The organism is Ensifer sp. LC163 (assembly GCF_001695855.1).
Taxonomy (GTDB): domain Bacteria; phylum Pseudomonadota; class Alphaproteobacteria; order Rhizobiales; family Rhizobiaceae; genus Ensifer.
Genome location: NZ_MBSS01000034.1, coordinates 55,829 through 168,414 on the forward strand (window position 1 = coordinate 55,829; position 112,586 = coordinate 168,414).

107 protein-coding genes, 3 tRNA genes, 1 other RNA gene and 2 pseudogenes (2 of these 113 running past the window's edge) are annotated in these 112,586 nt (G+C 62.9%); 56 read left to right on the top strand and 57 right to left on the bottom strand.

Annotated features, from left to right (window positions below):
• A protein-coding gene (locus BC360_RS22850) for a DUF2182 domain-containing protein (RefSeq protein WP_139110163.1) crosses the window boundary here: on the top strand, positions 1-125 show its final stretch. 754 nt of this gene lie to the left of the window's left edge; 125 of the gene's 879 nt are visible here — the last part of the coding sequence; its start codon lies beyond the left edge, outside the window; the stop codon is at positions 123-125.
• A 21-nt stretch (positions 126-146) separates the two neighbouring features.
• Here BC360_RS22850 and dnaJ read toward each other — a convergent pair whose 3' ends face one another.
• From dnaJ to BC360_RS22880, 5 genes are all read right to left on the bottom strand, one after another.
• Positions 147-1,283, bottom strand: a complete 1,137-nt coding sequence (gene dnaJ, locus BC360_RS22855) for a molecular chaperone DnaJ (protein ID WP_065784834.1) — start codon at positions 1,281-1,283, stop codon at positions 147-149.
• 346 nt (positions 1,284-1,629) lie between these two features.
• Positions 1,630-3,552 carry a molecular chaperone DnaK gene (dnaK, locus tag BC360_RS22860; protein WP_065784835.1) on the bottom strand — a complete coding sequence of 641 codons (1,923 nt, stop codon included), beginning with the start codon at positions 3,550-3,552 and terminating at the stop codon, positions 1,630-1,632.
• Positions 3,553-3,815: 263 nt separating this feature from the next.
• Entirely contained in the window at positions 3,816-6,056 is a 2,241-nt protein-coding gene (locus BC360_RS22865; RefSeq protein WP_065797023.1) for a transglycosylase domain-containing protein, read from the bottom strand.
• A gap of 883 nt (positions 6,057-6,939) precedes the next feature.
• A complete protein-coding gene (locus BC360_RS22875; protein WP_065797025.1) occupies positions 6,940-7,149 on the bottom strand; it encodes a hypothetical protein in 210 nt (69 codons plus the stop codon).
• Positions 7,150-7,266: 117 nt separating this feature from the next.
• The gene (locus BC360_RS22880; RefSeq protein ID WP_139110164.1) at positions 7,267-7,617 is read right to left on the bottom strand and encodes a hypothetical protein; all 351 of its coding nucleotides are present in this window, start codon (positions 7,615-7,617) and stop codon (positions 7,267-7,269) included.
• Between the two features lie 442 nt (positions 7,618-8,059).
• Between BC360_RS22880 and BC360_RS22885 the strand changes: the two genes are divergently transcribed.
• Both BC360_RS22885 and BC360_RS22890 read left to right on the top strand, forming a co-directional pair.
• Positions 8,060-8,947: a DMT family transporter gene (locus tag BC360_RS22885; protein WP_065797027.1), complete on the top strand. Its 888-nt coding sequence runs from the start codon at positions 8,060-8,062 to the stop codon at positions 8,945-8,947.
• A gap of 93 nt (positions 8,948-9,040) precedes the next feature.
• A complete protein-coding gene (locus tag BC360_RS22890) occupies positions 9,041-9,529 on the top strand; it encodes a hypothetical protein (protein ID WP_065797028.1) in 489 nt (162 codons plus the stop codon).
• A gap of 6 nt (positions 9,530-9,535) precedes the next feature.
• Here the strand turns inward: BC360_RS22890 and BC360_RS22895 are convergent, their stop codons facing one another.
• Positions 9,536-10,483, bottom strand: coding sequence for a lysylphosphatidylglycerol synthase transmembrane domain-containing protein (locus BC360_RS22895; protein WP_065784841.1), 948 nt, complete (start codon positions 10,481-10,483; stop codon positions 9,536-9,538).
• Positions 10,484-10,782: 299 nt separating this feature from the next.
• Between BC360_RS22895 and BC360_RS32215 the strand changes: the two genes are divergently transcribed.
• A complete protein-coding gene (locus BC360_RS32215) occupies positions 10,783-10,953 on the top strand; it encodes a hypothetical protein (RefSeq protein WP_161491388.1) in 171 nt (56 codons plus the stop codon).
• A 39-nt stretch (positions 10,954-10,992) separates the two neighbouring features.
• Here BC360_RS32215 and BC360_RS22900 read toward each other — a convergent pair whose 3' ends face one another.
• Together BC360_RS22900 and BC360_RS22905 are read right to left on the bottom strand one after the other, a co-directional pair.
• Complete coding sequence (locus BC360_RS22900) at positions 10,993-12,384, bottom strand: M20/M25/M40 family metallo-hydrolase (RefSeq protein ID WP_139110165.1); 1,392 nt, start codon at positions 12,382-12,384, stop codon at positions 10,993-10,995.
• A gap of 310 nt (positions 12,385-12,694) precedes the next feature.
• Positions 12,695-13,138, bottom strand: a complete 444-nt coding sequence (locus BC360_RS22905; protein ID WP_025425440.1) for a MarR family winged helix-turn-helix transcriptional regulator — start codon at positions 13,136-13,138, stop codon at positions 12,695-12,697.
• Between the two features lie 656 nt (positions 13,139-13,794).
• On the opposite strand from BC360_RS22905, the gene polA reads away from it, so the two are divergent.
• A complete protein-coding gene (gene polA / locus BC360_RS22910) occupies positions 13,795-16,776 on the top strand; it encodes a DNA polymerase I (protein WP_065797029.1) in 2,982 nt (993 codons plus the stop codon).
• A 218-nt stretch (positions 16,777-16,994) separates the two neighbouring features.
• Positions 16,995-17,849, top strand: a complete 855-nt coding sequence (purU, locus tag BC360_RS22915; protein ID WP_065784843.1) for a formyltetrahydrofolate deformylase — start codon at positions 16,995-16,997, stop codon at positions 17,847-17,849.
• Here purU and BC360_RS22920 read toward each other — a convergent pair.
• The 9 genes from BC360_RS22920 to BC360_RS22960 all read right to left on the bottom strand — a co-directional run bounded on the left by BC360_RS22920 (position 17,842) and on the right by BC360_RS22960 (position 29,628).
• A complete protein-coding gene (locus BC360_RS22920; RefSeq protein ID WP_065784844.1) occupies positions 17,842-18,486 on the bottom strand; it encodes a TetR family transcriptional regulator in 645 nt (214 codons plus the stop codon). The genes purU and BC360_RS22920 overlap by 8 nt on opposite strands.
• 53 nt (positions 18,487-18,539) lie before the next feature.
• Positions 18,540-21,680: an efflux RND transporter permease subunit gene (locus BC360_RS22925; RefSeq protein ID WP_065797030.1), complete on the bottom strand. Its 3,141-nt coding sequence runs from the start codon at positions 21,678-21,680 to the stop codon at positions 18,540-18,542.
• A gap of 10 nt (positions 21,681-21,690) precedes the next feature.
• A complete protein-coding gene (locus tag BC360_RS22930) occupies positions 21,691-22,908 on the bottom strand; it encodes an efflux RND transporter periplasmic adaptor subunit (RefSeq protein ID WP_065784846.1) in 1,218 nt (405 codons plus the stop codon).
• Positions 22,909-23,166: 258 nt separating this feature from the next.
• Positions 23,167-24,168 (bottom strand): ABC transporter ATP-binding protein, encoded by a 1,002-nt coding sequence (locus BC360_RS22935; protein ID WP_065797031.1) that lies wholly within the window; start codon positions 24,166-24,168, stop codon positions 23,167-23,169.
• A gap of 13 nt (positions 24,169-24,181) precedes the next feature.
• A complete protein-coding gene (locus BC360_RS22940; RefSeq protein WP_065797032.1) occupies positions 24,182-25,246 on the bottom strand; it encodes a Gfo/Idh/MocA family protein in 1,065 nt (354 codons plus the stop codon).
• Entirely contained in the window at positions 25,243-26,079 is an 837-nt protein-coding gene (locus BC360_RS22945; RefSeq protein ID WP_065797033.1) for a carbohydrate ABC transporter permease, read from the bottom strand. The genes BC360_RS22940 and BC360_RS22945 overlap by 4 nt, the downstream gene beginning before the upstream one ends.
• 11 nt (positions 26,080-26,090) lie before the next feature.
• Complete coding sequence (locus tag BC360_RS22950) at positions 26,091-27,041, bottom strand: carbohydrate ABC transporter permease (protein WP_065784850.1); 951 nt, start codon at positions 27,039-27,041, stop codon at positions 26,091-26,093.
• Positions 27,042-27,415: 374 nt separating this feature from the next.
• Positions 27,416-28,675, bottom strand: a complete 1,260-nt coding sequence (locus tag BC360_RS22955) for an ABC transporter substrate-binding protein (protein ID WP_065784851.1) — start codon at positions 28,673-28,675, stop codon at positions 27,416-27,418.
• Between the two features lie 56 nt (positions 28,676-28,731).
• Positions 28,732-29,628, bottom strand: coding sequence for an N-acetylmuramic acid 6-phosphate etherase (locus tag BC360_RS22960; RefSeq protein WP_065784852.1), 897 nt, complete (start codon positions 29,626-29,628; stop codon positions 28,732-28,734).
• A 197-nt stretch (positions 29,629-29,825) separates the two neighbouring features.
• Here BC360_RS22960 and BC360_RS22965 point away from each other — a divergent pair, with 197 nt between their 5' ends.
• Genes BC360_RS22965 through nagA form a run of 4 tightly spaced genes read left to right on the top strand, consistent with a single transcriptional unit; the run spans position 29,826 to position 33,679 of the window.
• Positions 29,826-30,710, top strand: coding sequence for an N-acetylglucosamine kinase (locus BC360_RS22965; protein ID WP_065797034.1), 885 nt, complete (start codon positions 29,826-29,828; stop codon positions 30,708-30,710).
• Positions 30,707-31,471 carry a GntR family transcriptional regulator gene (locus tag BC360_RS22970; RefSeq protein ID WP_065784854.1) on the top strand — a complete coding sequence of 255 codons (765 nt, stop codon included), beginning with the start codon at positions 30,707-30,709 and terminating at the stop codon, positions 31,469-31,471. Before BC360_RS22965 ends, BC360_RS22970 begins: the two co-directional genes overlap by 4 nt.
• A 28-nt stretch (positions 31,472-31,499) precedes the next feature.
• Positions 31,500-32,522 (top strand): SIS domain-containing protein, encoded by a 1,023-nt coding sequence (locus BC360_RS22975; protein ID WP_065784855.1) that lies wholly within the window; start codon positions 31,500-31,502, stop codon positions 32,520-32,522.
• On the top strand, positions 32,519-33,679 hold the full coding sequence (gene nagA, locus BC360_RS22980) for an N-acetylglucosamine-6-phosphate deacetylase (RefSeq protein ID WP_065797035.1): 1,161 nt from the start codon (positions 32,519-32,521) through the stop codon (positions 33,677-33,679). The genes BC360_RS22975 and nagA overlap by 4 nt, the downstream gene beginning before the upstream one ends.
• A gap of 101 nt (positions 33,680-33,780) precedes the next feature.
• Here nagA and BC360_RS22985 read toward each other — a convergent pair whose 3' ends face one another.
• The 3 genes from BC360_RS22985 to BC360_RS22995 are packed head-to-tail and all read right to left on the bottom strand — an operon-like array spanning position 33,781 to position 36,772.
• Positions 33,781-34,506, bottom strand: coding sequence for a copper homeostasis protein CutC (locus tag BC360_RS22985; protein ID WP_065797036.1), 726 nt, complete (start codon positions 34,504-34,506; stop codon positions 33,781-33,783).
• The gene (locus BC360_RS22990; protein ID WP_065797037.1) at positions 34,503-35,414 is read right to left on the bottom strand and encodes an ROK family protein; all 912 of its coding nucleotides are present in this window, start codon (positions 35,412-35,414) and stop codon (positions 34,503-34,505) included. The genes BC360_RS22985 and BC360_RS22990 overlap by 4 nt, the downstream gene beginning before the upstream one ends.
• Positions 35,411-36,772 (bottom strand): amidase, encoded by a 1,362-nt coding sequence (locus BC360_RS22995; RefSeq protein WP_065784859.1) that lies wholly within the window; start codon positions 36,770-36,772, stop codon positions 35,411-35,413. The genes BC360_RS22990 and BC360_RS22995 overlap by 4 nt, the downstream gene beginning before the upstream one ends.
• A gap of 228 nt (positions 36,773-37,000) precedes the next feature.
• Here BC360_RS22995 and BC360_RS23000 point away from each other — a divergent pair, with 228 nt between their 5' ends.
• A complete protein-coding gene (locus BC360_RS23000) occupies positions 37,001-37,741 on the top strand; it encodes a sulfate transporter family protein (protein ID WP_065784860.1) in 741 nt (246 codons plus the stop codon).
• Positions 37,742-37,887: 146 nt separating this feature from the next.
• Entirely contained in the window at positions 37,888-38,097 is a 210-nt protein-coding gene (locus tag BC360_RS23005; protein ID WP_065797038.1) for a SlyX family protein, read from the top strand.
• 95 nt (positions 38,098-38,192) lie between these two features.
• Here the strand turns inward: BC360_RS23005 and BC360_RS23010 are convergent, their stop codons facing one another.
• The 4 genes from BC360_RS23010 to BC360_RS31825 all read right to left on the bottom strand — a co-directional run bounded on the left by BC360_RS23010 (position 38,193) and on the right by BC360_RS31825 (position 40,695).
• The gene (locus BC360_RS23010) at positions 38,193-39,185 is read right to left on the bottom strand and encodes a BMP family lipoprotein (protein ID WP_065784862.1); all 993 of its coding nucleotides are present in this window, start codon (positions 39,183-39,185) and stop codon (positions 38,193-38,195) included.
• Positions 39,186-39,442: 257 nt separating this feature from the next.
• Positions 39,443-40,096: a peptide-methionine (S)-S-oxide reductase MsrA gene (gene msrA, locus BC360_RS23015; RefSeq protein WP_065797039.1), complete on the bottom strand. Its 654-nt coding sequence runs from the start codon at positions 40,094-40,096 to the stop codon at positions 39,443-39,445.
• Between the two features lie 45 nt (positions 40,097-40,141).
• On the bottom strand, positions 40,142-40,459 hold the full coding sequence (locus tag BC360_RS23020) for a hypothetical protein (RefSeq protein WP_065797040.1): 318 nt from the start codon (positions 40,457-40,459) through the stop codon (positions 40,142-40,144).
• Between the two features lie 14 nt (positions 40,460-40,473).
• Positions 40,474-40,695 (bottom strand): hypothetical protein, encoded by a 222-nt coding sequence (locus BC360_RS31825; protein ID WP_139110166.1) that lies wholly within the window; start codon positions 40,693-40,695, stop codon positions 40,474-40,476.
• A 132-nt stretch (positions 40,696-40,827) separates the two neighbouring features.
• Between BC360_RS31825 and BC360_RS23025 the strand changes: the two genes are divergently transcribed.
• The 4 genes from BC360_RS23025 (at position 40,828) to BC360_RS23040 (ending at position 42,736) form a co-directional block, all read left to right on the top strand.
• Positions 40,828-40,917: transfer RNA gene (locus BC360_RS23025), tRNA-Ser, on the top strand.
• 362 nt (positions 40,918-41,279) lie between these two features.
• Positions 41,280-41,618 carry an ArsR/SmtB family transcription factor gene (locus tag BC360_RS23030; protein ID WP_065797041.1) on the top strand — a complete coding sequence of 113 codons (339 nt, stop codon included), beginning with the start codon at positions 41,280-41,282 and terminating at the stop codon, positions 41,616-41,618.
• A gap of 1 nt (position 41,619) precedes the next feature.
• Positions 41,620-42,099 (top strand): SRPBCC family protein, encoded by a 480-nt coding sequence (locus BC360_RS23035; RefSeq protein ID WP_065797042.1) that lies wholly within the window; start codon positions 41,620-41,622, stop codon positions 42,097-42,099.
• 13 nt (positions 42,100-42,112) lie between these two features.
• The gene (locus BC360_RS23040; protein ID WP_065797043.1) at positions 42,113-42,736 is read left to right on the top strand and encodes a dihydrofolate reductase family protein; all 624 of its coding nucleotides are present in this window, start codon (positions 42,113-42,115) and stop codon (positions 42,734-42,736) included.
• Between the two features lie 76 nt (positions 42,737-42,812).
• On the opposite strand, the gene BC360_RS23045 is transcribed toward BC360_RS23040, so the two are convergent.
• The 4 genes from BC360_RS23045 to BC360_RS23060 all read right to left on the bottom strand — a co-directional run bounded on the left by BC360_RS23045 (position 42,813) and on the right by BC360_RS23060 (position 46,475).
• A complete protein-coding gene (locus BC360_RS23045; RefSeq protein WP_065797044.1) occupies positions 42,813-43,742 on the bottom strand; it encodes a hypothetical protein in 930 nt (309 codons plus the stop codon).
• A gap of 34 nt (positions 43,743-43,776) precedes the next feature.
• A complete protein-coding gene (locus BC360_RS23050) occupies positions 43,777-44,580 on the bottom strand; it encodes a MerR family transcriptional regulator (RefSeq protein WP_065797045.1) in 804 nt (267 codons plus the stop codon).
• Positions 44,581-44,733: 153 nt separating this feature from the next.
• Positions 44,734-45,936 carry a CmlA/FloR family chloramphenicol efflux MFS transporter gene (gene cml, locus BC360_RS23055; RefSeq protein WP_083222694.1) on the bottom strand — a complete coding sequence of 401 codons (1,203 nt, stop codon included), beginning with the start codon at positions 45,934-45,936 and terminating at the stop codon, positions 44,734-44,736.
• A 266-nt stretch (positions 45,937-46,202) separates the two neighbouring features.
• On the bottom strand, positions 46,203-46,475 hold the full coding sequence (locus tag BC360_RS23060; RefSeq protein WP_065784870.1) for a BON domain-containing protein: 273 nt from the start codon (positions 46,473-46,475) through the stop codon (positions 46,203-46,205).
• A gap of 162 nt (positions 46,476-46,637) precedes the next feature.
• Between BC360_RS23060 and BC360_RS23065 the strand changes: the two genes are divergently transcribed.
• Positions 46,638-47,582 carry an AEC family transporter gene (locus BC360_RS23065; protein WP_065797046.1) on the top strand — a complete coding sequence of 315 codons (945 nt, stop codon included), beginning with the start codon at positions 46,638-46,640 and terminating at the stop codon, positions 47,580-47,582.
• Between the two features lie 98 nt (positions 47,583-47,680).
• On the opposite strand, the gene BC360_RS23070 is transcribed toward BC360_RS23065, so the two are convergent.
• Positions 47,681-48,361: a c-type cytochrome gene (locus BC360_RS23070; protein ID WP_065784872.1), complete on the bottom strand. Its 681-nt coding sequence runs from the start codon at positions 48,359-48,361 to the stop codon at positions 47,681-47,683.
• Between the two features lie 156 nt (positions 48,362-48,517).
• Between BC360_RS23070 and BC360_RS23075 the strand changes: the two genes are divergently transcribed.
• From BC360_RS23075 to BC360_RS23085, 3 genes are all read left to right on the top strand, one after another.
• Entirely contained in the window at positions 48,518-49,273 is a 756-nt protein-coding gene (locus BC360_RS23075; RefSeq protein WP_065784873.1) for a 3-deoxy-manno-octulosonate cytidylyltransferase, read from the top strand.
• A gap of 13 nt (positions 49,274-49,286) precedes the next feature.
• Entirely contained in the window at positions 49,287-50,141 is an 855-nt protein-coding gene (locus BC360_RS23080; RefSeq protein WP_083222695.1) for a prephenate dehydratase, read from the top strand.
• A gap of 244 nt (positions 50,142-50,385) precedes the next feature.
• The gene (locus BC360_RS23085) at positions 50,386-50,523 is read left to right on the top strand and encodes a DUF1127 domain-containing protein (protein WP_065784874.1); all 138 of its coding nucleotides are present in this window, start codon (positions 50,386-50,388) and stop codon (positions 50,521-50,523) included.
• Positions 50,524-50,656: 133 nt separating this feature from the next.
• Here BC360_RS23085 and BC360_RS23090 read toward each other — a convergent pair.
• The 3 genes and pseudogenes from BC360_RS23090 to BC360_RS23100 form a co-directional block, all read right to left on the bottom strand.
• A pseudogene (locus BC360_RS23090) lies at positions 50,657-50,860 on the bottom strand (helix-turn-helix transcriptional regulator); the annotation flags it as partial.
• A gap of 34 nt (positions 50,861-50,894) precedes the next feature.
• On the bottom strand, positions 50,895-51,875 hold the full coding sequence (gene nudC, locus BC360_RS23095) for an NAD(+) diphosphatase (protein ID WP_065784876.1): 981 nt from the start codon (positions 51,873-51,875) through the stop codon (positions 50,895-50,897).
• Between the two features lie 2 nt (positions 51,876-51,877).
• A complete protein-coding gene (locus tag BC360_RS23100; RefSeq protein WP_083222696.1) occupies positions 51,878-52,282 on the bottom strand; it encodes an HIT domain-containing protein in 405 nt (134 codons plus the stop codon).
• Positions 52,283-52,389: 107 nt separating this feature from the next.
• Here BC360_RS23100 and ffs point away from each other — a divergent pair.
• The 3 genes from ffs to BC360_RS23115 all read left to right on the top strand — a co-directional run bounded on the left by ffs (position 52,390) and on the right by BC360_RS23115 (position 54,872).
• An RNA gene (gene ffs, locus BC360_RS23105) (signal recognition particle sRNA small type) lies at positions 52,390-52,487 on the top strand.
• Between the two features lie 141 nt (positions 52,488-52,628).
• Positions 52,629-54,500 carry a DNA polymerase III subunit gamma/tau gene (locus tag BC360_RS23110; RefSeq protein ID WP_065797047.1) on the top strand — a complete coding sequence of 624 codons (1,872 nt, stop codon included), beginning with the start codon at positions 52,629-52,631 and terminating at the stop codon, positions 54,498-54,500.
• Between the two features lie 48 nt (positions 54,501-54,548).
• Positions 54,549-54,872, top strand: a complete 324-nt coding sequence (locus BC360_RS23115) for a YbaB/EbfC family nucleoid-associated protein (protein ID WP_029742357.1) — start codon at positions 54,549-54,551, stop codon at positions 54,870-54,872.
• A 20-nt stretch (positions 54,873-54,892) separates the two neighbouring features.
• On the opposite strand, the gene BC360_RS23120 is transcribed toward BC360_RS23115, so the two are convergent.
• Positions 54,893-56,713 (bottom strand): patatin-like phospholipase family protein, encoded by a 1,821-nt coding sequence (locus BC360_RS23120; RefSeq protein ID WP_065797048.1) that lies wholly within the window; start codon positions 56,711-56,713, stop codon positions 54,893-54,895.
• Positions 56,714-56,945: 232 nt separating this feature from the next.
• Between BC360_RS23120 and BC360_RS23125 the strand changes: the two genes are divergently transcribed.
• The 3 genes from BC360_RS23125 to BC360_RS23135 all read left to right on the top strand — a co-directional run bounded on the left by BC360_RS23125 (position 56,946) and on the right by BC360_RS23135 (position 59,558).
• The gene (locus tag BC360_RS23125) at positions 56,946-57,557 is read left to right on the top strand and encodes a LysE family translocator (protein ID WP_065797049.1); all 612 of its coding nucleotides are present in this window, start codon (positions 56,946-56,948) and stop codon (positions 57,555-57,557) included.
• Between the two features lie 107 nt (positions 57,558-57,664).
• Positions 57,665-58,270, top strand: coding sequence for a recombination mediator RecR (recR, locus tag BC360_RS23130; RefSeq protein ID WP_065784880.1), 606 nt, complete (start codon positions 57,665-57,667; stop codon positions 58,268-58,270).
• 49 nt (positions 58,271-58,319) lie between these two features.
• On the top strand, positions 58,320-59,558 hold the full coding sequence (locus tag BC360_RS23135) for a lytic murein transglycosylase (protein WP_065797050.1): 1,239 nt from the start codon (positions 58,320-58,322) through the stop codon (positions 59,556-59,558).
• A gap of 95 nt (positions 59,559-59,653) precedes the next feature.
• On the opposite strand, the gene BC360_RS23140 is transcribed toward BC360_RS23135, so the two are convergent.
• On the bottom strand, positions 59,654-61,288 hold the full coding sequence (locus BC360_RS23140) for an MFS transporter (protein WP_065784882.1): 1,635 nt from the start codon (positions 61,286-61,288) through the stop codon (positions 59,654-59,656).
• A gap of 275 nt (positions 61,289-61,563) precedes the next feature.
• On the opposite strand from BC360_RS23140, the gene rimP reads away from it, so the two are divergent.
• From rimP to BC360_RS23200, 12 genes are all read left to right on the top strand, one after another.
• Complete coding sequence (rimP, locus tag BC360_RS23145; RefSeq protein WP_065784883.1) at positions 61,564-62,184, top strand: ribosome maturation factor RimP; 621 nt, start codon at positions 61,564-61,566, stop codon at positions 62,182-62,184.
• Positions 62,185-62,231: 47 nt separating this feature from the next.
• Positions 62,232-63,848 carry a transcription termination factor NusA gene (nusA, locus tag BC360_RS23150; RefSeq protein WP_065784884.1) on the top strand — a complete coding sequence of 539 codons (1,617 nt, stop codon included), beginning with the start codon at positions 62,232-62,234 and terminating at the stop codon, positions 63,846-63,848.
• The gene (locus BC360_RS23155) at positions 63,848-64,546 is read left to right on the top strand and encodes an RNA-binding protein (protein ID WP_065784885.1); all 699 of its coding nucleotides are present in this window, start codon (positions 63,848-63,850) and stop codon (positions 64,544-64,546) included. Before nusA ends, BC360_RS23155 begins: the two co-directional genes overlap by 1 nt.
• 105 nt (positions 64,547-64,651) lie before the next feature.
• Positions 64,652-67,351 carry a translation initiation factor IF-2 gene (gene infB, locus BC360_RS23160; RefSeq protein ID WP_065784886.1) on the top strand — a complete coding sequence of 900 codons (2,700 nt, stop codon included), beginning with the start codon at positions 64,652-64,654 and terminating at the stop codon, positions 67,349-67,351.
• 73 nt (positions 67,352-67,424) lie between these two features.
• Positions 67,425-67,832, top strand: coding sequence for a 30S ribosome-binding factor RbfA (gene rbfA, locus BC360_RS23165; protein ID WP_065784887.1), 408 nt, complete (start codon positions 67,425-67,427; stop codon positions 67,830-67,832).
• Between the two features lie 8 nt (positions 67,833-67,840).
• On the top strand, positions 67,841-68,776 hold the full coding sequence (gene truB / locus BC360_RS23170; protein ID WP_065797051.1) for a tRNA pseudouridine(55) synthase TruB: 936 nt from the start codon (positions 67,841-67,843) through the stop codon (positions 68,774-68,776).
• A 211-nt stretch (positions 68,777-68,987) separates the two neighbouring features.
• Positions 68,988-70,703: a sensor histidine kinase gene (locus BC360_RS23175; protein ID WP_065797052.1), complete on the top strand. Its 1,716-nt coding sequence runs from the start codon at positions 68,988-68,990 to the stop codon at positions 70,701-70,703.
• A 35-nt stretch (positions 70,704-70,738) separates the two neighbouring features.
• Positions 70,739-71,080 (top strand): SH3 domain-containing protein, encoded by a 342-nt coding sequence (locus BC360_RS23180; RefSeq protein ID WP_065784889.1) that lies wholly within the window; start codon positions 70,739-70,741, stop codon positions 71,078-71,080.
• A gap of 170 nt (positions 71,081-71,250) precedes the next feature.
• Positions 71,251-71,520: a 30S ribosomal protein S15 gene (rpsO, locus tag BC360_RS23185; protein ID WP_025425494.1), complete on the top strand. Its 270-nt coding sequence runs from the start codon at positions 71,251-71,253 to the stop codon at positions 71,518-71,520.
• A gap of 358 nt (positions 71,521-71,878) precedes the next feature.
• The gene (pnp, locus tag BC360_RS23190) at positions 71,879-74,020 is read left to right on the top strand and encodes a polyribonucleotide nucleotidyltransferase (RefSeq protein ID WP_065797053.1); all 2,142 of its coding nucleotides are present in this window, start codon (positions 71,879-71,881) and stop codon (positions 74,018-74,020) included.
• A gap of 83 nt (positions 74,021-74,103) precedes the next feature.
• Complete coding sequence (locus tag BC360_RS23195; RefSeq protein ID WP_065784891.1) at positions 74,104-75,120, top strand: class I SAM-dependent methyltransferase; 1,017 nt, start codon at positions 74,104-74,106, stop codon at positions 75,118-75,120.
• 197 nt (positions 75,121-75,317) lie between these two features.
• Positions 75,318-75,533, top strand: coding sequence for a hypothetical protein (locus BC360_RS23200; RefSeq protein ID WP_083222699.1), 216 nt, complete (start codon positions 75,318-75,320; stop codon positions 75,531-75,533).
• 70 nt (positions 75,534-75,603) lie between these two features.
• On the opposite strand, the gene fabI is transcribed toward BC360_RS23200, so the two are convergent.
• The 3 genes from fabI to fabA are packed head-to-tail and all read right to left on the bottom strand — an operon-like array spanning position 75,604 to position 78,201.
• Positions 75,604-76,410 carry an enoyl-ACP reductase FabI gene (gene fabI / locus BC360_RS23205; RefSeq protein ID WP_065784893.1) on the bottom strand — a complete coding sequence of 269 codons (807 nt, stop codon included), beginning with the start codon at positions 76,408-76,410 and terminating at the stop codon, positions 75,604-75,606.
• Between the two features lie 4 nt (positions 76,411-76,414).
• The gene (fabB, locus tag BC360_RS23210; RefSeq protein WP_065797055.1) at positions 76,415-77,638 is read right to left on the bottom strand and encodes a beta-ketoacyl-ACP synthase I; all 1,224 of its coding nucleotides are present in this window, start codon (positions 77,636-77,638) and stop codon (positions 76,415-76,417) included.
• A 47-nt stretch (positions 77,639-77,685) separates the two neighbouring features.
• On the bottom strand, positions 77,686-78,201 hold the full coding sequence (gene fabA / locus BC360_RS23215; protein ID WP_025425501.1) for a 3-hydroxyacyl-[acyl-carrier-protein] dehydratase FabA: 516 nt from the start codon (positions 78,199-78,201) through the stop codon (positions 77,686-77,688).
• A gap of 321 nt (positions 78,202-78,522) precedes the next feature.
• Here fabA and irrA point away from each other — a divergent pair, with 321 nt between their 5' ends.
• The gene (gene irrA / locus BC360_RS23220) at positions 78,523-78,948 is read left to right on the top strand and encodes an iron response transcriptional regulator IrrA (RefSeq protein WP_065784909.1); all 426 of its coding nucleotides are present in this window, start codon (positions 78,523-78,525) and stop codon (positions 78,946-78,948) included.
• Between the two features lie 10 nt (positions 78,949-78,958).
• On the opposite strand, the gene BC360_RS23225 is transcribed toward irrA, so the two are convergent.
• The 5 genes from BC360_RS23225 to BC360_RS23245 all read right to left on the bottom strand — a co-directional run bounded on the left by BC360_RS23225 (position 78,959) and on the right by BC360_RS23245 (position 82,553).
• Complete coding sequence (locus BC360_RS23225) at positions 78,959-79,594, bottom strand: trimeric intracellular cation channel family protein (RefSeq protein WP_065797056.1); 636 nt, start codon at positions 79,592-79,594, stop codon at positions 78,959-78,961.
• 70 nt (positions 79,595-79,664) lie between these two features.
• On the bottom strand, positions 79,665-80,465 hold the full coding sequence (locus BC360_RS23230) for a YdcF family protein (protein WP_065784896.1): 801 nt from the start codon (positions 80,463-80,465) through the stop codon (positions 79,665-79,667).
• A gap of 76 nt (positions 80,466-80,541) precedes the next feature.
• The gene (locus BC360_RS23235) at positions 80,542-81,717 is read right to left on the bottom strand and encodes a TMEM43 family protein (protein ID WP_065797184.1); all 1,176 of its coding nucleotides are present in this window, start codon (positions 81,715-81,717) and stop codon (positions 80,542-80,544) included.
• Between the two features lie 168 nt (positions 81,718-81,885).
• Positions 81,886-81,961 (bottom strand) — tRNA-Ala (locus tag BC360_RS23240).
• Between the two features lie 199 nt (positions 81,962-82,160).
• On the bottom strand, positions 82,161-82,553 hold the full coding sequence (locus BC360_RS23245) for a TIGR02300 family protein (protein WP_065784625.1): 393 nt from the start codon (positions 82,551-82,553) through the stop codon (positions 82,161-82,163).
• Between the two features lie 284 nt (positions 82,554-82,837).
• Between BC360_RS23245 and aroA the strand changes: the two genes are divergently transcribed.
• The 3 genes from aroA (at position 82,838) to rpsA (ending at position 86,805) form a co-directional block, all read left to right on the top strand.
• The gene (aroA, locus tag BC360_RS23250) at positions 82,838-84,184 is read left to right on the top strand and encodes a 3-phosphoshikimate 1-carboxyvinyltransferase (RefSeq protein ID WP_065797057.1); all 1,347 of its coding nucleotides are present in this window, start codon (positions 82,838-82,840) and stop codon (positions 84,182-84,184) included.
• Between the two features lie 113 nt (positions 84,185-84,297).
• Positions 84,298-84,933, top strand: a complete 636-nt coding sequence (cmk, locus tag BC360_RS23255; RefSeq protein WP_065797058.1) for a (d)CMP kinase — start codon at positions 84,298-84,300, stop codon at positions 84,931-84,933.
• Positions 84,934-85,098: 165 nt separating this feature from the next.
• On the top strand, positions 85,099-86,805 hold the full coding sequence (gene rpsA, locus BC360_RS23260; protein ID WP_025425511.1) for a 30S ribosomal protein S1: 1,707 nt from the start codon (positions 85,099-85,101) through the stop codon (positions 86,803-86,805).
• A 242-nt stretch (positions 86,806-87,047) separates the two neighbouring features.
• Here rpsA and BC360_RS32220 read toward each other — a convergent pair whose 3' ends face one another.
• Entirely contained in the window at positions 87,048-88,646 is a 1,599-nt protein-coding gene (locus BC360_RS32220; protein ID WP_065797059.1) for a hypothetical protein, read from the bottom strand.
• Between the two features lie 412 nt (positions 88,647-89,058).
• Between BC360_RS32220 and BC360_RS23270 the strand changes: the two genes are divergently transcribed.
• The gene (locus BC360_RS23270) at positions 89,059-89,391 is read left to right on the top strand and encodes a DUF6665 family protein (RefSeq protein ID WP_065784611.1); all 333 of its coding nucleotides are present in this window, start codon (positions 89,059-89,061) and stop codon (positions 89,389-89,391) included.
• Here BC360_RS23270 and BC360_RS23275 read toward each other — a convergent pair whose 3' ends face one another.
• Entirely contained in the window at positions 89,392-90,165 is a 774-nt protein-coding gene (locus BC360_RS23275; RefSeq protein WP_065784610.1) for a hypothetical protein, read from the bottom strand.
• A gap of 326 nt (positions 90,166-90,491) precedes the next feature.
• Positions 90,492-91,013, bottom strand: coding sequence for a BA14K family protein (locus tag BC360_RS23280; protein WP_065784609.1), 522 nt, complete (start codon positions 91,011-91,013; stop codon positions 90,492-90,494).
• A 218-nt stretch (positions 91,014-91,231) separates the two neighbouring features.
• Between BC360_RS23280 and BC360_RS23285 the strand changes: the two genes are divergently transcribed.
• The 3 genes and pseudogenes from BC360_RS23285 to BC360_RS32840 all read left to right on the top strand — a co-directional run.
• Complete coding sequence (locus BC360_RS23285) at positions 91,232-92,659, top strand: phosphomannomutase (protein ID WP_065784608.1); 1,428 nt, start codon at positions 91,232-91,234, stop codon at positions 92,657-92,659.
• A gap of 78 nt (positions 92,660-92,737) precedes the next feature.
• Positions 92,738-92,824: transfer RNA gene (locus BC360_RS23290), tRNA-Leu, on the top strand.
• Positions 92,825-93,044: 220 nt separating this feature from the next.
• A pseudogene (locus tag BC360_RS32840) lies at positions 93,045-93,194 on the top strand (adenylate/guanylate cyclase domain-containing protein); the annotation flags it as partial.
• A gap of 13 nt (positions 93,195-93,207) precedes the next feature.
• Here BC360_RS32840 and BC360_RS23295 read toward each other — a convergent pair.
• From BC360_RS23295 to BC360_RS23305, 3 genes are all read right to left on the bottom strand, one after another.
• Positions 93,208-95,184 carry an adenylate/guanylate cyclase domain-containing protein gene (locus BC360_RS23295; RefSeq protein WP_065797060.1) on the bottom strand — a complete coding sequence of 659 codons (1,977 nt, stop codon included), beginning with the start codon at positions 95,182-95,184 and terminating at the stop codon, positions 93,208-93,210.
• A 145-nt stretch (positions 95,185-95,329) separates the two neighbouring features.
• Entirely contained in the window at positions 95,330-96,361 is a 1,032-nt protein-coding gene (locus BC360_RS23300; RefSeq protein ID WP_065797061.1) for a hydroxyacid dehydrogenase, read from the bottom strand.
• A gap of 200 nt (positions 96,362-96,561) precedes the next feature.
• The gene (locus tag BC360_RS23305; protein ID WP_244512873.1) at positions 96,562-96,966 is read right to left on the bottom strand and encodes a hypothetical protein; all 405 of its coding nucleotides are present in this window, start codon (positions 96,964-96,966) and stop codon (positions 96,562-96,564) included.
• Between the two features lie 13 nt (positions 96,967-96,979).
• Here BC360_RS23305 and BC360_RS23310 point away from each other — a divergent pair, with 13 nt between their 5' ends.
• On the top strand, positions 96,980-97,606 hold the full coding sequence (locus BC360_RS23310; protein WP_065797063.1) for a ribonuclease D: 627 nt from the start codon (positions 96,980-96,982) through the stop codon (positions 97,604-97,606).
• Positions 97,607-97,776: 170 nt separating this feature from the next.
• On the opposite strand, the gene BC360_RS23315 is transcribed toward BC360_RS23310, so the two are convergent.
• Both BC360_RS23315 and BC360_RS23320 read right to left on the bottom strand, forming a co-directional pair.
• Entirely contained in the window at positions 97,777-98,121 is a 345-nt protein-coding gene (locus BC360_RS23315) for a YqaA family protein (protein ID WP_065784623.1), read from the bottom strand.
• 83 nt (positions 98,122-98,204) lie between these two features.
• A complete protein-coding gene (locus BC360_RS23320) occupies positions 98,205-98,486 on the bottom strand; it encodes a SelT/SelW/SelH family protein (protein WP_025425523.1) in 282 nt (93 codons plus the stop codon).
• A 300-nt stretch (positions 98,487-98,786) separates the two neighbouring features.
• Here BC360_RS23320 and BC360_RS23325 point away from each other — a divergent pair, with 300 nt between their 5' ends.
• Complete coding sequence (locus BC360_RS23325; protein WP_065784603.1) at positions 98,787-99,242, top strand: DoxX family protein; 456 nt, start codon at positions 98,787-98,789, stop codon at positions 99,240-99,242.
• A 258-nt stretch (positions 99,243-99,500) separates the two neighbouring features.
• Here the strand turns inward: BC360_RS23325 and rnk are convergent, their stop codons facing one another.
• Positions 99,501-99,908, bottom strand: coding sequence for a nucleoside diphosphate kinase regulator (rnk, locus tag BC360_RS23330; RefSeq protein ID WP_065784602.1), 408 nt, complete (start codon positions 99,906-99,908; stop codon positions 99,501-99,503).
• A 392-nt stretch (positions 99,909-100,300) separates the two neighbouring features.
• On the opposite strand from rnk, the gene BC360_RS23335 reads away from it, so the two are divergent.
• The 4 genes from BC360_RS23335 to BC360_RS23350 are packed head-to-tail and all read left to right on the top strand — an operon-like array spanning position 100,301 to position 102,629.
• Positions 100,301-101,056: a type 1 glutamine amidotransferase gene (locus BC360_RS23335; RefSeq protein WP_065797064.1), complete on the top strand. Its 756-nt coding sequence runs from the start codon at positions 100,301-100,303 to the stop codon at positions 101,054-101,056.
• On the top strand, positions 101,056-101,535 hold the full coding sequence (locus tag BC360_RS23340) for a GFA family protein (RefSeq protein WP_065797065.1): 480 nt from the start codon (positions 101,056-101,058) through the stop codon (positions 101,533-101,535). Before BC360_RS23335 ends, BC360_RS23340 begins: the two co-directional genes overlap by 1 nt.
• Positions 101,532-102,098, top strand: a complete 567-nt coding sequence (locus BC360_RS23345) for a sugar O-acetyltransferase (RefSeq protein ID WP_065797066.1) — start codon at positions 101,532-101,534, stop codon at positions 102,096-102,098. The genes BC360_RS23340 and BC360_RS23345 overlap by 4 nt, the downstream gene beginning before the upstream one ends.
• A gap of 39 nt (positions 102,099-102,137) precedes the next feature.
• A complete protein-coding gene (locus BC360_RS23350; protein WP_065797185.1) occupies positions 102,138-102,629 on the top strand; it encodes a GNAT family N-acetyltransferase in 492 nt (163 codons plus the stop codon).
• Between the two features lie 151 nt (positions 102,630-102,780).
• Here the strand turns inward: BC360_RS23350 and lepA are convergent, their stop codons facing one another.
• The gene (lepA, locus tag BC360_RS23355; RefSeq protein WP_413813765.1) at positions 102,781-104,607 is read right to left on the bottom strand and encodes a translation elongation factor 4; all 1,827 of its coding nucleotides are present in this window, start codon (positions 104,605-104,607) and stop codon (positions 102,781-102,783) included.
• 81 nt (positions 104,608-104,688) lie between these two features.
• Entirely contained in the window at positions 104,689-105,930 is a 1,242-nt protein-coding gene (locus BC360_RS23360) for an MFS transporter (protein WP_065784597.1), read from the bottom strand.
• 209 nt (positions 105,931-106,139) lie between these two features.
• Here BC360_RS23360 and BC360_RS23365 point away from each other — a divergent pair, with 209 nt between their 5' ends.
• The 3 genes from BC360_RS23365 to BC360_RS23375 all read left to right on the top strand — a co-directional run bounded on the left by BC360_RS23365 (position 106,140) and on the right by BC360_RS23375 (position 107,836).
• A complete protein-coding gene (locus tag BC360_RS23365; protein WP_083222702.1) occupies positions 106,140-106,718 on the top strand; it encodes a helix-turn-helix domain-containing protein in 579 nt (192 codons plus the stop codon).
• A gap of 2 nt (positions 106,719-106,720) precedes the next feature.
• Entirely contained in the window at positions 106,721-107,254 is a 534-nt protein-coding gene (locus BC360_RS23370; protein WP_065784621.1) for a GNAT family N-acetyltransferase, read from the top strand.
• 228 nt (positions 107,255-107,482) lie between these two features.
• Positions 107,483-107,836: an antibiotic biosynthesis monooxygenase family protein gene (locus BC360_RS23375; protein ID WP_065784595.1), complete on the top strand. Its 354-nt coding sequence runs from the start codon at positions 107,483-107,485 to the stop codon at positions 107,834-107,836.
• A gap of 92 nt (positions 107,837-107,928) precedes the next feature.
• On the opposite strand, the gene BC360_RS23380 is transcribed toward BC360_RS23375, so the two are convergent.
• On the bottom strand, positions 107,929-108,567 hold the full coding sequence (locus BC360_RS23380) for an exopolysaccharide biosynthesis protein (protein ID WP_065797068.1): 639 nt from the start codon (positions 108,565-108,567) through the stop codon (positions 107,929-107,931).
• A gap of 206 nt (positions 108,568-108,773) precedes the next feature.
• Between BC360_RS23380 and BC360_RS23385 the strand changes: the two genes are divergently transcribed.
• Positions 108,774-109,439: an OmpA family protein gene (locus tag BC360_RS23385; RefSeq protein ID WP_065784593.1), complete on the top strand. Its 666-nt coding sequence runs from the start codon at positions 108,774-108,776 to the stop codon at positions 109,437-109,439.
• 82 nt (positions 109,440-109,521) lie between these two features.
• Here the strand turns inward: BC360_RS23385 and BC360_RS23390 are convergent, their stop codons facing one another.
• The 3 genes from BC360_RS23390 to sigJ all read right to left on the bottom strand — a co-directional run.
• The gene (locus BC360_RS23390; protein WP_065797069.1) at positions 109,522-110,337 is read right to left on the bottom strand and encodes a class I SAM-dependent methyltransferase; all 816 of its coding nucleotides are present in this window, start codon (positions 110,335-110,337) and stop codon (positions 109,522-109,524) included.
• A 255-nt stretch (positions 110,338-110,592) separates the two neighbouring features.
• On the bottom strand, positions 110,593-112,035 hold the full coding sequence (locus BC360_RS23395) for an MFS transporter (RefSeq protein WP_083222703.1): 1,443 nt from the start codon (positions 112,033-112,035) through the stop codon (positions 110,593-110,595).
• A gap of 194 nt (positions 112,036-112,229) precedes the next feature.
• On the bottom strand, positions 112,230-112,586 hold the 3' portion of the coding sequence (sigJ, locus tag BC360_RS23405) for an RNA polymerase sigma factor SigJ (RefSeq protein ID WP_065797071.1). Its footprint extends 546 nt past the window's final position; the window shows 357 of its 903 coding nt (coding positions 547-903); its start codon lies off the right edge, out of view; the stop codon is at positions 112,230-112,232.

Here is a 112,586-nt window from a genome sequence, read left to right on the forward strand (position 1 = left end):
GGATCGCGGCGATCGCCATTTTCGTGCTTGCGGAAAAGGTCGTGCCCGGCGGCCGCATACTGTCCCGCATCGCGGGCGCGCTGATCGTCATGGCCGGGCTGTGGCAGCTTGCGGCCATGACGTGATCTTGGGGTGACCGCTCGGCGTCAGTCGCTCAGCGTGTCGAAGAAATCCTTCATTCGGGCGAAGAAGCCGGCGGATTCCGGGTTGTTGTCCTTCGACGAGATCTGCTCGAATTCCTGCAGCAGCTCGCGCTGGCGCTTGGTCAGCTTCTGCGGCGTCTCGATCTGCATCTGGATGTAGAGATCGCCGGTCTGGCTGGAACGCAGCACCGGCATGCCCTTGCCCTTCAGGCGGAACTGCTTGCCGGCCTGGGTGCCTTCCGGCACGGTCACGCGCGACTTGGTGCCGTCGAGCGTGGTGACGTCGAACTTGCCGCCCAGCGCCGCCGTCGTCATCGAGATCGGCACGCTGCAATAGAGATCGGCGCCGTCGCGCTGGTAGAACTCGTGCGGCTTGACCGAGAGGAAGATGTAGAGATCGCCCGCCGGTCCGCCGCGCAGGCCCGCTTCCCCTTCGCCGGAGAGGCGAATGCGGGTGCCGTCTTCGATGCCGGCCGGAATGTTGACGGAGAGCGTGCGCTCCTCAGTGACGCGGCCATGGCCGTGGCACTTGGTGCAGGGATCGGTGATCGTCTGGCCACGGCCGCCGCAGGTCGGGCAGGTGCGCTCGATCGAGAAGAAACCCTGGGCGGCGCGTACGCGGCCGGAGCCCTGACAGGTTCCGCAGGTCTTCGGGCTGGTCCCGGGCTTGGCGCCGGACCCGGTGCAGACATCGCAGGTGATCGAGGTCGGCACCCGGATCTGTGCGGTCTTGCCGGAATAGGCCTCTTCCAGCGAGATTTCCATGTTGTAGCGCAGATCGGCGCCGCGCTCGCGGCCACCCGACGAACGCCGCTGGCGCCCGCCACCCATCATCTCGCCAAAGATGTCTTCGAAGATGTCCGAGAAACCGCCGGCGCCGCCGGCGCCACCGCCGAAGCCGTTGCCCATGCCGCCTTGCTCGAAGGCCGCGTGGCCGTAGCGATCATAGGCCGCTCGCTTCTGCGGGTCCTTGAGCGTCTCGTAGGCTTGGTTGATTTCCTTGAAGGTCTTTTCCGAGGCGGCGTCGCCGGGGTTCTTGTCCGGATGATACTGCATCGCCAGTTTGCGGAAGGCGCTCTTCAGCTCCTTCTCATCCGCGTTCTTGGCAACGCCAAGCGTTTCGTAAAGATCACGTTTCATTCTTCAAAGATTGTCCTGTTGACAAGGCGTGCCAGCGCGGGGGCCCGGCGGCGGCCTGGTTACCTTGCCACTGGATTTAGTAAACCTTGAAGCGCGATACCATAGCCCATCGGGCCGCGGACGCGGTTTTTTGTCGGAAAAATGACGTTTGTGCCGGTCTTGCACCGTCTTGGCTCCATTTGGCAGCGCCCATGTCGGCGACATTGCCCTGTGGTGGCAGTCTCAGCAACGTGGATCGTCGGGGGCTGGTGCCCATCACAAGCCGCCTGGCGCGAGCTTGCGAGGGATGGGAGCAACAAAAAAGCCCGGGTCACCCCGGGCTTTTCCGTCTCTAGGAGAGAGCGACTTAGGCCGACCGCTTACGGTCGTCTTCGTCGTTGACTTCTTCATAGTCCGCATCGACGACATCGCCGTCGCGGGCGGCGTCAGCGGCGGCGTCCGCATGGGCGGCGTCCGTCTGCTGGGCCTCATAGATCGCCTGACCAAGCTTCATGGAGACTTCCATCAGCGTGTTGGTCTTGGCCTTGATGTCTTCGGCGTCCGGCTCGGAGGCCTCGACAGCGGTCTTCAGCGCGGCAATGGCCTCGGAGATCGCGTTGCGGTCGGTTTCCGAAACCTTGTCGCCATAGTCCTTCAGCGACTTTTCCGAAGAATGGATCAGGCTTTCGGCCTGGTTCTTCGCTTCCACGCCTTCGCGGCGCTTCTTGTCGGCTTCGGCATTGGCCTCGGCGTCCTTGACCATCTTCTCGATGTCGGCGTCGGACAGGCCACCGGATGCCTGGATGCGGATCTGGTGTTCCTTGCCCGTACCCTTGTCCTTGGCCGAGACCTGCACGATGCCGTTGGCGTCGATGTCGAAGGTCACTTCGATCTGCGGCATGCCGCGCGGTGCCGGCGGAATGCCGACGAGATCGAACTGGCCGAGCAGCTTGTTGTCGGCTGCCATTTCGCGCTCGCCCTGGGAGACGCGGATCGTCACGGCCGACTGGTTGTCGTCGGCGGTCGAGAAGGTCTGCGACTTCTTGGTCGGGATCGTCGTGTTGCGTTCGATCAGGCGGGTGAAGACGCCGCCGAGCGTTTCGATGCCGAGCGACAGCGGGGTCACGTCGAGCAGCAGGACGTCCTTGACGTCGCCCTGCAGGACGCCGGCCTGGATCGCAGCACCCATGGCCACGACTTCATCCGGGTTCACGCCCTTGTGCGGCTCCTTGCCGAACAGCTGCTTCACGGTTTCCTGGACCTTCGGCATGCGGCTCATGCCGCCGACGAGAACGACTTCGTCGATTTCGGCAGCCGAGACGCCGGCATCCTTGAGCGCGGCCTTGCACGGAGCAACGGTGCGCTGGATCAGGTCGTCGACAAGCGCTTCGAACTTGGCGCGGGTCAGCTTCATCGTCAGGTGCTTCGGACCGGAAGCGTCCGCCGTGATGAACGGCAGGTTGATTTCGGTCTGCTGCGACGAAGACAGCTCGATCTTGGCCTTTTCGGCAGCCTCCTTGAGGCGCTGAAGAGCGAGCTTGTCGTTCTTCAGGTCGATGCCCTGTTCCTTCTTGAACTCGCCGGCGAGGTATTCGACGAGACGCATGTCGAAGTCTTCACCACCGAGGAAGGTGTCGCCGTTGGTCGACTTCACTTCGAAGACGCCGTCGCCGATTTCGAGAACCGAGATATCGAAGGTGCCGCCGCCAAGGTCGTAGACGGCGATCGTCTTGCCGTCCTTCTTGTCGAGGCCGTAGGCGAGCGCGGCAGCGGTCGGCTCGTTGATGATGCGCAGCACTTCAAGGCCAGCGATCTTGCCGGCATCCTTGGTTGCCTGGCGCTGGGCGTCGTTGAAGTAGGCCGGAACGGTGATGACGGCCTTCTCGACCTTTTCACCGAGGTAGGATTCGGCGGTTTCCTTCATCTTCTGAAGAATCATGGCGGAGATCTGCGACGGCGAATAGTCCGTGCCGTGCGCTTCGACCCAGGCGTCGCCATTGTCGGCCTTGGTAATCTTGTAAGGCACCATGGCCTTGTCTTTTTGCGTGGTCGGATCCTGGAAGGTGCGGCCGATCAGGCGCTTGATCGCAAAAAGCGTGTTTTCCGGATTGGTGACCGCCTGGCGCTTGGCCGGCTGGCCAACGAGACGTTCGCCGTCTTCGCTGAATGCCACCATCGAGGGGGTCGTGCGCGCGCCCTCGGCATTTTCGATCACCTTCGCGTCTTTTCCGTCCATGACGGCAACGCAGGAGTTGGTCGTTCCCAGGTCAATACCAATAACTTTAGCCATGTCGTTCTCTCCTTGCAGCGGACTGTCGGAACCCGGTCAGGCATTCGTGAGACAGCCCCTAACGGGATGGTCTTTGGATTTCTTCGCAGCGGTGGCTGCGCCGATGCGGCGTATATAAGGACCGGCGTTTCGGACTGCAAGGCATTCTGCGGGGCGATTGGGGGCAAAAGCAAGCCTGCGTTTTTGGAACGCGGCGCGCAACAGGCGCCCGGCCCGCCGCGGCGGCGGCGCCAAAGCCGCAGGACGGCGCCGTTTGCGCCGCCTCAGCCGCCCGTCAGGATATCGAAAAGCGTCGTGCGCTTGGTGGCGCCGGTGGTCTCGCCGACATCGGCCGGCGGCACCATGCCGCCGTTACCTTCAGGCAAGGGCCGGGTCTGCTGTACAGCGATCGAGCCGTCGACGCCATCAGGCGGTTCCGGAAACGCGTTCGGATCGCCGGAAAGCATGTCTCCCGTCGCGGCAGGCGGCGCGCCGCCGTCGTCGAAGACCGGCTGCACTCCTGTGGTGCCGAACAGCGGCGAGGGCGAAAGCCCTTCATGCGCGGCCACCATAAAGTCGTGCCAGGCCCTGGCGGGCAGGCCGCCGCCGGTGACTTTTTTCATCGACTTACCGTCGTCATTGCCGAACCAGACGCCGGTGGTGAGGTTCGAGGTGTAGCCGACGAAGAGCGCATCGCGGAAGGATTGCGTCGTTCCGGTCTTGCCGGCCGCTTCCCAGCCCTTCAGATGCGCTTTCTTGCCGGTGCCGTTGGTCAGTACCCGCACCATCATCTGGTTCATTTCGCTGACGATCGCCGGGTCGAGCACCCGCGGCGGGTTGTCGTAGGTGTTTTCGTAGAGCACCGTGCCGTCGGCCTTCGAAATCCGGCGGATGACATGCGGCGTCGCCTTGAAGCCGCCGTTCATGAACGGCGCATAGGCCGAGGTCAGCTCGACGAGGCTCACTTCCGAGGTGCCGAGCGCGATCGAGGCATTGGCCTGCATCTCGGAATCGATGCCGAGGCGATGCGCCACCTTCACCACGTTCTGCGGGCCGACCTCCATCACCAGCTGCGCGGCGATGGTGTTCAGCGAATTGGCCAGCGCGTCGGCGAGTGTGACTTCGCCACGGTATTTCTGGTCGTAATTCTCGGGCGTCCAGTTGCCGATCCTGACCGGGCCGTCGTTGCGGATCGACATCGGCGTGCGGCCGATCTCGAGCGCTGCGGCATAGACGAAGGGCTTGAAGGCCGAGCCCGGTTGACGCTTCGCCTTGGAGGCGCGGTCGAACTGGCTCTCGGCGTAGTCCTTGCCCCCGACCAGCGCGCGGATCGCGCCGGTGCCGTCGATCGACACCAGGGCTGCCTGCGAGGCATCGAGCTTGGCGCCGTCGGCAGCAAGCGTGGCGCTGATCGCCTCCTCCGCCTTCTTTTCCAGATTGAGGTCGATGGTGGTGTCGACGATCAGGTCTTCTTTGACGTCGCCGATCATGCCGGGAAGCTGGTCCATCACCATGTCGGCAACATAGTGTTCGGCACCCGACCAGTAGCTCTTGGCCTTGGTCGGCGTCTGCGACATTGCCGTCTTGATTTCGCTGTCGGTGACGAAGCCTTCCTCGCGCATGGCGCCGAGAACGACCTGGGCGCGCGCTTCCGCAGCCTTCGGATCACGGGCGGGCGACAGGCGGGAGGGCGCCTTCAACAGGCCGGCCAGCAGCGCCGCTTCGCCGAGGTTCACGTCGCGCGCCGATTTGTTGAAGTAGCGTCTCGATGCCGCCTCGACGCCGTAGGCGTTCGAGCCGAAGAACACCCGGTTGAGATACATCGCCAGGATCTGGTCCTTGGAGTATTTCTGCTCCAGCCAGAAGGCGAGCAGCACTTCCTGAACCTTTCGCTCCAAGGTCCGCTCCGGCGACAGGAACAGGTTCTTGGCAAGCTGCTGGGTCAGCGTCGAGCCGCCCTGAACCATCCGGCCGGTGGTGACGTTCGTCAGCATGGCGCGGGCGAGGCCCAGCGGATCGACGCCGAAATGCGAATAGAACCGGCGGTCCTCGATGGCGATCACCGCCTGCGGGATGTAGGGCGACATGTTTTCCAGCGACAGCGCTTCGCCGCCGGTCGTGCCGCGGTTGGCGATGATGTCGCCGTTGACGGAAAGGATCTTGACGTTGGGTGGACGCTCGGGGATCGACCAGCTTTCAGCGCTCGGCATGCGCGCGCCATAGTAGAGCACGAGACCGCCGACGCCCATCGCCCCCCAGATGCCGAGCACGATGCACCAGTAAAACAACGTGCGCACGAGGCCGATGAAACCGCCACCATTGCCGGAGCCGCGTCGTGTTCCGCCGCGCTTGCTGCGCTGCGTCTTCTTCTTGGGCGCAGGAGCGGATTTGCCTCGGGCGGCCGGTTTGCGGCTGCCGCCGGTCACGCGATCGCTGGCCTCGATGCGAAAATCGTCATCGTCGTTGTCGGCACTGCCGGCGAACGAGGGTTCGATCCGTTGTCCTGACTTGCCGCTTGCTGCCATGCCGTTTGGATTTACCCCTCATGCCGCATCGCGGGCGCCCAGTCGTCCGCCCCAGCGGCGAACGCAATCTCAAAGGCGGGGGAGAGTTGATCGATCGACCCGCCACGGCGATGCGGTGAACTTTAAATGCGGCAATTTAAGGGGGGGTTAAAAACCGGTTTGTAAAATATGCATGGTCTTCAACAACTTGCCCTAATCTCAATCCTGTTTGTGGTGGCTTATCGGCTAACGGAGCAAGTAGTGTTGGGCGTCAAAAGCGCCACATAAAGTGGCCGAATAACGCTCGATATCGGCAAGGGCGGCTGCTCTGTCGACCTGGATCTGTCGCTGTCAAGGAAATTAAACGGTCAGAAATTTCCTAGGATCTGGCATTTGCGATGTAGTATCTGAGAGGTCGTCTTCAATAAGGAGCGACCACATGACACTTCTTCAATTCAGTTACATGATGATTGCTATTTCGTATTTCGTGGCTGCTGTTGCGCTGAATTCGCCGCACTGAAAATCCCGAAAGAATAACTTTTCGCAGCCATATTGACGGTTGAGATTGCAACCACCAAATGAAATTCAACACGAAACAGCCGCGTGATGAGAGCCACCGTCCAGCTGTTGAATTGGAAAATAGCTCTCAGCATTGGTCTGGTGTGCATGGGCGGTTACCAAAGGCCACGCACAGAGATAGGGAGACGCCTCATGCAGGCTATCTTCGTTCTCGAAGCCAGCCAGTCGACCAAGACGGTCAGATTGGGCCTTGATCTTAGGATCAGTGTGGCTTTGATCGGACTGCTGCTTAGTCGGCTGTTCTAGTGGAAAAGCCCTCTTGCGAAAGCAGGAGGGTTTTTCTTTTTTTGTCCGATTTCCATTCGTGTGAAAGCGGCCAGTCGGTTTATTCGGCGGTCTTTTCATGCTGAATTACGCGATCGGTCTTTTTCAGCAGCACCATTTCTTCGGATGCCGGCTGGCTTTCCGTCGTTATGCTGGCGGTCGTTGTCGCGGTGTCGATCGCTGCGTCAGTCTTGGCGTGATAGGCGCATTCGGCAAATGCCGCGGAGGCGGACAGGCCGGCGGCGGCCAGAGCCACTAGAAGCGTCTTCATGATCGTCTCCTTCTCGCTCACCGGCGAAATCCTAACCCGCAACGCGATCCGCCCGAAATCACGATTTTGTTTCGGCGCGCTGCGTCGGGCGCGGGAGGTAGATCGTAGGCTGTTGTTCTACTCGATCGAACTCCGCAGCGGTGTTTCGCCGACGAGCTTCGCCTGCTTGCTGAGATCCGGATCGGTGTACTCGTAGAGCCACTGGCTGTAGGGCAGTTGCAGCAGGACGGTTTTTGCCAGCTTGTTGGTCGCGGTCGCATTGCAATCGCGCGCCGGATGCGCCTGTCGAGTGCACATCGCCTGCGGACTATCGACCAGGCGATAGCCGTGGCCTTGAAAGACCAGCGCTGTCATCGCAGTCAACTTGTAAGAACCGGGCGGCAGAACAACCAGGCGCAAGCTGGCAAGCCAGGTCGTCAGAATCAGGAGAACGATGACCGCGGTCGGGATCTGGAGCAATAATTTCATGAAAGGACCTGCAATTCCTAAGTGCAATGACATCTAAGGAACCACAGAACGGCTGCATGTCGAGGAAGATGTGCGTTCGCCGCTGGATTATCGTTGGTTGTGGTTTACAACCTTTAATATTAGTCTGCCTTAATGAACGCAACCGACAAGGGTCGGTTGGTGCAATTTTCGGACAGATTGTGCGACGCAGCAAATCTCCCCTTGAAAATATTGCGGCGCATGATTATCATATGACTTATCGAAGCGCTGCACCTCCTCCCGCGGCGCCCGATGCGGATCGGTGGCACTCCTCCTCCCAGTCACCGGTCAAGTTTGAGAGCCCCGTGCACCTCCTCCCGCGCGGGGCTCTTTTCACGTCCGGACCCTTGCGCCCCGAACAAAACCATCTGAACGGCGGCGATTCTGCTGGTCCTATAGCTCCTGCGGGTGTATCGGCGCGGTCATGGGCTCCAAGGCAAACGGTTATATCTACGCGCTCCTCGCCATCGTCATCTTTGCGATCCAGGACGGCATCTCCAAACATCTCGGCAGTATCTATCCGCCGGTCTTCGTGGCGATGATCCGCTATTGGGCCTTTGCCCTGTTTGCCGTGGCGCTGGCCGCTCGCGCGTCGGGCGGGCTCAAGGTCACGGCGACCACCAGGAGGCCGCTGCTGCAGGTGCTGCGCGGGCTGCTGCTGCCGCTGCAGATCGTCATGGTGATCACGTCTTTCACGCTGGTGGGACTGGCGCATTCCCAGGCGATCCTTGCCGCGACGCCGCTGTTTGTGGCCCTCCTGTCGATGCCGCTTCTCGGCGAGCGCGTCGGCTGGCGCCGATGGCTGGCGATTTCGGTCGGGCTTGCCGGCGTTCTCCTGATCCTGAAACCGGCCGAAGGCCTGTTCGAGATGGCATTCCTGTTGCCCTTGGCAGCAGCGCTCGTCTTTGCCCTCTATGTCATCGTCACCCGGCTGGTCAGCCGCGACGATCCGGCGATGACGAGCTTCTTCTATACCGGTGTCGTCGGTGCCCTGGCGATCAGCCTTGTCGGGCCGTACTTCTGGACGACGCTGTCGCCTCCGGATTGGGGCTGGATGCTGCTCTTATGCATCACCGGAACCTCGAGCCACTATTTTCTCATCCGCGCCTATGACGTTCTGGACGCGGTCGCCGTCCAGCCCCTGACCTACCTGCAACTGGTCTTCGCCTCGGCCATGGGCGTCAGCATTTTCGGCGAGACGCTGACCACCAACATGATTGCCGGCTCGGTGCTCGTGGTCGCGGCCGGCATCTTCACGGTCTGGCGTGAACGGGTCGTTGCCCGCCGCAAGGCCGGCCTGCCGCCTGCCTGATCGGCGATATCGATATTTTGGGGAATCCTGCTATGGCTTCGCCTTGATGTTGTGCTCGGTTGGCCGCCGCAAAAGCCGATGAGGAGGAATGCCATGAAGTTTCCGTCCGCCGCCGCGCTGGTGCTTTCCACGCTCGCCGTGAATTCCGAAACTCTGGCGCAGGACAATGTCGGCCATATCGACGACCGCTCGGATGGTGCCGCCCTCGTTCGCTCGCTCTATAACGCCATCAACCGCAAGGAATATGCGCGCGCCTACGGCTATTTCGGCGAGACGAAACCGGTCGGCGGCTACAAGGTTTTCACGCGCGGTTATGACCGCACCGTTTCGGTCGAAGTCAGGCTCGGCAAGGTCAAGACCGAGGCGGGCGCCGGCAGCATCTATTCGGCGGGACCGGTGGCGGTGAAGTCGATCGAGAAACGTTCGCGCGTGCGGTTCTTCGCCGGCTGTTATGTGACCCGCATCATCAACCCGTCGCTGCAGGTGCCGCCGTTCACGCCCTATCAGATCGAAGCCGCGCGCCTCAGGGAGGTGAAGGGACCACTGGAGACGGCGCTGCCAACTGTCTGCAACGCACCGTGACGACCTTTACTGAATAGGCCCGCGCCGCTCGGCGAGGAACCGCGATCGCTCGAACACCAGGATCACGGCGAGCGCCATGACGAACGGAATGACGAGGTAGAGGATCCGGAAGATCGCCATCGCTGCCAGCACATCGGCCGGATCCATTTCCGGCAGTGCGGCGATGAAGACGAGCTCCAGCACGCCAAGCCCGCCTGGCGCGTGCGAAAGCAGCGCTGCCGAAAACGATGCCAGAAAGATCCCGAGAATGACGACGAAGCCCGGATTGCCGGCTTCCGGTAGTGCGAAATAGATGATCCCGGCTGCCCCGATCAGCTCGACCGGCGCAATGACCAGCTGCCGCAGCACGATCGACGGCTTGGGATAGTGCAGATGGAACCAGCGTGTGCGGATCGACGGGAAACCGACGAGGCTGCCGATGACATAGAGTGCGATCGCCAGCAGGATCAGCACGCCCGTCGTCAACGACATCTCGACCGGCAGGAATTCGGCGAACCGCTCGATGATCTCCGGTTTCACCAGAAGCACGATCGCCGAGAGCATCAGGGTGCCGAGCGTGAAGGTGAACGAGCAGAAGGCGACGAGCACACCGACTTCGCCGGCAGTCAGTCCTTTCGATCGGTAGGCCCGGTAGCGCACGACAGCCCCCGAAAAGACCGAGGCGCCGAGATTGTGCGAGAGCGCATAGGTGGTGAACGAGCAAACGGTGATGAACCAGAGCGAGATGCGGTGGCCGAGGTGATCCAGCGCCAGCCGGTCGTAGCCGGCAAGCGCTGCATAGGCGACCAGCGTCGCGCCGATCGCCAGAAGCCAGCTTTTCAGCGAAATCGCCGTGAAGCTGGCAAGGAATTCGTCCAGCGAGAGACCGCTCAGCTCGTGATAGAGCGCATGCACCGAAAAGATGATCGCGGCTAGCCCGACGATGGGCCAGAAATACGCGCGCAACCTGCTCATGCCGGCGTCGCGATCGCTGCCGCAAACCTGGCCGAAGGCTCCGTCGACGGCGTCGCCTTTATCTCGGGACGCATCTGTTCATGAACCTGGCCGCCATCGCGGCTCCCGCTCGTCACAGTTTCGCGTCCGCAACGCGACGTCTCGGTCCTCAGACTTGCCAATGATCCAATTTCCCATTCTGATTTGTTTTGCAAAAGGGAAGCATCTGAGGCCGGGCAGGTCAAGGATCGATGCCCCGGCAGAGGCCGGTGTCTGGTCAGGAAATCGGGAAGACGACACGGTAAAACGGAGGCGGGCAGATGCAGAACGACGAGGAAAAGCCGATCGAGCCGGTCTCTCGCAATGGAACCGTGACCGTCGTCGGCGTGGTGCTGTCGTTTTCGCTGGGCTTTCTCACCCAGTGGGCAGCCAATCCGGTGCCGTGGAATATGGGCGATCTTCCCGCCGCCATCCTGTTGGCGATCGCGTGATCGCCGTGGCGGGCTGACCCGCCACGGCCTCGTTCGTTATCAGGCGGCAAGCGCGTTCAGGATGCGGATCCAGGAACGAATGCCCTTGTGATAGGACTGCAGCTCGTATTTTTCGTTGGGCGAATGGATGCGGTCGTCCGAAAGGCCGAAGCCGACGAGCAGCGATTCCATGCCGAGCATCTTCTGGAAGTCGCCGACGATCGGGATCGAGCCGCCCATGCCGATGACCACCGCCGGCTTCGGCCACTCGTCGGAAAGGGCGAGCTTTGCCGTGTTGAGCAGGTTCGAATCGTAAGGCAGCTGGATGGCCGGCGAACCGCCATGGGCGTGGAATTCGACCGTGCAATCCGCCGGCACCTTCGAGCGCACATAGGCGCGGAAGGCTTCGCGGATCTTTTCCGGGTTCTGGTTGCCGACCAGGCGGAAGGAGACCTTAGCGGAGGCCTGCGCGGCGATCACCGTCTTGAAGCCTTCGCCGGTGTAGCCGCCGGTGATGCCGTTGATCTCGGCGGTGGGGCGGGCCCAGGTCAATTCGAGCACCGAGCGGTTCTTTTCGCCCGACGGGATCGAAAGACCGATTTCGCCGAGGAATTTTTCCGCGGTCTGGCCGAGGGTTTCCCATCCGGCCTTGATCTGGGCCGGCGTTTCCTCGACGCCTTCGTAGAAGCCTTCAAGCGTCACGCGGCTGTTTTCGTCATGAAGCCCGGCGAGGATGCCGGTGAGGATACGGATCGGGTTGGCGGCAGCGCCGCCGAAATAGCCCGAATGCAGGTCGCGGTCGGCGGCCTTGATGATGACTTCCTCGCCGACAAGACCGCGCAGTCCCGCCGAGATCGCAGGCGTGTCCCGGTCCCACATGCTGGTGTCGCAGACAAGCGCATAGTCGGCTTTAAGTTCCGCCGCATTGGCTTCGAGGAACGGTTTCAGCGACGGCGAGCCGGACTCTTCCTCACCTTCGAACAGGATGGTGACACGGCAGGGCAGCGAGCCGTGGACTTCCTTGTAGGCGCGGGCCGCCTCGACGAAGGTCAGGAGCTGGCCCTTGTCGTCGGCGGTGCCGCGGCCGGTGATGACCTTGCGGCCGGGCTCCAGTTCCTTGACGCCCGGCTCGAACGGATCGGTATCCCACAGGTTCAAGGGATCGACCGGCTGGACGTCGTAATGTCCATAGAACAGCACATGCGGGGCATCGGCGGTGGCGCCGGCATGATGGGCGACCACCATCGGATGTCCGGGGGTGTCGCGGATCGAGGCGGTGAAACCGAGACCGTTCAGTTCCGCGACCAGCCATTCGGCGGCCTTGCGGCAATCGGCCCTGAAGGCCGGATCGGTCGAGATCGACTTGATGCGCACGAGGTCGAAAAGCCTGTCCAGGCTCTTCGGCAGGTTTGCGTCTGCGCGCTCGAGAATAGGGGTGATATCTGCCATCATGCATATCCTTGCTTCAAGTTTTGCCGGAACCTACTGCATGACGTCGCAAATCGGAATCGATTTCAGCAGCGAAATTACGCAGGTCGTTCAACGGGCGGCAGTGGCTTTGGCGTGTCCGAACGAACCCGCTACTGCATAATTCCTTAAATCGGAATCGATTTAAGGAGAAAATTATGCAGCAAGTTTAGGGTGTTACAGCGTCCTTAGCGCGTCATATTTGACGCGCGGCGCTGTAAGGTTGCTTTAGAGCCTCAGGCGGATGGGTTTAAGCCAAATCTTTTGATGGAACGATCAGAGGGTGTTGCCCGCCTCATGCGGCGCCGCCATCGCGCGCGGCATGGGCAAGCGCCATGCGCATATATTCGAGCATGAGTTCGCGTTCGAATTGCCTAAGGCCCGATAGCAGCGACTGGTCGGCGGCAAGCGCCGCCTCCTTGGCCGCCGCCTCGATTTCCCTCGCCCTCTCGGTCAGGAAGATCTGTTGCGAACGCTTGTCCTGCGGATGTTTGCGCCGGACGATCAGCCCATCGCGTTCCATCCGCGCCAGCGTGTTGGCCATGGTCGCCTGTTCGATGTCGAGCCTGTCGAGAAGCTGCTTCTGGGTCAGGCCTTCCTCGGCCCATAATTCCAACAGGACGGGAAATTGACCGGGCGCGAAGCCGAGCTTCTGACCGCGCTCCTGAAGGGCACGCGAGAAACTTTTGGCCAGCAGGCTGGCCAAGTAGGTCGCAGATTCCATACGATTGAAGGCCATGCCCCAATGGGTACGCTCGAAGCGGCGCGAAGACAAGTTACAAAGCACGCGATGGACTTGAAAGCCTTGTCTCACAAGGATTTGACCCGACCAACGAGAAACCGCCGCGGCGCGGAGGCGGCGCCGTGGCGGTTCTCTGAAAACGGGACAAAGGCCCGGAGAGGGGGATAAGGCCTTTGTCCTCATCTGGTGCGGGCGGGGGACAGGCCAATCACCAGAAGACGGCATCACTCGGTGCCGTTGACTAAGATTTGAGGAGTCAAATGTGGCTTTTCAAGGATTGGGCCAAGGAATCGCACATTACAAATGCGTAACGTTTCCGTGAAGCTTATGGACGCATCCGAAGGCTTTGGCGCCGCATGCCGAGACCGAACAAGACGTGCGATCGCGAGCATCATCATAGCCTTGAACACCACGCACCGCATCGTTCCGCTGAGCCGATTTGTCGCCGCTTGAGATAGGCGCCGACCGCCCAACTCGCAGGCAGCGAGATCGGGCCCGGTCCGATCTTGAGGGTAGCCGAAGCACCGTGTGGTTCGTGCAAGGGCTGGCCGTCGTCGAGCGTGGCCGGATCCCGCGCAACAATGGGGTGAGAATGTCGTGCGTGCGGAAAACCGCAATGGACGTTTGGCTCACCCCGCGCTATCCATTTGCCCATGAAAAACGGTGATCACCTCTTCCTCGTCGACGGCTCTGGATTCATCTTCCGGGCGTTCCACGCCATCCCGCCGCTCAACCGCAAATCCGATGGCCTTCCGGTCAACGCGGTGTCCGGATTCTGCAACATGCTGTGGAAGTTGCTCACCGATGCGCGCGACACCTCCGTCGGCGTCACGCCGACGCATTTCGCCGTCATCTTCGACTATTCCTCGAAGACGTTCCGCAACGAACTCTACGACCTCTACAAGGCCAATCGGACGGCTCCACCGGAGGAGCTCATCCCGCAGTTCGGGCTGATCCGCCACGCCACGCGCGCCTTCAACCTGCCCTGCATCGAGAAGGAAGGGTTTGAGGCCGACGACCTGATCGCGACCTATGCGCGCCTTGCCGAAAAGGCGGGTGCCGGCGTCACCATCATCTCCTCCGACAAGGACCTGATGCAGCTCGTGACGCCGAACGTCTCGATGTACGACAGCATGAAGGACAAGCAGATCTCGATCCCGGAAGTGATCGAGAAATGGGGCGTGCCGCCGGAAAAGATGATCGATCTCCAGGCGATGACCGGCGATTCCACCGACAACGTGCCCGGCATCCCCGGCATCGGCCCGAAGACCGCGGCGCAATTGCTCGAGGAATACGGCGATCTCGATACGCTGCTGGCCCGCGCGGGCGAGATCAAGCAGGCCAAGCGCCGCGAAAACATCATTGCCAATGCCGACCTCGCCCGCCTGTCGCGCCAGCTGGTGACGCTGCGCACCGACACGCCGCTCGACGTCCCTCTCGAAGACTTTCAGCTCGAACCGCAGGATGGACCGCGTCTCGTCGCCTTCCTGAAGGCGATGGAGTTTACGACGCTTACCCGTCGTGTGGCCGCTGCCACCGACACGGACGCCGATGCGGTCGAGCCGGCTACCGTGCCGGTCGAGTGGGGCGCGGATGCGCGCGGTCCGGATCTCGACAAGGCAGCGGTTGCCCCGGCGCCGTCCAGTGCCGGAGAGGCGGCACCTGCGGTCAGGGTCCAGCCAATCTCCACGGGCGAGGCCGCCGACGCGACGCCGGAGGCACTCGCACAGTCACGCGCAGCCCTTTTCGCTAGCTCCGCCATCGACCATTCGCGCTATGTGGCGATCCGCGATCTGCCGACGCTCGACGCTTGGATTGCCGACGCGAAGGACGCGGGCCTCGTTGCCTTCGACACCGAAACGACGTCGCTCGACGCCATGCAGGCAGAGCTCGTCGGCTTCTCGCTCGCGCTTGCGGACTATGCCAAGGACCCCTCGGGAACGGTGATCCGTGCCGCCTATGTGCCGTTGATCCACAAAACAGGGGTTGGCGATCTTCTCGGCGGCGGCCATGCCGAAAACCAGATCCCGGTGCGCGAGGCGTTGAGCCGGCTGAAGGTGCTGCTCGAAGATCCGTCGGTGCTGAAGGTCGCCCAGAACCTGAAATACGACTATCTCGTCATGAGGCGGCACGGCATCACCGTGCAGGGCTTCGACGACACCATGTTGATGTCCTACGTCGTCGACGCCGGCAACGGCACGCACGGGATGGATGCGCTGTCGGAGCGTTGGCTCGGCCATAAGCCGATCGCCTACAAGGATATGACCGGCAGCGGCAAGTCGTCGGTGACCTTCGATTATGTCGATATCGACCGCGCCACCGCCTACGCCGCCGAGGATGCCGACGTTACGCTGCGGCTCTGGCACGTGCTGAAGCCGCGGCTCGCAGCCAAGGGGTTGGTGCGCGTCTATGAACGGCTGGAGCGCCCGCTCGTGCCGGTGCTGGCTCGCATGGAGGAGCGTGGCATCACCATCGATCGCCAGATCCTGTCGCGGCTTTCCGGCGAACTGGCGCAGGGTGCCGCTGCGCTGGAAGATGAAATCTACAAGTTAGCCGGCGAAACGTTTACCGTCGGTTCGCCCAAGCAGCTTGGCGATATCCTCTTCGGCAAGATGGGGCTGCCCGGCGGCTCGAAGACCAAGACCGGCCAATGGTCGACCTCGGCGCAGGTGCTCGAGGACCTCGCCGCCGAGGGCCACGAGTTGCCGCGCAAGATCGTCGACTGGCGCCAGATGACGAAGCTGAAGTCGACCTATACCGACGCCTTGCCGGGTTTCGTCCATCCGGAAACCAAGCGCGTCCACACCTCCTATGCGCTGGCGGCGACGACCACCGGGCGTCTGTCCTCGTCCGACCCGAACCTGCAGAACATTCCGGTGCGCACCGCCGAAGGCCGCAAGATCCGCACGGCCTTCATCGCCACATCAGGCCACAAGCTGGTTTCGGCCGACTACAGCCAGATCGAGCTGCGCGTGCTGGCCCATGTCGCCGACATCCCGCAGCTTCGCCAGGCCTTTGCCGACGGCGTCGACATTCACGCCATGACCGCCTCGGAGATGTTCGGCGTGCCGGTCGAGGGCATGCCGAGCGAAATCCGCCGGCGGGCGAAGGCCATCAACTTCGGCATCATCTACGGCATCTCCGCCTTTGGCCTTGCCAACCAGTTGTCGATCGAGCGCTCGGAAGCGAGCGACTACATCAAGAAATACTTCGAACGCTTCCCCGGCATTCGCGACTACATGGAAAACACCAAGGCCTTCGCCCGCGAGCATGGTTATGTCGAAACGATTTTTGGCCGGCGTGCCCACTATCCCGACATTCGCTCGTCGATCCCGTCGCATCGCGCCTTCAACGAACGCGCTTCGATCAATGCGCCGATCCAGGGGTCTGCCGCAGACATCATCCGCCGCGCCATGGTGAAGATCGAGCCGGCGCTGAGCGAGGCGAAGCTTTCCGCCCGCATGCTGCTGCAGGTGCACGACGAACTGATCTTCGAGGTCGAGGATGCCGAGGTCGAGCGCACCATTCCGATCGTCGTGTCGGTGATGGAGAATGCCGCGATGCCGGCGCTCGACATGCGCGTGCCCCTCAAGGTCGATGCCCGCGCCGCGATGAACTGGGACGAGGCGCACTGAGGTTTCCCTGAGGGATTCCATCAGTAACCCTACATCGACAGCTGCGGTTATTCTTGCAGAAGGCGGCCAGCACGGCCGCCTTCTGCCTGTCTGCGTATCATGATGATAGAAAGCGCATGCCGACGCGGCCTCAATGGTTGCGGCCGCATTCGTCTCCCCCTAGGCAACCACTGGAGGGGCGCAAGCGCGCCCGGCAGAGCCGCCAATCGGAGGAGACCATGGCCACCAACACCTTCATTCTTGTGCTGTCCTGCGATGACAAGCCCGGCATCGTTGCCGCCGTCACCACGGAGCTGGCCGGCCTTGGCGCCAACATCGCCGAGAGCAGTCAGTTCTGGGATCGGCACACCAACAGCTTCTTCATGCGCATCGCCTTCCAGGCGCCTGACGGCATGGCACGGGATGATGTCGAGAGGGCGTTGCAGCCGGCCGTCGACCGGTTCCAGATGCGTATCACGCTGACGGAAGCCGCGCGCAAGCCGAAGATCGTCATCCTGGTGTCGAAGTTCGACCATGCGCTCCTGCATCTGCTCTACCAGATCCGCGTCGGCTGGCTGAACGCCGAGGTCGTCGCCATCGTCTCCAATCACGAAGACAGCCGACGGACGGCGGAGCTCGAGGCGATCCCCTATCATCATTGGCCGGTATCGAAGGCCAACAAAGCGGAGCAGGAGGAGAAGCTGTTGCGCCTCGCGCAGGAGACCGGCGCCGATCTGGTCATCCTGGCGCGCTACATGCAGGTCTTTTCAGACAATCTGTCGAAGCGCCTCTACGGCAAGGCGATCAATATCCATCACTCGTTCCTGCCGTCGTTCAAGGGGGCCAGGCCCTATCACCAGGCGCATGAGCGCGGCGTCAAGCTGATCGGTGCCACGGCCCACTACGTCACCTCGGATCTCGACGAGGGGCCGATTATTGAGCAGGAAACCGAACGCGTCAGTCACGCGCTGACGGCGGAAGACTTCGTCGCCAGCGGCCGCGACATCGAAAGCCGCGTGCTGGCTCGCGCCGTCAAGCTGCACCTGGAACGGCGCGTCATGCTCAACGGCCACAAGACCGTCGTCTTCAGCTGACGGTGGACAGGGTGGGACGGGCGGCGGATGGCGTGCGAAAGCTGGAAAACAGTCGCCTCAGCCCGTCACGCCCTTCTTGGACGATGTCGAAGCCGCGACCGAAGAGCAGCCACTGGGTGCACAGACCGAGCATCATCCAGTGAAGCGTGCGGGTCGCTGACGTGGGCGTCCAGCTGTCCTGCATGTAGCCCTTGGCAAGGGCGCGGGAAAAGGCCAGTTCGAGCAGGGCATTGTGGTGTTCGTCGAGCTCCTTGTGTCGGGTCAGGACCTCGCTCATGTCGCCGTCGTAGTTGGTGCGCAGCATGATGGTGAGAATGCGCTGGCGCTGCTCGTCGGCGGCCAGAATATCGATCCAGGCGCCCATCGCGTCCTCGACGATTGCCAGTGTATCGGCCGCCTCAGCCTCGATTTCCTGGGCGATCATGTCTTCCTGGGGCAGCGGCACGGCATCGTGCAGGGCCAGGAAAAGATCGGTCTTGTTGGCGAAGTGCCAGTAGATGGCGCCGCGGGTCACGCCCGCTTCCTTGGCCACTTCCTCCAGAGTGGTGTTTGAAACACCCTTTTCGTAGAACACGCGTTCGGCGGCGTTCAGGATCTTCTGCCGCGTTGCCTCCGCATCGGCTTTCGTTCTGCGCATTCATTCCTCCTTGCAAAACGGCCCGCCGCGAGGGCGGGCCGTCGATTGTCATCCTATTCGGCCGGTGTCGCGGTCTCGGTTGCGGCCGGTGTGGCTTCTGCCTTCTTGCGTCCGAACAGCTTCGTGACGAACACGAAGAACACCGGAACGAAGAAGATCGCTAGCACCGTTGCCGAGATCATGCCACCCATCACGCCGGTGCCGATGGCGCGCTGGCTGCCGGAGCTTGCGCCCGTGGCGATCGCCAGCGGCAGAACGCCGAGCGTGAAGGCGAGCGACGTCATCAGGATCGGACGGAAGCGCAAGTGCGCTGCCTCCAACGTCGCATCGATCAGCGACATGCCCTGCTCACGCAGCTCCTTAGCGAACTCGATGATCAGGATGGCGTTCTTCGCCGACAGGCCGATGATCGCGATCAGGCCGACCTTGAAGTACACGTCGTTCGGCATGTCGCGCATGGTCACGGCGAGCACCGAACCGATGACGCCGAGCGGAACCACCATAATGACCGCCACCGGGATCGACCAGCTCTCATAGAGCGCGGCCAGGCACAGGAAGACGAGCAGGCACGACAGCGCGATCAAGAGAGGCGCCTGGGTACCCGACTGGATTTCCTGCAGGGACTGGCCGGTCCATTCGTAGCCGAAGCCAGCCGGCAGCTCGCCCGCGAGCCGCTGCATTTCGTTGATCGCGTCACCGGAGGAGTAACCCGGAGCCGCTTCACCGCTGATGCGCACCGACGGGTAGCCGTTGTAGCCGATCGTCTGGGTCGAGGCCTTGACCCACTCCACCGTCGCAAAGGCGGAGAGCGGGACCATGCCGCCATTGGTGTTGCGGACGTTGAGGTTCAACAGATCCGCCGTCTGCATGCGCTGACCCTCATCCGCCTGCACCGTCACGCGCTGCATGCGGCCGGCATTCGGGAAGTCGTTGACATAGGACGAGCCAAGGTTGGTCGAGATCGTCGAGTTGATGTCCGCGAAGGTCACGCCGAAGGTATTGGCCTTTTCGCGGTCGATGGTCACGCTGACCTGAGCCGCATCGGGCATGCCTTCGAACCGAACCCCGGTGACGATCTTGCTCTCAGCCGCAAGGCCGAGAAGCTGGTCGCGCGCCTGGGAGAGCGCCGCTTCGCCGAGACCGCCGCGATCCTGCAGGCGGAACGAGAAGCCGCCGGTGGTGCCGAGGCCCTGGATTGCCGGCGGCGACAGCGCGAAGCTGATCGCATCCTTGATCTGGCTCATGGCCATGGTGGCACGCATTGCGATCGACTGGGCGGCGTTGTCGGCGTCGCGTTCCTTCCAGTCCTTCAGCGTCACGAAGGCGAGCGCTGCGTTCTGTCCGGTGCCGAAGAAGGAGAAGCCGTTGATCGCGATGATGCGTTCGACGGCGGGCTCCTGGCCGAAGATCTTTTCCGCCTGTTCCACCACCTCGGTCGTACGGTTGCCCGTCGCCTCGGAGGGGAGCTGCATCATGACGATCACGAAGCCCTGGTCTTCGTCCGGAAGGAACGACGATGGCAGCTTCATGAACAGCCAGCCGAGGCCGGCCAGCACGGCGATGTAGACGATCATGTAGCGACCGGTGCGGTGGACCAGGCGCTTCACGATGCCGCTATAGCCGTGCGAGGTCTTGTCGAAGCTGCGGTTGAACCAGCCGAAGAAGCCGCGCTTGGCGTGGTGGTGGCCCTTCGGAACCTGCTTCAGGAAGCTGGCGCACAGCGCCGGTGTCAGCGACAGCGCGAGCAACGCCGAGAACAGGATTGACACGACCATGGTCAGCGAGAACTGGCGATAGATCACGCCGACGGCGCCCGGGAAGAAGGCCATCGGAATGAACACCGAAGCCAGCACCAGCGTGATGCCGATGACCGCACCGGTGATCTGCTTCATCGCCTTGCGGGTGGCGTCCTTCGGCGTCAGCCCCTCTTCGGACATGATGCGTTCGACGTTCTCGACGACGATGATCGCATCGTCGACGAGGATACCGATCGCCAGCACCATGCCGAACATGGTCAGAACGTTGATCGAGAAGCCCATCGCCAGCATCACCGCGCAGGTGCCCAGAAGAGCGACCGGCACGACCAGCGTCGGGATGATGGTGTAGCGGATGTTCTGCAGAAACAGGAACATCACGATGAAGACGAGCGCGACCGCTTCAACGAGCGTCGACAGCACCTTCTCGATGGAGACGGCAACGAACGGCGAGGTGTCGTAGGGAACCGAATATTCGAGCCCTTCAGGGAAGAACTTCGACAATTCGTCCATGCGCTCCTTGATCGCCGCCGATGTCGACATCGCGTTGCCGCTTGGCGACAGCTGGATGGCGATAGCCGCGGACGGCTTGCCGTTCAGGCGGGTCGAAAACGCGTAGCTCTCGCCACCGATTTCGACGCGGGCGACATCGCGCAGACGAACGGAGGAGCCGTCCGGATTGGCGCGAAGCACGATGGCGCCGAATTCCTCGGCGCTCGACAGCTGTCCCTTGACGACGACGGGGGCACTGATCTGCTGCGTGATCGGGTTCGGTTGCGCGCCGATCGAGCCGGATGCGATCTGGGCGTTCTGGGCCTGGACGGCATTGGTCACGTCGGCGGCCGTCAGGTTGAGGCCGAGCATCTTGTCCGGATCGAGCCAGACGCGCATCGAGCGTTCGGTCGCAAACAGCTGCGCACGGCCGACGCCGGGCACGCGCTGGACTTCGTTCAGCACGTTGCGGCTGAGATAGTCGCCGAGACCGATGGCGTCCATCGAGCCGTCGGTCGAGGTGAGCGCGACGATCATCAGGAAGCCCGACCCCGCTTCATCGACCTGAACGCCCTGGCGCTTGACCGAATCGGGCAGGCGCGGTTCGACGCGGCGAACGCGGTTCTGGATGTCGACGGCCGCCTGTCCCGGATCGGTACCGGGCGCGAAGGTGGCGCTGATGTCGACCGAGCCGGAAGCGCTGGAGGTCGATTCGAAATAGAGCAGGCCTTCGACGCCGTTCAGCTCGTTTTCGATCAGGCGCGTGACGCTCTGATAGGTGTCCTGCGACGACGCGCCGGGGTAGCTCGTGTTGATGGAGATCTGCGGCGGTGCGACATCAGGATATTGCGATACCGGCAACAGCGGTATCGCAATGATGCCGGCGAGCATGATGAAGATCGCCACCACCCAGGCAAAAATAGGCCTGTCGATGAAAAAACTAGGCATTAATCAGCACTCACTTTGTGGCTTCAGCGGGCTTTTCTTCGGCCGCCGCGGTCGTCTGGGCTGCTTCGGCCGCAGGCTTGGCGTTCGGGTCCCAGTCGGTCGGTTCCACCGGTGCACCGGGGCCGATCTTCTGGAAGCCTTCGACGATGATCTTTTCACCGGGCTTCAGCCCGGAGGTCACCTGCCAGCGGGTTCCGACAGTCCGTCCAAGCGTGACGTTGCGGAACTCGACCTTCTTGTCGGCGGCCACGACATAGACCTGCGACTGGCCGGCATTGTTACGCTGGACAGCCTGCTGCGGCACGGTGATCGCTTCCTTCTCGACGCCCTGCTGGACAAGCACGCGGACATACATGCCCGGCAGCAGGTCGCCGTCGGGGTTGGGGAATTCGCCGCGCAGCGTCACCTGTCCGGTGGTCGCGTCGACCGCCGCTTCCGAAAACAGGAGCTTGCCCTTGTGTTCGTAGGGCGTGCCGTCGTCGAGGATCAGTTGAACCTCGGCCTCCTGGTCGCCGCTCATCATCTGGCCATCCTCGAGCGCCTTGCGCAGGCGGATGAGATCGGTCGCAGACTGGGTAAAGTCGGCATAGAGCGGATCGAGCTGCTGGATCGTGGCAAGGTTTTCCGAGTTGTTGGCGCTGACGAGTGCGCCTTCGGTAATCAATGCACGGCCGATCTGGCCGCTGATCGGCGCGGTCACGTTGGCATATTGCAGATCGAGCTTCGCCGCGGCGAGGCCCGCTTCGGCGATGGCAACGTCGGCGGCTGCGGCAGCATGCAGGGCGGCCGCATCGTCGAACTGTTGCGCGGCGACGACATTTGCCTTTTTCAGCGCATCCTGGCGGGCGGCCTTCTGCTCGGCCTGCAGGCGCACGGCGTTGGCGCGGCGTAGCGTCGCCTCGGCCTTCTCGACCTGAACCTGGAAGGGAGCCGGGTCGATGCGATAGAGCACGTCACCCTCCTTGACCTTCGAGCCCTGCTGGAAGACGCGTTCGACGACGATGCCGGAAACGCGCGGGCGAACTTCGGCGACGCGCGTCGCGGTGATGCGGCCAGGCAGTTCGTTGGTGATCGGCAGCGTCTCGGATGCTGTCGTGAAGACGGCGACGGCCGATGGCGGGAAGGCGGGGGCGGCCTGTTCTTCTTCTTTCTGGCAGCCGGAAAGGAGAATCACGGTTGCCAAGGCGGCGGCCAGTGTCGGTCGGTTCATGCGCATAGCGATGTCCATATTCGGTGACCGTGCGCAGCCAGTGCATATCGAAGGGCTGCGCGGTCCGGAAGTGAAGGGAAGCAAGACCAGTATCGGGATCGGAAAATACCGGAACGCTAATATACAAACACAAATGTATGTTAATTTGCGCCGCAGTGCAACACCGTGATGCAGCGCGTTCTTTCGATGAAAATAATCAGCCGCCGCAGTGCTTTCGGCACCACGGCGGCTGATCATCACGCAGGTGTGATCCGGCGATGTGCCGGATGGGTCGTATCAGGCGAGGATGCGATCGTCCGCGCCGAACCGGTGCATGCTGCCGACCATCGGCGTCGCATGGACGATGTCATCGGGGGCGTAGCGGTGCTCGCCGAACAGCCGAACGGTGATCAGGCCGACCTGATCGGACTCAATATAGACGATGGTGTCGGCCCCGAGGTGCTCGACATGCACGACCTTGCCCTTCCAGTCGCCGTTTTCGCGCGACAGGCCGATATGTTCCGGCCGGATGCCGATCGTCTTGGCGCGTGTATCGCCGAGGCGGGCGCCGTCGATGAAATTCATCTGCGGCGAGCCGATGAAGCCGGCGACGAAGACGTTGGCCGGCCGGTTATAGAGATCCATCGGCGAGCCGATCTGTTCGATCTGGCCGGCGTTCAGCACCACGATCTTGTCGGCAAGTGTCATCGCCTCGACCTGATCGTGGGTCACGTAGATCATCGTTGCCTTCAGGCTGCGATGCAGCCGGGCGATCTCGAGCCGGGTGTTGACGCGCAAGGCCGCGTCGAGGTTCGATAACGGCTCGTCGAAGAGGAACAGCTTCGGTTCGCGCACGATGGCGCGGCCGATGGCGACGCGCTGGCGCTGGCCGCCGGAAAGCTCCGCCGGACGCCGGGCGAGATAGGGGTCGAGCGACAGCATGTTGGCGGCCTTGCCGACCTTGTCTTCGATTTCCACCTTCGGCTTGCCCGCCTGCTTCAGGCCCAGGCCCATATTGTCCTTCACCGTCAGGTGCGGATAGAGCGCATAGGACTGGAACACCATGGCGATGCCGCGCTTGGCGGGCGCGACGTGCCCGACTTCGACGCCGTCGATCTGGACGCTGCCGGAGGTCGCGTCCTCGAGGCCGGCGATGGTGCGCAGCAATGTCGACTTGCCGCAGCCGGAGGGACCGACGAAGATGACGAACTCGCCGTCCTTCACTTCCAGGTCGATGCCCTTGAGAACCTCATGGCTGCCATAGGCCTTGCGGATGGATTTGAGTTGAAGTGATCCCACCTGGTTGCCCCTCTTAAAGTTTGACCGGCTGGCCGGTGCGGACGCTTTCATCAGCCGCAAGGCAGATGCGCAGCGACTGGACGGCGTCGTTCATGTGGCGGTCGAGATTGATATCTTCGCGGATGGCCTTCAGCACATAGGCCTGCTCACGATCGCAGAGTTCCTGATGGCCCGGCTCTCCGTCCATTGTCAGGTCTTCGTCCGGCTTCAGGAAGCGGCCGTTGGGGCCGGTTTCCGCATTGTGCACGCGAATGACCGAAGTCTTGGTGTGGGTGTCGATATCGTCGGACTTGGCATTCGGATCCATGACGATCGATACGGAGCCCTTCGGCGACATCACGTCCTTCACGAAAAACGCGGTCTCCGAAATCATCGGACCCCAGCCGGCCTCGTACCAGCCGGCCGATCCGTCTTCGAAGATCACCTGCAGATGGCCGTAGTTGTACATGTCCGAAGCAATTTCGTCGGAAAGACGCAGGCCCATGCCGCGTACTTCCATCGGCTTGGCATCGGTGATCTGGCACATGACGTCGACGTAATGCACGCCACAGTCGACGATCGGCGGGGTCGTCCGCATCAGCGACTTGTGCGTTTCCCAGGTCGGGCCGCTCGACTGCTGGTTCAGGTTCATGCGGAAGACATAGGGACCGCCGAGCTTGCGGGCTTCGGCAATCAGGCGGATCCAGGACGGATGATGGCGCAGGATATAGCCGATGATCAGCTTGCGGCCATGCTTCCTGGCGGCGGCGACGACCCGTTCGGCGTCGGCGACCGTCGTTGCCAGCGGCTTTTCCACGAAGACGTCGCAGCCGGCCTCAAAGGCCATGACCGCATAGTCCGCATGGCTGTCGGAATAGGTGCAGACCGAGCAGAGCTCGGGCTTCAACTCCGCAAGCGCTGCCTTGAAGTCCGGATGGATTTCGTAGCCGCGAAGCTCTTCCGGAAGTTCGACCTTGGAGCGATTGACCAGGCCGACGATCTCGAAGCCGGGATTGTTGTGGTAGGCCAGCGCATGGCTGCGGCCCATGTTGCCGAGACCCGCGACGAGGACCCGGACCGGTTTGCTGTCTGAATTCACTTGACTGCTCCTGCGGTGATGCCGCGGATCAGCTGCCGCGAGAAGATGACATAGAGGACGAGAACCGGGAGGATGGCGAGCGACAGGGCCGCAAGCACCGCATTCCAGTTGGTGACGAACTGCCCGATGAAGATCTGCGAGCCGAGCGTGACCGTCTTGGTGGTTTCCGCCGGCGCCAGGATCAGCGGGAACCACAGATCGTTCCAGATCGGGATCATCGTGAACACGGCAACGGTCGCCATCGCCGGCCGGATCAGCGGCAGCACAAGGCGGAAGAAGATCGAGTATTCCGACAGCCCGTCGATGCGGCCGGCATTCTTCAGGTCATCGGAAACCGTACGCATGAACTCCGACAGGATGAACACCGCCAGCGGCAAGCCCTGCGCCGTATAGACGAGGATCAGCGCCGTCAGCGTGTTGACGAGGTTGGCCGCGACCATGCCCTGAAGGATGGCGACGGTGCCGAGCCGGATCGGGATCATGATGCCGATCGCCAGATAGAGACCCATCAGCGTGTTGCCGCGGAACCGATACTCGGAGAGTGCGAACGCGGCCATGGCACCGAACAGCAGCACCAGCGCGATCGCGACGATCGTGACGATGAAGCTGTTCTGGAAGTAGGTCGCGAAATCGCCCTGGCCGAGCACCGTCTGGTAGCCGATCAGGCTGAAGGTCTGAGGCGTGGGGACCGTCAACGGCGCCCGGAAGATCGCGTTGCGATCCTTGAACGAGTTGATGATCGTCAGGAACACCGGAAACAGCGAGATGAGCGTATAGGCGATCAGCGCGAGGTGGACGAAGCCGGTGCGGAAAATGGAGTGGCGTGCTTGCATCTCGGCCTCCCTTAGAACTGATAGCGGCGCATGCGGCGCTGGATGACGAAGAGGTAGAGCGACACGCCGGCGAGGATGATCAGGAACATCACCGTCGCGATCGTCGCGCCCATCGAGCGGTCGCCGAGCTGCAGCTGGAAGCCGAAGAAGGTGCGGTAGAGCAGCGTGCCGAGAATGTCGGTCGAACCATCAGGGCCGGCAAGTGCGCCCTGCACCGTATAGACCAGGTCGAAGGCGTTGAAGTTGCCGACGAAGGTCAGGATCGAGATGATGCCGATGGCGGGCAGGATCAGCGGCAGCTTGATCTTCCAGAACTGGCTCCAGCCGGTGACGCCGTCGCATTCGGCCGCCTCGATCACCTCATCGGGAATGTTGAGCAGCGCGGCATAGATCAGCATCATCGGGATACCGACATATTGCCAGACCGAGATCAGCGACACGGCGACGAGCGCTGAGCCCGGCTTGCCGAGCCAGGGTGCAAACATCGACTTCAGGCCGACGAGGTCAAGCATCCCGGGCGCAACGCCCCAGATCGGCGAAAGGATCAGCTTCCAGATGAAGCCGACGATGACGAAGGAAAGCAGCGTCGGCAGGAAGATCGCCGTGCGGTAGAAGGTGACGAAGCGCAGCTTCGGAATGGACAGCATCGCCGCCAGCGCGACGCCGATCGGGTTCTGGACGCACATGTGAATGATGAAGAAGATGACGTTGTTCTTCAGCGCGTTCCAGAAATCGTGCGCCCAGCGCTCGTCGCCGAACAGCACCTGGAAGTTTGCCAGGCCGACGAAGGTCGGCTGGCCATCGACCGTGTTGAACAGCGAGAGACGCAGCGTCTCGATCAGCGGCAGGATCATGACCGCCGTGTAGACCAGAAGGGCCGGCAGCAGAAAGACGAGGATGTGCCAGCGTTTCGGCCGTCTCACGGCCGGCTGTCCCTCTTGCAGTGAAGTGGCGTTGCTCATTGATCGTACCCGCTTGTTCGACCGGTTCCCCAAGGCACCATGATGCACGTCGACGCCATACGGCCGGTCCTGCCGCATACCGCCTGCCCCGATCCGGGCTCATGACGAAGGTTAAGGCTATCGCGTTCTTTTGCAAACGACTGCGTCGGTGACCTCCCCATCAAGGGGAGGTCGATGACGCTGCGGCTGGGGGAGTGCCTCTTTGGACAATGTCGCCCCGCCCGGCCCTTGCTGCATGTTTCCCTGGATCCTATCCGATTTAAGGGTCAGAACATGCAGCAATTCAAAGTGCTACGGCGACCTTAGCGCGTGGAATGAGACGCGCGGCGCCGTAGGGCCGACCCTCCCCTTGAAGGGGAGGGAACCAGTTGCGCTTACTTTGCCGGCTTGTACCAGCCGTCGAGACCCTTCTGCAGCTTTTCGGCAGCAACCTCAGGCGTATCCGTGCCGTTGATGACGTTTGCAGATTCGACCCAGGTCTCGTTTTCGAGGTTCGGCGTACCGCGCGACAGGATCTGGTAGGTCGAGCGGATCGTCGGCTTGCACTTTTCGCGCCAGGAGACGAATTCCTGAGCGAGCGGATCGGCCATCTTCACGGCGGTCGAGTTCAGGCTGAAGAAGCCCGGCAGCGCGTTGGCGTAGATGTCGGCGAATTCCGGCGACGAGATCCAGGTCAGGAGCTTCTTGGCTTCTTCGGCATGGGCGCTCTTGGCATTGAGGCCGACGCCGATGTCGTTGTGGTCGGAGATGTAGCAAGCGTCGCCGGCGTTCTTAACCGGAGGCGGGAAGGCGCCCATCTTAAACTGGGCCTGGGTGTTGAACAGGCCGATTTCCCACGAGCCGGCCGGGTAGATCGCCGCGCGGCCGAGTGTAAACAGGTTCTGGCTGTCCGGGTAGGTCTGGGCTTCGAAACCGTCGCCGAGGTAGTCCTTCCACTTGGCCAGAACGCGGTAAGGCTCGACCCAGGCATCGTCGGTCAGCTTTTCTTCGCCCTTGATCAGCTTGGCGCGGCCTTCTTCACCCTTCCAGTAGGTCGGGCCGATGTTCTGGTAGCCCATGGTCGCGGCTTCCCAGAGGTCCTTGGTGCCCATCGCCATCGGGATGTAGTTGCCGTCGGCCTTGATCTTGTCGAGGGCCGCGAAGAATTCCGCTTCCGTCGTCGGGATCTGGATGCCGAGCTGGTCGAAGGCGTCCTTGTTGTAGATGAAGCCGTGGATGACCGAAGCCATCGGCACGCAGAAGGTGGCCGAGCCGTCGTCCGTCGTCCAGGCGGACTTGGCGACCGGCGAGAAGTTCTCCATGCCCGGCAGCGCCGTCAGGTCGGCGAGGTGCTTCTTGTTGTAGAGTTCGAGCGAGGCGTCGAACGGGCGGCAAGTGATGAGGTCGCCAGCCGAACCGGCGTCGAGCTTGGCGTTCAGCGCCGCGTTGTATTCAGTCGGAGCGGTCGGAGCGAACTTGACCTTGATGCCGGGATGCTTGGCCTCGAAGGCCGGGATCAGCTTTTCCTGCCAGATCGCCAGGTCGTCGTTGCGCCAGCTTTCGATCGTCAGGGTGACGTCCTCCGCGTGGGCCAGGCCGGCCGAGCCGAGAATGCTCGACGCGAGCAGCAGGCCCTTGATAGTCGTACGGGTCATTTAGCTTCTCCCTCTTATATGCGCCGTTCTGGCGCGGTTTGAATCCCAGGTTTATGTCAGGCCGAGACGATGTCGATCGCCTGGCGCAAATTCTGTTTGGTCTGGTTGAGCGCCGCCTCGGCTGCCGCCACGTCCTTCGCGCCCGACGCCAAAAGGATGGCGATCTTGACCGAGCCGGATGCGGCATTGATCAGTCGCCCGGCCTCGGACGCGCTGACGCCGGTAATGTCGGTGACGATGCGCACCGCGCGGCCGTGCAGCTTGATGTTGTCGGCGCGCAGGTTGACCATGTGGCCGTCGAGCACGTGGCCGAGATGGATGCCGACGAGCGTCGAGAACATGTTGAAGGCGATCTTCTGCGCCGTGCCTGCACCCATGCGCGTCGAGCCGGAAACGACTTCCGGCGGCGTCTGCAGCAGAATGGCCACGTCCGCGTCCTTGAACAGCGCGGCACCCGGATTGTTGGCGACGGCGATCACCTTGGCGCCGAGCTTGCGCGCCTCGTCGGCTGCGGCCAGCGCATAGGGGGTCGAGCCGCTGGCCGATACCGAAATCAGACAGTCGCCAGCGGTGATGCCGGCCTTGCGCACGTCTTCGCGCGCCAGGTCCATATCGTCTTCATAGCCGCCGGCGAGATCGGTGAGGCTGGCGGCGCCGCCTGCAAGCAGGATGACGATCTGGTCCTGGGGGATGCCGTAAGTGCCGGGAAGTTCCAGCGCATCGGCCATGGCCATCAGGCCCGAACTGCCGGCGCCGGCATAGGCGAGACGCTTGCCGGAGCCAAGCGCTTCTGCAGCCAGGCTTGCTGCGGCGGATATCGGTTCGATCGCGGCGTCCACGACCTTTGCCGCCGCCTGTTGCCCGGACGCGAGCAGCCGAAGCGCAAGCGCCGGATGCATGACATCCAGGCCTTTGGCGTTGTCGTGACGCTCTTCGGTCTTCACTGAAGGCATAGGTTGTGTCTCCTCTGAACGAATTAATGCCAAAAAAATACCAATTGTCTAGGAGAAATTACATTTTGGCGTCAGAAAAAAGCAAATGCTGAAATTATCCGTTGTTATTCAATGCATTATTTCAAAATTGGATGTCGAGACCAATTCGGACTTGGTTATTGGTATTTTTTTGGTATCTTCAATGGGCGGAGGTGCTCATGCCAAACTACCTGATAGGAATCGATGGCGGCGGAACAAGCTGCCGGGCGGCTGTGGCTGCCGGGGATGGACGTATTCTTGGCCGCGGCAAGGCCGGTGCAGCCAACATTCTGACGGATCCGGAAACGGCGCTCGCCAATATCGCCGGCGCAGCCCGGGCGGCATTTGAAGAAGCCGGTCTCGATCCATCCGGCATCGCCGAGGCACGCGCGATCGTCGGCGTGGCCGGGCACAACGCTGGCGACGCGGTGCACTATGTAAAGAGGCGCCTGCCGTTTGCGGCGGCCGACATCGAATCCGACGGCCTGATTGCCTTGCAGGGTGCCCTCGGCAACGAGGATGGCGCCGTCGCCATTCTCGGCACCGGCAGCATCTACATCCTGCGACAGGGCGACACGATCAGCTATGTCGGCGGCTGGGGCTTCACGATCGGCGATCATGGCAGCGGCGCCCGCATCGGACACGCCCTGCTGCAGGAGAGCCTGCTTGCCTTTGATGGCATCCACGAGGCGTCGCCGGTGACCGATAGCGTCATGGCCGAGTTCAGGAACGCTCCGAGTGATGTCGTCGATTTCGCGCGTCTGGCAAAGCCCGGCGAGTTCGGCCGCTATGCCCCGCGTGTCTTCGAAGCTGCGCAGGTGGGCGATCCCGTCGCCGTGCGTTTGCTGAAGACTGCGGCGATCACGGTCGACGAGGCGCTTGACGTCGTCGTCGCCCGGGGAGGGCGCAAGCTCTGCCTACTCGGCGGCCTGGCACCGCTCTACCGTCCCTGGCTTGCCGAACGCCACCAGCCGCTTTTCGTCGAAGCCGAGGCCGACGCGCTCACCGGCGCCGTCGCGCTGGCCGCACAGCGCTTCGGCTCCCGCTCGGAGGTCGGCGCATGACGGATCATCTCGCCGCCATTCTGCCGCTCGAAGGCCTGCAGGCGGGCGGCTCCGGGCCGCTCTATCTCAAGCTGCGCCAGTCGCTGGAAGACGCGATCCAATCGGGCAAGCTCAATCACGGCGACGCCTTGCCGCCGGAGCGCGATCTGGCCGACTACGCCAATATCAGCCGCGTCACCGTGCGCAAGGCGGTCGACGATCTCGTGCGCGATGGCTTGCTGGTGCGGCGCCACGGCTCCGGCACCTTCGTCGTCAAGCCGGTGTCCAAGGTGCAGCAATCGCTGTCGCGACTGACCTCGTTTACCGAGGACATGGCGCGCCGCGGCTTGAACACCCACGCCCGCTGGCTCGAGCGCGGCCTTTTCCATCCCTCACCGGATGAGATGATGGCGCTGGGCCTGCCGGCCGACGCGCTGGTGGCCAGACTCGGGCGCCTGCGTATCGCCGACGACCTGCCGCTGGCGATCGAGCGCGCGAGCATCTCGGCCGAATTCCTGCCGGATCCGCAGGCCGTCACGTCGTCGCTCTATACCGCGCTCGACAAGACCCGCTCCCGGCCGGTGCGCGCCGTGCAGCGCATCTCGGCCTGCAACATCAAGGATCCGGACGCCTCCATGCTCGGCGTCGCCGTCGGCTCTGCCGGCCTTTCCATCGAACGCGTCTCCTATCTCGCATCGGGGCGCGTCGTCGAATTCACCCGCTCGCTCTACCGGGGTGACGCCTATGATTTTGTCGCGGAACTGACCCTGTCGGAATCCTGACCGACGCTCCGCAAGAAAGGAATTGACCATGCAGACCAACATGCGCCGAGAAATCGACGAGATCCCCGAAGCGGCGGCCCGGCTGCTCGACCGCTCGTCCGAAGCCCTGAAGCAGGCCGGCGCAGCGCTCCGCGCCAAGGACCCGGCTTTCCTGGTGACGATCGCGCGCGGTTCCTCGGACCATGCGGCGCTGTTCCTGAAATATGCGATCGAACTGCAGGCCGGACGCCCGGTCGCCTCGCTCGGACCGTCGCTGGCGTCGATCTATGGCGCCAAGCTGAAGCTCGGCGGCGCTGCTGCAATCGCCATTTCGCAATCCGGCAAGAGCCCTGACATTGTCGCGATGGCGCAGGCGGCAACCGATGCGGGCGCGGTATCGATCGCGCTCACCAACACCCTGCCGTCGCCGATCTCGAAGGCCTGCACCCATCCGCTCGACATTCTCGCCGGTCCGGAAATCGCCGTCGCTGCGACCAAGTCCTACGTCAACTCGATCGTCGCCGGCCTTGCCGTTCTTGGCGAATGGACCGGCGACGCAGCGTTGCAGCGCGCCGTTGCCGATCTGCCGAACCAGTTCGCCAAGGCGGTAAAGCTCGATTGGCACGAGTTCGCCGCCGATCTCGGCGAGGCCGAATCGCTCTATGTGCTCGGCCGCGGGCCGGCGCTGGCGATCGCAAGCGAAGCGGCGCTGAAGTTCAAGGAAACCTCGGGCATGCATGCCGAGGCCTATTCGGCAGCCGAAGTGCTGCACGGACCGGTCGCGCTCGTCGGCGCCAAGTTCCCGGTGCTGACGCTTGCGGCGCGCGATGCGGCCGAAACCTCGGTCGCCGGCATCGCCGACGGTATGGCGGAAAAAGGCGCGGTGGTTCATGTTACTTCAAGCCGTGCCGGCAAGGCCAAGCGCCTGCCGTTCGTCGAGACGGGCCATCCGATCACGGACGCGCTGACCCTGATCCTGCCGTTCTACGGCTTCGTCGAAGCCTGGTCGCGCTCGCGCGGTCTCAATCCCGACGCACCGGCGAGCCTCAAGAAGGTAACGGAGACGAGATGACCGAGAAAAAGGCAATCATCGGCGCCCGGCTGTTCGATGGTATCGAATGGCACGACGGCGCCGCCCTCCTGATCGAGGCGGGTCGTGTCAAGGCTATCGTGGCAGCCGGTGATGTGCCGGCCGGTGCCACCGTCGTCGATGCCCACGGCATGCTGCTGGTGCCGGGTTTCGTCGATCTGCAGGTGAATGGCGGCGGCGGTGCGCTTCTCAACGAAGAGCCGAGCGTCGAGGGCATCCGGCAGATCTGTACGGCGCACGCCAAGTTCGGCACCACGGCGCTCCTGCCGACGCTGATCACCGATACGCGCGAGGTCAGAAGCGCCACGATCCACGCCGGCCTTCAGGCCAAGGCCGCTGGCGTGCCTGGCTTCCTCGGGCTGCACCTCGAAGGCCCGCATCTGTCGGTGGCGCGCAAGGGTGCCCATGATCCGTCGCTGATCCGCCCGATGGATGACGCGGATCTTGCGGAAATGCTCGATTGCGCCAAAGCGCTGGGCGTGTTGATGGTGACCGTGGCGGCGGAAAACGCCACGAAGGAACAGGTGCGGGCGCTGGCCGATGCCGGCGTCGTCGTCAGCCTCGGCCATACGGATGTCGGCTACGATACCGCCGTGTCCTACGCCAAGGCCGGCGCGAGGACGGTGACGCATCTGTTCAACGCCATGAGCGGTCTCGGTCACCGTGAGCCGGGCGTGGTCGGTGCAGCCCTTGCAACCGGAACCCTGCATGCGGGCCTGATCGCCGATGGCTACCATGTCGACCCCGCCTCGATGGGCGTGGCGCTCAGAGCCAAGACCGGCCCGGGCCAGATCTTCCTGGTGACCGACGCGATGTCGCCGATCGGCACGGATATGACGAGCTTCGAGCTCAATGGCCGCGAGATCCTGCGCCACGGCGGCCGGCTGACGCTTGCCGACGGCACGCTTGCCGGCGCCGATATCGATATGCTCTCGTCGGTACGCTTCGTGCACGAGAAGCTCGGGCTTCCGGTCGAGGAGGCGCTTCGCATGGCATCGGCCTATCCCGCCGACGCCATGGGCATCTCCTCGCACAAGGGGCGTCTGTTGCCCGGTTCGGACGCCGATTTCGTGTTGCTGACGCCGGAGCTTGCCATGGGATCGACCTGGATCGGCGGCGACAAGGTCTACGCCGCCTGATCGCGGAACGATCGGAAACGCAAAACAGAGAAAAGGCCCGACGATCGGCAAGGATCGTCGGGCCTTTTCTTTGACTTGAACTGAAAGAGGGAACGATCGTTCTACTTCGCAGAAAGCCGTGCTTTCATCGCCTGAACCGTCGCCATGTCCGTGCGACGCCTATCCTCCGACACGAAACCCATCGCGACCAGTCGCGGATCGTGAGCCGGCTCACGGATCGAGCAGGATGAGTGCACTTCGCTGACGGGTAGTCGCGCAAGCAGCGCGTCGACGCTGTCGAGTGTCACGCCGGAGCCTGGCATGATCGAAAGGCGCCCGGCGGCGAGCTCGACAAGTTCTGCAAGTCTTTCAATTGCCTGCGGCGCGCTTCTGGCGCCGCCCGACGTCAGGATCCGTTCGAAGCCGAGTTCGACAGCAAGTTCGATCGCGTCAGTGAAATCCGGCACCAGGTCGAAGGCGCGGTGCAGCGTGAGGCCGAGGCCGGCGGCATGGCCGGTGAGCTTTCTGAGCAGGGGTGCATCGAGCTGGCCATCGGCGAGCGATGCGCCAAGCACAACGCCGGCAAGACCGGCATCGCGGGCCGCATCGATATCCCGGCGCATCATGTCGAGATCGGCGGCGCCGAAGACGAAGTCGCCCGGCCGCGGCCGGATCATGACATAGACGGGTACCCGTGGCGGCCCGGCAAGGGCCATCAATCCGGCCGTCGGTGTCAGCCCACCGACGGAAAGTGCTGCGCAGAGTTCGATCCGATCCGCTCCGCCCGCGATCGCTGCGGCAAGCCCGTCGGCGTCATCGACGCAAACCTCAAGTCCGATGCCATTCATGCCTTTTCTCCTCCAAGGCCGAGCAGCGCGGCGCCGATCAGTCCCGGCTCGACCTGACATTCGCCGCGCACGACAAGTGGCCGCTTGAACTGCCGCAGGACCCGGCTACGAACCGCCTGGTCGATCTCGTCGAGCAGCGGCTCGACATTGGAAAGGCCGCCGCCGACCGGCACGATCGTTGCTCCGGTGATGTTGATCACGAGCGCCAAAGGCGAGCTGACGAGGTCGACAAGGATCTCGACGGTGCGCTTCGCTTCCGTATCGCCCTTCATCCACGCCTCGATGATCTCGTGGCTCGACAGGGTCTTGCCGTGCACCGTGTCATGCAGCCGTTCGAGCCCGCGCGCGCCGCCGACGGTATCGACGCAGCGCCGCTGGCCGCAGCCGCAGGCATAGGCCGGGATGGCAATCGGCGGCTCGCCCGCCTCCGCGGCAAGTGCCGGTCCATGGCCCCATTCGCCGGCAAAGCCGCCATCGGCGTTGATCAACTGGCCGTCGACCACAAGCCCGCCACCGACACCGGTGCCGAGAATCGCCCCGAAGACGATGCGGTGGCCCCGGCCGGCGCCGGCGCCGGCCTCGGCAAGCGCGAAACAGTCGGCATCATTGGCGATCCTGACCGGCAGGTGCAACGCGCTCTCGAGCTCGGCAACCAGTTCTCGGCCGTCGATGCAGGGGATGTTGGCGCATTTGATCCGGCGGGTCTCCGGGTCGATGACGCCGGTGATCGAGATCGCCACGCATTCCGGATGGCCGCCGGCCTCGTCGAGCACGGATTCAAGCGTCTGCACGAACTGACGAAAATTGTTGAGCGGCGTCGTGCGGCGCGGCAGCGGAAAGATCCGTTCGCGCGAATGGACGATCGCGCCCTTGATCGCCGATCCGCCGATATCGAAACAGACGATCATGCAGCGCCCCGGATCACGGCTTCGGCGGCAAGGGCGATGGACAGCAACCGGTCGTCCTGATGGTGCGGCGCTGCCAGCTGCAGGCCGACCGGCATTTCACCGGCGCCGATGCCGCAGGGGATCGAGATGCCGCAGAAATCGAGGAAGTTGCCGATCAAGGTGTTGCGCAGCGTCTTGGCATTGGTCCTAAAGAACAGGTCGTCGTCGGCAAGCAACGGCGCCAGCGGCGGTGCGACATGCGGCAACGTCGGATGGACGATGAGTTCGCCCGGCTTCAGGCTCTCGACTGTCTCGTGGATCAACTGGTCGCGCGCATCGAGAAGCGCGATATAGTCGGGCATGGTGATCTTCTCGCCGAGCCTTGTGCGCGCGACGACGCGCGGATCGATGCGTTCGGCTTCGGGACCGGCCAGGCGCTCCCGGTGAAGTGCAAATGCCTCGGCGGTGACAAGCGCGCCGTGGCGCGCCATCACGTCGAACACTGCCTTGAACGTCGGGAAGGCGCGCCGCGTGACTGTGGCACCGGCCTTTTCCAGCCGCTTCACCGCATCCTCGAAGGCTTCGACGACTTCGCTTTCGGCTTCGTCAAAAACCACCGTTTCAGGGATGACGATCGACAGTCCTGCGATCTCGCCGCGGCGCACCACCGGGGCGGTCAGTCCATGCATGGCCGCATCGAGCCAGACTGCATCCTGCACCGTATGGCAGAGGGGGCCAAGCGAATCGAGGCTTTCGGCAAGCGGAAAGACGCCCTTCATCGAATAGCGCCCGCGCGTCGCCTTGTAGCCGACGATACCGGTCATTGCCGCCGGGATGCGGACGGAGCCGCCGGTATCGGTGCCGATCGCCGCCGGCACGAGGCCGGCCGCGACCGCCGCCGCCGAGCCCGACGAGGAGCCGCCCGGGATGCGCTCGACATCGGTCGAGGCCGGATTGTGCGGCGTGCCGTAATGCGGATTGATGCCGAGGCCGGAGAAGGCGAACTCGCTCATATTGGTTCGCCCGACGTTGACCATGCCGGCGCCGGCAACAGCGCCAACCACAACGGCGTCGTTGCCGGCGGGCGGATCTTCCCGCAGGACCACGGAACCGGCTGTGGTCACGCTGCCTTTGACGTTGAAGAGGTCCTTCCAGGCGACCGGAAGGCCATCGAGCAGGCCGAGCGACCGGCCCGCGCGGAGCCGGGCGGAGGCGGCCGCCGCTTCCTTCAGCGCACGTTCGCGGGTGATGCCGACGAAGATCGTCTGATCGCCGTGCGCCTCGATGCCGGCAAGCGTTTCTTCGGCAAGCGTGACCGGGTCGAGCTTGCCTTCCTGGACGAGTACCGAAAGCCCGGCGAGCGTTTTCTGTCTGGTCATTTTCTCCCCTTGTCCGCCTGCCGTCCGTGGGCGGCTCGTCTGTCCGGCCGGTCCACGTGGGCAGGCCCTTGTTCTAGCATATCGCTCCCCATCGCGTTTGCCACGGTTCGTCCGTCTTCATCGCAGGAATTTTGCCGAAAGCAGACGCTGCCGGCCGCCCTGCCTTGTCGATGCGAACGCGCTTGCCTACATGCCCCATCGTACCCTGCCCGGCACTGGAGACATTTGATGATATTGGACGCGGCGCGGCTTTCCCTGGCCAATCTTTTTGCACCGGAGACCCGTTCGGTGTTCTGGAAGGTGCTCGGCCTGACGCTCCTGGCGTTGGCCGCGCTGTGGTTCGGGCTGCGCGAACTCTTCGTCTGGCTCGCCCTGCCATGGCTTGATGCCCTGATGCCCGGCACGCCCGCCTGGGCCGGCTGGCTCACCTTCGTGCTTGGCATCTTCGCGAGCCTCGGGCTGGCGCTGGCGCTGGCCTTGCTGCTGGCGCCGGTGACGGCGCTGATCGCCGGCTTCTTCCTCGATGATGTCGCCGACGTGGTCGAAGCGCGCGATTATCCGAACGAGCCGGCCGGCCGGCCCTTGCCCCTCGCAGAGGCGATCGTGGGCTCGGCCAAGTTTCTCGGCGTCGTCATTCTCGGCAACATATTGGCGCTATTCCTGCTCCTGGTGCCCGGCGTCAATCTGATCGCCTTCTTCCTCGTCAACGGTTACCTCCTGGGACGGGAGTTCTTCGAATTTGCCGCCATGCGCTACCGCTCGCCGGCCGAAGCGCGGCTCTTCCGTGCCAAGCACCGCTCGACCGTGTTCCTGGCCGGGTTGATCCTGGCGGCGTTTCTGGCCGTGCCGTTGCTCAACCTGCTGACGCCGCTCTTTGCCGCCGGCATGATGGTGCACCTGCACAAGAGGCTGTCGGCCAGCGACCCGGCATTTTCGCTGCAGCGCCGCGCGCCGGATATGGCGCGCTAAAGGTGCTGCGACACCTTGAACCTGTGGCTCGGCCGCGAAGGCCCGAACCGCAATCTTCTTGACAGCGGGCATCCGCTGGCCAATCTGCCGGCAAATCCCCATGGTGTCGCGCGCCCGGATGGCCGCGACAGGACGGAGCAGCAGCAATGACCAACGCCGAAGACCGCGTCACCCGCCTTGAAGAGACGGTGGCTCACCAGGCCAAGACGATCGAAGAGCTTTCCGATCAGCTCGCCGAGCAATGGAAGGTCGTCGAGCAGACGCGGGCAAAGCTCGACCGGCTGACGGAACGCTTCCTCAGCCTCGAGGAGCAATCGATCGATGCGCCTCCGATCACCCGCCCGCCGCACTACTGAGGCGCCATATCAGCGCAGGCTGGTATCAGGGCAGAAAAACAAAAAGGCCGCCGGTTCTTGCGAACGGCGGCCTTTCTGATGTCAGGCGGAAGCCTTTAGTAGGGGCAGGCTTCGTCGCTCATGTAGTCGTGAACCTGGACCTTGCCGGCGATGATCTCGGCCTTCACCTTTTCGACCGCGTCGAGCATTTCCGGGGTGATCAGGGCCTTGTTGTTGTCGTCGAGCGCGTAGCCGACGCCATCTTCCTTGAGGCCGAGGTTGGAAATGCCGAACTCGAACTTGTCGTTCTTGGCAGCGGTGAAGGCTTCGTAGACGGCCACGTCGACGCGCTTCAGCATCGAGGTCAGAACCTTGCCCGGCTGCAGGCCGTTCTGGTTGGAGTCGACGCCGATGCCGAGCTTGCCGGCATCCGCAGCGGCCTGCAGGACGCCGACGCCGGTGCCACCGGCTGCGTGGTAGACCACGTCCGAACCCTGGTCCATCTGCGACTTGGCAATTTCGCCGCCCTTGACCGGGTCGTTCCAGGCGTCCGGCGTCGTGCCGGTGTAGGCTTCAAGAACCTTCACGTCAGCGCCGGTCGACTTCGCGCCGCCGACATAGCCGCAGGCGAACTTGTGGATGAGCGGAACGTCCATGCCGCCGATGAAGCTGACGGTCTTCGACTTCGAAGCGAGACCAGCGAGCACGCCGACGAGGTAGGAGCCTTCCTGTTCCTTGAACACGATCGACTTCACGTTCGGCTTGTCGAGCACCATGTCGATGATCGCAAACTTGGTGTCCGGATATTCGCCGGCGATCTTTTCGAGCGGTGCCGCCCAGTTGAAGCCGGCCATGACGATCGGGTTGTTGCCGTCGCTGGCGAAGCGGCGCAGGGCCTGCTCGCGCTGTGCGTCATTGGCGATTTCGAATTCGCGGTATTCGACGCCCGATTCGGTTTTGAATTTTTCGGCGCCGTTAAAGGCCGCTTCGTTGAACGATTTGTCGAACTTGCCGCCCAGATCGTAAATGATGGCCGGCTTGATGTCGGCGGCCAGAGCCGTCGCGGACATCATGGAAAAGGCAAAGAGACCGAGAATGGTTTTTTTCATCGTGCAGCCCTGTTGTCGCTATTGATCTTTATCGGGTCCTCCCGCGGGCCCCGGATGGAGCCTGTCTGCGGAACCCGCCCCTCTCGTGGGGGCTAGGGTGGCCGCATCCTTGCACGGTCACGGCAAAAAAACACTCAAAATTTTTCGGATGGTAAAAATGTCGACCGACATTCACAGGCATCGTTAAAATGCCGGTTCCCTTGACCTTTTTGGATCGGCAGGGGGACGCCGCGCGCCGGGCGCGCGGCGTAAAGGGACTAGCCACCGATCGGGCAGCTGACGCCGGTGCCGCGCAGGCCGCAATAACCATCGGGGTTCTTCGCCAGATACTGCTGGTGGTAGTCCTCGGCAAAGTACAACGGGCCGGCCTTTTCGATTTCGGTGGTGATCTTGCCGGTATGATCCGATCGCTTCAGGGCCGCCTGGAAGGCGTCGCGCGCGGCCTTGGCCTCTTTCAGCTGCGCATCGTCATAGGCATAGATGGCGGAGCGATAGGTCGTGCCGATATCGTTGCCCTGGCGCATGCCCTGGGTCGGGTCGTGCTGCTCGAAGAAGGTCTTGAGCAGGCGCGACAAAGGAACCACCTTCGGATCGTAGACCACCAGCACCACCTCGGTGTGGCCGGTGAGCCCCGTGGTGGTTTCCTGGTAGGTGGGGTTCGGCGTCAGGCCGCCGGAATAGCCGGCCGCCGTGACATAGACGCCCGGTATGCTCCAAAGCAGCCGCTCGGCGCCCCAGAAGCAGCCCATGCCGAGCAGGATCTTCTCCGTGCCGTCGGGATAGGGGCCCTTCAGCGGGTGTCCCGAGACGAAGTGTGTCGCGGCAGTCGGAATGGCATCCTCGCGCCCAGGCAGCGCCGTCTGCGCGTCGGGCAGGATGGTCTTCTTGTTGAACATGTCGATCAGGAACATCACTAAAACTCCTTGTCGTCGACGCGGGGCAGCGCCCCGGCATGATCAAGCGGTGAAGCGGCCGGCTGCCGGCCGCTTCTTGTATCCGGCCATCCACAGAAGAAGGGCCAGAAGCGCCAGCACCGCAAAGGCGGGTTGCATCAAAAGCCAGTGCAGCATCGAGTGCCAGAGGGTCGGCCCGGTATCGGTCCGCTGCGCAAACTGAACCCAGCTGGCCGTGTCGGCGCCCAACGCTTCGAGATCGTCGCCGAGCGACGTCATCATCAGCTCTGATGCGGCGACGGACTGGATGGCATCGACGGCACCTGCAAGGACGGCCGCAAGCAGCACCACAAAGCTCGCCAGTCTCAGTACGAAACGCATCGGTCCCTCATTCCTCAAATTCCATCGGGCCAGACCGGGCCGTCACTTTCGTTTTCCGGCATCAGCGTGCCTTTCGGAGCAAAGCCGACGAGGTTGGAGAGCGTGGCAATCCGAGCTGGCGCGGCGTCCGGGCGGTCTCCGAAGGGAGGCGCCGAGCAACTCTGCGGCAAGAGATAGGCCCGGTCGGCGACGAGCGCAATGGCAAGCGTTGCCTGCCAAGTTACACAAGATGTCAACAATCTGTCAGAAAGCAGTTGATCCCGCGCAAATCATCGGTATATATCCCGCCCGTCCGCCGGTTCGCGCCGGATGACACGAAGGGCCTCGCCCTTCCCATCCAGCCGCATGACCATCGGCTGTTGACGGATGGACAGGTGGCCGAGTGGTTGAAGGCGCACGCCTGGAACGCGTGTATACGTGAAAGCGTATCGAGGGTTCGAATCCCTCTCTGTCCGCCATTCTTCCTGATTCTATTTCCGATTTTCAGCCACTGGCACTGTGATTGTTTAAGTGTGGCAGAATGCTGAACCAACTTTAGTTGGCGGCCGAGGGGTAGCCCCTCGGCCGCGCGATCGATTGGCTCGTTCATTCGGCCATCTGCGCGACCGCTCCTCAATTTTGGGCAAGCATGACAGTATGACGAGCGGGCGGTGAGGTGGCGTTACGAGCCTCAGCGCTTGCGTGAAAGGTCGCAACAGGCGCGAGCCCGCCGATCATCGAGACGTGTTCCAGCACCACGGTCATGTCCCGGCGCGTCGGGGACGGGGGCGGCTAAATAGTTATCCATTGCGTTAAGTATTTTGCTGTGATACTTAGCCTTATGGAACAGTATTCGAGCCCGTTGGACGGAATTTTTCAGGCCCTGGCTGACCCCACGCGCCGCGCCGTGTTGGCAAGGCTCGGCAGCGGCCCTGCCAGCATCAGCGATCTGGCGAAGCCGTTCGACATGGCGCTGCCGTCGTTCATGAAACACATCCACTTTCTCGAAGGCAGTGGCCTGATCCGCACGGAGAAGCAGGGCAGGGTGCGCACATGCACCATCGAGAAAGCGCAGTTTGCCGCCATCGAAGCGTGGATGTCGGCGCAGCGCGCGCTTTGGGAAGGCCGCACGGATCGGCTGGAGCAATTCGTGACATCCGCTGAGAACAAGGAGAAATGACATGATCCGATCTCCCGATCCCGATCTCGACCTGACGATATCGCGCCTGATCAAGGCGCCGCGCTCGGTGATCTGGAATGCCTGGACCGATCCTGGCAGCTTCGAGCAATGGTGGGTTCCGGCGCCGGCCAGATGCAAGGTGGTCGAGATGGATGTGCGGCCGGGCGGTGCCTTTGTCACCCGGATCAGCGAAGGCGGCGGCGCGTTCACGCCGCATCTGGACGCGTGCTTCCTGGCGGTCGACGACCTCCAGCGCATTGTCTTCACCAATTCGCTGGTGGCGGGATGGCGCCCGGCCGAAAACCCTTTCATGACGGCGGTCATCACGCTCCAGGATCATCCTGACGGCACGGACTATGCCGCCCACGTCATGCACAAGAGCAATGCCGACCGAAACATGCACGAGGAGATGGGTTTCCACGATGGCTGGGGCACGGTCATCGAGCAGCTCGCCCGGCTCGTGGAGGGCAGAACCCAGTAGAGGAGGCGCGGGCATGCGCAAGATTGTCCTGCAGATGATGACGACGCTCAACGGGCGCCTCGACGATCCGCTGGCCTGGATCGGCAGCGTCGGCGACGACCAGTACCAGGCGATCGATCGGCTCTACGCCACCTATGACACCGTGCTCGTCGGGCGCGTGACCTACGAGGAAATGGCATCCTATTGGCCGGGCGCCCTGTCCGAGGACGTCGGAACCGAAACCAACCGCAAGATGGCCCGCCGGATGAACGACTACCGCAAGCTGGTCTTTACGCGCTCAGGGTCTCAGAAGCTGACCGAATGGAACAATGTCGAGCGGGTCGTCGTTGCCGATGACGAAGCGCTGGCCGCCTATCTCCTTGAGCTGAAAGCGCGGCCGGGCGGTGATATTCACCTCTCCGGCGGCGCCAGCCTCGCCCAGACTGTTATCGGACTTGGTCTCGTGGATGCGTTCCACTTCTTCGTCTATCCCGTCGCGTCCCCCGGTGCCACCTGGTTCGGTGCGCTTCCAAACAGGTATGATCTGCGGTTGATGGGCGCGGAAACCTATGACAACGGCGTCGTCGGCTTGCACTACGAACCGCTCGAACGCGAGAACGCGGAGCGGGCAGGCAGCTTTTCCAAGCTGCTCGTCTAACCACCTGCCTAACCGCCTGCCTAACCATGGGAGCCGCCACGCGCCGGCCGCCGCCGGAGCGGCGGTTGATCGGATGTCAACCGCCGTGCTCCAGCGCCGCCTTCAGTCGGTCGTAGGTCGGAGCAAGCGCGCGCAGGGCGTCGGCCGCAGCCGCATCCTTGCGCACGACCAGCGGATGCTGCATCGCGCCGATCAGCCGTGCCTGTTCGTCGGCGAGGCGGGCCGCCTCCTTGTACCCCACCCGTGCGAGGCAGGCGGCCGCATCGGCTGCCCGTCTGGCGCCGACACGGACGGCGAAGTGGATCAGGTGCGCGCGCAGTCCCTTGTCGCAACCGGTCTCGATGCGTGCGGCAAGCGTTTCGGCGGCTTCGGCATTGCCGAGGCTCCCAGGAGGGACGGGCAGGTCCGTCTCCATCGACAACCAATGAATGGCCGCCGGGATCGATGCCCGTATCGTCTCGATCTCCGACATCTCGGCGACACGGACAAAGTCGGTCCGCATGGTATAGGCATCACCATAGCTCAGCGTGTCGGCGCGCCAGGCGGCCATGAAGTTGGCGATCGGCAGGCGCGCATAGGGGTAGCCCTGCGGGTCGTGCATCAGCACGCTGTCCTCGTCCATGTCGAGCACCACGACATAGTGGTCGGCATCGATCGGTCCGCTCATGCCCGGCTGATGCCGGAGATGCCCCATCTCCACGGGACCGATCCAGACCGGCCCGTCCTTGAGGCTTGAGCGCAGGCGGGAAAGCGCGTCGTCCGCATCGCCGCCCTTGCTGACTGTCGACGTCCAGCCGAGCGCCGCAAGGGCGCCGTCGAATCCGGCTTCCGGATCCCAGCCATAGGGATCGAAGAACGGCAGGGTGCCGCCAATCAGCTGCATGCCGAACGGGCTGCCGGTGGCAAATTCGATCACCGCGGTGGAGGGCGCCTGCGCGCCGAACATCATGGCAAACGAGTTGGCGTAGCAATAGGGGCCGGAGCCCGTATAGGCGAAATGCATCATGATCGTCTGTCCTGTTAGATTATGGGTAGCTGATCTAGCTTATGGGGTAGGCGACATCGAAGGAGGCGCCGTGGCTGCCGGGGTAGATTTCGTAGGGGCTGCCGACGCAATGGATGTCGCTTCGCGCGTCCAGCCAGGTTTCGATGGCGTCGTAGATGCGCAAGATCAGCGGGAAGTTCTGGCAGGCGGCCGGCACGGGTAGAAAAACCTCGCGCCGTGCGGGCTGAAGGCGGATGCGCAGATCATCGACCGGCTCGATGCTGCCTTCATAGACAATGGCGACTTCCACCAGTCCCTCGCTGTCGCGGCTGACGGTCTCGTGGAAATGCACGGTCATTGCGCCGTCGCCGGCGATCCCGCAGCGGCGGAGGTGACCGCGGATATCCGCCTCGGCGCTCGCCATGAATGGATCGAGCGCTTCGATATCGAGCTGCCGCTGGCAGGTGATCAGCTTGCAGGCTTTAACCTCGCGTATGGCAATTTTCGAGATCAGCTCAGTATCACGACCGTCGGTCTGCCGCGCGATCGCCTCCACCAGCTCTGTCTGCTCGGTCAGCCGCTCGCATTGGGCGTCGAGCCAGGATCGCAATTCGACAAGGCGGCTCTCTGCATCGAGCTCTACCAGTTGGGCGACCCGCGCCACCGGAAGTCCGAGGCGTCGCAGCCGCGCGATCATCCGTGCCCAGGCGGCCTGCTCCGGCGCATAGTAGCGATAGCCCGTCGCCGGATCGATATAGGCAGGCACCAGCAGGCCCTGTTCGGCGTAAAGTCGCAGCGCCTTCGGAGATAGTCGCGTGGCCGCGCCGAAACGGCCGGCAAGAAGATAAGAATCACTCATGGCAGGGACTGTGGGGCTTGCCCCTGGGGCGAGGTCAAGGGGTAATCGCCGCTGCTGCGCTTGGCTCACATACGCCTTCCTGCCGGTCGCGCTGCCTGCGAAGTGCTACAGCGATCTTTGCGCGTCTGATAAGACGCGCGGCGCTGTAGCGGATCAGGCTTCTGCCCCGCGCCGCCTCGTCAGCAGAGCGAGGGCGGTCAGCGTAGTGATGGCCGTAGCCGATGAGTAGCCGGCTAATGGCCAGACGGTGTCGCCTCCGAGGAAGACGACCGCCAGCGTGCCGAGCACCCCGACAATCAGGCTCTGAATGCAGAAGTAGAGGGCAACGGCGGTTCCCGCCGCGTGGCCGAAGGTCTGGAGGGCTCCATTGGCGGTGACAGAGCCGGTGAAGACGATGCCGATGGCGATGACCCACATCGGCAGGACGAAGGTCCGGAATGACGGTGCGGCCGTGCTTTGGCAAACGGCGAGGAGCAACGCGCCAAGGATGAGCAGCGCCATCCCGCGGGTAAGGCTGCCGGCGATGCCCCAGAGCGTTACGAAGCGCTTGGCGAAGCGGGTCGTGAGGATCATCATCACCGCCACTGTCGCAAAGACCAGGCTGAAGCCGAGTTCCGAATAGCCCGCCCGATCGATCAGCACGCGCGGCGCCGTCGAGAAAAACACGAAGAACGAGCCCATCGCAGCACTGAAGCCGAGCGTGTAGGTCCAGAACGCCTCGTTCCGCAGGATCGGTGCAAAGGATCCTCTCTGGCCTTCGGCGTCGAGTGGCCGCGTTTCCCGCCATCTCGGCATCGCGTTCGCCGTGGCGGCGACTGCCAGGACGCCAAGCGTGACGAAGATCGCTCTCCATCCAAAATGGCCGGCAAGCAGCGCGCCGCCGATCGGTCCGAGGGCCGGGACGAAGGCGAGCATGGCACTGAAGAGGCCGTAGATGGTCGCGCCTTCGGGCCGTTCCGCATAGACGTCGCGAACCGTGGCAAAGGTCGCGACAAGGGCTGCCGATGCGCCGAGCGCCTGCAGGAGCCGAAGGGCGAGGAAGGCCGGAGCCGACGCGGTGGCGGCCATGAAAAGCGATGCGGCCGTAAACAGCAGCGCACCGCCGATGAGCACCGGACGCCGTCCGATGCGATCGGAAACCGGTCCGAAGGCGATCTGACCGAGGCCGAGGATGACCATGTATAGGCTTAACGTCAGCTGGATGATCGCCGGCGTCGTGGCAAGAATGCCGGGCATGTCAGGCACGACGGGCAGATAGATGTCCATCGCCAGCGAGGCGAGGATGTCGAACGGGGCCATCAGCAAAAGTGCTGCCGGCACCGAATGCTTCCAGGTTGGTGATCTATGATTGGGCACGATTGAACATCCGCTCAAATGAATGACATTCGGCGGCGCTCTGCCTTCTTATCGGTGGTGTGAAATGACCGGACAGACGCCGCAACAACGATCGGGTTGTTGCGGCTTATCTCGCTGCTGACTTGGTCGTCCCCATTCCGGTCTCCATGGAAAACTCAAGGCGCTGTGGTTGGCGCCGTGTCCATTTACCAGTCCAAGCAGCGGACGACAACCGACTACGGCCAGTCCGTGACGATCGACAGCGGAGCCATCTTTGCTCATGAGAGCTATGATTGCTGGCCCGGCTTCACCGTCAGGCGGTTCTCGACGCTGGTAACGCCGATCACCGATCTTGCCGCGTCGCCGGCGCAAGCCACGTCGGAATCGCTCAGGACATGGCCTGACAGCACGACCATTTCGCCGAGCGCCATCACCGAAATATCGGTGGTGTCGACGAAGGTGGCATAACGGATGAAGCGCAGAACCTTGCCCGCCAGATCGTCATCCTTCAGATGAGGATCGTCGTCCTGATGGGAGTAGATGGGCTTCTCTGTTGGCATCGTCGTTTTCCCGGTCCTGTTCGGGAACGCCCCGCGCAGTGGAATGTTCCGGTCTTTTTGCCTTTGGCTGCCGTTTCGCCAAGGGCGTGCGACTGGTCTTGCAACCTTGCGGCGGTCGCCGGAACGGGGCTATTCCTATCGGACCGATCCCAAGGCTGACGCATGTCCGATATCTTCCTGAACGTTCTGCCCATCTTCATCCTGATCCTGACCGGCTGGCTGATCGTCAGGCTCGGCTACCTGAAACCCACCGTCGGCGAAGGGCTCGGCGATTTCGTTTTCCGCGTCGCGGTGCCGGTTCTTCTGTTTCGCACGATCGCCGAGGCGGATTTTCGCGATGGCTCGCCCTGGCCGCTTTGGGTCGCCTACTTTTCCGGCGTCGCCGTCACCTGGACTATCGGCCATCTGGTGGCGACGCTCGCCTTCGGCCGCGATGCGCGCATGGGGGTGCTGGCCGGTGTTTCCTCGGCCTTCGCCAACACGGTCTTTATCGGCCTGCCGCTCGTGTCACGCATCGTCGGCGAGGAAGGGATCGTGGCGCTGTCGATCCTGCTGTCCGTCCATCTGCCGGTGATGATGATCTCCGGCACGGTGCTGATGGAGCGCGCCGAGCGCAAGGTCAGCGGCAGGCCGGGGCAAAGCCCGCTGAAGCTTTTGGCTGGCGTTGCCCGCAACCTGCTGCGCAATCCGCTGGTCATCGGCCTTGCCTTCGGCGCTGGCTTCCATCTGCTCGGTCAGCCGCTCGGTGGGCCGGTCAAGAGTGTTATCGATCAGCTTGCCGCCACCGCCGCGCCGGCCGCGCTGGTCTCGATCGGCATGGCACTCGACAAATACGGCCTTGCCGGCAATCTCGGACTGGCCACGGTGACGAGCCTGCTGAAGCTTGTGGTTCTGCCGGGTGTCGTCTTTGCCGCCTGCCATCTGCTCGGCCTCAACGACAACTGGACGACCGCGCTCGTGCTGACCGCGGCGGTGCCGACCGGCGTCAACGCATGGCTGATCGCCAATCACTTCAACGTCGGCCATGCGCTGGCATCCTCGACCATTACACTGACGACGGCGCTTGGCGTCGTCAGCGTTTCGGTCTGGGCTTACCTCCTGATGTAAATCAGCCTGATCTGAACGAGCCTGGCCTGGTTCCAGACAGCAAAAAGCCCGGCGCACTGGCCGGGCTTCTCGAAATCAGATCGTTGAAACGCTTGGGCTTAATGAGCCGGCGCGGGCTGACCTTCCGGAGCAGCCTGGCCTTCGGCCGGCTTGGCTTCCGTTGCCGGCGCTTCGGCCGGCTTCTCGGCGGCACCTTCGGTCGCGGCAGCCGGCGCGGCTTCTGCAGCCGCTGCATCCGGGAGAGCGGCCGGAGCATCGGCCTGTTCGCGGAGATATGCGATCAGGTTGGCGCGTTCGTCAGGCTTCTTGACGCCGGCAAAGCCCATCGCGGTACCCGGGACGTGCTTCTTCGGCGCTTCGATGAAGAAGCTGAGGTGGTCGTAGTCCCAAACGACCTTGCCGCCTTCGGAGAAGGTCTTCATGCCAGCCGAGTAGCTGAAGCCTTCATGCGAGGCGATCGGGCGGTTGACGAGACTCCAGAGGTTGGGGCCGACCTTGTTGGCCCCTCCCTTATCCACGGTGTGACAGCTTGCGCATTTCTTGAACACGGTTTGGCCGGCTGCGGCGTCTGCCTTGAGGAGCAGGGGCTTGATGTCGACTTCAGCCGCTTCCTGGGCGCCGCCGCCAGCTTCGGACGTGCCTTCTTCGGCGACGATCGCGAAGCCTTCCTTCTCGGGAGCCTCGGAATGGAAAATGCCTTCCGACGCAATGGATACGGACATCAGAACGAAAACCGTACCCAGAAAGGCACCCACGCCCATGTTCACATATGAGTTCATCTGCAAACGCTCCCTTTGCCACCGGCGTAAACAAAAACCCGGCCCATCTTGAAATCGCGCGGAACCTATGTCTTTTGGCTCTGCGTTGCAACAGAGATTATGGGCCCCTAACTGAGACTTTTTGACACTTTGGGCGGGGTTTTTGAAGGCCACATCATGAATCGCGAAAATTCAGGCAAAGCCATCGTGCTCATTCCGGCGCGCATGGCCTCCACCCGTCTGCCGGGCAAGCCGCTCGCCGACATTTGCGGCCTGCCGATGATCGTCCAGGTTGCCAAGCGTGCGGCGGAAGCCGATGTCGGGCGCGTCGTCGTGGCCGTCGACGACCAGAGTGTTTTCGATGTCGTTCGCGGCGCCGGTTTCGAGGCGATCATGACGCGGGTCGACCACCAGTCCGGATCCGACCGGATCTACGAGGCGCTGCTGAAGGCCGATCCGCATGGCGAGGCGGAGTTCGTCATCAACGTGCAGGGCGACCTGCCGACGATCGAGCCCGCACCGATTCGTGCCTCGCTGAAGCCGCTCGTCGAAAATGCCTCGACCGATATTGCGACCTTGACGGTGGCGATCACCGACGAAGAGGAAAAAAAGAGCCCCAACATCGTCAAGATCGTCGGCTCACCGCTGTCGGAGACGCGCCTGCGTGCGCTTTATTTTACGCGCGCGACCGCGCCCTACGGACAGGGGCCGCTCTACCACCACATCGGTCTTTATGCCTACCGCCGCCCGGCGCTCGAAAAATTCGTCGCTCTGAAGCCGTCGACGCTGGAGAAGCGCGAATCGCTCGAGCAGCTCAGGGCGCTTGAAGCCGGCATGCGCATCGATGTCGAAATCGTCGATACCGTGCCGCTCGGCGTCGATACGCCGGTCGAGCTGGAAAAAGCCCGCCGCATCCTTTCCGAAAAAGCCTGAGAAGGAAGACAGTGTGACCACCAAGACCAACAGGATCTCCTTCCAGGGCGATTACGGCGCCAATTCCGACATGGCCTGCCGCGACATGTTTCCGTCGATGGAGCCGCTGCCCTGCCAGACGTTCGAAGACGCCTTCGTGGCGGTCGAGAACGGTGAGGCGGATCTGGCGATGATCCCGATCGAGAACACCATCGCCGGCCGCGTCGCCGATATTCACCATCTGCTGCCCGAATCGCGTCTTCATATCGTCGGCGAATATTTCATGCCGATCCGCTTCCAGCTGATGGTGCTGCCGGGCGTCACGCGCGATGAGATCCGCACCGTCCACAGCCATATCCACGCGCTCGGGCAGTGCCGCAAGATCGTGCGCGCCAATGGCTGGAAGCCGGTGGTTGCCGGCGACACCGCAGGGGCTGCGAAACTGGTATCGGAAAAGGGGGATCGCTCGATGGCGGCGCTCGCGCCGCGGCTTGCCGCCGATCTCTACGGCCTCGAGATCGTCGCGGAGAATGTCGAGGACACCGAAAGCAATGTGACGCGCTTCGTGGTGCTGTCGCGCGAGGAACAGCGGCTTGCCCGCAGCGCCGATGACGAAGTGATCATCACCACCTTCGTCTTCAATGTGCGCAACATCCCGGCCGCGCTCTACAAGGCGATGGGCGGTTTTGCCACCAACGGCATCAACATGACGAAGCTCGAAAGCTACCAGCTCGGCGGCAAGTTCGTGGCCACGCAGTTCTACGCCGATATCGAAGGTCATCCGGACGACACGCCCGTGCGCCACGCCATGGAGGAGCTGCGCTTCTTCTCGGAGAAGGTCCGCATTCTCGGCACCTACAAGGCGCATCCGATGCGCGGCGTGCTTTAGACCTTTCCAGGAAAAGTGCGAAGTGGTTTTCCGTCAGGAAATGCGCGGAAATAAAGAGACGGAGCGTTTCTGTAACTCCGTCTAAACCGGAGACGCTCTGGCCGTTTCCGTCCGCACGGCAGATCAGGCTTACCAATGCGTTAACCCGTTACGCGTCTGGTGCATGCCTAATCTGCAATCGCGGCGGTACCTAAATAATGTGCAAATGCCTATTTGACGCTCGTTCACATATGGAGTGTCAAAAATGAAGATCCGTCAGAAGATCGTTGAATATGCAAAAATGCGCCGTGCGATCCGCGAGCTGAATTCGCTCGACGACCACGCCCTGAGCGATATCGGCATTTCCCGTTCGCAGATCCAGGCCGCCGTTTACGGCCGCTAATCAGCACCATTCGCCATATCCCGCCACCGAAGCTGGCGGGATACGCGCAATGCTCTACAGCGCCGCGCGTCAGATATGACGCGCAAAGGACGCTGCAGCACTTTGAACCCGCTGCATAATTTTATCCTTAAATCGGAACCATGAAGCCGGGCTTCAGGACATAGCCCAGCCCCGGCTCGCCCTCGATAGGGGCGCCCTGTGCCTGCAGGCTGGCAATATCGCGGTAGAGCGTTCTCAGGCTGACGCCGGTTTCCTCCGTCAGTCGCCGCCCGCTTACCGGCTGGCGGCAGCGGCGCAGCACCTGCAGAAGATCGAGCAACCGTTCGAAGCGGGACAAGGCCGGCCTCCTCTTGATCGAAGCCCGAGCGCTCTTACGCCCGCTCGCCCCAGGCGAGCCAGTCGCGCATCAGTTGGTGGGCGATCGCGCCTTTCGGCGGCGGAATGTGCTCATCGCCGGTGTCGGCGACGCCGGTCGACCTTTCGAGCATCGCGATGGTTTCCTCGCGTGTGAACCAGCGCACGTCCTCCAGTTCCTGTTCGTCGCGCTTGATGACAGTCGATTTTGCCTCGGCATAGCAGCCGATCATCAGCGAGTGCGGCAGCGGCCAGGGCTGCGAGGCGTGATAGCGCACGCGGCCGATGTGGATGCCGGATTCCTCATGGGTTTCGCGGCGCACGGCGTTTTCAATGGTTTCGCCCGGTTCGACGAAGCCGGCAAGGCACGAATACATGCCCGGCGCGAAATGCGGGCTGCGGCCGAGCAGGCAGAGATCGCGCTCCAGGTCGATGGTCATCATGATGACGACGGGATCGGTGCGGGGGAAAACCATGTGGCCGCAGGCGGTGCAGACGCGACGATAGCCGCCGGCCTTGCCTTCCATCGGTCCGGCGCAACGGCCGCAGAAGCGGTTGTTGGCGTTCCAGACGATGAGGCTCGACCCCTGGGCGAACTGACCAAGCAGTTCTTCCGGCAGCATCTGCTGGCGGTAGAGCGTCCGTCCGTCGGCGATCTTGAAAGGTTCGGCGATGTTCTCCTCGGTAAGGCCGGTCGGCACGGCGAGCCGCGGCTCGCCGTTCGGCAGGTAGCCGAGCAGGATCGTTTCGTCGAGTACCGGCTCGAGCCCGTCGAGCTCATAGGGTGCAAACAGCGGATCGATGATCTTCTCGTCGTGTTTGACGATCAGCTTCGGCCCGGAAAAGGCAAGGAAATGGGCGCCCGGATGCTTGAGCGCGACTTCGACGCAATCGTCGGCGCGGTGCTCGGACTGACGATCCAGGTGGTTCTCGGAAAAGGCGACGAGGGTGCTCGGCTCCGGATGGGGGCTTCGAAGGTCAAAGATCGATTTCGTCATGTTCAGAGATTTTCCAGAATGCGGGCTGCAAATGCCTGATGGTCTTTCTCACCCCAGGGCTCCGGCTTGCCGAAGCCCCAGACGGGTCCGGGCCAGTTCGGGTCGCCGTCGCTGCGGGCGATGATGTGCACATGGAGCTGCCGGACGATATTGCCGAGCGCCCCGACATTGATCTTCTCGGCACCGGTGACCTTTTTCAAGGCGGTCGCCACCATGTTGGTTTCGAAGGTCAGCATCGTCTGGTCGAGCGGTGTGAGATCGAAGATCTCGGAAATGCCCCCACGTTGGGGAATGAGGACCAGCCAGGGCCAGCGGCGATCGTTCATCAGCCGCATCTGGCAGAGGCCGATCGAGGCGATCGGTATGCCGTCGCGTTCAAGCCGCTCGTCGAGGGTGAATGTCGTCAAGAAGGTCTCCTTGGGTCGGGAGCGGATTCGCCTTGTTTTGCATATCGATATCAGTTTTTTGACGGCTTGGCTTGCATTTGCTTGCGATATTGCCGATATGGGAGCCGGGAGGTTGGTGGTGGACGAGCCACTCGCCAACCGGGTCAGGTCCGGAAGGAAGCAGCCCTAACGAGCCCCGGCACGGGTCATCGTGCCAGCCTCCCACCTGCATGATTGCTGAGATCGAAACCGCTCTCAGCAATCATGCAGCACCACAGAATGTTGCGGCGTCCAGACGCATCCGATGCGACGCGCGGTGCTGTAAGTCCGTCCTGTCGGGACACGAGTTCAAGCAGCGGCAGGGTCGATGAGCGACGAAACGTCCATTTCATCAGAACAGAAACCAGCCGCCTACCGCGTTCTGGCGCGCAAGTATCGCCCCAAGGATTTCTCCGACCTGATGGTCGGCCAGGAGCCGATGGTGCGCACGCTGACCAACGCGTTCGAAACCGGCCGCATCGCTCAAGCCTACATGCTGACCGGCGTGCGCGGCGTGGGCAAGACCACCACCGCCCGCATTCTCGCCCGTGCCCTGAACTACAAGACAGCAGACGTCGATCAGCCGACGATCGATCTGCGCGTCCCCGGCGAGCATTGCCAGGCGATCATGGACGGGCGCCATGTCGACGTCATCGAGATGGACGCCGCCTCCCATACGGGCATCGACGACATCCGCGAGATCATCGAGCAGGTGCGCTACCGCCCGGTCTCGGCGCGCTACAAAGTCTACATCATCGACGAAGTGCACATGCTGTCGACGCAGGCCTTCAACGGCCTGTTGAAGACGCTCGAAGAGCCGCCGGAGCATGTGAAATTCATCTTCGCCACCACCGAAATCCGCAAGGTGCCGATCACCGTTCTGTCGCGCTGCCAGCGGTTTGATCTCAGGCGCATCAGCGGCTCCGATCTCGTCGGCCTGTTTTCGACCATTCTCGGCAAGGAAGGTGTTCGTTTCGACCCGGAAGCGCTGGCGCTGGTTGCGCGTGCCGCCGAAGGTTCGGCCCGTGACGGCCTGTCGCTGCTCGATCAGGCGATCGCCCATGGCGGCGGTTCGGTCGAGGTCGAGACCGTGCGCACCATGCTCGGCCTTGCCGATCGCGCCCGCATCGTCGATCTGTTCGAGCATATCGTCAGGGGCGACGTTGCTGCAGCGCTTGGAGAATTCGCGGCACAATACGAGGCCGGCGCCAACCCGACCGTGGTCCTGACCGATCTTGCCGATTTCACCCATCTCGTAACCCGGCTGAAATACGTGCCTGACGCTGCCAATGACCAGTCCTTGAGCGAGATCGAGCGCACGCGCGGTGCCGAATTTGCCGGCAATGTCGCCGTCAGTACGCTGTCGCGCATCTGGCAGATGCTGCTGAAGGGCATTCCCGAGGCCGAAAGCTCGTCGCGCCCGGCGGGTGCTGCCGAAATGGTGTTGATTCGGCTTGCCCACGCGGCCCATCTTCCGCCGCCCGAAGACGCGGCGAGACGTGTGCTCGAACTGTCCGGCAGCGACAATGGCGGCGCCCGTCCTGCATCAGGTGGCGGCAATGGCGGCGGCATGCAGGCGTCAGTTGGTGCCCCCTTGCAGGCGCAGGCCGCCCAGTCGACATCGATGGGACGACCGACCGGCAACGGCGCGACGATGTTGCGCGCGGTTCCCGATGTCAGCCCGCAGCCGATCAGCGTCGGACATATCGAGGAGCGGCCGGCAGCCGCGCCTGCAGCCAAGGCGCAGCCGGCGGTGCCGGTCAATTCGGTCAGCGATATCGCCGACCTCTGTGCGAAGAACAAGGACATCAAGCTGAAGACGCTGGTGCGCGGCTTCGTGCGGCTGGTGCGCATCGAGCCCGGTCGTCTTGATGTCAACGTTCCCGATGACGCGCCGAAGACCCTGCTCGGCGAACTCGCCGTCAAGCTCAAGGAATGGACCGGCATTCACTGGATCGTCAGCTATAGCCGCGAGCCCGGCGAGCCGACGATGATCGAAGCCGAGCAGCGGGCCCAGGAGCAGCGTGTCAGCGACGCGCGCCAGGACCCGGATGTGGCCGCCATTCTCGCCCGCTTTCCGGGCGCCAAGATCACCGACGTGCGTATTCGCGCCGTCGAGGAGGAAGAGGCCGAGAGCGTTGCTCCGGCCACAGCCGAATCTGCCGATGGCGATATCGTCCCCGGCGACGATATCGAATAGTCCGTCGGAACGAACGACCGGACATTTTTTTAAGAACAGGAGACGACGATGCGCGACATCATGGGGATGATGGGCAAGGTCAAGGAAATGCAGGCCAAGATGGAGAAGATGCAGGCGGAAATCGCCGCACTCGAAGTCGATGGCACCTCTGGCGGCGGCCTCGTCACCGTCCGTCTCGATGGCAAGGGCACCCTGAAGAGCCTGAAGATCGACCCGTCGCTGTTTAAGGAAGACGACGTCGAGATCCTCGAAGACCTGATCGTTGCCGCCCACAAGGACGCCAAGGACAAGGCCGAGGCCGTGCAGGCCGAAAAGACCCGCGAACTCACCGCCGGCCTGCCGATCCCGCCCGGCATGAAGCTGCCGTTCTGATCGGCCGTTCTTCGCTGCTATCAATCGGGCGGCGGTGCCGGAACGATCGGCTTCGCCGGGCTGGCACCACGCGGATTGGTGTCCATGCTTGCGGTGATGCGCAGATCGGCTTTCTGTGTGGAGGCCGGCGGTATCGGTCGTTGATCGAGCGCCGCGCCGATTTCAGCGAGCCTCGAGGCGAAATCGTTGAGCGCCGCGCGTTCGGCCCTGGACGACCCCACCAATCCGGTCGGGTCGTAGTTCGCCAGGATCGTTGGATAGTCGGAGGTGCTGTCCGTCGGCGGCGCATAGTAGCGTGCCGAGAGCTTTCGCAGCGATTCCGCCAGCGTCGGCAGCATCGTCAACGCACGACGCCAACGGTGTTCGTTGAAGTCGAAATCGGCAAGAATCGTCTCACCGGCCTTTCCGCCGAGGGCGCTGAGATAGGCGACCGTTTCGCGATCCATATCCAGATTGAGCCCACCCTCCTTGTCATCGTCGAGCCTGATTTCGACGATCCGCTCGCTGTAACCGTGCAACTGGCTCTGCAGTGTGTCCTGCCAATTGCGCGCCGTGTCGAGGATGGCGCCGACAAAGCCGAGCAGCCCCTCGACCGGGTAGATGGGGGCGACCTTGCCTTCGGACGTCTTGCGCGGAAGATTGACGCGGCTTGCCCCTTCCGCGTCATCGCCGTGCCGTCGCCGATCGTAGCTGGTCAGCGAGATGCCGAAGGTCGGTCGTCCGGGCAGAAGGCCGTCGAAAAGATGGATCGGAAAGTTGCTGGTGATGCCGCCGTCGGAAAACAGACAGCGGATGTGCGCGGCGGGATCGCGTCGTACGCTGCTTTTCAGCGAGTAGTCGTAGCGGTAAAGCGGCACGGCACGAATTAGCCCGGGAAAGCTGAGACTCATACGGGCGATAATGGCCACGGGCAGCTTGCTTGCCGGCGGAAGCTGGTAGAAATCCTTCGATCCATCGGCGGCGACGATGTCGCGGGGTTTGCTCTCCTTGAGCAGGTACGCCATGATCGACGGCGGAAACAACGCCTCGAACTCCGACTTGCGATAGTTATGGACCCGGTCGCCGAAAGGCAACTCATAGGGACGGCGCGAGGAGAGGTCGGTGGTCACGCTTCGAAGTGTGATGTCATGTGCCTCGAGGTCGCCAATGGTCAACGGCCTGTCCGAACCATCCTGCCGGAGCGGGCCGGCTATCGCCTCTATTCTTTCCGCGATCCAGTTGGTGAAAGCCGGGTTCTTCGTGCCCGGCTGGGTCAGGCCGCTGCATAGACCGAAATCGTTGGCCGGCAGGGACACTGCTACCGCCCGGTAGAATTGATAGAGGATCATCAGGATTGCGCCGATCAGGGCGATAACGATGCCAAGCAGCATTGTCGCGACGCCGAGGCTGAGCACACCGGCAACAGAGATCAAAATGCCGGGTGCTGCGCCAAGCAGCGCCGGCACGGCAAAGACCCGCAGCGTCTCCAAGGCGCAGGCCCTGGCTCTGCTGTGCTTCGTGCGAACGACTGCCATGCCGATGCGAAAGAGAGGGGCGGTGTCGGACGAGGGCTGAAAGAAGGTTTTGAGGCTTGCCGCCAGCTCGCCAGGCATGGCGTCGATGAGAGCAAAGCCAGCATTCTTCTCTTCCGCCGTCGCGCCGGTTTGCCGCCGGTACTCTGCGGCCGCCGTCACAACGGCGGCGATTGCGCCGGCCGAAGTTCCGCCAATGTGCATGAAGCGGTAACGGGTCGCCAGCTCAGTGATGGCGCGTGGAAACACCACGCCGGAGGTGATACCGCCCTTCATGATAAGGTCGCACTCTTCGCTGGGCTTGGCGTAGCGGAAAGTCGTGTCGTTCATCGCACCCTCCATCTCCGAAGAACAACATTAGATTGTGTTGATGTTACTGCATAATTCCTTAAATCGGATCCGATTTAAGGATAAAATTATGCAGCAGGTTTAAAGCGTTACAGCGTCCTTTGCGCGTCATGTTTGACGCGCGGCGCTGTAGAAGCACGCGATTTCGCGCTGGCGGAAGGCTGGCGCCGTCGGCAAGGCATGGTAAGTTGCCGCCTGCCGAGGAGGATCGCGCATGACCATGACGTCCCTGCTTATGTTTGCCGGCGCATTGCTGGTTGCGGCCGGCTCGCCCGGCCCGAGCGTCGCGGCGCTTGTGGCGCGCGTGCTGTCGAAGGGCGCCAGCGACGTGCTGCCCTTCCTGGTGGCGCTCTGGATCGGCGAGGCCATCTGGCTGTCGTTTGCGGTGGCGGGCCTGGCGGCGATCGCCGAAAGCTTCCATCTGCTGTTCGTTGCCATCAAGTGGCTGGGCGTCGCCTACCTGCTCTATCTCGCCTGGAAAATGTGGATGGCCGAACCGGATCTGCCCGGTGACAGTCTGCCGCCGTTGCGGTCGGCTCCCAAGCTGTTCTTCGGCGGCCTGACCGTGACGCTCGGCAATCCCAAGGTGATGATGTTCTACGTCGCGCTGTTGCCCTCGATCATCGACCTGCGCTCGGTCACCTTGATCGGCTGGATGGAGCTGGTCGCGACCATGCTGGTGGTTCTGGTCGTGGTCGATCTGGGCTGGGTCACCATGGCCGCCAATGCCCGCAAGCTCCTCAAAAGCAAGCGCGCCGTGCGCATCGCCAATCGCGCCAGTGCCGGAACCATTGCCGGGGCGGCCGTCGTCATCGCCACCCGTTGAGTTCTGCTCCCACGCGTCCGTGGGCTGCTGCTCTGTTGAGGGCAGGCACGGCGTCATATTCCGGTTAATCGATTCCGTTTGTCGGCGATATGAGCTAAAAGCGCCGCATGGCAAAGCGAGTCACCGGTCCCGAAATCGAAAAATTGATCCAGCTGCTGGCAAAGGTGCCGGGGCTGGGGCCGCGTTCGGCGCGGCGCGCGGCACTGCATCTGGTCAAGAAGAAGGACCAGCTGCTCGGCCCGCTGGCGGAAGCCATGGGCGAGGCCCATCGCAAGGTGCGCATCTGCTCGTGCTGCGGCAATGTCGATACGATCGACCCCTGCACGGTCTGCGCCGATGAACGCCGCGACCAGTCGGTGATCATCGTCGTCGAGGATGTCGCCGATCTCTGGGCGCTGGAACGCGCTGCGGCGCTGAACGCCGCCTATCACGTGCTTGGCGGCACGCTGTCGCCGCTCGACGGCGTCGGCCCCGACGATCTCAACATCAAGGGGCTGGTGCAACGCGTTGCCAATGGCGGTGTGCGCGAACTGATCATCGCCGTCAACGCCACGGTCGAGGGCCAGACTACCGCCCACTACATCACCGACCAGCTCGAGGGCATGGAGGTGAAGATCACCCGGCTTGCCCATGGCGTGCCGGTCGGCGGCGAACTCGATTATCTCGACGAGGGCACGCTGGCGGCCGCCCTTCGCGCCCGCACCTCGATCTGAGCGGACCTGCCGCTCCACCCGCCTGCGATCCAACCAATAGGGAAGCCGGATGCTGAGATTTCTATCACTGTCGACATTGCTGTTCTGCGTTTTCGCGGGGCTAGCCCAGGCGGCCTCCAAGGCGGATGTCGAGAACCAGTTTCGCCAGTGGCTTGAGCGCGATCTCTGGCCGGAAGCCGAGAAGTCGGGCGTTTCGGCGCGATCGTTCAAGGCGGCCTTTGCCGACGTCAAACTGAACTGGGAGCTGCCCGATCTGGCGCCACCCGGTTTCCCCAAGCCGAAGGAGCAAAAGCAGAGCCAGGCGGAGTTTTCCTCGCCCGGCAGCTACTTCTCCGAAAAGCGCCTGCAGGGACTGGCGGCAACGGGGCGAAGCCTTGCCTCCACCCACGCCGCCACCTTGAAGCGGATCGAGAAGGCCTATGGCGTTCCGGCATCGGTGATCGTTGCGATCTGGGGCCGTGAATCCGGTTTCGGCCGCGCGAAAATTCCCTATCCGGTCGTTGACGTGCTGGCGACGAAGGCCTTCATGTCGACCCGGCCGGACCTGTTCCGGCGCGAACTGATCGCCGCCTTGCACATACTGGAAAGCGGCGACGTCGAGGAGGCGTCGATGCGCGGTTCCTGGGCTGGCGCCATGGGACAGCCGCAGTTCATGCCATCGAGCTTCCTGCAATATGCCGTCGATTTCGACGGCGACGGTCGCCGTGACATCTGGACCTCGGTTCCCGACAGCCTGGCCTCGATCGCCAACTATCTCGTCAAGAAGGGCTGGCAGCGCGGCCGCGACTGGGGCTTCGAAGTGTCGATCCCGGCCGGCGTCTCCTGTTCGCAGGAAGGTCCGGATCTTGCCCGGCCGATGTCCGACTGGGCGGCCAACGGCATCGCCCGCATTTCCGGCAAGGCGTTCCCGTCGCATGAGCTTTCGGCACCCTCGATGATGCTGGTTCCGGCCGGCACACATGGGCCGGAGTTCATCGTCACGCCGAATTTCTACGTGCTCAAGGAGTACAACAACTCCGACCTCTACGCGCTGTTCATCGGCAATCTTGCCGACCGCATCGGCTCCGGTGGCGGCACCTTCCGTGGCACCTGGGGCGATGTCGGCAACATGCTGCGCTCCGATGTGCTGGCGATGCAGAAGGCCCTGGTTGCCAAGGGCTACGATGTCGGCAAGGCCGATGGTCTTGCCGGCTACAAGACGCGCCGCTCGCTCGGCGACTGGCAGGCCAAGAATGGCTTGGCGCCGACCTGCTTTCCCGACGCTTCGCTGAAGGCGAAGCTTCGGTAATTTTCCGCCCAGCGGCGCCCCGGGTTTGTCGCCATTCCCGACGGGGCCGCTTGTCTCATGGCATCGGGCGCTATGCGCCCTCGCGGGACGGCGCGTCAGTGCATGTCGACGTTCACCTGTCGCTTGTAGCGCTCGTAATGGGTGGGAACGATCGTCTGCCGCTCGATCATGCGGTGCACCCGCGGTGGTGCTGCGCCGCGATGCAGCGCCGTCAGCTTGTCGCCGACCGAGGCGTCGGCTTGTGTGCGGCGCTGGTTATGGCGCACATACTCCACCCAGGTCGGCACATGATAGGTTTCCGTCCAGGTCGTCGGAATTTCCAGATCGCGCATCAGCGCCCAATGGCCGGCGCCGTCGCGGATGCGGATGCGCCGCCGCTCGGCCATGGTCTCGAGGAATTCCGGTATGTCGGCGTCGTCGATCTCGTAATCGATCATGATGACGATCGGACCGCTGCGGGGCTTCAGGTCCAGCTCGAGCGGCGGCTCATTGAACCGGTTGAGCGGGTCGAGGTTGAGCGACTTGAACTCCGGCAAGGGCAGGCGCAGGCCGACGGCCGCACCCGCCAGCATCAGCAGACAGGAGACGGTAAGCGCATTGGTGGCGCCATAGAGATCGGCCGTGGTGCCCCAGAGCCAGCTGCCGCCGGCGATGCCGCCAAAGGTCATGGTCTGGTAGAGCGACAGCGCCCGACCCACGACCCAGCGCGGCGCCGAAAGCTGGACGGTCGTATTGAACAGCGACAGCGCCAGAACCCAGGATGCGCCGGAGACCAAGAGCATGAGACAGCTCAGCCAGGCGTAGGGGCTGAATGCAATGACGAGCGTGCTCAAGGCAAAGCCGCCAAAGGCCAGGCGGACGATCGCCTCGCTCGACATCATTTCGCGCAGTCTTGCGCTGAGCAATGCGCCGCCGATCGCCCCAAGGCCGAAGGCGCCGAGCATCAGGCCGTAGGTGAGCGGACCGCCCTGGACAAGATCGCGCGCCACCAGCGGCAGAAGCGCGAGAATGGCGCTTGCCGACAGGCCGAACAGGAAGCCACGCACCAGTACCTTGCCGATATTGGGCGACATGACGACATAGCGCAGGCCCGCCGTGATCGCCCGGCCGAGCGTTTCGCGCGGCAGCGGGCTCATGGTCACCTCGCGCCGCCAGCGCACGAGCGCAAAGAGGATGGCGAAGTAGCTGAGTGAATTGGCGGCGAAGGCTGCCGCCGCACCCGCCGTCGCCACGATCACGCCGCCGATCGCCGGGCCGACGCTGCGGGTGATGTTGAAGCCCATGCTGTTGAGCGCAACTGCCGCCGGCAGGTCGTCGCGCGGAACCATGTCGCCGACCGAGGCCTGCCAGGAGGGATTGTTGAGAGCGGTGCCGCAGCCAATCAGGAAGGTGAAGAGCAGAAGCAGCCAGGGCGTGATGATGCCGAGATAGGCGCAGACGGTCAGAAGCACCGACACCGTCAGCATGAAACACTGCGCCACCAGCATGATCCGTCGCCGGTCGAAATTGTCGGCCAGCGCCCCGGAAACCAGCGAGAACATCATGATGGGAAGCGAGGTCGACGCCTGCACCAGCGCGACCATGTTGGCCGACGAGGAAATCGAGGTCATCAGCCAGGCGGCGCCGACTGTCTGGATCAGGCCGCCGAAGTTGGATGCGAGGCTCGCGATCCAGATCGTGCGGAAGATGTCGTGCTTGAAGGGGGCCAGTGGCGAGATTCGGGTGGGCACCTCGTCTTCTCTCTCGTGTCTTTTGATTGCGGTATCGAAGCGGTTCGTTGCCTGTTATAAACCTCGAAGGTCGAAGTGCCAGCCGCTGAAACTTGCCGTCGCATCGATTGCCTGCCGCCCGCATCTCTCTGGCGGCTTCGGCCGCCGCCGGTCGAACACCTTGCAATTTGCGGCAACGAGGCGTATATGGGCCTCAAATTCTTGATCGGTAGATGAAGAGTGGGCCCGTCAGGACCCGCTCTTTTTTATTAGCCGGTCCCATGAGGAGACATCGTTTGTCCGATCCGACAACGGCTGAAAATGAATACGAACCCCGCCTGATCACCGAGACCGGGCTTGATCAGCGCATCGCCGACATCATCGAGCCGGTGCTGACGCCGATGGGCTATCGCCTGGTGCGCGTGCGCATGTCCGGCCAGAACGGCTTGACACTGCAGATCATGGCCGAGCGCAACGACGGCACCATGACCGTCGACGATTGCGAAGCGATCTCGATGGCCATTTCGCCGGTTCTCGATGTGGAAGATCCGGTCGACAAGGCGTATCATCTGGAAGTGTCGTCGCCCGGCATCGACCGCCCGATGGTTCGCAAGTCCGATTTCTTCCGCTGGCAGGGTCACCTGCTGAAATGCGAGACCTCGGTGTTGGTCGAAGGCCGCAAGCGTTTCCGCGGCAAGATCGTGTCGGTGGATGCGGATGGTTTCCAGCTCGAGCGCGATCAGCCGGCCTATGGCGAGGAAGCGACGGTGGTCATTCCTTTCACGACGCTTGCGGAAGCGCGGTTGATCCTGACCGACGACCTGATCCGCGACGCCCTGACAGCCGACAAGAAGGCCAAGGCAGCGCGCGCCGCGAACGAGAATTTTGAAGACGAAGATTCACCTATCGACGAATAAAAGCCGGGCGGTGCTTGAGGCCCCCTGCAACCAGACGGAGACATGAGATGGCAGTCAGTGCTAACCGGCTCGAGCTTCTGCAGATCGCAGATGCAGTGGCACGCGAAAAGGTGATCGACCGCGAGATCGTTCTGGCCGCGATGGCCGATGCGATCCAGAAGGCCGCGCGCTCCCGCTATGGTTCGGAATCGAACATCCGCGCCGACATCAATTCCAAGACCGGCGAAATCCGCCTGCAGCGTCTCCTGGAAGTGGTCGAGAAGGCGGAAGACTATTCCACCCAGATCCCGCTCGAGCTGGCCCGCGACCGCAACCCGGACGCCAAGCTTGGCGACTTCATCGCCGACCCGCTGCCGCCGATGGATTTCGGCCGTATCGCCGCCCAGTCGGCCAAGCAGGTCATCGTGCAGAAGGTTCGCGAAGCCGAGCGTGACCGCCAGTTCGACGAATTCAAGGATCGCGTCGGCGAGATCGTCAACGGCACTGTCAAGCGCGTCGAATACGGCAACGTCATCGTCGACCTCGGCCGTGGCGAAGGCATCATCCGCCGCGACGAGATGATCCCGCGCGAAAACATGCGTTACGGCGACCGCGTCCGCGCCTTCGTCTACGACGTTCGCCGCGAACAGCGCGGCCCGCAGATCTTCCTGTCGCGTACGCATCCGCAGTTCATGGTTAAGCTCTTCACCATGGAAGTGCCGGAAATCTACGACGGCATCATCCAGATCAAGTCGGTTGCCCGTGATCCGGGTTCGCGCGCCAAGATCGCCGTGATCTCGAACGATAGCTCGATCGATCCGGTCGGCGCCTGCGTCGGTATGCGCGGTTCGCGCGTTCAGGCCGTCGTCGGCGAACTGCAGGGCGAAAAGATCGATATCATTCCGTGGTCGCAGGATCCGGCATCGTTCATCGTCAACGCGCTGCAGCCGGCGGAAGTCGCCAAGGTCGTTCTCGACGAAGACGCAGAGCGCATCGAAGTTGTGGTTCCGGACGAGCAGCTGTCGCTCGCCATCGGCCGCCGCGGCCAGAACGTTCGCCTCGCTTCGCAGCTGACCGGCTGGGACATCGACATCCTCACCGAGCAGGAAGAAAGCGAACGTCGCCAGAAGGAATTCAACGAGCGCACCAACCTGTTCATGGACTCGCTCGACGTCGACGAGATGGTCGGCCAGGTTCTGGCTTCCGAAGGCTTCGCCGCCGTCGAGGAGCTGGCCTATGTCGATCTCGACGAAATCGCCTCGATCGACGGCTTCGACGACGAAACGGCCACCGAAATCCAGACCCGCGCCCGCGAGTATCTGGACAGGCTGGAAGCCGAGATGGACGCCAAGCGCAAGGAACTCGGCGTTGCCGACGAACTGCGCACGATCAACGGCTTGACCAGCCCGATGCTGGTCGCGCTCGGCGAAGAAGGCATCAAGACCATCGAGGACTTTGCCGGTTGCGCCGCCGACGACCTGGTCGGCTGGAGCGAACGCAAGGACGGCGAGACCAAGCGCTTCGAGGGTACGTTCTCGAAGTTCGAGGTTTCGCGTGCCGAAGCTGAAGCCATGATCGTTCAGGCCCGCCTTGCTGCCGGCTGGATCACGGAAGACGACCTTGCCGTTGAGCAGGAAGAAGACGAGGCGATCGAGGTTGCCGAAGGCGCGGAACAGGACGCCTGATGGCGACCACCGCATCGACTGACGCTGACGCTCTGCCTTCGGACAAGGGTCCGAAGGACAAGAGCGGCAGCACCCGGACTTGCATCGTCACGCGCGAGAGTGGCTCGCCCGACGATCTGATCCGCTTCGTCGCCGGACCCGACGGCCGCATCGTTCCCGATCTGAAGCGTCAGCTTCCGGGACGCGGCTGCTGGATCAAGGCGGAGCGGGCGCTGGTCGAAAAGGCCATGGCGAAGAAACTTTTCGCCCGGGCCTTGAAGGCCGACGTCAAGGTCGATGCGACGCTCGCCGACGACGTCGACAGGCTGCTCGTCGAGCAGCTTGCCGGAATGATGAACATGGCGCGCAAGGCGGCCCAGTTCATCTCCGGCGCGACGAAGACGGAGCAGGCTGTTCGTGGATTGGCGGCACTCGCCGTCTTCCACGCGAGTGATGCGGCAGCCGACGGCGTCCGCAAGATTGACCAGGCCCGCAAGGCGATGAGCTTTGTGGTTGAAGATGAAACGGAAATACCCGCGTTCCGCCCCTTCACGGCGGCGGAAATGGAGGGCCTTTTGGGAAGTAATGCTTTTATCCATGCCGCAACGCTTGCAGGGCAGGCGGGTGAGGGTGTAGTGAAGCGCGCAATCATGCTCGAAAAGTACCGTGGATCCGTCCCGGTCCGGGCCGAAGGCGGCGCTGGCAAGCCACAGCAATGACCCGCGTCACCGGCAAAGTCCGGCATCGCGTACATTGTTTGAGACAATTTGGAAGACAGGGTCAGGTGATACGCATCCGGCCCTGATCGCTAGGAACGGAACGGAATGACCGACAACAACGACGACAAGACAGGCAGCGCAGCAGGCAAGAAGACGCTGACCCTGAAGCCCTCCGGGGTTTCGCAGGGGACCGTGCGTCAGGACATGGGCCGTGGCCGCACCAAGGCGGTCGTGGTCGAAACCAAGAAACGCCCCTTCCACCGCCCCAAGGATGAGCGTCCGATCACGCCGGTGGCCGCGGCTCCCGCGGCACGGCCGGTCGAACAGCGCCCGGCTCATCCGCAGCCTTCCGGCCGCCCGGCCCCGCAGCCGCAGCAGCACCAGACGCGCCAGGAAGCCAACCAGGCGAACCGTCCGCGCGTCGGCGTCGTTCTGAACCAGCTTTCCGCCGGTGAGATCGACGCGCGCCGCCGTGCTCTGGCCGAAGCGCAGATCCGCGAAGCCGAAGAAGCGGTCATCCGCGCCGAGAATGAAGCACGCCGCAAGCGTGAGGAAGAAGCCCGTCTCCTTCAGGAGAAGGAAGAAGCCGCACGCCGCGCCGCCGAGGAAGCAGCCCGCCCGGCTGTCGAACCCGAAGCCAAGGCCGAAGAGGTTGTCGAAGAGCGCCCCGTGGCTGCTCGCGCACCTGCAGCCGCTGAGCGTCGCGTCGACAATCGCCCGCAGGCCGGACGGCCCGCTGCCCCGGCAGCAGCCATTCCGACGCCGGCACCGGCCGGTGCTCTGCGCGGCCGCAAGGTTGACAACGAAAAGGATGACGATCGTGGCCCGCGCCCCGGCGCAGGTCCGGTTCGTGGCAAGGTCGTGCGTCCGGAGCCGGCAAAGCCGGTAACGCGCCCGAAGGGTGACGATGGTCGCCGCCAGGGCAAGCTGACGCTGACCACCGCTGCCGACGAGGATGCCGGCCAGCGCGCCCGTTCGCTGTCGGCGATGCGTCGCCGTCAGGAAAAGTTCAAGCGCAGCCAGATGCAGGAGACCCGCGAGAAGATCTCGCGTGAAGTCGTTCTGCCGGAAACCATCACGATTCAGGAACTGTCGCAGCGCATGTCCGAACGCGCCGTCGACGTCATCAAGTACCTGATGAAGGAAGGCCAGATGATGAAGCCCGGCGATCTGATCGACGCCGACCTGGCTGAACTCATCGCCGGCGAATTCGGCCACACCGTGAAGCGTGTTTCCGAGTCCGACGTCGAAGAAGGCATCTTCAACGTGTCCGACATCGAGGAAGAGCTGGTTTCGCGTCCGCCGATCGTCACGATCATGGGTCACGTCGACCACGGCAAGACCTCGTTGCTCGACGCCATCCGTCATGCCAACGTGGTTGCCGGCGAAGCGGGTGGTATCACCCAGCACATCGGCGCCTACCAGGTAGAGCAGAACGGCAACAAGATCACCTTCATCGACACCCCCGGCCACGCGGCGTTCACCGCCATGCGTGCTCGCGGTGCGCAGGCGACCGACATTGCCATTCTGGTGGTCGCGGCCGACGACAGCGTGATGCCGCAGACGATCGAATCCATCAACCACGCCAAGGCGGCTGGTGTTCCGATCATCGTGGCGATCAACAAGATCGACAAGCCGACGGCCAATGCCCAGAAGGTTCGCACCGAACTTCTGCAGCATGAAGTCTTCGTCGAATCCATGGGCGGTGAAGTTCTCGACGTCGAGGTGTCGGCGAAGAACGGCACCAACCTCGACAAGCTCCTCGAAGCGATCCTGCTCCAGGCGGAAATCCTCGACCTCAAGGCCAATCCGAACCGGACGGCCGAGGGTACGGTGGTTGAAGCCGAACTCGACCGTGGTCGCGGCGCCGTCGCAACCGTGCTCGTTCAGAAGGGCACGCTGCGTCCGGGCCAGATCATCGTTGCCGGCGATCAGTGGGGCCGCGTGCGCGCTCTGGTCAACGACAAGGGTGAACACGTCAAGGAAGCGGGTCCGTCGATGCCGGTCGAAGTTCTCGGCCTTTCGGGCACGCCGGCAGCGGGCGACAAGTTCGCCGTCGTCGAAAACGAAAGCCGCGCTCGCGAGATCTCGGAATACCGTCTGCGGCTCGCCCGCGACAAGGCGGTCGCCCGTCAGTCCGGTTCGCGCGGTTCGCTCGAGCAGATGATGACCCAGCTTCAGAGCTCCGGTCTCAAGGAGTTCCCGCTCGTCATCAAGGGCGACGTGCAGGGTTCGATCGAAGCGATCGCCGGTGCGCTGGAGAAGCTCGGAACCGACGAAGTGCGTGCGCGCATCGTCCATTCGGGCGCCGGTGGTATCACCGAGTCGGATATCTCGCTGGCCGAAGCATCGAATGCCGCCATCATCGGCTTCAACGTTCGTGCCAACAACCAGGCCCGTTCGGCAGCCGAGCGTGCAGGCATCGAAATCCGCTACTACAACATCATCTACGATCTGGTGGATGACGTTAAGGCGGCGATGTCCGGTCTGCTTTCGCCCGAGCGTCGTGAAACCTTCCTCGGCAACGCCGAGATCCTGGAGGTGTTCAACATCACCAAGGTCGGCAAGGTCGCGGGTTGCCGCGTCACCGAAGGCAAGGTCGAGCGTGGCGTCGGCGTCCGTCTGGTTCGCGACAACGTCGTTATCCACGAAGGCAAGCTCAAGACGCTCAAGCGCTTCAAGGACGAAGTCTCGGAAGTCAACGTCGGTCAGGAATGCGGTATGGCGTTCGAGAACTACGAAGACATCCGCGCAGGCGACACGATCGAGTGCTTCCGCGTCGAACACATCACGCGGACGCTGTAAGATCCGTCCGATTAGAAATTGTGCGGGCGCCGGGTTATCCTTCGGCGCTCGCATTTTTTTGAGGTATTGACCAATGACCAGAGCCACATCCTCTGCCCCATCCCAGCGCATGCTGCGCATCGGTGAACAGGTGCGCGCCGCGATCACGCAGGTTCTGCAGCGTGGCGAAGTCCGCGATCCCGTCATCGAGAAGACGCTGATCGCGATCTCCGAAGTGCGCATGTCGCCCGACCTGAAGATTGCGACCGCCTATGTGACGCCGCTCGGCGTTCCCAACCATGCGGAAGTCATCGACGCACTGAACCGCAATGCCAAGTACATTCGCGGCCGGCTCGGACCCCAGCTTCGCCAGATGAAGTACATGCCCGACGTTCGTTTCCGCGACGATACGAGCTTCGACAACTACAAGAAGATCGACGCCCTCCTTCGCTCACCCGAGGTGAGCCGCGATCTCGATCCGAATACCGACGACGAAGAATAGAAGAGTTCATGTCCAAACCGCGTAAACCCAAGGGCCGCCCGATTTCCGGCTGGCTGATCCTCGACAAGCCGCTCGATTTCGGCTCGACCGAAGCCGTTTCCAAGATCAAGTGGCTGTTCAAGGCACAGAAGGCCGGCCATGCCGGCACGCTCGATCCGCTGGCTTCCGGCATGCTGCCGATCGCCCTTGGTGACGCGACCAAGACCGTTCCCTATGTCATGGACGGCCGCAAGATCTACGAATTTACCGTCGCCTGGGGCGAAGAGCGCTCGACCGACGACCTCGAAGGGCAGGTGACCCATTCATCGGCCGAACGCCCGACGGAAGAGGCGATCCGCGCCCTGTTGCCGAACTATACCGGCGTCATCAGCCAGGTGCCGCCGCAGTTCTCGGCGATCAAGATCGACGGTGAACGTGCCTATGATCTCGCCCGCGACGGCGAAACCGTCGATATTCCGGCGCGCGAAGTCGAGGTTTTTCGCCTGACACTGCTGGGTGCCACCCCCAATCTCGCCCAGTTCGAAATCGAATGCGGCAAGGGCACCTATGTCCGCTCGCTCGCCCGCGACATGGGCCGCGATCTCGGCTGTTTCGGGCACATCGCCTCGCTGCGGCGCACCTTCGTGGCGCCGTTCGGTGAAGACGACATGGTGCCGCTTGCCGATCTGGTCGCGCTGGAAAAGATCGAAAGCGACGACGAGCGACTGGCGGCGCTTGATGCCTTTGTGATCGAAACCGGCGAAGCGCTGTCCAGCCTGCCGCATATCGCCGTCAACGACGACCAGGCGCACAGGCTGAAGATGGGCAATCCCATTATCCTTCGCGGTCGCGATGCGCCTTTGGCAACGCCCGAAGCCTATGCCACGGCCCGCGGCAAGCTGATCGCCATCGGCGAAATCGCCGAGGGCGAGTTCCGTCCGAAGCGCGTCTTTGCCGTCGGCTGATCTCTTCGGTTCCAGCATTTGCGTTTGCCGCATCGCTGACGCATGATCCCGCCCAAGGGCTTGCGGCCGTTTCGAAACGGTCTCGTTTCCCGGTCGCAGGCGGCGTTCGCCTGCGATCCCTCCGGCCGCTCCGATGACGGCCGCAGTTCGGCGGTCGTCAGAACTGCGCGTCCTGCTCGATGCGCGGCTCGATGGTTGAGAGGCGGTGCAGTTGGCGCAGGTTTCGCAAGAGGGAAGGAAGCGTACCGTGGGTCGCGTGGCGGCAGGTCTCGATCTCATTCGCCACCGCCTGACGCGGCCTTTCCGCTTCTACCTGACATCGCTGCTGCTGATCGCGATCGTTCCCGCATTCATCTTTTCACTCGTGGTGCTGAAGCGAAGCGTCGACGCGCAGGAGCAGGTCATCACGGCGCTGCTGCAGGCTTCGACCGGCTCGGTGACCCGCATCGTCGAGCGCGATGTCGAGGGCATGCTGACGACGCTGAAGGTACTGTCGACCGCGCCAGCGATGGAGGGCGGCGACATGGAGGCCTTCTATCGCAGGGCTTCGACGGCGCTCGCCGACACCGACTCCTACCTGATCGTCATCGACCGCAAGCACAATCAGCGCATGAACACGCGGGTGCCCCTCGGCACGCCGCTCGCCAAGGCCTCCGATCCCGCCTCCGTCGAGCGGGCTTTCACCAATAATGGCGCGCCGCTGGTGTCGAACGTGTTCTTTGGCCAGACGGCCGAAAAATGGGTCTTCAACGTTTATTTGCCGGCGAAACTTCCAACCGGTGAGGAATATCTGCTCACCCTGACGCGGAACGCCGAGAGCATGGCAAAGGCCGTGAACCGCGAAACCCTGTCGCCGGGGTGGAATGCCGCTCTGGTCGACGGCAACGGCAAGGTCATCATTTCATCGGATGCCGGGGTCAAGGCGGGTGAACCGTTCTTCCTCGACAAGGTGCCGGCGATCAGCATCGGCGTGCGCAACATTACCGAGAACGGTACCGCCTATCGGGTGGCAACGGAGTTTTCCGTCGTGACCGGCTGGCGGATCATCGCCTGGGCGCCCCGCGCCGCGGTCGATGCGCCGGCCGTCTGGTCGTTTCTGTGGCTGTCGCTCGGCGGCATCATCTTTGCCGGCATTGCCATTGCGGGCTCGCTGGCAATCGCACGGCTGCTGTCGCAAGGGGTCAAGCTCGTTGAACTCGACGCACGCCGCCTCGGCGCCGGCGAGCGCATCGAGCCGCGCCCGCATATGATCGCCGAAGTCGAAACCGTATCCGCCGCACTTGCCAAGGCCGCGGCGTCGCGCACCAAAGCCGAGAGCGAGATCCGCTTCCTCATGCGCGAGGTTGCCCATCGCTCGAAGAATCAGCTGACGGTGATCCAGTCGATGCTGAACCAGTCGGTGCATTCGGCCGAAAGCGTTGCCGACTTCGCGGAATCCTTCCGCAGGCGCATTGCCGGCCTTGCCCGCTCGACCGATCTGATGATCGCCAACGCGGCCCAGGGCGTCGACTTCCGGGAACTCGCGCAGAACCAGTTGCAGCCCTTCACGCCGGATGATCCCAAGCGCGTCGTCCTGTCGGGTCCCGCGTTGCGACTGGACACCCAGATCGCCCAGACGCTCGGCATGGCACTGCATGAGCTGGCGACGAACGCCACAAAATATGGCGCGCTTGCCAATACCACCGGCGTCGTCAAGCTCAGCTGGTCGCTGTCCGACGAGGGCATAGCCATTCGCTGGCGGGAGGAGGGCGCCGACATCGCCGCCGCGACGACCCCGAGCCGCAAGGGATTTGGAACTCTGGTGCTGGAACGCATGCTCGGCATGGCGTTGAAAGCCGAACTTGAACGGATCATCCATCCTGACGGCATCGAGTGGCGGATCAACATCCCCAGGGATGCGAAGGACGGCGACGACGCAGAGCCTTGAGGGTCATACGGGTTCGTTTTTCAAAAGGAGCGGAAATGCAGGTACGGACAGTTCGCATCGGCATTCTCTCAGGCGTGTTGAGCCTGATGGCCGTCGCCCCCGCCGCCGGCGGGGACATCGCCTGTGTCGTCGCAGATCCGACCGGCACGCCGCTCAATGTCCGAACGGAGCCGAATGGCCGGATCGTCATGACTTTGGCCAATGGCAGCAAGGTTCGCCGCGTCGGCGAACGTCGGCATGGGGGCAAGGGCTGGGCGCTTGTTTCGAGCGACGCCGGAGAACTCGGCTGGGTGTTTGCCGCCTATCTCGACTGTGTTCCGATCGACGGCGACCAGCTGAAGTCGGCGCCGATGCGGCCACGACCGTCAGGTAATTGAGAGGCGCCCGGCCATCGCCCCGGGGCCATTTTCATGACCCTTTCCTTTTTGATCCAATTCGGTTATAGGCACGCCAGCAAAAGGCGCATGCCCGTTGCATTCACGGCCGCAGCTGGACGACATCCCGGCTGAAGGCGTCCCTAAATCCTCGAAATCGAAAGGATCATCCGATGTCGATTGCTGCAGAGCGTAAGGCTCAGCTCATCAAGGAATATGCAACCGTTGAAGGCGACACCGGTTCTCCGGAAGTCCAGGTTGCTATCCTGACGGAACGGATCAACAACCTGACCGAACACTTCAAGGGCCACAAGAAGGATAACCATTCCCGCCGTGGTCTTCTCGCGATGGTTTCCAGCCGTCGTTCGCTCCTCGACTATCTGAAGAAGAAAGACGAAGCGCGCTACACCAAGCTGATCGGTGCCCTCGGCATCCGTCGCTAAGCGACTTGCCCGGCGGACCGCTTGCGGTCCGCCGGCCTTTTTTATTATGGGGCGCAGAGCGCTCAGGAAATGAACTCTCCAAAAGCGCACTAGGCGCACACAAGGAGAGGTATCCAGCGGGCCGGATGGGCCGGATCCGCGGATCAACCGATGGCCCGTCATGGGGCAGGATTGCAGGATGCTTCGGCGCCTGCTTGCAGAACCCGCTGCGGGGCAGCCAGGTTTTGCAAAGCGGAAAGCGGCCGGTCTCTTTTGAAGCCTCCCGTTGTCTTGCCCGTGATGCGCCATACCAGGCGGTTTTTCGACCACCCGCGCTGCAACAGCCGCGGAAAGGTCTGCCGCACACGAAGGACAGAACATGTTCGATACCCATAAGGTTGAAATCGAATGGGCTGGGCGTCCGCTCAAGCTCGAAACCGGCAAGGTCGCCCGTCAGGCTGACGGCGCCGTTCTCGCCACCTACGGCGAAACCGTCGTTCTCGCCACCGTCGTTTCGGCCAAGTCGCCGAAGCCGGGCCAGGACTTCTTCCCGCTGACCGTCAACTACCAGGAAAAGACCTACGCTGCCGGCAAGATCCCGGGTGGCTACTTCAAGCGCGAAGGTCGTCCGAGCGAAAACGAAACGCTGGTTTCGCGTCTGATCGACCGCCCGATCCGCCCGCTTTTCCCCGATGGCTACAAGAACGACACCCAGGTCATCGTCACGGTCATGCAGCATGACCTCGAAAACAATCCCGACATCCTGTCGATGGTTGCAGCTTCCGCTGCGCTGACGCTGTCCGGCATCCCGTTCATGGGGCCGATCGGCGGCGCGCGCGTCGGCTACATCAACGGCCAGTACGTTCTCAACCCGCATCTCGACGAGATGGACGAATCGACCCTCGACCTCGTCGTTGCCGGCACGCAGGAAGCCGTGCTGATGGTCGAGTCGGAAGCCAAGGAACTCGGCGAAGACATCATGCTCGGCGCCGTCGTGTTCGGCCAGAAGGGTTTCCAGCCGGTCATCGACGCCATCATCAAGCTGGCTGAGGTTGCCGCCAAGGAGCCGCGCGAATTCGAACCGGAAGATCATTCCGCGCTTGAAGCCGAAATGCTCGGCATGGCCGAAGCCGAACTGCGCGATGCCTACAAGATCACCGAGAAGGCTGCCCGCTACGCTGCCGTCGATGCCGTCAAGGCAAAGGTGAAGGCACACTTCTTCCCGGAAGGCGCAGAGCCCAAGCACACGGCTGAAGTCATCGGTGCCGTCTTCAAGCACCTCCAGGCCAAGATCGTTCGCTGGAACATCCTCGACACCAAGAGCCGCATCGACGGCCGCGATCTCGAAACCGTTCGCCCGATCGTCTCGGAAGTCGGCCTTCTGCCGCGCACCCACGGTTCGGCGCTCTTCACCCGCGGTGAAACGCAGGCGATCGTCGTTGCCACGCTCGGCACCGGCGAAGACGAACAGTATGTCGACAGCCTGACCGGCATGTACAAAGAACGCTTCATGCTGCACTACAACTTCCCGCCCTTCTCGGTCGGCGAAACCGGCCGCATGGGCTCCCCGGGCCGCCGCGAAATCGGTCACGGCAAGCTCGCCTGGCGCGCTATCCGCCCGATGCTGCCGGAAGCCGAGCAGTTCCCCTACACGCTGCGCGTCGTTTCCGAGATCACCGAATCCAACGGCTCGTCGTCGATGGCGACGGTCTGCGGCACGTCGCTTGCTCTCATGGATGCAGGCGTTCCGTTGGCAAAGCCGGTTGCCGGTATTGCCATGGGCCTGATCAAGGAAGATGAGCGCTTCGCCGTTCTCTCCGACATCCTCGGCGACGAAGACCACCTCGGCGACATGGACTTCAAGGTTGCCGGCACCGACGCCGGCATCACCTCGCTCCAGATGGACATCAAGATCGAGGGCATCACCGAAGAGATCATGGGCATCGCGCTCAACCAGGCCAAGGGCGGCCGTCTCCACATCCTCGGCGAAATGGCGAAGGCCATCTCCGAAAGCCGCGGCCAGCTGGGCGAGTTCGCACCGCGCATCGAAGTCATGAACATCCCGGTCGACAAGATCCGTGAAGTCATCGGCTCGGGCGGCAAGGTCATCCGCGAAATCGTCGAGAAGACCGGCGCCAAGATCAACATCGAAGACGACGGCACCGTGAAGATCGCTTCCTCGTCGGGCAAGGAAATCGAAGCGGCCCGCAAGTGGATCCACTCGATCGTTGCCGAGCCGGAAGTCGGCCAGGTCTACGAAGGCACGGTCGTCAAGACCGCCGACTTCGGCGCCTTCGTCAACTTCTTCGGCGCCCGCGACGGCCTCGTCCACATTTCGCAGCTCGCCTCCGAGCGCGTTGCCAAGACCACCGACGTCGTCAAGGAAGGCGACAAGGTCTGGGTCAAGCTGATGGGCTTCGACGAGCGCGGCAAGGTTCGCCTTTCCATGAAGGTCGTCGACCAGGCGACCGGCAAGGAAGTTGCTGCAGAAAAGAAGGGTGACGGCGAAGCCGCTGAATAAGCGGCCTCTGCCCGAACGCATTCGGGGCGCGGAGCGGATCGCTCCGCGCCCTTTTCTTGTACGAAGATCGACGGAAGAAACCGATGAGCCGAGACGCATTGAAGACCCTGTTCCACCCGTTCGAAACCGGGGTTATCGACCCGCCGGGCGAGGGCGAGCGTGTGCTCTTCCTCGGCGCTGAGGCGGGCTACAGGCTGCCTGAGGGCTTCGGGGCGTCGATCGCTGCCGTCCAGCCGCTAAGGCCGCTCTATCGCGCCCTGGAGGCTATGCGCGCCGATGTGGCGCCTGCGGTCACGGGTGAGGACTATGATGTCGCCTTGATCCTGTGCGGCAAGCACAAGGGCGAAAACGAAGACCGTATCGCCGAGGCGTTGAAGCGCACCCGCGATGGCGCGCTCATCGTCGTTGCCGGCGGCAAGGAAGACGGTATCCAGTCGCTGAGAAAGCGCATCGCCAAGTTCGAATGGGATGGCGATCACCTACCGAAGTATCACGGCGTCGCCTTCTGGTTCACGCGGCCCGACGACGTTACCGACGCCGTGCAGAAGCTTGCCAAGGTGCCGGTCCGGGTCGACGGCCTGTTCGAGGCTTCGCCTGGCATGTTCTCGCACGACCGCATCGATGCCGGTTCTGAACTGCTCGCCTCGCGCCTGCCGCGCGATTTCAACGGCCATGCCGCCGATTTCGGCGCCGGCTGGGGCTATCTCGCGGTCAAGCTTGCCGAAGCGTCGCCCGGCACGAAGGGTATCGACCTCTTCGAGGCCGATCACGATGCGCTTGAGGCGGCCCGCGTCAACATGATGGCGAACGCTCCGCGCATGCCGGCGCGCTTCTACTGGTTCGACCTGACGAGCGAAGACCCGCGCGACAAATACGACCTGATCGTCATGAACCCGCCGTTCCACGAGGGCCATGCCGCCGAACCGGCACTGGGCGTGGCGATCATCAAGGCGGCCCACAAGGCGCTCAAGCAGGGCGGCAAGGTCATGCTGGTAGCCAATCGCGGCCTGCAGTACGAGCAGGTCTTGGCCGAGACCTTCAAGGAATATGGCGAGACCTGCCGCAATGCGCGCTTCAAGGTTCTCTGGGGCAAGCGCTGAGCGCTCATCTGTTCCTCTGATCAAGTGAAGAGGCCGGGCCAAGCGCTCGGCCTTTTGCATTTCTGCGGGGGGCGGGATCGGCAGCCTACCCTCGAAATGCCGTTGCCATCGGTCGCGAACAGGCACACGATAAGGCGTCAGTCGGTATTTCCTATCGGAGGTGCGGTGCTATGCCATTCGGGCCAGGAAGGTCACCTTTGACCGAGGACGTGGCGGAGGTGATCGCCAAGGACATCAAGCAGGCGGAGGGACATAGCGCGACTTCGGAAGTGCCGATGCCGTTTCTGAAAAGCCTCTACCACCTGCCGCTGATCACAAGTCCCATTCGAAAGACGCACGCCTGCTTGATGTTCGGCGTGGCCGCCATCGGCCTTGCCGCCGTCCTGCTGCTGTCGGGATTGCTGACGGTCTGACGACGATCCATGAAAAAAGCCCATGGACCGGATGATCCATGGGCCTTGATGAGATTGCCGTCGTCGTTTGTTATTCGGCGTCGGCGGTCCTGAGCGCGTCAAGTGCCGGCATGGAGGTGATGTTGTAGCCGGAGTCCACATAATGGATTTCGCCGGTGACGCCGCGCGACAGCTCGGAAAGCAGGTAGAGCGCCGAGTTGCCGACATCGTCGATGGTGACGGTGCGTCGAAGCGGCGAATTCTTCTGCTGCCAGGAGAGCATGGCCCGGGCATCGGAAATGCCGGCGCCTGCAAGCGTGCGGATCGGGCCGGCGGAAATCGCGTTGACGCGGATGCCGCGCACGCCGTAGTCGGCCGCAAGGTAGCGCACGGAGGCTTCCAGCGCCGCCTTGGCAACGCCCATGACGTTGTAGTTCGGCATGACCCGAACGGAACCGCCATAGGTCAAGGTCAGCATCGAGCCGCCGTCGTTCATCAGTTCGGCCGCGCGCCTGGCGATCTCGGTGAAGGAGAAGCAGGAGATCACCATGGTGCGGCTGAAGTTGTCGCGGCTGGTGTCTGCGTAGAGGCCCTTCAGCTCGTTCTTGTCGGAGAAGCCGATGGCATGGACGATGAAGTCGAGCTTGCCCCAGCGCTCCTTGATCGCCGAGATGACCGCATCGACAGAGGCGATGTCCTCGACGTCGCAAGGCAGCAGGAAGTCGGAGCCGACTTCGGCTGCCAGCGGCTTCACGCGCTTGCCGAGCGCTTCGCCCTGGTAGGTGAAGGCAAGTTCCGCGCCCTGCGCTGCCAAGGCCTTGGAGATGCCCCAGGCAATGGAGTGGTTGTTGGCCACACCCATGATGAGGCCACGCTTTCCGTTCATCAGTCCCGTCATCGTGTTATCCGTTGTAGCGCTGGAAGACGAGCGTCGCGTTGGTGCCGCCGAAGCCGAACGAGTTGGACAGAACCGTATCGATCTTGGCGTTGTCGATGCGCTTGCGCACGATCGGCACACCGTCAAATTCCGGGTCGAGTTCGCTGATATGGGCGCTCTCGCCAATGAAGCCACCCTGCATCATCAGGAGACCGTAGATCGATTCCTGGACGCCGGCAGCGCCGAGCGAGTGGCCGGTGAGCGACTTCGTCGACTGGATGTGCGGGATCTTGGAGCCGAACACTTCGCGGATGGCGCCGATTTCCTTGCTGTCGCCGACCGGGGTCGAAGTGCCGTGCGTGTTGATGTAGTCGACGTCGCCCTTCACGCTCGACAGCGCCTGGCGCATGCAGCGGATCGCGCCTTCGCCTGATGGGGCGACCATGTCGTAGCCATCGGACGTTGCGCCGTAGCCGACGATTTCGGCGTAGATCTTGGCGCCGCGCGCCTTGGCATGTTCCAGCTCTTCGAGCACCAGTACGCCGGCGCCGCCGGCAATGACGAAGCCGTCGCGGCTGACGTCATAGGCGCGCGAGGCGGTCGACGGCGTGTCGTTGTACTTGGAGGACATCGCGCCCATGGCGTCGAACAGGTTGGACATCGTCCAGTCCAGGTCCTCGTGGCCGCCGGCGAACATCACGTCCTGCTTGCCCCACTGGATCATCTCCGCGGCATTGCCGATGCAATGGGCAGACGTCGAGCAGGCCGACGAGATCGAGTAGTTGACGCCGTGGATCTGGAACCAGGTCGCAAGCGTGGCCGAGGCCGTCGACGACATCGCCTTCGGCACGGCAAACGGGCCGATGCGCTTGGGGCTGACGTTCTTGCGGGTCACTTCCGCCGCCTCGACGATGGTGCGGGTGGACGGACCGCCCGAGCCCATGATGATGCCCGTGCGCTCGTTGCGGGAAATGACCGCTTCCTCGAGACCGGAATCGGCGATCGCCTGCTTCATCGCCACATGGTTCCAGGCGCCGCCCTGCGACAGGAAGCGCATGGCGCGCCGGTCGACGAGATCGGTCGGATCGAGCGTCGGTGCACCCCATACCTGGCACTTGAAGCCGTTTTCGGCAAAATCGGGAGAAAACGTAATGCCCGATTTGGCGTCGCGCAGCGATGCCGTGACTTCGTCGGCATTGTTTCCGATCGAGGAAACGATCCCGAGGCCCGTGACAACAACCCGTCTCATGGTAATGACCTTTTCTTTATCTCATTCGGTGCGGGAGTACCCGCGGCTTAGTCGGTCTTTTCCTTCGACAGACCGACACGCAGGTCGGTTGCCTGGTAGATGGTTTCACCGTCGGCCTTCAGCCAGCCGTCGGCAGTGCCGAGGACGAGGCGGCCGCGCATGACCCGCTTGAAATCGATTCCGTACTCGAGCAGCTTGGTATGGGGGCGAACCATGCCCTTGAACTTCACTTCGCCGGTCGACAGCGCCATGCCGCGGCCCGGTTCGCCGAGCCAGCCGAGGAAGAAGCCCGTCAATTGCCACATGCCGTCGAGACCGAGGCAGCCGGGCATGATCGGGTTGCCCTGGAAATGGCAGGGGAAGTACCAGTCGTCCGGACTGACGTCATATTCAGCGCGGATGAAACCCTTGTCGAAAGCGCCGCCGGTTTCGGAGATTTCCGTGATGCGATGGACCATGAGCATCGGTGGCAGCGGCAGCTGGGCGTTGCCGGGGCCAAACAGTTCGCCTCGGCCGCAGGTCAGGATTTCCTCATAGCTGAAGCTGGATTGTCTGGTCGTCATCAATGGTTGTTTCCCCGAGTAACATAAAGTGTTGTCAGACTTGCTTTAGAGCAAGTTCGCTGTGAAATGAAGCGTGCCGATGGCCGTTTTCGATGTTTCCGACGTCGGCGTCGCCCATTCTGATGGCGATATCGTTCCGCCGTCGCTTACAGGATCAATGTGGGTCCGACCAGAGTTAAATACCAGCCTTCCCCGAAATAGGCCGGTTTTTCAGGCATTCCAAGTGTGTCGCACCTTAGAATCTATTGAAAGAGCAGCGCGCAAAAGTTATATCGCAACGGAAGTATTGTAAATTTTATGGGATCCATGGAACGCTCCTTGATGACGAAAGCAACCGAAGTGAGTTCGGAAGAGAGATTGCGCAGCTCGGGTCTGCGCCCGACGCGTCAGCGTGTCGCCCTTGCCGATCTGATCTTCGCCAAGGGCGACCGTCACCTGACTGTTGAAGAACTGCATGAAGAGGCGGTCGTCGCCGGAGTGCCGGTTTCACTGGCAACCGTCTACAACACACTGCATCAGTTCACCGAGGCCGGCATGATCCGCGTGCTCGCGGTGGAGAGCGCCAAGACCTATTTCGACACCAACGTGTCCGACCATCACCATTTCTTCGTCGAAGGCCAGAACGAGGTCCTCGATATCCCGGTGAGCAATATCGAGATCGGCAATCTGCCGGAGCCGCCTGAAGGCATGGAGATTGCCCATGTCGACGTGGTCATTCGTCTTCGCCGCAAGCGCGAGCGGTCGTAACAACCTGTTCCTACATCACATCGTCGGGGTCGCGGCCGGGGCTTGCCTTGCCGATCGGCAGCGTCCAGCCGTATTTGAGCGCGCCGGCGCGTACGGTGAAGGCTGAGATCACGCCGAGCGTCGAGGTCGCCGCCAGCGGCAGTCCGATCATCGTCGCGACGACGAAGACGCCGGAGCCGACGAGAGCAGCCGTCACATAGACTTCCGGACGCAGCAGCACCGAAGGCTCTCCCGCCAGGAGGTCGCGCAGGACGCCGCCGAAGGTTGCCGTCAGCATGCCGGTGACGAGGGCGACCCCCGGCGAGCCTGTTGCCGCCAGACCCTTGGCCGCGCCCATGACGCAATAGGCCGACAGGCCGATCGCATCGAGCCAGACCAGCACCCGGTACCGTGAATCGAACAGGTGCGCCGTGAAGAACAGGATGACGGCCACTGAGGCGCAGACCAGAAGATAGTTCGGGTTGAGCACCCAGAACACCGGCGTTGCGCCAAGGACGACGTCGCGCATCGTTCCGCCGCCGATGCCAGTGACCGAGGCAAGGAACAGGTAGCCGATGATATCGAGCTGCTTGCGCGAAGCCGAGAGCGCACCTGTCGCTGCGAAAACGGCGACGCCGGCGTAATCGAGGATTTCCAGGATCGTCATGGCCGCTCCGTTGAAAGGCGTATCGCTGTTGTCGGTCGCATTGCAAGCTGGAGCATCCGGGCCTGCCGCGTCAACGGGGTGAGGCGCTGGGAAGCAGGCTGTCGGTGCGACCGCCGAAGTAATAGGCGGTGAGGCCGATCCATTCGCGCACTGCCGTCGTCGTCAGCTGGGCATTGAGCGAGGGCTGGGTAAAGTCGAAGCTGGGCGTGACCGTGCCGCTGGTGCGGTAGTCCGTCGGCCAGGGAGTGACCTCCAGGCCGAGCTCGTGGAAAAGCCCGACCGAACGCGGCATATGGAAGGCCGAGGTGACCAGTGCGCAGTTTGAAAGCCCGTTTGCGGCCAGCAGCGCCTTAGTGTTGCGGGCATTCTCGAAGGTTGTTCTCGATTGCTCCTCGCGGATCAGCCGCTCGGGGCCGATGCCGAAGGCGGCAAAGAAGGCTTCCGACGCCTTGGCGTCGCCCTCATAGGCGCCGCTGAACGAACCGTCGCCGCCGGAAACCAGGATGCGCACTTCAGGGTAGCGCTTCGCCAGCATGGCCGTCTCGATGAAGCGGTCGGCCGCCTGGTTGAACTCGATGCCGCCGCGGCTCGCCATCACCTCGTTCTCGAAGGCGCCGCCGAGCACGATGATGCAGGAGAGGGTTGCGGGCGGCGCGGTCGGCCGCGGGAAGCGATCCTCGAGCATCTGCAGGAAATAGGATCCTGATGTCGTGAACAGGCTGACGAAGAGCACCAGCGCGCCGAGCAGGCCGAAGGCGACGCCGGTGCGCCGGAGGCCGACCGCCGTCAATAGCAGCCCTGCAAGGGCGGCGAAGAACGCCAGGGAAAGGGGCTGCGCGACGAGCCAGAAGATCTTGGAAAGCAGAAACATCAGGCCGGTGTTCTTCGCTACGATCCCTTAATATTTCGCAAAGACGTGGCTCGGGCGTCTAAAGCCACGCCGTTGGTCAGGCGGTCACGCCGCCGGACATCGGTTTCGCCTTGCCGGCGCGGAGATAGCCGATGCCGAAGGCAATGAGCGCGCCGACCGCGATGATCGCCAACGACAACAGCGGCCGATAGGCAAACCAGGCGGTGGCGATGACCACGGGGCCGATGATGAGCGTCAGGATCGCCGCGATGATGCCGGTGCCGAATGCGACCACCGAACCCAGCACCGGAATGACGTCGGCAATGATGGAAATGAGCGACAGCATCAGCGTGAAGCCGATGAACAGGCCGATCAGTCCGCCCACCCGAACCAGCCAGGTAATCAGCGTGTTCTGGCTCTGGGCAGCGTCGAACATTTCGGCAGCAGTGCCCAGGCCAGCCGAGCTCAGGAACAGGTCGCGGCCGTTCGTCGTACGGTAGGGGGCAAGGCTGCCGCCCTTCTGCGCTGCGACGAAGCTTGCCGTTTCCGTGTCTTCGCGGGTAAAGCCGATGCGCAGATCGCCGACCTCAGGGTTCTGGCGATCGGCGGAGACGAAGATCGTCTGGCCGTCGGTCTTGACGGGGTGATCGGTGCCGAGCGCCTCGGCGAGGCGTTGCAGGTCGGCATCCGCCATCGGCACCGGACTGTCGCTGCCAAGATCGGCAACGACCCTGCCGTCGACGGAAAGCGCGCCGAGCATCGCCCGATCGACGGTGAAGCGCTCGCTGGAGATCGGCATCTCCGGGTTCTGATGCCCGTTGCCGTCGCGGAAATCGGCCGAATCGGCGCGATCGCTGCGCCACTCCTTGGCGTAGGAATAGGTGGTGACCGTTTCCTCGCCGCCGCCGAGCGTCTTGCGTGTCTCGCTCTTCTTTTCCTCGACCCATTGGTACATCTCGACCGAACGGCGCAGGCCGGCAGCGCCTTTCGCGGAGATCCCGAGCAGGCTATCGGCCGGTGTGCCGACAGGCTCGATCCGACCGGCGATGTGAACCAGCTTGCTCTCGTTGCCAGCCTCGACTGCACCGCTGTCGATGTCGATCACAGCGCCGGCGCCCTCGACCAGAGCGCGATAGGTCTTGACCGAGCGGCCCTCGTTCCAGGCAAGCAGCCAGATCATGCCGAAGACCAGCAGCAGCCCGATGAAGATGCCGATGACACCGTTCTTGAGGCGTGCAAACCACGACGTTCTGGTCGTTTCGGTAAAACTCATCTGATCCCTCGGCACGTGCTTCGATCCGGCTTCGCAAGCGAACCGTTCGATTTTCCCGTTGGTAACAGAAAAAAAGCGGAAAGGAATATACCGGCCGGCATGTGCAGGCGGTTGGCCCAAACATGGTGAAGGGTGGTCAGTTCAAGGATTTGTATTTCAGGAGAAGTTTGGTGGAGCTAAGCGGGATCGAACCGCTGACCTCTTGCATGCCATGCAAGCGCTCTCCCAGCTGAGCTATAGCCCCATATCGGGTCCGGCAAGGCCGGTTCCGGGAAACTCGTTGGGCTGTTGTGCCCGGCGAGTGGCGGCTTATTACTTCTGCTTTTCGCGGATAGCAAGCCGAAAATGTCAGGCCGGTGGAAATAATTTTGGCTCCGGCCCGATTTGCTCCCGTCCGCGCCATCTGGCAGGGACGGGAGGCATTCGCGTATTATTATAAGCGCTTAGACGTCGTCTTCGTCGTCGGACACGCCGATGAGGTCGCTCATGTCGTCGTCATCGTCTTCGTCGTCGGTCTGCAGGAAGGTATCGTCGTCGTCGTCGCCGTCGATCTCCACGTCATCGTCGCCCAGATCCGGAATCTCGTCGCCGCCGGCTGCTTCGTCGTCAGCTTCCTCGAGCGATACGAGTTCGACTTCCGTGTTCTCGGTGTCGACTTCAGCGACGTCCTCTTCCTCTTCCTTCTCAAGCACCTTGGCGACCGAGGTTTCTTCGAAGAAGGACAGCGGGTAGGACTTGCCGGTGTAGGGGGAAACGATCGGATCACGGTTCAGATCGTAGAATTTGCGCCCCGTTTCCGGGTCGATGCGCTTTGTTCCAAGTTCCGCTTTTGCCACAGTCAAAGCCTCTTGAATGGCCGGCCGAGCCGGCGCTTGCCGGAAAGCCGGCGGGTGGAAATTATATCAAGCCTATGATGATTAGCCGGTCCCCATAATCATCTTGGCCGCGTCTGTCAAAGATAAATCGCGAAAGCCCTGCGCTGCCTGCTTTTTCTTCGCCGGGCAGGATGATCGCGCAATCGCTTTGTGTTAGGCAGCGGGAGCGGAAGGTGGCCGCGCCGCCGTTGCTGTTTCGCATGTGGCGAGGGATGGTGCCGGCCACAGGTTCGAGGAAGGTTTATATGTCCGCTGGCGTGATCGCAAAGCCTGCCATTGCGCGCAGATCCGGGGCACTCGGCGGCACGGTGCGCATCCCTGGCGACAAGTCGATTTCACATCGCGCCCTGATGCTCGGTGGACTTGCGGCCGGTGAGACGCGCATTGCCGGCCTGCTCGAAGGCGAAGATGTCTTCAACACGGCAAGGGCAATGCAGGCGCTGGGCGCAACGGTGCGCAAGGAGGGCGACACCTGGATCGTCGACGGTGTCGGCAACGGTGCGCTGCTTGCGCCCGAAGCGCCGCTCAATTTCGGCAATGCAGGAACCGGGTGCCGCCTGACCATGGGGCTGGTCGGCGTTTATGATTTCGCGACCACTTTCGTCGGCGATGCCTCGCTTTCCAGGCGCCCGATGGGCCGGGTTCTCGATCCGCTGCGCCAGATGGGCGTTCAGGTGACGTCGGCCGAAGGCGGCCGCCTGCCGGTGACGCTGCGCGGACCGAAGACGGCAAACCCGGTAAGCTATCGCGTACCGATGGCCTCGGCCCAGGTGAAATCCGCCGTGCTGCTTGGCGGTCTGAACGCGCCTGGCATCACCACGGTGATCGAGCCGGTGATGACCCGCGACCATACCGAGCGGATGCTGCAGGCCTTTGGCGTGAACCTGACAGTTGAGGCTGGCAACGAACGCGAGCGCATCATTCGGCTCGAGGGGCAGGGCAGGCTGACGGGCCAGGACATCGATGTCCCCGGCGATCCGTCGTCGGCCGCCTTTCCGCTTGTGGCGGCACTTCTCGTGCCGGGTTCCGACGTCACCATTCTCAACGTGCTGATGAACGCCACCCGCACGGGACTTATCGTTACGCTGCAGCAGATGGGCGCCCGGATAGATGTGCGGAACACGAGGATTGCGGGCGGCGAGGATGTGGTGGATCTGCGCGTCCGCTCTTCCGAGTTGAAGGGCATCACCGTGCCGGATGATCGCGCCCCCTCGATGATCGACGAATACCCGGTGCTTGCCGTTGCCGCGGCTTTTGCCGAGGGGCGCACGGTGATGCGCGGCCTTGAGGAGTTGCGGGTCAAGGAATCCGATCGCCTTTCGGCGGTTGTGGCCGGGCTCAAGCTCAACGGTGTCGATTGCGAGGACGGCCCCAGTTTCCTCGTCGTGCACGGCCGCCCCGGCGGCAAGGGTCTCGGCAATGCCGCGGGCACTGCGGTTGCCACCGATCTCGACCACCGTATCGCCATGAGCTTCCTCGTCATGGGCCTTGCCTCAGAACATCCTGTTACCGTCGACGATACGACGATGATCGCCACCAGCTTTCCAGGATTCGTGGAGCTGATGACCGGGCTGGGCGCGACAATCGAGTAGGGCCACGATCCGGGTGTATCAATGGGGACAGCAAAGTCGCATTGTTGGTGCGTGGATTCCATGTCGGTTTTAATCTATCTGGCTTGATAAAATTATTGATCGCAGGGCAATTCATGATCACCATCGCCATCGACGGACCCGCAGCGGCAGGCAAGGGCACGCTCTCGCGCCAGATCGCCGAAGAATACGGCTTTCACCATCTCGACACCGGGCTGACCTACCGCGCGACGGCCAAGGCCCTGCTCGATGCCGGCCTGCCGCTCGACGATGAGGCGGTGGCTGAGCGCACGGCGCTCGAGGTCGAACTTGCCGGCCTCGATCGCGCCGTGCTGTCGGCACACGCGATCGGCGAGGCGGCATCGAAGATTGCCGTCATGCCGGCCGTGCGCCGCGCGCTCGTCGAGGCGCAGCGGGCGTTTTCGAGAAAAGAGCCGGGCACCGTGCTCGACGGCCGCGATATCGGCACCGTCGTCTGCCCCGATGCGGCGGTGAAACTCTACGTTACCGCCTCGCCGGAAGTGCGGGCGAGACGCCGCTATGACGAGATCGTCGGCAACGGCGCCGCCGCCGACTATGCGGCGATCTTCGATGATGTGAAGAAGCGCGACGAGCGCGACATGGGGCGGGCAGACAGTCCTTTGCGCCCGGCCGATGACGCGCACTTGCTTGATACGTCTGAAATGAGTATAGAGGCGGCGTTTCAGGCCGCGAAGTCTTTGATCGATGCGGCCCTGATCAATAAGATCTGAAGAAGAGCCTTTTCCCGACGCTGTCAGGATCGCTCTTCTTGCATAAGCCTGAAATTCCGTCCACGCGCCGGATTGTCCCTTTGATGGGGCGGACTGGGTTCAGGCCTGTTCAACACCAGCCCCCGGCGCATGTGCGTCTCTTATGAGATGCATGCAGGAGATTCCATGTCTGCTACCAACCCAACCCGTGATGATTTCGCAGCGCTTCTCGAAGAATCCTTCGCGAAGACCGATCTGGCCGAAGGCTATGTTGCCAAGGGCATCGTCACGGCCATCGAAAAGGACGTCGCCGTTGTCGACGTCGGTCTGAAGGTCGAAGGCCGCATCGCTCTGAAGGAATTCGGCGCGAAGGCCAAGGACGGCTCGCTCAAGGTCGGCGACGAAGTCGAAGTCTACGTTGAGCGCATCGAAAACGCGCTCGGCGAAGCTGTTCTTTCGCGCGAAAAGGCTCGCCGCGAAGAAAGCTGGATGCGCCTGGAAGTGAAGTTCGAAGCCGGCGAACGCGTCGAAGGCATCATCTTCAACCAGGTCAAGGGTGGCTTCACCGTCGATCTCGACGGCGCCGTCGCCTTCCTGCCGCGTTCGCAGGTCGACATCCGTCCGATCCGCGACGTCACTCCGCTGATGCACAACCCGCAGCCCTTCGAAATCCTCAAGATGGACAAGCGTCGCGGCAACATCGTCGTTTCGCGTCGTACCGTTCTGGAAGAATCCCGTGCCGAACAGCGTTCTGAAATCGTTCAGAACCTTGAAGAAGGCCAGGTTGTCGAAGGCGTCGTCAAGAACATCACCGATTACGGTGCGTTCGTCGACCTCGGCGGCATCGACGGTCTGCTCCATGTCACCGACATGGCATGGCGCCGCGTGAACCATCCGTCGGAGATCCTGAACATCGGCCAGCAGGTCAAGGTTCAGATCATCCGCATCAACCAGGAAACCCACCGCATCTCGCTCGGCATGAAGCAGCTCGAGTCGGATCCGTGGGATGGCATCGGTGCGAAGTATCCGGTCGGCAAGAAGATCTCGGGCACCGTCACGAACATCACCGACTACGGTGCGTTCGTCGAGCTGGAGCCGGGCATCGAAGGCCTGATCCACATCTCCGAAATGTCCTGGACCAAGAAGAACGTACACCCCGGCAAGATCCTGTCCACGAGCCAGGAAGTCGACGTCGTCGTTCTCGAAGTCGATCCGACCAAGCGTCGTATCTCGCTCGGCCTCAAGCAGACGCTCGAGAACCCGTGGCAGGCATTCGCGCATAGCCATCCGGCTGGCACCGAAGTTGAAGGCGAAGTCAAGAACAAGACCGAATTCGGCCTGTTCATCGGCCTCGACGGCGACGTTGACGGCATGGTGCACCTTTCCGACCTCGACTGGAACCGTCCGGGCGAGCAGGTCATCGAAGAGTTCAACAAGGGCGACGTCGTTCGCGCCGTTGTTCTCGACGTCGACGTCGACAAGGAGCGCATCTCGCTCGGTATCAAGCAGCTCGGCAAGGATGCAGTCGGCGATGCCGCGGCTTCCGGCGAACTGCGCAAGAACGCTGTCGTTTCGGCCGAGATCATCGCCGTCAACGACGGTGGTATCGAAGTGAAGCTCGTCAACCACGAAGACATCACCGCGTTCATCCGCCGCGCCGATCTGTCGCGTGACCGTGACGAACAGCGTCCGGAGCGTTTCTCGGTTGGCCAGGTTGTCGACGCACGCGTCACCAACTTCTCCAAGAAGGACCGCAAGATCCAGCTGTCGATCAAGGCTCTGGAAATCGCGGAAGAGAAGGAAGCCGTTGCTCAGTTCGGTTCGTCCGACTCGGGCGCTTCGCTCGGCGACATTCTCGGTGCCGCTCTGAAGAACCGCCAGACCAACGAGTAATCGTTGCCTGACGCCTGAAATGAAAAGGCCCGCGGAGAGCGATCTCCGCGGGCTTTTGCTTGTGGGCGTTTGCTCCGGCTGCCGCGTCCTTGGATTTGGTGGATCGTCTCGATCCGATCTACTGCATAATTCCTTACATCGGAATCGATTTAAGGAGAAAATTATGCAGCAAGTTTAGGGTGTTACAGCGCCCTTAGCGCGTCATATTTGACGCGCGGCGCTGTAATTGATCGCTCTAAGGATCAGCCGAGACCGCCGAGCTTGCGATAGAGTTCGTAGACGTCCGGCTCGGCATTCTGTTCGTCGCCCCGACCGTCCTTGCCGTCCTCGGTCTGCTGAGCATCCTTGTTGGCGTCGCCCTGCCCGGCTTCGCCGTCGCCCTGCGCGGCTTCGCCGCCTTCGCCTCGACCTTCGTCCCGCTCGCTCTTTTCCGTCTCGCTCTTCCCGTCCTCAACTGCGATCGGATAGGGGATCATCGCAAACGGGATTGCCTCGCGCGGCAGCCCGTTCTCGATCAGCCTTGCGATTGCCTGTTGCATCGCTGGGTCGTCAGCCGGCTTCTGGGGCCGCTGGGCAGCGGTGGCGCCCGTGGCGCCAGATTGCTCCGTCTGATCGTCCGCAACGCTCAGGGCGGCAAGCTCGGCGCCTGCAGCCGTATCGCGGGGCCGGAGCGGGTTTGTGCGGCCGGGTTCCGCGCCGTCCGTTTCTGTCTGGCTTGATGCTGCGCTGGTTTCGGCGCTTTCGAGTTCGGGCGCGATCACTTCGGGCCTCTCGGTGCCGGTGGGTTCTCCCGGTAGACCGAGCGTATCGCGCACGATCGCCTTCAGCGCGTCCGAGAGCGCGCGGCCTGCTTCGCCACGTGTCGTTGTCCTGCCGTTTGGCCGCTGATCGTCGCCGTCGGGCAGGGGGCGGTAAGTGCCATCCGGCTCCGCGCCTTCGTCGGTGCGGCCTACCTCGGTGCCGGCATCCGTCCGGGCAGCGCCGTTGCTCGGCTCTGCTTCCGTGGCCTTTGCAGGCAAATCGAGATCGTCTGCCGCGGCGGCAGGGTGCGATGACGGATTTTCCTCCTCGTCAGCCGGTGCTTTGCCGGCCGCCGCCGGGTCGGTGGCTTCCGGATCGGCCTCGCCACTGACGATGGCGGCGAGCGCTTCGATTTCGGGGCCGTCCAGCGAAGGCAGCCTGCCGGGCATCGTTCTGGCGCCTTCGCGCTCGGGCGAAGCCTGAGGCCGTGCCGCTGCTCCATCGTCGGTCGGCAGCGTCGCGTCCGCCTCCTCTGTTGCCAGGCTCGACGTGTCATTCTCGCTGCCAACGCCAAAGGTTTTCTTCAGCGCCGTCTGCAGCAAGGCAACCTCGCTTGCGACCGACGCTCTGGCGGTGGCCAGATGCAGCGGGATTGCCGGCTGCAAGGGCGGGTTGCTCGGGCTCGGCAATACTGCGCCCGTCGACACGGGGACTGCACCGTTTCTGATTGCCGGCAGGTCTGCGAGAATACCGACCCGCAGCGCCAGGCTGCGGCCGCCCAACTGTCGCTCGAGCGCCAGGCGTTCCGGCATCGGCATGGCTTCGAGAAAGGTGACGAGCCGGCGGACGAAATCGCGCCCGCCCTCCTGTGGCAGCGGCGGAAACTTGAGGATGCGGGCGAGATCCTCCATCAGCCGCACAAGCGCGTCCTTGGACAGGATCTCGCGGCCGGCGAGGTGCCGGGTCAATGCATCGAGGATCTTCTGGATCGCTTCGCCGCGCTGGGCGGCCGTCAGAGGGGTTGCCGGTTGCTGGGGCCGTGCACTTGCCTCCTCGGCAAGTCCGGTCGCGGTTCTGACCGTGAGAATGGGTGTCAGCATTCTGGTCTCCCTCTCGCTTGACCCTCGGGTTGACGAGCGGCCGCCGGCCGCCACATTCCACGCGTTTTCACGGATCACCTCGACCATCCGCCGCACAGATTGTCACTTCGGTTCGGGCTGGCGCCTCATGCGCGTCTCGGCCAACCGGCCAGACCTGCCGCAGCGTGGCTGCGGATACGGGAATCGGCATGATGCTGCGATGTTAGGCGAGACAGGTTTATGAAATCTTAACCATACGGCGGGGCTGCACCGGCGCCGCAAGGCCCCTGTCGTGGGCCTCGCAAGTCTCCATGTTTCCGCACGATCCCTTTGCATCGGGATTGATCTCGCGGCAAGATTAGGCGTTGCCGCCCTCCGTCGCGCGCCCTGTTCGACGCGTGGCGCCAATCGTGCCAGAACCACGGAGTTTCGGATGACTGTTCGCCCTCCAAGATCCCTAAGCCCCTCATATGCTGCTTCGGGCACCCTTAGCGCCCTCGAATACGAATTGCTTTCGGAGCGCGCCGACGCGCTCGGGCGACATGGCCTCAAGGTCGAAAAGGCGATTGCGGCGTTGCAGGTACTCGAGCGGAATGAAACCACGCCGGAGCTGCGCGAACGGCTGCTAGACGATGCCGCCGATGCAGTCTGGGCATTTTTTATCCAGCGTGAGATCTGCGGCCTGCGCGATAGCCGCGACGCGGTTCGGCGCTATGGCATCCCCAAGCAGGTCATGGCGCGGCTGGGGATCGTCCGGCGAAAATGATCAGGCGGCGATAAATGCCTGGTTGGCGAGGCTGTAGCGGCCGATCTCGTCGATCAGGAGTGCAAGCGGGCGCTTGGCTTCGGCCTCGCGCGCGTCTTGCACGTCTTCCAGATTGTCTTTTGCCTCGAGCGCCTGCAATTCCTTCTGCTGCTCGACAAGGGTCTCCCTGTCGGCAACGCGCGTCGGGTCGCTCGTCAAGCTATCCAGTTGCAGCTCGTCCAGCGATTTCGCTTCTGCAGCATCAGCAAGGCGCTGTATTGCTTTCGTAGCGCCGTTGCTTTGGCCGGCCTTCGAGGCGCCCTTGCTGTCGAGGGCCTCGTCCAGCTTCTTGCCTTGGCTGCCTTCGGGGTCCTTGATCGCATCGATCAGCTCGTTCAGTGAAACATCGATATCCGTCAGCCCCAGCTTCTTCTCGATGTCACGAACCGTATCGGCCGGGAGGTTCTCGACGATCTTTGCCAGAGCGCTGCCAAAGGCGAAATCGGACTTGAAATCCTCACGCTTCAGGTCGAAGAACTCGCCGACTTCACGGATGAGCACCATCCGGTTGTTGTTGGCACCGTTTCCAGCCTGATTGAAGAAATGATCATTGATCTTGGTGTTGGCTGCCTTCTGGGCGTCGTCCGACTTCACCTGAGCCTTCAGGATCTTGTCGTCCTTGGTGCCCTTGGCCTTTTCGTCCTCTTCCGCCTGACGCTTCTCGATATCCTTCACGATCGAGCCGACGAGATTGGTCGTTGCTGTGGCGCTGGATTGCTGGGTCGGGAGCAGCATCGTTTCATTCCGGCAAAAGGTTGCGAACGTGATGAAACGGTAAGATAGCGAGGTTAATCGCTGCTTAACGGTCCGGTGAGGATTGTCGACGCCGTCCGGAGGCCAAAAGCGCCCGGCCCTTCGGGTGGGCCGTGTGTCGGCCACCGGCAGCGTCGCAATCCTCGACCGATGCCAAGGCATCGCTCTCAGGTCCGCTCCTCGCCGGATGACCGCACACGGTCCCACGCAAGAGGTCAATATCAGCGCAGGTTGGTATAACCTGCCTTTCCAAGAAATTGGAGCGGGGAAAGCGGCGCAACGCTGGCGTTGCGCCGCTTGGGCGTGACCTATCGATAGGGCGAGTAGCAGACTCTATAGACGCCCTGATAGGTGAGGAACCGGTTGGTTGCCGGGTTGTAGGAGCGGTAGCGCGAGAAGCACCAGCTCACATGCGAACTGGTGCCGCGGCGAACATAGTTGTCGCGATAGTAGTAGCGCTCCCGGTAGTAACGCCGCGGATAGTAGTCGTCGTAATAGCGGCGTTGATAATAGCGGCGTTGATAATAGTTGTTGTAGTAGCCGCCATAGCTCGGTCCGAAATAGAAGCTGAAGCCCGGCCGGTAGTATGAGCCCCAACCCCCGCCGTAGCCAGGTCCGTAGCCAGGTCCCCATCCGCCACCCCAATCGTTGGGATAGCGAACGCCGCCGTATCGCCTGTACGGGTAGTATTGGGCGTTTTGGACATCGCCTTGCGCCTTGATTTGAACGTCGCGGCCTGCCAGCGGCATGGCCGGGGCAGGCCCGGCCGAGGTCATCAGGGAGGCGGCGGCCAAGGCGCAACCGACAACGAAATTCCGAAATCCCGTCATGCTTTCCTCGCTTTCCGAAAGGGTTGCTTTCCGGTTGTGTCCCTGCTTCACATTAGGTGTTTTTTTCTTGGTTTATTGATGGCGAAACGGTGCGGATCCGGTCGACCGTTTGCCGAATTTCCACGCTGTCTGCCGTCCGGTATAGGATGCGCCGGCGCGTTTGCCATGTCACTGTTATTTTTGCCTATTGTCGCTAGGCCATGTTCACGGAGTATGAGATGCAACTGAAGTTCGGTACCAGCGGCCTGCGTGGCCTGTCCGAGGAGCTGAAAGGCGAACCGTCTGCACGCTATGCGAAGGCCTTCGCACGGCACCTGATCGCCTCCGGGCAGGCGCAGGCGGGAGATCCGATCCTGATTGCCCGCGACTTTCGCGATTCCAGCCCCGAAATCGCGGCGGTTTGCGCCGATGCCCTGAAGAGCGAAGGCTTTCGCGTGTTCGATTGCGGCACCGTGCCGACCCCGGCACTGGCGCTCTATGGTCTTGTCCATAAGGCAGCAGGCCTGATGATCACCGGCTCGCATATTCCCGCTGATCGCAACGGCATCAAATTCTACCGGCCAGACGGCGAAATCGACAAGACCGACGAACTGGCGATCAGTGCCATCGCCGACGCCATTGCCGGCGAGGCCGTACCTTCGCCCGGGTCGGGAGAAGATCACGCGGCATCGGCCGCAGAGTTGTTCCTTCACCGCAACAGGGACCTGTTGCCGCCCGGGTCGCTTCGCGGTTTGCGCATCGGCGTCTATCAGCACAGCACCGTTGCGCGCGACCTGCTCGTCGAGCTTCTGACGTATCTCGGGGCCGATACGATCGCTCTCGGCCGATCCGAGGATTTCGTGCCTGTCGACACGGAGGCCGTTTCGCCTGAAACGCTTTCCAGGCTTGCCGCATGGGCACCGGAACATCGACTGGATGCGATCGTCTCGGCCGATGGCGACGGCGACCGGCCGCTGGTTGCCGACGAGAAAGGGGCGCCGCTTCGTGGCGACCTGTTGGGCCTCGTCGCCTGCGAGTTCTTGGGTGCGCTGGTGGTCGCGACACCGGTCACCTCCAATTCCGGCCTCGAACGGGCCGAAGGCCTTTCGGTCATCCGCACCCGCGTCGGTTCGCCCTATGTGATTGCCGGAATGGCGCAAGCGGTCGGAGAGGGTGCGACAAAGGTCGCCGGCTTCGAGGCCAATGGCGGCACGTTGACGGCCAACGATTTCCCTGTCGGCCATGGTGTCCTCAGGGCGCTTCCCACCCGTGACAGCTTCCTGCCGATCCTCGCAGTGCTTGCGCGCGCCGCAGAGCGCCGGATGACGCTCTCGGCGCTGGCGGTATCCTATCGACTTCCAGTCGCGCTCAGCGACCGGCTCGAAAACTTCCCGGTCGAAACCAGCGCCCGGCTGATGGCGCATCTGCGCGGTGGGGCCGAGAACCTCGGCGACTTCCTCGCCGGAATTGGCCGCCCGGCCGCCGTCAGCGACATCGACGGCCTGCGCGTAACCCTTGCCGACGGCCGCACGATTCATTTCCGGCCGTCCGGCAACGCACCGGAGATGCGCTGCTATGTTGAGGCCGAGACGACGGCAGAGGCCGAATCGCTGCTTGCTCAAGGACTTTCCACAATTCGATCCTGGGCAAAAGCGGCGTCAAACTGACCTTTTTCGTGTTCTGACACGAAAACTTCAAAATGCCTGTTGACACTTCGGCTCGGGCCTTTTACATGCCGGTCCGTCGCCCAGATGGCGGAATTGGTAGACGCGCCAGCTTCAGGTGCTGGTACTCGAAAGGGTGTGGAGGTTCGAGTCCTCTTCTGGGCACCATTCCTTTAGCCAAACATTTGTTTTGGTTCGAAAAACCCCGGCAAGCCGGGGTTTTTTCGTTTCTGGCTTTGCCCCGAGCGGTGAGCGAAGCCGCCAAGTTTACTCGACGAAAAGTGCCCGAATTCCTGCGCCGGAAACGACGCGGCAGAGCCCGCGTACCTGCGTCGGATTCGCGCCCTCGCTGGCGCGCCAACGGAGCCATTTCTACAGCGTTCAACCCATTGGCGCGGCACAGGGTGGCATGGTCCTGGTCGCAATCAACCTTCTATCGTGGCGCGGCGTGTTCTGGGCGGTGTGGCCGTTGCTTGCCATCGCTGTCGCCGCGGGCATCCGTTGGGTCATGCACCAGAGAAATAGCGTCCGGCGTTGACCGGACGCGCCTCTCAGGACGATGTTGTCGGCGTCTGCGAAACTGCCGTCTCAACAATCGGCCGCGCGTTCAGAACCTCGTAGATCTCGAGCGCGGTGGCGCGCCCCTTGGCCTGCGCGGATCCAAGCGGCCTGAAGGTGATCGCATCGGAGGCCTGGGCGACGACCGCGCCGCTTGCCATGATCGTCGTGCCGTAGTTCTTGTTCATGCCTTCGAGCCGCGAGGCGACGTTCACCGTGTCGCCCATGGCGGTATATTGCAGCCGCTCCTTCGCGCCGACGCTGCCGACGACGGCGGTGCCGGTGTGGATGCCGAAGCGGGTGCGGAACTCCGGCAGGCCCTTCTTGCGCTGCGCTTCGTTGAAGGACTGCAACCGTTCCTCAACCGCCAGTGCGCAACGACAGGCATTCTCCGCATGGCGCTCGTCCGGCGCCGGCGCGTTCCACATGGCAAACACCGAATCGCCCAGGAACTGGATGATCGTGCCGTCATGGGCATCGACGACCTCGCTGAAGATGTCGAAATATTCCGAAAGCATTGCCACCACTTCTTCCGGCGCGTGCTGCTCGCTCAAGGTGGTGAAATCGTAGATATCGGTGAAAAGTGCCGTGACCTCCTGGCGCCAGGCCGCGCGGCCGCTGAACTGGCCGGATTCGATGCCCTTGCGCACCAGTTCCCGCGGCACGTAGAGCGCGAAGGTGAAGATCGCGTCGCGCGCCCGGTTCATGGCGCCGCCGAGCGTGGAAATCTCGCTGACATGCGACGACACGTCGATCGGCGTGGTGAAATCCAGGTCCTGCAGCCGGTTGGCGCTGGCGGTCAGCTGGTTGAGCGATTTGGTGATCAGGTGCGCGAGCACGAGCGAAGACAGGACCGCGAGCGCCACCACGGCGCCGGATACTGCGAGCCCCTGGATCAGCGTCCTGTTGGCATCGGCCATGAGCTCGTCAAGCGGTGCGGCAACGACTACCCGGTGTCCGGTCAGCAGCAGTTCCGATTCAAGCGGCGTCACCATGACCAGATAGGTCCTGTCGCCCACCTCGACGAAATCGGCCTTGCCGGGCGGCGGCGGGCCGAGGCGGATGCTTTGCACCAGGGGATCGTTCTGCGGCGGGACGATCGGATCGGCCTTGTCCTTGGCAGACAGGATGCGTTTCATCATCGTCCGGTCGGAATGGATGATCGGCCGGCCGACTGCATCGAGGATGAAGGAGACGGAATCCTTCGTCAGTCGTTCGCGCGACAGGAAATCGGTGATGGTGTCGAGAACCACGTCGGCGCCGATGACGATCTTGGGATTGCCGCGATGCGCCTGCGAGATCGTCATTCCGAGCGCGCCGGTCGTCGCCATTTCATAAGGGCCGTTCGACACGGCCGCGGTGCCGTCGACGGCCGACCGGTACCAGGGCCGGTTTCTCGGATCATAGCCTGAAGGCGGCAGCCGCCGCTCCGTCGTCGGTTCGCCCGCCTCGTTGAGGAAGATGACGCGATTGACCGGTTTGCCGCTGGCATCGTGCTCCATCGAGCGGACGGCCATCGAGGCGCCGCGTGGCGCATCAAGCGCCATGCGCCAGGCGATGTGTTTGAGATCGACCACATGGAAGAACGCACCGCTCGGATAGCCGACATAGACGCCGTCGATATGCGGCGACCGGCTGATGCCTTCGCGCAGCACCGCCGCCTTGTCGTTCATGCGCTCGGGCGGCGGTACGAGGAAGGAGTTGGCGACCGACGAGACGAGGCTGACCAGAGCCGAGGTGTCGCCGGACAGCACGCCGAGACGATCGACCAGCCGGCCGGCAAAGCCGCGCATGTTGGCTTCGGCGTCGGCTACCGCGGCGTTGCGCGAGCGATGATAGTCGAGCCCGACCAGGATGCCCGACACGGCGATCAGCATGGCGACCATCACCAGGCTGAACAGCGAGCGCAGCGAACTGTTCCAGCTGTCGCGTATCCTGGTTCCAAGAAAGCCGGGCGTCTTGTTGGCCATTGCGTGTCTCTGATCTCGCGCCTATCCCGGCGATGCTAAGTGCTTTTCCCATAAAACACGTTAATCGGCGGGAATGCATTCCCCGCCGTCAGCGAAACCCTGAAATCTCCGATAGGCGAAGGGCTCATCCCGACCTGCGCCGATATCAGTTGAGCGTCACCGGCTTGGAGCGCATCCGTGCCACTGTCTCGCGCTCGGCGCGCTTGCAGCGCATCGGCGGCAGGTCTCTGTCCATCAGGTCCATGTCTTCCAGCACCATGTCGCCCATCTTTTTGAAGGCGCTGTCGAGTGCGCCGGCGCGGTGCGCCGACCGCAGGAAGCCGGGCAGGCGGCGCACCTTGTGGTCGAGCGCAAGCGGTTCCTCGGGGAAAACGTCGCTGGCGGCAACGATATGACCGCTTTCGACTGATGCCATCAGCGCATCGAAATCGACGACGCCGGCGCGGCTGAGCAGGATGAAGGCTGCACCTGGGCGCATGCTGGCAAACGCCTTTGCGCCGAGAAAACCCTCGTTTTCGCTGGTGACCGAGGCGACGACGAAGACGAAATCGCTTTTTGTCAGCACCGTTTCCAGCGATGCCGGTTCAACGCCGTTGTCCCGAAGAATGGAGGCCGGCATCCAGGGATCGAAGACGCGGATCCTGGCGCGGAAGCCGGACAGCACCCGATTGAGTGCCTTGCCGAGGTCCCCGAAGCCGACGATGCCGATGTCCGAGCCGGACAGCAGCCGCGCCGAGCGATTGCCGTCGCCACCCCAAAGTTCCCGGCCCTCGCGAAAGGCGAGATCGGCATCGACGACGCCGCGCGCAATGTTGAGCGCCATGGCAAGCCCCATTTCGGCAACCGGCTCGGCAAAGACCTGGCCGGTCGTGACCACGTGAATGCCGCGCTCGAACAGCACTTCGTAAGGCATGTTGTTGATCAGGTTGCTCTCGACATTGAGAATGGCCCGCAGCTTCGGCAGACGCGCCAGGGTGTCGTGATCAAGCGGCGGCTGGCCGATGATGTAGCGTGCTTGCGACAGCACCTCGTCACTGAGGCTGGCGACATCCTCGGGGTCGGCTTCGACGATGCGGTAGCGCTCATGCAGTTGCTTCAATGCATCGGCTGTGAAGATCAGGTCGAGCGTGCGAGGTGCCGGCACGCTGATGGCGAGCGGTCTGCTGTCGTTGGGCATTGTTCCTCCTCGGTGGAGGCAGAACGCCTCCACGGTTCCTTGCCCAATTTTCTAGGAAGTATTCAGCGGCTTGCCAAGCCGAACCGATGCAGGAGGTTAAAGCATGTCGCGCAAAAGTGTGCTGCGGTTTTGCGATAACGACATGCGTAAAAACAAGAGCTTAAAGCGCAGCAAGCGAATCCTAGAGATCGCGACGCGCTTTAGTAGCCCAGCCCGCGCTTCTGCCGATAGAGCGAAGGCGGCAGATCGCTGCCCTGGAACACCGGGCCGTCGCCGCGGCGGCAGTTGTAGGTCGTGTCGTAGCGCGGGCCGCCGCGCGAGCTGGACTCGAACGGATAGTAACGATCGACCAGCGTCTGCTCGCAGACAACCTTGTCGCCGTTGTCGTTCAGAGGATCCATCGGGCGCACGCCGGGCAGATCCGTGTAGTTCTGTGCCAGCGCCGGCATGGCGGACAGACCGAGGATCAGGGAGAGGGCCGGGAGGGCGAGGCGGCAGGCGGTCATCAATGCGAGCTTTCGAAGACAGCACCCGCGGGCGAGGCGCCATGACACGGTTTCGCCGGGGCCGAACTTGCGGTATAGGCGACACCACTTCCGTTTCATCTGGGGATTTTCGATGGCGAATGCAATACGGTTCCACGAAGGCGATATTTCCGCAGCCGATGCCGCCCGCTACAGAGGCGCGATTGCCGTCGACACGGAAACGCTCGGCCTTGTCCCCCGTCGCGACCGGCTCTGCGTCGTCCAGCTTTCGCCGGGCGACGGCACCGCCGATGTGATTCGTATTGCCGCCGGTCAGAAGGATGCACCGAACCTCGTCGCCATGCTCGCCGACCCCGCTCGCCAGAAGATCTTTCACTTCGGCCGCTTCGATATCGCCGTGCTCTTCCACACCTTCGGCGTGACGACGACGCCGGTCTTCTGCACCAAGATTGCCTCGCGCCTGACCCGCACCTACACGGACCGTCACGGGCTGAAGGATAATCTCAAGGAAATGCTCGACGTCGATATTTCCAAGCAGCAGCAGTCCTCCGACTGGGCGGCGGAGACCCTGTCGCCGGCGCAACTCGAATATGCCGCATCCGACGTGCTGCACCTGCATGCGCTGCGCGAAAAACTGACGGCGCGGCTCTTGCGCGATGGTCGCATGGAGCACGCGGATGCCTGCTTCGCCTTCCTGCCGACCCGTTCCAAGCTCGATCTGCTCGGCTGGGACGAGACCGACATTTTCGCCCATAGCTGAGCGGGTCATACCAACCTGTGCTGATATTGACCTCTTGCGTGGGGCCGTGTGTCGGCCACCGGCAGCGTCGCAATCCTCGACCGATGCCAAGGCATCGCCCTGCGGTATGCTCCTTGCCGGATGACCGCACACGGTCCCACGCAAGAGGTCAATATCAGCACAGGTTGGTATCACGGTGTTAGCCAGAGCACGGCGGCGTAACGCGCTGCCTTGCCGATCGCCACGAGCACCAGGAACAGAGAAAAAGGCATGCGCAGCAGCCCGGCGACGAGCGTCAGCGGATCGCCGATAACAGGCAGCCATGAGAGCAGCAGCACCGGCTGGCCATAACGGGCAAACAGCGTCTCCGCCTTCTGCCGCGCTGCGGGTGAAATGGGAAACCATCGCTTTCCCTCAAAGCGGATCAGAAACCGTCCGAGCACGAAATTGACGACGGCACCCAGCACGTTGCCGGCCGTGGCCGCGACGAAAAGGGCGACACGGCTTGTCTCGCCATGAAGTGCGGCGGCGACGATCGCCGCCTCCGACATGCCGAACAGCAGGGTCGCGGACAGGAAGGCTGCCGAGAAAACCCCCGCAAGAATGCCGAAATCCAGGATCAGCTCCTGTCGGTGTGGCCGAGATCGCGCTCCGGCTCGATGATGTCGCGGATGCGCTGCTTCAGTTCCTTCGGTCCGGGAAAGCCGCCGTCGCGCTTGCGCTCCCAGATCAGTTCGTCATTGACGCGGATCTCGAAATTGCCGCCGGTGCCGGGGATCAACGCCACTTCACCCAGCGATTGGCCGAAAGTCTGCAGCAGCTCCTGCGCCATCCAGCCGGCGCGCAAGAGCCAGTTGCACTGCGTGCAATAGAGAATGGTGATCCGCGGCTTCTCGTCCATCTGATGATTCCCGGCTGGTTTGCGCGCCGCAACATACTGCATAATTCTTGGAAATCGGAACCGATTTGACGAGAAATTGTCCAGCCAGTTTCAGGCGTTGCCGCAAGCCTTGCGCGTCACGCTCGACGCGCGGCACTGTAGCAGGCGATCGGGAACAACCGGTGGTCACGCGCCTCTCACGCAATTGTCAACTGATTTAGTCATGTTTTTATCGACCGCTCCCTTGCAAACGAAAAGGCGCCCGGCGAGACATTGCTGCATTGCACATATTGTCGCAGCCACCTCCAAGAGGACCTTCCAATGACTGATGCCACCGTTTCGACTTCCCGTCCCCGTGCAATCCTGCCGGCGCTGGAAAAGATCTATCTGCCGCTCGATACCTTTGCCGAAACACTGCTGCGCGTGCTGTGCGGAGTGCTGCTCGTAACCCACGGTTACGGTAAGATCGTCAATCCGTTCGGCGCTGTCGGCATGGTCGAAAGCCTCGGCTTTTATCCCGGCGTCTTCTGGTCGCCGCTTTTGGCTGCCACGGAGTTCTTCGGCGGCATCCTGATCGCGATCGGCCTTCTCACCCGGCCTGCCTCGGTTGCCGCCATGATCGTACTGCTCGTCACCGTCTATTTCCACGGCATCGTGCAGGGCGAGGGCCTCGGCGGCGCCGAAAAGTCCATTCTCTGGGCTGCGATCCTGTTCTTCTTCGCCGTTCGCGGCGCCAACAGCCAGTCCGTCGACGCCAAGCTCGGCAAGCAGTTCTGATAACGCCTCTACTGCGCCGCGCGTCAAATATGACGCGCAAAGGACGCTGTAACGCTTGAAATCTGCTGCATAATTTTCTCCGCAGATCGATTTCGATTTAAGGAGTTATGCAGTAGGCGACAGTTGAACGAAAAGCGGGGAGGGCGGTCTGACGACCGGCCTCCTCGACGCGTTTTGCGGGGGTTCACGCACATATCTTGCAACCGCCCCGTTTTTCCGCGATGCCAGGGCAAGGCGCGTGGGGGCGCTGCGAAGCACTCAGGCCCGTTCGGCCGCGGTAACGCTGCGGATGGTCATCCGGTGGACCTTGCCGGAGCGGTCGTGCCAGTCGATCGACTGGCCGACGGACAGGCCGATCAGGGCCGCGCCGATCGGCGTCAGCACCGAAACACGCCCGGCCTCGATATCGGCCTCTCCGGGATAAACGAGCGTCACCTGCTTGGCAAAGCCGTTGTCGGCGTCGAAGGCGACGGTGGATCCCATCTGAACGCTGTCGGCCGGCAGCTTCTCCGGCGTGGTCACCCGCGCCCGGTCGAGCTCGGACAGAAGCGCCTCGGCGACTTCGGGGATACGGTCGAGGGCGGAAGAGGCAAGCGCCGTCAGGCGCTTATGATCCTCGGCATTGATGATGATCGCGGGAAGTTTGTTGCGGGCGGTGGTCGCCATGATGATACCTGACGTTCTTGTCGACGGGCCCTGGGCGCCGTCATTGCTAATCTTAGCTGGGCTAATTCTATCTGGAAAAACTCGGCGCTCGGATCGTGGCCTGGGAACGGACGTTCTCATTGGCCGACGCGAAAGGTTCCCCTGACCCGGAGAGCGCAAGCATCCGGGCTGGGGTCAGGTTCCTGCGATCGGGCACACCCGGAAGCAGCGAAGAGAAGAAATCGCGAGCGTCATGATATCAGGAAGGTCGGAAAGTTTGGCGCGGAAGTCAAGGCCCGGATGCTTTCGGCAATGAGCACGGAGTGCTCTCTTACCTCTTGAACCTCCCACCTCTTGAACCAAGGCGCATGTCGTGATCAATCTTCGGCCCAGACGGCGAAGGGAAGGTCATCATGCGGGTACTGGTGGTGGAAAACATGGCGAAGACGGAGCTCGGCCAGGTCGGCACGGCGCTTCGCGAGGTCAAGGCGGAGATCGAGGTTCGCCGCGCCTATGCCGGCGACCCGGTGCCGGATGCTCCCGATGGCTTCGATGCGCTGGTGGTGCTGGGCGGCGAGCAGAGCGCGCTTGACGATGAGACTTTCCCCTATCTCCCGCAGCTGACAGCGCTGATGCGTCGCTTCGGCGACAGCGAGCGTTCGGTGCTCGGCATCTGCCTCGGCAGCCAGCTACTGGCGCGGGCTTATGGCGCGAAGAACCTGCTCGGCGAAGCCAAAGAATTCGGCTGGCACGACGTGCGGGTGCGCGCCGAGGGGCAGAGCGATCCGGTGCTGGCAAGCGTCGGCGAGAGTTTCCCGATCTTCCAATGGCATGGCGATACGTTCACGCTTCCGCAAGGGGCCGTGCACCTCGCCGAAAACGACGTCACACGGCATCAGGCGTTTCGCATCGGTCGCGCGGCCTATGGCACGCAATTCCACTTCGAGGCCGACACCGATCTTGTCGAGGATTGGAACCGCTCGTTCCCGCAGACGATCAATCGGCTCGATCCCAACTGGCTGGCGCAATATCCCGCTCACGCCAGGCGTCACGGCGAGAAGGCCAATGCCGCCGGCCTCGCCTTGGCGCGCGCCTGGGTCGCCACCATCAGGCGTGGCGATGCCTTGGCCGCGGTGCCGAGCGACGAGGTGCTGGAGGAGGCCTGCTGATGGATGAGAACATCGCGGGGGGCTGCTTCTGCGGACGTATCCGCTACCGGCTGAAACAGCGGCCGATGTTCGTCAATTGCTGCCATTGCGCCGATTGCCAGCGGCAGGTCGGGAGCGCATTCGTGGTCAACGGCGTCATCGAGCGGGAGAACATCGAACTGATGGCGGGCGAACCCATCGTCGTGACGCTGCCGACCGAGAGTGGCCGTCCGCATGACGTCTATCGCTGTGCCGAGTGCCAGACGGCGCTCTGGAGCGATTACGGCCGGCGCGGCTGGCTCGCCTTCCTGCGCATCGCGAGCCTCGACCGGCCGTCGGATTTCCCACCGGATGCCCATATCTTCACGCGGTCGAAGGTCTCCTGGCTGTCGCTTCAAGGCGGCGCCCCCGCTTTCGAGATCTATTACGACATGGCGACGCAATGGCCGGCGGAAAGCCTGGCGCGGCGTGAAGTGGCCGAAGCAAGGGCGAAGGCGTGACCGCCAGCGAACACGACAAGATGGCGGCGGGCGATTGGTACTGCTGCCTCGACCCGGAGCTCGAGCAGCTGCGCCAAAGGGCGCGTGACGCCGTGCACCAGCACAACACCATGGCTCCCCACGGACGGGGCTCGATGGCCCCGGCACTCCGGGCGCTGTTTGCAAGCGTTGCCGACGATGTTCTCATCGAAGCGCCGTTTCATTGTTCCTATGGCATCAACATTTCGCTTGGGCCCCGCGTCTATCTCAATGCCGGCTGCACCATGCTGGACAGCGGCCGTATCGCAATCGGCGAAGGCTCCATGCTCGGCCCGGGCGTGCAGATCTATTGCGCCGAGCATCACAAGGACGTGCCGCTCCGGAGCCGCGGCATCGAGATCGCAAGGCCGGTCGAGATCGGCAAGGACGTCTGGATCGGTGGCGGCGCCATTATCCTCGGCGGCGTGACGATCGGTGACGGCGCCATCGTCGGGGCCGGTTCCGTCGTCACGAAGGATGTGGCGGCGGGAGCAACGGTTGTCGGCAACCCGGCGCGGCCTCTGGCGCGATCCGAGACGCGATAATTCACAAGGGAGGTTTTGGTGGTCGACGAAGTAACAACGATCGAGGTGCGCCCGGCAACTCCCGCGGATGTGCCGGCGCTCTGTGCCTTCCTCAACGAGATCATCCGGATCGGCGGCACGACCGCCAACGAAACGCCGTTCACGCCGGAAAGTTTTACTGCACACTATCTCGCCGGCTCGGGCTTCGTCAGCTGCTTCGTCGCCGAGGATACTGACGGCCGCCCTTGCGCGTTCCAGGCGCTGGAGCGCTACGACGGATTGCCGGAAGGCTGGGCCGATATCGGCACCTTTTCCCGGCCCGATGCCAAGGTGCGCGGCGCCGGTACGGCGCTCTTTGCCGCGACGAGGGACAATGCCCGTGCGCTCGGCCTCAAGGCGATCAACGCCACCATCCGCGCCGACAACACGGGCGGCCTCGCCTATTACCGCAAGATGGGCTTCGTCGACTACAAGGTGGACAAGGCCGTGCCGCTCAAGAGCGGCCGCCCGGTGGACCGCATCTCGAAGCGGTATCTGCTCACCGAAGCCTGAAGCGAGCGCCTTCTCCCCGGTCTGGTCGCGGCTTGCGAACGCGCTACCGCCCACAGTCGACGACTGGATCAAACAAAACGGGCGGCCCAGAGGCCGCCCGTTTTGTATTCTGTATCCTGATCGACGTCGAAGTATCGACAGTCGAAGCGCCTTACTCGTCGCCCATCTTCAGCGCGGCGATGAAGGCTTCCTGCGGAATCTCCACCTTGCCGAACTGGCGCATGCGCTTCTTGCCGGCCTTCTGCTTTTCCAGAAGCTTGCGCTTGCGGGTGGCGTCGCCGCCGTAGCACTTCGCCGTCACGTCCTTGCGCAAGGCCGAGATGGTTTCGCGGGCAATCACGTTGCCGCCGATCGCTGCCTGGATCGGGATCTTGAACATATGCTTCGGGATCAGCTCCTTGAGCTTCTCGCACATTTCGCGACCGCGCTTTTCCGCGGCCATCCGGTGCACCATCATCGACAGCGCGTCGACCGGCTCGCCGTTGACGAGGATCGACATCTTCACAAGGTTGCCTTCCTTGTGGTCCGTGATCTGGTAGTCGAACGAGGCGTAGCCCTTGGAGATCGACTTCAGCCGGTCGTAGAAATCGAACACCACTTCGTTGAGCGGCAGGTCGTAGGTCAGCATCGCGCGGGTGCCGACATAGGTCAGCTCGATCTGGATGCCGCGCCGGTCCTGGCAGAGCTTGAGGATACCGCCGAGATAGTCGTCGGGCGTCAGGATCGTCGCGCGGATCCACGGCTCGTGGATCTCGGCGATCTTGACGACGTCGGGCATGTCGGCCGGGTTGTGCAGCTCGCGCTCGGAGCCGTCGGTCATGAACAGCTTGTAGACGACCGAAGGGGCGGTGGCGATCAGGTCGAGGTCGAACTCGCGCTCCAGGCGTTCCTGGATGATTTCAAGGTGCAGGAGACCGAGGAAGCCGCAGCGGAAGCCGAAGCCGAGCGCTGCCGACGATTCCATTTCGAACGAGAACGACGCGTCGTTGAGGCGCAGCTTGCCCATCGCCGAACGCAGATCCTCGAAGTCGGCGGCATCGACCGGGAATAGGCCGCAGAAGACCACCGGCTGCGCCGGCTTGAAGCCCGGCAGCGCCTTGGCAGTCGGGCGCTTGTCCTCGGTGATGGTGTCGCCGACGCGGGTATCGGCCACTTCCTTGATCGAGGCGGTGATGAAGCCGATCTCGCCCGGGCCGAGCGCATCCATGGCCACCATCTTCGGCGTCAGCACGCCGATGCGTTCGATCGTGTACTTGGCGTCGGTGCCCATCATGCGGATGGTCATGCCCTTTTTCAGGGTGCCGTCGATGATGCGCACGAGAACCATGACGCCGAGATAGGTGTCGTACCAGCTGTCGACGAGCAGTGCCTTCAAGGGCGCCGCGTCGCCGCCCTCGCTCTTCGGCGCCGGCAGCTTGGTGACGATCGCCTCGAGAACATCGGGGATGCCGAGGCCGGTCTTGGCCGAGATCAGCACGGCGTCGGAGGCGTCGATGCCGATCACTTCCTCGATCTGTTCCTTGATCCGCTCCGGTTCGGCGGCGGGAAGGTCGATCTTGTTGAGCACGGTGACGAGCTCGTGATTGTTGTCGATCGCCTGGTAGACGTTGGCGAGCGTCTGGGCTTCGACGCCTTGGGATGCGTCGACAACCAGGAGCGAGCCTTCGCAGGCCGACAGCGAACGCGAGACTTCATAGGCGAAGTCGACGTGGCCGGGCGTGTCGATGAGGTTCAGCACGTAGGTTTCGCCGTCATTGGCCTTGTAGTGCAGACGCACGGTCTGGGCCTTGATGGTGATGCCGCGCTCGCGCTCGATATCCATGCTGTCGAGCACCTGCTCGGACATTTCCCGCTCGGCAAGGCCGCCCGTCGACTGGATCAGTCGGTCGGCCAGCGTCGATTTGCCGTGGTCGATATGGGCCACGATCGAGAAGTTACGGATATGCGACAGGGGCGTCTTGGAAGATGTTGTGCTCATGGGCCGCATATAGCAGTGCGTTCAAGCCGCGCAAAGCGGGAAATGAAGGCTTCGTTCACTATAAATCGCAAGCCTCGGCGGCTATTCGGCTCTTGCCTCGGCGTCGATCAGCGCGCCGGCATTCGGCACCTGTGCGCTCTTCAGTTCGAAGGCCTCGCGCTCCCCGGCCGGCACCTCGTCGCGTTTCCTGAGGCGCAGCAGCACGAACAGCGCGTAGAGTGTGGCAACGACCATCGCCGCATAGATGAACGTGCGCGGACCGAACACCGGCGTCAGCAGCGTCACCAGCATCGGCACCAGGGTTGCGGCGGCCGACCAGGCGACCAGCATGGTGCTGGCGAGCGGCACGAAATCCGCCGGATCGGTGCGGTCGTTGGCATGGGCATTGGCGATGGAATAGACGGTCTCGACCGCACCGGCGAAAAGCGCAAACACGACCATCAGCAAGAGAAGATTGCTGAAGGTCGCCGAGATCGCGAAGAAGCCGGCAGCAACGATCAGCAGGCAGGTGGCGATCAGCACCAGCCGGCGGTCGATCCGGTCCGACAGCGTGCCCATCGGGTACTGGATGGCGATCAGCCCGAGCTGCATGACGAACATCAGGTTGGCGACGTCGCCCTGGCTGACCTGGTTGGCGGCGGCATAGATCGGGGTAAAACCCTGCACCACCATCGACAGGCCGCCGGCGGCAAGCACGCCGATGAAGGCGACGGGCGAACTGCGCCAGACCATGGGGATGTCGATGCTGACCTTGGCCGGCGCCGGCGGCGTGGGCAGGCGGGTCAGGCCGATCGGCAGGATGGCCAGTGCCGTGAAGAAGATGGTGATGAGCGGCGGCAGGTTGCCGTCGGCCGGAATCTGTCCGAACAGCCAGGCGCCGGTGCCGAGCCCGATCACATAGGCCATGTAGAACATCGCCATTGCCTTGCCGCGCCAATGGTTGTCGCTGGCATGGTTCAGCCAGCTCTGGCTGATGATGAAATTGGTGTTGCCGGCGGCGCCGTAAAGGCCGCGGGCGAGCACCCACAGGATCGGGTGCATGCCAAGGCTGATCGTCAGCGCCGAAAGGATGACCAGCGCCATCGAGCAGGAAAACGCCCGGGCGTGGCCGACGCGACGGATCATCGGCCCGGCGATGACGCAGCCGACAAGGCCGCCGAAGGCAACCATGGTGACCGCCGCACCCGGAACCCACTCCGGCGCGCCGGACCGCGTCAGCACGAACGGCACGTAGGCGAGCATCATGCCGTTGCCGATCGCCACTGATGTCATCGACGTCACGATGCTGGCGATCGACGTCAGCGAGGAGGGCTGCTTGTCCATGTCTTGCCGGTCCGTTTCATCGGCCGTGACGGCCTGTTGCGTGAGGCTCTTCTAAATTATTGAGTGGGAACGCTTTTTTGCTCCGGATACCCGAGGGAGACCTTAGCCGAATGCACGTCGTTGCAATGTCGCCAAAGCGGCATCCCCCGCCTTTATTTTCCGTTCGGCATGGTCTTGACTCCATTATATGAGAAATGCAATCTCAAATAATGGAAAACAGCAGCGATCCCCTTGAGCATGCCATCGGCGAACGCGTGCGTTCGCTCAGGGTAGGGCAGAATCTCACGCTCGACGATCTGGCGACGCGCTCCGGCGTTAGCCGGGCGATGATATCGCGCATCGAGCGCGGCGAGGCGAGCCCGACGGCGCAGTTGCTGGCCAAGCTCTGCAGCGCGCTCTCGACCACACTGTCGGCGCTCTTTGCCTTTGAAGGCGAGCAGGTCTCGCCGGTTGCAAGGCGAGCCGATCAAAGACTCTGGCGGGATCCGGAATCCGGCTATCTGCGCCGCTCGGTCTCGCCGGAAGGTGTCGGCTCCCCGGTCGATATCGTCGAGGTCGAGTTCCCGCCGGGTGCCCGTGTTGTCTTCGAGCGGCAACCGGCCGACCGGGGCATAACGCAGCATCTCTGGCTTTTCTCCGGTCGGCTCGAGCTGACCATGGAGTCCGGTCCCCATGTGCTGGAGGCCGGAGACTGCCTGTTCATGGGGCTCGAACAGGCCCATGTCTTTCACAATCCGCATGGTGAGCCGGCTCACTATGCCGTCATCCTCAGCCGAACCAGGATTTGATCATGCCTGACATTACGATCCGCCTTCTCACCGAAGCCGAGGCTCGTTCCGCCATCCCGGCGCTTGCCGAGGTGCTGTCCGACTGCGTCGAGGGCGGCGCTTCCGTCGGTTTCATGCAGCCCTATCCGCCGGAGGCGGCCCTGCCCTATTGGGAGGGAGTCGCCAATGCCGTTGCCGGCGGTGAAACGCTGCTGATGGTGGCCGAAGACGAGGGGCGGATCGTCGGCACGGTCCAGGTCGGCGTGGCGCAGATGCCCAACCAGCCGCATCGCGGCGATCTGAAGAAGCTGCTCGTCCATCGCGTCGCCCGTGGCAAAGGCATTGCCCGGCTGCTGATGCAGGCCGTCGAGCGCGAGGCGGCTCTGCGCGGCAAGGCGTTGCTCGTGCTCGACACTGCGACCGGCAGCGAGGCGGAGGCGATCTATCCGCGCCTGGGATGGGAGCGCGTTGGCGTCATCCCCGATTACGCCCTATGGCCGGAAGGCGGCCTTTGCGCCACGACGCTTTTCTACAAGCATCTCGCGGTTCTGGGGTGATTGCCACCCACTTGGCGTGATCGCCCCGCTCCCCGGCCCGCTCCCGGCGAGCGGGGAGAAGGGGGAATGGGAGTTTCTGCTTATCTTCCAGCCCCCGGCATTTGCCCGCTGTCGGCTGCAACACAGGCTTTTTCGCGAGACCCCTGTTGACCTCAACGTTACTTGAGGTTGTACGAATATTTCTACCCGTCGCCGACGGGTTTTGAAAAGATACTCAAGGAGAGTTCAATGAGCAGCAATACAAAGGCGGGCACCGTCGCGCCGCTCTATCGCATCAACAAGTTTGCGGTGCCGACTGCCGCGCGCGCAGAGTTTGTGGAGCTGGTGGCAAAGACGCTCGCGGTGATCCGCAGCCAGGACGGTTACGTCAAGGACCTCTTCCTCGAGCAGCATGCCGGCCCGGGAAAGTTCAACTTCGTCACCATGATCGAATTCGTGAGCGAAGAGTTTGCCCCGAAGGTCGCGGCGGCGATCGGCGAGCTGGACAGAAGTCTCAACCTCGACCGCGAGGCGCTGATGGAAAAACTCGGCGTCCAGACCGATTCGGCCAGCTACAAGAGCTTCCAGGCTGTATCTGCATGACATCACGCCGCTCCGGCCTTGCGGCGGGACTGGCGACCGACGCGTCGATCTCGACGCGTCAGGCTCGCTGACGAATTTGCAGGCTTTCGGCTTTAAGAAACGAAGAAGGTGGACAGGCCCTGGCCGGCCGCAAAGGCCATATAGGCGAGAACGGTGAAGTAGATCGTGGTCGCGATCAGGAAGAGATAACCGCCAGCAACCATCAGCCCGTCGCGCTGGATGATGCCGAGCGACAACAGCAGGATGGCAATGCCCGGCAGCGTGTTCGACAGCGGGATGAGGCCGAGCGGAAACATCAAGAGCACGCCTCCGGTCATGATCATCAGGCCGTTGAAGCGGTTCATCAGCGCCCCTTGCGTCAGGAAACCGAAGCGCGGCCTGACGAAACGGTCGAGCTTGGAAACGAGTGCCGCACCCTTCTGCAGCGTCGGCACCAGTTTTTCCGTTTCGATCTGCCGGTCGAGGATGCGCTGCGGCATCCAGGGCAGGCGGTTGAGCGTGATCGAGATCGAGATCAGGATGATGGCCGCACCGAAGACGGTGCTGACGCCCGGAATCGACACCGGCAGCAGAAACGGCAGCGTCAGCAGTGCGCACAGCAGCAGAAAGCCCTGTTCGCCGATCCCCGTCATCAGGTCGCGAAGCGTGATCGTGTTGCCGCTGATGGAACCGATCATCCCGTTGAGCGTGTCGCTGAGACTGCGCTGCGTGTCGCCAAACTTGATTGCCATCAGATAGTCCGCCTCGATTTTCCCCGAACACCCTTGCTATCAAGAGCGTGTGAAGGATCGGTTAGTATCCGGCCTTGTCATGCCGATGACTGTGGCCCTGGCGCCATTTGTCGTCAAACCATGGCATCAGTGGGACGCCTCTTCATCTTCCTGCCGCAATCGCTAGTATGAAGCACCTTTGAGCACGAATGGGGACCATTGATTCTATGATCAAGAAATGCGCCATACTGGCTGTTGCGGCCATCTATCTCTCGGGATGCACGACCACCGATCCCTATACGGGTGAGCAGAAGATGTCGAACACCGCCGGCGGCGCGCTGATCGGCGCGGGCCTCGGTGCTGCGACCGGTCTTCTCGTCGGCGGCAGTGCCGCCGGACGGCGCGATGCCGCTCTCGTCGGTGCCGGCATCGGCGCGCTCGGCGGCGGCCTGATCGGCAACTACATGGACAGCCAGGAAGCGGAATTGCGCGCCCAGCTGCAGGGCACGGGTGTTTCCGTAACCCGCGCCGGCGACCGCATCATCCTGAACATGCCGTCGAACATCACCTTCGCCACCGACCGCGACCAGGTGATCCCGGCCTTCTACGATACGCTGAACTCCGTGGCGATCGTGCTGCGCAAGTTCAACAAGACGCTGATCGATGTCGACGGCCATACCGATTCCACCGGCAGCGCCTCCTACAACCAGGGCCTCTCCGAGCGCCGCGCAGCCTCCGTTGCCAACTATCTGGCAAGCCAGGGCGTCGACCAGCGCCGCATGGCCACCATGGGCTTCGGTCAGGAACGGCCGATCGCCTCCAACGGCAGCGAAGCCGGCCGGGCGCAGAACCGCCGCGTCGAAATCTCCATCGCCCCGATCAAGCAGGGCTGATCGGTTCGATACAAGAACATCGAAGGGCTGTACGGGCACCGGTGCAGCCCTTCTTCATTGGGACTGGCGCTCCACGTTGTTGCTAGAAACGGTAGCGCAAAAGCCGTCCCATCCGCTGCAGCACGGGCATGACGCTGAAGAACTGCATGGCGATCCGCGCGGCAGCGGACATCCTTTCTATCTGGCTCGGATCGTAGTCACAGACTTCTTCCAGCAGGCTGAGGCCCGGAACCTGCCGCTCCAGCATGCGCGGATCGTCGATGCCCCAGCGAAGCGCGGCACCCGTGGCGCGGATGGCGGGATTGAGCCGCAGCAACTGAAGGCCGAGGTGGCTGTAGCCGTCGAAGACGATCTCGCCCGCCGGCAGGCGCTCCACGAGGCGCCGCAGCAAATCGTAGACGTCCTCCGCCGCGAGATAGGGCAGGACGCCTTCGGCGACGACCATCGCCGGTCTGTCACCCGGTATATCAGCAAGCCATCCGGCCTCCGTCACCGAAGATCCGATCAGCGTGTCGTTGGCGCGATCCGGGTAGAGACCGCGGCGCAACGCGATCACGTCAGGAAAGTCGACGTCGAACCACCGCACCTCTGCCGGCGGATCGACGCGGAAAACGCGGGAATCGAGGCCGCAACCGAGATGCAGGACGGTTGCATCCGGGTGCCTGTCGACGAACGCTTCTGTCCATCGGTCGAGGAGATAGGCGCGCACGGCGATGCCGATCGTCATGTCAAGGCCGACGTCGAGACGCTGGGCGGCCCGCCCCAGGCGCCGCATGGCATCGGCCGCGAAATGGTCGTGCAGGAGCGAATCGGGAAGCGCGCTTTCGGCGGCCTTTGCCTGCAGTGTGATCAGCAGCGTTTCCCGGGTGCCGCTAAGGCCGATCTCGTCGGCGTCCATCGTTTCCTCCTCTACAGCGCCGCGCGTCAAACATGACGCGCAAAGGACGCTGTAGCGCTTCAAGCCTGCTGCATAATCTTATCCTGAAATCGGATCCGATTTCAGGAATTGTGCAGGAGACACTGCCTCGGAAACCATGGGACGTATCTGCTGCCTAGAGCATTTCCAGGAAAAGTGCGGAGCGGTTTTCCGTCAGGAAATGCGAAAAACAAAGAGATAGAGCGTTTCTGCGACTCCGTTTAGGACAGAAACGCTCTAGGCTCCCGCTGCCTTTGCTGCACGCGCCCGCCGGACACGCCTCGCCGTCAGGATCGCCAGTGCCGGTGCCAGCGCAAACAGCCAGAAGAGCCATTGCGTCGCGCGGGCAACCCCGTCGGTGGTGCTTGCTTCGATGCCCGCCAGGTTGGCAGTCAGGCCGGCAAGGGCAGAACCAAGCGCGGCGGCGAAAAGCTGGACGGTGGTGATCGAGCTTGAAGCCTTCTCTTGCTCACCCTGTGGCGCGAGTTCGTAGACGGCCGTCACGATATGCGGCCAGGCGAAGCCCATGCCGAAGCCGACCGCCATGATACCGGCCGACAGCGGTGCGGCGATCGCCGCAAAGCCGGCGCCAGCCATCGGCATGAACACGGCGATCAGCGCCAGTCCGGCAAAGCCGAAGCTTGGGCCCGCGAAGATCGTGCGCTGTGCCCGGTCGCCATGCCAGTGCGCGCTCGTCATCGATCCGGCGGTCCAGCCGATCGACATCAGCGCGGCGATGTAGCCGGCAACCAGCGGCGACAGACCATGCAGTTCCTGCAGCAGATACGGCACGTAGATTTCCGGCTGCATGCCGATCATCAGCAGCGTAATCGTCACATAAAGCGCCGCCAGCGGGGAGGTTATGGTGAAGCTGCCGCTCGGCAGAAGCTTGCCGGCAGACCGGCGCTCGACCAGCAAAAGCACTGCGAACATGAGCATGGCAGTGCCGACCGAGGCGAGCTGTTCGCCCGATGTGGACAGAGTGCTTGCGATCGAAAGCGCCAGGACGATGCCGACCAGAAGCAGCAGCTGCAGCACGGGCAGCGGTGTGCGCTTGCCTTCGGACGAAGCGTTGCGCGGCAGCGTCCAGAAGGCGAGTGCTGCCAGAAGTGCGGTCAGCGGCAGCAGCGACCAGAAGGCGGCGCGCCAGGTGGCAAATTCGGCAAACATGCCGCCGACGGCCGGGCCGATGAGCGTTGCCGTGCCCCAGGTGGCCGAGATCAGGCCGATGGCGCGGGTCCAGAGCGCCGGGGCAAAGACAAGCCGGATGACGCCATAGGCAAGCGCATAGAGCAGGCCGCCGCCAAAGCCCTGGATCGCCCGGCCGCCAAGCAGCACCAGCATATCGGGAGCGGAAGCACACATGAGCGTACCGAGGCCGAAGACGAGCGCGCCGATCGCATAGGCCGAGCCTGCGCCGACGGCGGCAAGCAGCCGCGCCGAGAGCGCTGCACCGAGGATCGATGCGGCGACGAAAACCGTCGTGCTCCAGGCATAATATTCGAGCCCGCCGATCTCGCGCACGATCGACGGCATGATGGTGGTGACGACATAGATGTTCAGGGCATGCAGAGCCACGCCGCCGCTCAGCACGATGGAATGAATGGCGTTTTCGCCCGACAGCAGGGAGAGCCAGCCGCTGTCGGCCTTGCCAGCGGGTTGGGATGTCTTGTCGAGCATGTGTCTGCACCTTTCCTGTGCGTCACGACGGCCGGGTGACAAACGCTTCGCGCATCGCTGCGCGCGCGTCGGCCTTGCCCCGTCGGTGCCGATAGAGCGCTCCCGTTTCAGGGTCTTCGAGCCGCTCTATCTCTTTGTTTTCACGCATTTCCCGACGGAAAGCCGCTTCGCACTTTTCCTGGACATGTTTTGATTCAGTGAACCGCAGCGTCACCGAGATGGGTGAGCTTGTCCGGATTGCGAACGATGAAGATGTCGTTGACGTTTCCGTCGCCGTCATAGCCGAAGGAAACGCTGGCGGCGATATCATTTTCGGTCTCGCCCCTGAGCACAATGCCGCGGCCGCCGTTGATCTCGGCGATTTCCCAGACATAGTGCGCCCAGTACTCCGTGAGCCGGTCGGCGATGAAGGCAAGCACGGTGTTCTTGCCCGAGAGCACGCCGAGCACGGTTGCCACCTTGCCGCCGCCATCGGCCGTCAGCCGCACGTCAGCCGAAAGCAGGCTCGAGAGGCTGGAAATATTGCCGCCGTGGATGGCCGCGTGGAACGC

Excerpts from the sequence above, each read along its gene's own strand:
- BC360_RS23395 (WP_083222703.1), bottom strand. The coding sequence starts at position 112,035 with ATGCTCGACAAGACATCCCAACCCGCTGGCAAGGCCGACAGCGGCTGG.
- BC360_RS23115 (WP_029742357.1), top strand. The coding sequence starts at position 54,549 with ATGCGCGACATCATGGGGATGATGGGCAAGGTCAAGGAAATGCAGGCC.
- BC360_RS23040 (WP_065797043.1), top strand. The coding sequence starts at position 42,113 with ATGCGCAAGATTGTCCTGCAGATGATGACGACGCTCAACGGGCGCCTC.
- BC360_RS22895 (WP_065784841.1), bottom strand. The coding sequence starts at position 10,483 with ATGAGCAGGTTGCGCGCGTATTTCTGGCCCATCGTCGGGCTAGCCGCG.
- BC360_RS23065 (WP_065797046.1), top strand. The coding sequence starts at position 46,638 with ATGTCCGATATCTTCCTGAACGTTCTGCCCATCTTCATCCTGATCCTG.
- BC360_RS22945 (WP_065797033.1), bottom strand. The coding sequence starts at position 26,079 with ATGCAAGCACGCCACTCCATTTTCCGCACCGGCTTCGTCCACCTCGCG.
- BC360_RS23035 (WP_065797042.1), top strand. The coding sequence starts at position 41,620 with ATGATCCGATCTCCCGATCCCGATCTCGACCTGACGATATCGCGCCTG.
- BC360_RS23335 (WP_065797064.1), top strand. The coding sequence starts at position 100,301 with ATGCGGGTACTGGTGGTGGAAAACATGGCGAAGACGGAGCTCGGCCAG.
- BC360_RS23225 (WP_065797056.1), bottom strand. The coding sequence starts at position 79,594 with ATGACGATCCTGGAAATCCTCGATTACGCCGGCGTCGCCGTTTTCGCA.
- BC360_RS23280 (WP_065784609.1), bottom strand. The coding sequence starts at position 91,013 with ATGACGGGATTTCGGAATTTCGTTGTCGGTTGCGCCTTGGCCGCCGCC.
- recR (WP_065784880.1), top strand. The coding sequence starts at position 57,665 with ATGGCAAAGCGAGTCACCGGTCCCGAAATCGAAAAATTGATCCAGCTG.
- BC360_RS23365 (WP_083222702.1), top strand. The coding sequence starts at position 106,140 with ATGGAAAACAGCAGCGATCCCCTTGAGCATGCCATCGGCGAACGCGTG.
- BC360_RS32220 (WP_065797059.1), bottom strand. The coding sequence starts at position 88,646 with ATGCTGACACCCATTCTCACGGTCAGAACCGCGACCGGACTTGCCGAG.
- BC360_RS23000 (WP_065784860.1), top strand. The coding sequence starts at position 37,001 with ATGATATTGGACGCGGCGCGGCTTTCCCTGGCCAATCTTTTTGCACCG.
- BC360_RS23385 (WP_065784593.1), top strand. The coding sequence starts at position 108,774 with ATGATCAAGAAATGCGCCATACTGGCTGTTGCGGCCATCTATCTCTCG.
- BC360_RS23310 (WP_065797063.1), top strand. The coding sequence starts at position 96,980 with ATGGCGAATGCAATACGGTTCCACGAAGGCGATATTTCCGCAGCCGAT.
- BC360_RS23075 (WP_065784873.1), top strand. The coding sequence starts at position 48,518 with ATGAATCGCGAAAATTCAGGCAAAGCCATCGTGCTCATTCCGGCGCGC.
- BC360_RS23360 (WP_065784597.1), bottom strand. The coding sequence starts at position 105,930 with ATGGACAAGCAGCCCTCCTCGCTGACGTCGATCGCCAGCATCGTGACG.
- BC360_RS23050 (WP_065797045.1), bottom strand. The coding sequence starts at position 44,580 with ATGAGTGATTCTTATCTTCTTGCCGGCCGTTTCGGCGCGGCCACGCGA.
- BC360_RS22865 (WP_065797023.1), bottom strand. The coding sequence starts at position 6,056 with ATGGCAGCAAGCGGCAAGTCAGGACAACGGATCGAACCCTCGTTCGCC.
- BC360_RS22975 (WP_065784855.1), top strand. The coding sequence starts at position 31,500 with ATGCAGACCAACATGCGCCGAGAAATCGACGAGATCCCCGAAGCGGCG.
- BC360_RS23275 (WP_065784610.1), bottom strand. The coding sequence starts at position 90,165 with ATGCTGCTCCCGACCCAGCAATCCAGCGCCACAGCAACGACCAATCTC.
- BC360_RS22955 (WP_065784851.1), bottom strand. The coding sequence starts at position 28,675 with ATGACCCGTACGACTATCAAGGGCCTGCTGCTCGCGTCGAGCATTCTC.
- BC360_RS22965 (WP_065797034.1), top strand. The coding sequence starts at position 29,826 with ATGCCAAACTACCTGATAGGAATCGATGGCGGCGGAACAAGCTGCCGG.
- fabI (WP_065784893.1), bottom strand. The coding sequence starts at position 76,410 with ATGACGGGACTGATGAACGGAAAGCGTGGCCTCATCATGGGTGTGGCC.
- BC360_RS22925 (WP_065797030.1), bottom strand. The coding sequence starts at position 21,680 with ATGCCTAGTTTTTTCATCGACAGGCCTATTTTTGCCTGGGTGGTGGCG.
- dnaK (WP_065784835.1), bottom strand. The coding sequence starts at position 3,552 with ATGGCTAAAGTTATTGGTATTGACCTGGGAACGACCAACTCCTGCGTT.
- BC360_RS23230 (WP_065784896.1), bottom strand. The coding sequence starts at position 80,465 with ATGTTTCTGCTTTCCAAGATCTTCTGGCTCGTCGCGCAGCCCCTTTCC.
- polA (WP_065797029.1), top strand. The coding sequence starts at position 13,795 with ATGAAAAACGGTGATCACCTCTTCCTCGTCGACGGCTCTGGATTCATC.
- BC360_RS23180 (WP_065784889.1), top strand. The coding sequence starts at position 70,739 with ATGCAGGTACGGACAGTTCGCATCGGCATTCTCTCAGGCGTGTTGAGC.
- BC360_RS22995 (WP_065784859.1), bottom strand. The coding sequence starts at position 36,772 with ATGACCAGACAGAAAACGCTCGCCGGGCTTTCGGTACTCGTCCAGGAA.
- BC360_RS23070 (WP_065784872.1), bottom strand. The coding sequence starts at position 48,361 with ATGAACTCATATGTGAACATGGGCGTGGGTGCCTTTCTGGGTACGGTT.
- BC360_RS23380 (WP_065797068.1), bottom strand. The coding sequence starts at position 108,567 with ATGGCAATCAAGTTTGGCGACACGCAGCGCAGTCTCAGCGACACGCTC.
- aroA (WP_065797057.1), top strand. The coding sequence starts at position 82,838 with ATGTCCGCTGGCGTGATCGCAAAGCCTGCCATTGCGCGCAGATCCGGG.
- rbfA (WP_065784887.1), top strand. The coding sequence starts at position 67,425 with ATGACCAGAGCCACATCCTCTGCCCCATCCCAGCGCATGCTGCGCATC.
- nusA (WP_065784884.1), top strand. The coding sequence starts at position 62,232 with ATGGCAGTCAGTGCTAACCGGCTCGAGCTTCTGCAGATCGCAGATGCA.
- nagA (WP_065797035.1), top strand. The coding sequence starts at position 32,519 with ATGACCGAGAAAAAGGCAATCATCGGCGCCCGGCTGTTCGATGGTATC.
- BC360_RS22950 (WP_065784850.1), bottom strand. The coding sequence starts at position 27,041 with ATGAGCAACGCCACTTCACTGCAAGAGGGACAGCCGGCCGTGAGACGG.
- BC360_RS23270 (WP_065784611.1), top strand. The coding sequence starts at position 89,059 with ATGACTGTTCGCCCTCCAAGATCCCTAAGCCCCTCATATGCTGCTTCG.
- BC360_RS23195 (WP_065784891.1), top strand. The coding sequence starts at position 74,104 with ATGAGCCGAGACGCATTGAAGACCCTGTTCCACCCGTTCGAAACCGGG.
- BC360_RS23300 (WP_065797061.1), bottom strand. The coding sequence starts at position 96,361 with ATGCCCAACGACAGCAGACCGCTCGCCATCAGCGTGCCGGCACCTCGC.
- BC360_RS22985 (WP_065797036.1), bottom strand. The coding sequence starts at position 34,506 with ATGAATGGCATCGGACTTGAGGTTTGCGTCGATGACGCCGACGGGCTT.
- cmk (WP_065797058.1), top strand. The coding sequence starts at position 84,298 with ATGATCACCATCGCCATCGACGGACCCGCAGCGGCAGGCAAGGGCACG.
- BC360_RS23235 (WP_065797184.1), bottom strand. The coding sequence starts at position 81,717 with ATGAGTTTTACCGAAACGACCAGAACGTCGTGGTTTGCACGCCTCAAG.
- rnk (WP_065784602.1), bottom strand. The coding sequence starts at position 99,908 with ATGGCGACCACCGCCCGCAACAAACTTCCCGCGATCATCATCAATGCC.
- BC360_RS32215 (WP_161491388.1), top strand. The coding sequence starts at position 10,783 with ATGCAGAACGACGAGGAAAAGCCGATCGAGCCGGTCTCTCGCAATGGA.
- rpsO (WP_025425494.1), top strand. The coding sequence starts at position 71,251 with ATGTCGATTGCTGCAGAGCGTAAGGCTCAGCTCATCAAGGAATATGCA.
- BC360_RS23060 (WP_065784870.1), bottom strand. The coding sequence starts at position 46,475 with ATGCCAACAGAGAAGCCCATCTACTCCCATCAGGACGACGATCCTCAT.
- truB (WP_065797051.1), top strand. The coding sequence starts at position 67,841 with ATGTCCAAACCGCGTAAACCCAAGGGCCGCCCGATTTCCGGCTGGCTG.
- BC360_RS22900 (WP_139110165.1), bottom strand. The coding sequence starts at position 12,384 with ATGATGGCAGATATCACCCCTATTCTCGAGCGCGCAGACGCAAACCTG.
- BC360_RS23155 (WP_065784885.1), top strand. The coding sequence starts at position 63,848 with ATGGCGACCACCGCATCGACTGACGCTGACGCTCTGCCTTCGGACAAG.
- BC360_RS23020 (WP_065797040.1), bottom strand. The coding sequence starts at position 40,459 with ATGCGTTTCGTACTGAGACTGGCGAGCTTTGTGGTGCTGCTTGCGGCC.
- BC360_RS22885 (WP_065797027.1), top strand. The coding sequence starts at position 8,060 with ATGGGCTCCAAGGCAAACGGTTATATCTACGCGCTCCTCGCCATCGTC.
- BC360_RS23325 (WP_065784603.1), top strand. The coding sequence starts at position 98,787 with ATGACTGATGCCACCGTTTCGACTTCCCGTCCCCGTGCAATCCTGCCG.
- BC360_RS22905 (WP_025425440.1), bottom strand. The coding sequence starts at position 13,138 with ATGGCCTTCAATCGTATGGAATCTGCGACCTACTTGGCCAGCCTGCTG.
- BC360_RS23110 (WP_065797047.1), top strand. The coding sequence starts at position 52,629 with ATGAGCGACGAAACGTCCATTTCATCAGAACAGAAACCAGCCGCCTAC.
- BC360_RS22970 (WP_065784854.1), top strand. The coding sequence starts at position 30,707 with ATGACGGATCATCTCGCCGCCATTCTGCCGCTCGAAGGCCTGCAGGCG.
- BC360_RS22890 (WP_065797028.1), top strand. The coding sequence starts at position 9,041 with ATGAAGTTTCCGTCCGCCGCCGCGCTGGTGCTTTCCACGCTCGCCGTG.
- msrA (WP_065797039.1), bottom strand. The coding sequence starts at position 40,096 with ATGTTCCTGATCGACATGTTCAACAAGAAGACCATCCTGCCCGACGCG.
- BC360_RS22960 (WP_065784852.1), bottom strand. The coding sequence starts at position 29,628 with ATGCCTTCAGTGAAGACCGAAGAGCGTCACGACAACGCCAAAGGCCTG.
- BC360_RS23305 (WP_244512873.1), bottom strand. The coding sequence starts at position 96,966 with ATGAAACGGAAGTGGTGTCGCCTATACCGCAAGTTCGGCCCCGGCGAA.
- BC360_RS23085 (WP_065784874.1), top strand. The coding sequence starts at position 50,386 with ATGAAGATCCGTCAGAAGATCGTTGAATATGCAAAAATGCGCCGTGCG.
- BC360_RS23390 (WP_065797069.1), bottom strand. The coding sequence starts at position 110,337 with ATGGACGCCGACGAGATCGGCCTTAGCGGCACCCGGGAAACGCTGCTG.
- pnp (WP_065797053.1), top strand. The coding sequence starts at position 71,879 with ATGTTCGATACCCATAAGGTTGAAATCGAATGGGCTGGGCGTCCGCTC.
- BC360_RS23125 (WP_065797049.1), top strand. The coding sequence starts at position 56,946 with ATGACCATGACGTCCCTGCTTATGTTTGCCGGCGCATTGCTGGTTGCG.
- BC360_RS22875 (WP_065797025.1), bottom strand. The coding sequence starts at position 7,149 with ATGAAGACGCTTCTAGTGGCTCTGGCCGCCGCCGGCCTGTCCGCCTCC.
- BC360_RS23120 (WP_065797048.1), bottom strand. The coding sequence starts at position 56,713 with ATGAACGACACGACTTTCCGCTACGCCAAGCCCAGCGAAGAGTGCGAC.
- BC360_RS23370 (WP_065784621.1), top strand. The coding sequence starts at position 106,721 with ATGCCTGACATTACGATCCGCCTTCTCACCGAAGCCGAGGCTCGTTCC.
- BC360_RS23320 (WP_025425523.1), bottom strand. The coding sequence starts at position 98,486 with ATGGACGAGAAGCCGCGGATCACCATTCTCTATTGCACGCAGTGCAAC.
- infB (WP_065784886.1), top strand. The coding sequence starts at position 64,652 with ATGACCGACAACAACGACGACAAGACAGGCAGCGCAGCAGGCAAGAAG.
- dnaJ (WP_065784834.1), bottom strand. The coding sequence starts at position 1,283 with ATGAAACGTGATCTTTACGAAACGCTTGGCGTTGCCAAGAACGCGGAT.
- fabA (WP_025425501.1), bottom strand. The coding sequence starts at position 78,201 with ATGACGACCAGACAATCCAGCTTCAGCTATGAGGAAATCCTGACCTGC.
- BC360_RS23005 (WP_065797038.1), top strand. The coding sequence starts at position 37,888 with ATGACCAACGCCGAAGACCGCGTCACCCGCCTTGAAGAGACGGTGGCT.
- BC360_RS23295 (WP_065797060.1), bottom strand. The coding sequence starts at position 95,184 with ATGGCCAACAAGACGCCCGGCTTTCTTGGAACCAGGATACGCGACAGC.
- purU (WP_065784843.1), top strand. The coding sequence starts at position 16,995 with ATGGCCACCAACACCTTCATTCTTGTGCTGTCCTGCGATGACAAGCCC.
- BC360_RS23030 (WP_065797041.1), top strand. The coding sequence starts at position 41,280 with ATGGAACAGTATTCGAGCCCGTTGGACGGAATTTTTCAGGCCCTGGCT.
- BC360_RS23045 (WP_065797044.1), bottom strand. The coding sequence starts at position 43,742 with ATGATGCATTTCGCCTATACGGGCTCCGGCCCCTATTGCTACGCCAAC.
- fabB (WP_065797055.1), bottom strand. The coding sequence starts at position 77,638 with ATGAGACGGGTTGTTGTCACGGGCCTCGGGATCGTTTCCTCGATCGGA.
- nudC (WP_065784876.1), bottom strand. The coding sequence starts at position 51,875 with ATGACGAAATCGATCTTTGACCTTCGAAGCCCCCATCCGGAGCCGAGC.
- BC360_RS23135 (WP_065797050.1), top strand. The coding sequence starts at position 58,320 with ATGCTGAGATTTCTATCACTGTCGACATTGCTGTTCTGCGTTTTCGCG.
- BC360_RS23375 (WP_065784595.1), top strand. The coding sequence starts at position 107,483 with ATGAGCAGCAATACAAAGGCGGGCACCGTCGCGCCGCTCTATCGCATC.
- BC360_RS23340 (WP_065797065.1), top strand. The coding sequence starts at position 101,056 with ATGGATGAGAACATCGCGGGGGGCTGCTTCTGCGGACGTATCCGCTAC.
- BC360_RS22880 (WP_139110164.1), bottom strand. The coding sequence starts at position 7,617 with ATGAAATTATTGCTCCAGATCCCGACCGCGGTCATCGTTCTCCTGATT.
- lepA (WP_413813765.1), bottom strand. The coding sequence starts at position 104,607 with ATGAGCACAACATCTTCCAAGACGCCCCTGTCGCATATCCGTAACTTC.
- irrA (WP_065784909.1), top strand. The coding sequence starts at position 78,523 with ATGACGAAAGCAACCGAAGTGAGTTCGGAAGAGAGATTGCGCAGCTCG.
- BC360_RS22930 (WP_065784846.1), bottom strand. The coding sequence starts at position 22,908 with ATGGACATCGCTATGCGCATGAACCGACCGACACTGGCCGCCGCCTTG.
- BC360_RS22990 (WP_065797037.1), bottom strand. The coding sequence starts at position 35,414 with ATGATCGTCTGTTTCGATATCGGCGGATCGGCGATCAAGGGCGCGATC.
- BC360_RS22920 (WP_065784844.1), bottom strand. The coding sequence starts at position 18,486 with ATGCGCAGAACGAAAGCCGATGCGGAGGCAACGCGGCAGAAGATCCTG.
- rpsA (WP_025425511.1), top strand. The coding sequence starts at position 85,099 with ATGTCTGCTACCAACCCAACCCGTGATGATTTCGCAGCGCTTCTCGAA.
- BC360_RS23285 (WP_065784608.1), top strand. The coding sequence starts at position 91,232 with ATGCAACTGAAGTTCGGTACCAGCGGCCTGCGTGGCCTGTCCGAGGAG.
- BC360_RS23010 (WP_065784862.1), bottom strand. The coding sequence starts at position 39,185 with ATGAAAAAAACCATTCTCGGTCTCTTTGCCTTTTCCATGATGTCCGCG.